The organism is Enteractinococcus helveticum, from assembly GCF_001657475.1.
In the GTDB taxonomy this organism is placed as follows: Bacteria; Actinomycetota; Actinomycetes; order Actinomycetales; family Micrococcaceae; genus Yaniella; species Yaniella helvetica.
On the sequence record NZ_LXEY01000021.1, the window covers coordinates 1 to 115,343 of the forward strand.

Annotated in this window: 103 protein-coding genes, 1 tRNA gene and 1 pseudogene (1 of these 105 running past the window's edge); 30 read left to right on the forward strand and 75 right to left on the reverse strand. The window is 56.1% G+C overall.

The genetic code is table 11. The features are described from left to right. Positions 1–445: 445 nt before the first annotated feature. The 5 genes from A6F49_RS18070 to ctaE all read right to left on the reverse strand — a co-directional run bounded on the left by A6F49_RS18070 (position 446) and on the right by ctaE (position 5,204). Entirely contained in the window at positions 446–592 is a 147-nt protein-coding gene (locus A6F49_RS18070; protein ID WP_161485804.1) for a hypothetical protein, read from the reverse strand. 210 nt (positions 593–802) lie between these two features. After that, a complete protein-coding gene (gene qcrB / locus A6F49_RS10470) occupies positions 803–2,500 on the reverse strand; it encodes a cytochrome bc1 complex cytochrome b subunit (protein WP_043058247.1) in 1,698 nt (565 codons plus the stop codon). Then, positions 2,500–3,603, reverse strand: coding sequence for a cytochrome bc1 complex Rieske iron-sulfur subunit (qcrA, locus tag A6F49_RS10475; protein ID WP_043058248.1), 1,104 nt, complete (start codon positions 3,601–3,603; stop codon positions 2,500–2,502). Before qcrA ends, qcrB begins: the two co-directional genes overlap by 1 nt. Positions 3,604–3,667: 64 nt before the next feature. Beyond that, complete coding sequence (gene qcrC / locus A6F49_RS10480) at positions 3,668–4,471, reverse strand: cytochrome bc1 complex diheme cytochrome c subunit (protein WP_043058249.1); 804 nt, start codon at positions 4,469–4,471, stop codon at positions 3,668–3,670. A gap of 100 nt (positions 4,472–4,571) precedes the next feature. After that, the gene (ctaE, locus tag A6F49_RS10485) at positions 4,572–5,204 is read right to left on the reverse strand and encodes an aa3-type cytochrome oxidase subunit III (RefSeq protein ID WP_043058250.1); all 633 of its coding nucleotides are present in this window, start codon (positions 5,202–5,204) and stop codon (positions 4,572–4,574) included. Positions 5,205–5,527: 323 nt separating this feature from the next. Here ctaE and trpD point away from each other — a divergent pair, with 323 nt between their 5' ends. Further along, positions 5,528–6,562: an anthranilate phosphoribosyltransferase gene (gene trpD / locus A6F49_RS10490; RefSeq protein WP_043058251.1), complete on the forward strand. Its 1,035-nt coding sequence runs from the start codon at positions 5,528–5,530 to the stop codon at positions 6,560–6,562. 78 nt (positions 6,563–6,640) lie between these two features. On the opposite strand, the gene A6F49_RS10495 is transcribed toward trpD, so the two are convergent. After that, entirely contained in the window at positions 6,641–6,919 is a 279-nt protein-coding gene (locus A6F49_RS10495; protein WP_043058252.1) for an Lrp/AsnC family transcriptional regulator, read from the reverse strand. A 29-nt stretch (positions 6,920–6,948) separates the two neighbouring features. Further along, positions 6,949–7,344 carry a DUF3054 domain-containing protein gene (locus tag A6F49_RS10500; RefSeq protein WP_043058253.1) on the reverse strand — a complete coding sequence of 132 codons (396 nt, stop codon included), beginning with the start codon at positions 7,342–7,344 and terminating at the stop codon, positions 6,949–6,951. A gap of 105 nt (positions 7,345–7,449) precedes the next feature. Between A6F49_RS10500 and A6F49_RS10505 the strand changes: the two genes are divergently transcribed. After that, a complete protein-coding gene (locus A6F49_RS10505) occupies positions 7,450–8,091 on the forward strand; it encodes a hypothetical protein (protein WP_161485805.1) in 642 nt (213 codons plus the stop codon). Here A6F49_RS10505 and A6F49_RS18885 read toward each other — a convergent pair. Then, entirely contained in the window at positions 8,088–8,372 is a 285-nt protein-coding gene (locus tag A6F49_RS18885) for a type I 3-dehydroquinate dehydratase (RefSeq protein WP_407643842.1), read from the reverse strand. The two genes, A6F49_RS10505 and A6F49_RS18885, sit on opposite strands and share 4 nt — an antisense overlap. Before the next feature lie 423 nt (positions 8,373–8,795). Next, positions 8,796–9,398, reverse strand: coding sequence for a maltokinase N-terminal cap-like domain-containing protein (locus A6F49_RS10510; protein WP_052504921.1), 603 nt, complete (start codon positions 9,396–9,398; stop codon positions 8,796–8,798). Positions 9,399–9,583: 185 nt separating this feature from the next. Here A6F49_RS10510 and A6F49_RS10515 point away from each other — a divergent pair, with 185 nt between their 5' ends. The 3 genes from A6F49_RS10515 (at position 9,584) to A6F49_RS10525 (ending at position 11,651) form a co-directional block, all read left to right on the forward strand. Then, entirely contained in the window at positions 9,584–10,048 is a 465-nt protein-coding gene (locus A6F49_RS10515) for an NfeD family protein (protein ID WP_043058254.1), read from the forward strand. An 81-nt stretch (positions 10,049–10,129) separates the two neighbouring features. After that, entirely contained in the window at positions 10,130–11,224 is a 1,095-nt protein-coding gene (locus A6F49_RS10520; RefSeq protein WP_082911736.1) for an SPFH domain-containing protein, read from the forward strand. 79 nt (positions 11,225–11,303) lie between these two features. Further along, a complete protein-coding gene (locus tag A6F49_RS10525; RefSeq protein WP_043058255.1) occupies positions 11,304–11,651 on the forward strand; it encodes an RNA polymerase-binding protein RbpA in 348 nt (115 codons plus the stop codon). A 72-nt stretch (positions 11,652–11,723) separates the two neighbouring features. On the opposite strand, the gene A6F49_RS10530 is transcribed toward A6F49_RS10525, so the two are convergent. The 16 genes from A6F49_RS10530 to A6F49_RS10605 all read right to left on the reverse strand — a co-directional run bounded on the left by A6F49_RS10530 (position 11,724) and on the right by A6F49_RS10605 (position 30,010). After that, on the reverse strand, positions 11,724–12,455 hold the full coding sequence (locus A6F49_RS10530; protein WP_043058256.1) for a polyprenol monophosphomannose synthase: 732 nt from the start codon (positions 12,453–12,455) through the stop codon (positions 11,724–11,726). A 63-nt stretch (positions 12,456–12,518) separates the two neighbouring features. Continuing rightward, complete coding sequence (locus A6F49_RS10535; RefSeq protein ID WP_043058257.1) at positions 12,519–13,532, reverse strand: hypothetical protein; 1,014 nt, start codon at positions 13,530–13,532, stop codon at positions 12,519–12,521. Continuing rightward, positions 13,529–16,444: a DEAD/DEAH box helicase gene (locus tag A6F49_RS10540; protein WP_067605771.1), complete on the reverse strand. Its 2,916-nt coding sequence runs from the start codon at positions 16,442–16,444 to the stop codon at positions 13,529–13,531. The genes A6F49_RS10535 and A6F49_RS10540 overlap by 4 nt, the downstream gene beginning before the upstream one ends. 11 nt (positions 16,445–16,455) lie before the next feature. Next, entirely contained in the window at positions 16,456–17,331 is an 876-nt protein-coding gene (gene tatC, locus A6F49_RS10545; protein ID WP_052504922.1) for a twin-arginine translocase subunit TatC, read from the reverse strand. 15 nt (positions 17,332–17,346) lie between these two features. Further along, entirely contained in the window at positions 17,347–17,619 is a 273-nt protein-coding gene (locus tag A6F49_RS10550; protein ID WP_043058258.1) for a twin-arginine translocase TatA/TatE family subunit, read from the reverse strand. Positions 17,620–17,658: 39 nt separating this feature from the next. Next, on the reverse strand, positions 17,659–19,668 hold the full coding sequence (locus A6F49_RS10555) for a helix-turn-helix transcriptional regulator (RefSeq protein ID WP_043058259.1): 2,010 nt from the start codon (positions 19,666–19,668) through the stop codon (positions 17,659–17,661). Positions 19,669–19,670: 2 nt separating this feature from the next. Next, positions 19,671–20,066, reverse strand: a complete 396-nt coding sequence (locus A6F49_RS10560; RefSeq protein WP_043058260.1) for an FKBP-type peptidyl-prolyl cis-trans isomerase — start codon at positions 20,064–20,066, stop codon at positions 19,671–19,673. A gap of 40 nt (positions 20,067–20,106) precedes the next feature. Next, positions 20,107–21,066: an FKBP-type peptidyl-prolyl cis-trans isomerase gene (locus A6F49_RS10565; RefSeq protein WP_052504923.1), complete on the reverse strand. Its 960-nt coding sequence runs from the start codon at positions 21,064–21,066 to the stop codon at positions 20,107–20,109. A gap of 58 nt (positions 21,067–21,124) precedes the next feature. After that, the gene (gene pafA, locus A6F49_RS10570) at positions 21,125–22,537 is read right to left on the reverse strand and encodes a Pup--protein ligase (protein WP_043058261.1); all 1,413 of its coding nucleotides are present in this window, start codon (positions 22,535–22,537) and stop codon (positions 21,125–21,127) included. An 8-nt stretch (positions 22,538–22,545) separates the two neighbouring features. After that, positions 22,546–23,211: a proteasome subunit alpha gene (gene prcA / locus A6F49_RS10575; protein ID WP_407643839.1), complete on the reverse strand. Its 666-nt coding sequence runs from the start codon at positions 23,209–23,211 to the stop codon at positions 22,546–22,548. Beyond that, positions 23,211–23,978: a proteasome subunit beta gene (gene prcB / locus A6F49_RS10580; RefSeq protein WP_043058262.1), complete on the reverse strand. Its 768-nt coding sequence runs from the start codon at positions 23,976–23,978 to the stop codon at positions 23,211–23,213. Before prcB ends, prcA begins: the two co-directional genes overlap by 1 nt. 42 nt (positions 23,979–24,020) lie before the next feature. Continuing rightward, positions 24,021–24,227: a ubiquitin-like protein Pup gene (locus A6F49_RS10585; RefSeq protein WP_043058263.1), complete on the reverse strand. Its 207-nt coding sequence runs from the start codon at positions 24,225–24,227 to the stop codon at positions 24,021–24,023. A gap of 24 nt (positions 24,228–24,251) precedes the next feature. After that, positions 24,252–25,919: a depupylase/deamidase Dop gene (gene dop, locus A6F49_RS10590; protein ID WP_067605774.1), complete on the reverse strand. Its 1,668-nt coding sequence runs from the start codon at positions 25,917–25,919 to the stop codon at positions 24,252–24,254. A 4-nt stretch (positions 25,920–25,923) separates the two neighbouring features. Next, the gene (arc, locus tag A6F49_RS10595) at positions 25,924–27,636 is read right to left on the reverse strand and encodes a proteasome ATPase (RefSeq protein WP_052504924.1); all 1,713 of its coding nucleotides are present in this window, start codon (positions 27,634–27,636) and stop codon (positions 25,924–25,926) included. Positions 27,637–27,710: 74 nt separating this feature from the next. Then, entirely contained in the window at positions 27,711–28,790 is a 1,080-nt protein-coding gene (locus A6F49_RS10600) for a tRNA (adenine-N1)-methyltransferase (protein WP_043058264.1), read from the reverse strand. A 26-nt stretch (positions 28,791–28,816) separates the two neighbouring features. Beyond that, complete coding sequence (locus A6F49_RS10605) at positions 28,817–30,010, reverse strand: site-2 protease family protein (RefSeq protein WP_161485806.1); 1,194 nt, start codon at positions 30,008–30,010, stop codon at positions 28,817–28,819. A 212-nt stretch (positions 30,011–30,222) separates the two neighbouring features. Between A6F49_RS10605 and A6F49_RS10610 the strand changes: the two genes are divergently transcribed. Then, positions 30,223–31,170, forward strand: coding sequence for a PAC2 family protein (locus A6F49_RS10610; RefSeq protein ID WP_082911738.1), 948 nt, complete (start codon positions 30,223–30,225; stop codon positions 31,168–31,170). Between the two features lie 14 nt (positions 31,171–31,184). Here A6F49_RS10610 and mshC read toward each other — a convergent pair whose 3' ends face one another. From mshC to A6F49_RS10625, 3 genes are read right to left on the reverse strand one after another with little or no spacing between them, the layout of a single operon-like run. Further along, positions 31,185–32,459, reverse strand: coding sequence for a cysteine--1-D-myo-inosityl 2-amino-2-deoxy-alpha-D-glucopyranoside ligase (mshC, locus tag A6F49_RS10615; protein ID WP_043058265.1), 1,275 nt, complete (start codon positions 32,457–32,459; stop codon positions 31,185–31,187). Between the two features lie 58 nt (positions 32,460–32,517). Beyond that, positions 32,518–33,351 carry an undecaprenyl-diphosphate phosphatase gene (locus tag A6F49_RS10620; protein WP_043058266.1) on the reverse strand — a complete coding sequence of 278 codons (834 nt, stop codon included), beginning with the start codon at positions 33,349–33,351 and terminating at the stop codon, positions 32,518–32,520. 59 nt (positions 33,352–33,410) lie between these two features. Beyond that, positions 33,411–33,716, reverse strand: a complete 306-nt coding sequence (locus A6F49_RS10625; protein ID WP_043058267.1) for a hypothetical protein — start codon at positions 33,714–33,716, stop codon at positions 33,411–33,413. A 169-nt stretch (positions 33,717–33,885) separates the two neighbouring features. On the opposite strand from A6F49_RS10625, the gene A6F49_RS10630 reads away from it, so the two are divergent. Continuing rightward, complete coding sequence (locus tag A6F49_RS10630) at positions 33,886–34,125, forward strand: DUF5703 family protein (protein WP_043058268.1); 240 nt, start codon at positions 33,886–33,888, stop codon at positions 34,123–34,125. On the opposite strand, the gene A6F49_RS10635 is transcribed toward A6F49_RS10630, so the two are convergent. Next, positions 34,122–35,297: an acyl-CoA dehydrogenase family protein gene (locus A6F49_RS10635; protein WP_043058269.1), complete on the reverse strand. Its 1,176-nt coding sequence runs from the start codon at positions 35,295–35,297 to the stop codon at positions 34,122–34,124. The two genes, A6F49_RS10630 and A6F49_RS10635, sit on opposite strands and share 4 nt — an antisense overlap. Positions 35,298–35,306: 9 nt before the next feature. Continuing rightward, entirely contained in the window at positions 35,307–36,650 is a 1,344-nt protein-coding gene (locus A6F49_RS10640; RefSeq protein ID WP_043058270.1) for a M20/M25/M40 family metallo-hydrolase, read from the reverse strand. 108 nt (positions 36,651–36,758) lie between these two features. Here A6F49_RS10640 and A6F49_RS10645 point away from each other — a divergent pair. Next, positions 36,759–36,844, forward strand: a tRNA-Leu gene (locus A6F49_RS10645). A gap of 95 nt (positions 36,845–36,939) precedes the next feature. Continuing rightward, positions 36,940–38,142, forward strand: coding sequence for a glycosyltransferase (locus A6F49_RS10650; RefSeq protein WP_082911739.1), 1,203 nt, complete (start codon positions 36,940–36,942; stop codon positions 38,140–38,142). 64 nt (positions 38,143–38,206) lie between these two features. On the opposite strand, the gene A6F49_RS10655 is transcribed toward A6F49_RS10650, so the two are convergent. The 3 genes from A6F49_RS10655 to A6F49_RS10665 are packed head-to-tail and all read right to left on the reverse strand — an operon-like array spanning position 38,207 to position 41,848. Further along, positions 38,207–39,124, reverse strand: a complete 918-nt coding sequence (locus tag A6F49_RS10655; protein ID WP_052504926.1) for a MaoC/PaaZ C-terminal domain-containing protein — start codon at positions 39,122–39,124, stop codon at positions 38,207–38,209. Next, positions 39,124–40,488: a 3-oxoacyl-ACP reductase gene (locus A6F49_RS10660; protein ID WP_043058271.1), complete on the reverse strand. Its 1,365-nt coding sequence runs from the start codon at positions 40,486–40,488 to the stop codon at positions 39,124–39,126. Before A6F49_RS10660 ends, A6F49_RS10655 begins: the two co-directional genes overlap by 1 nt. Before the next feature lie 40 nt (positions 40,489–40,528). Further along, a complete protein-coding gene (locus tag A6F49_RS10665) occupies positions 40,529–41,848 on the reverse strand; it encodes an acetyl-CoA C-acetyltransferase (protein WP_043058272.1) in 1,320 nt (439 codons plus the stop codon). A gap of 85 nt (positions 41,849–41,933) precedes the next feature. Here A6F49_RS10665 and A6F49_RS10670 point away from each other — a divergent pair, with 85 nt between their 5' ends. From A6F49_RS10670 to pepN, 3 genes are all read left to right on the forward strand, one after another. Then, a complete protein-coding gene (locus A6F49_RS10670) occupies positions 41,934–42,587 on the forward strand; it encodes a TetR/AcrR family transcriptional regulator (RefSeq protein ID WP_052504927.1) in 654 nt (217 codons plus the stop codon). Beyond that, on the forward strand, positions 42,587–44,620 hold the full coding sequence (locus A6F49_RS10675; RefSeq protein WP_043058274.1) for an acyl-CoA dehydrogenase family protein: 2,034 nt from the start codon (positions 42,587–42,589) through the stop codon (positions 44,618–44,620). Before A6F49_RS10670 ends, A6F49_RS10675 begins: the two co-directional genes overlap by 1 nt. Before the next feature lie 151 nt (positions 44,621–44,771). Next, positions 44,772–47,405, forward strand: a complete 2,634-nt coding sequence (pepN, locus tag A6F49_RS10680) for an aminopeptidase N (RefSeq protein WP_052504928.1) — start codon at positions 44,772–44,774, stop codon at positions 47,403–47,405. A gap of 55 nt (positions 47,406–47,460) precedes the next feature. Here the strand turns inward: pepN and A6F49_RS10685 are convergent, their stop codons facing one another. Continuing rightward, positions 47,461–48,549, reverse strand: a complete 1,089-nt coding sequence (locus A6F49_RS10685; RefSeq protein WP_043058275.1) for a lipoyl protein ligase domain-containing protein — start codon at positions 48,547–48,549, stop codon at positions 47,461–47,463. A 159-nt stretch (positions 48,550–48,708) separates the two neighbouring features. On the opposite strand from A6F49_RS10685, the gene A6F49_RS17745 reads away from it, so the two are divergent. Both A6F49_RS17745 and A6F49_RS10695 read left to right on the forward strand, forming a co-directional pair. Next, entirely contained in the window at positions 48,709–49,260 is a 552-nt protein-coding gene (locus A6F49_RS17745) for a hypothetical protein (RefSeq protein WP_150119468.1), read from the forward strand. A gap of 151 nt (positions 49,261–49,411) precedes the next feature. Continuing rightward, entirely contained in the window at positions 49,412–50,311 is a 900-nt protein-coding gene (locus A6F49_RS10695; RefSeq protein ID WP_082911740.1) for an FUSC family protein, read from the forward strand. A gap of 79 nt (positions 50,312–50,390) precedes the next feature. On the opposite strand, the gene A6F49_RS10700 is transcribed toward A6F49_RS10695, so the two are convergent. The 3 genes from A6F49_RS10700 to A6F49_RS10710 form a co-directional block, all read right to left on the reverse strand. Beyond that, entirely contained in the window at positions 50,391–50,648 is a 258-nt protein-coding gene (locus A6F49_RS10700) for a type B 50S ribosomal protein L31 (protein WP_043058278.1), read from the reverse strand. A 165-nt stretch (positions 50,649–50,813) separates the two neighbouring features. Continuing rightward, positions 50,814–51,644 (reverse strand): sulfite exporter TauE/SafE family protein, encoded by an 831-nt coding sequence (locus A6F49_RS10705; RefSeq protein WP_043058279.1) that lies wholly within the window; start codon positions 51,642–51,644, stop codon positions 50,814–50,816. A gap of 18 nt (positions 51,645–51,662) precedes the next feature. Beyond that, positions 51,663–52,433 (reverse strand): ABC transporter ATP-binding protein, encoded by a 771-nt coding sequence (locus tag A6F49_RS10710; protein ID WP_043058476.1) that lies wholly within the window; start codon positions 52,431–52,433, stop codon positions 51,663–51,665. A gap of 146 nt (positions 52,434–52,579) precedes the next feature. Here A6F49_RS10710 and serB point away from each other — a divergent pair, with 146 nt between their 5' ends. Further along, positions 52,580–53,431 carry a phosphoserine phosphatase SerB gene (gene serB / locus A6F49_RS10715; RefSeq protein WP_043058280.1) on the forward strand — a complete coding sequence of 284 codons (852 nt, stop codon included), beginning with the start codon at positions 52,580–52,582 and terminating at the stop codon, positions 53,429–53,431. Between the two features lie 31 nt (positions 53,432–53,462). Here the strand turns inward: serB and A6F49_RS10720 are convergent, their stop codons facing one another. From A6F49_RS10720 to A6F49_RS10730, 3 genes are all read right to left on the reverse strand, one after another. Continuing rightward, complete coding sequence (locus tag A6F49_RS10720) at positions 53,463–54,152, reverse strand: suppressor of fused domain protein (RefSeq protein ID WP_052504929.1); 690 nt, start codon at positions 54,150–54,152, stop codon at positions 53,463–53,465. A 136-nt stretch (positions 54,153–54,288) separates the two neighbouring features. After that, entirely contained in the window at positions 54,289–55,059 is a 771-nt protein-coding gene (locus A6F49_RS10725; RefSeq protein WP_043058281.1) for an SDR family oxidoreductase, read from the reverse strand. Positions 55,060–55,064: 5 nt separating this feature from the next. After that, complete coding sequence (locus A6F49_RS10730) at positions 55,065–55,775, reverse strand: beta-ketoacyl-ACP reductase (protein ID WP_201120303.1); 711 nt, start codon at positions 55,773–55,775, stop codon at positions 55,065–55,067. Between the two features lie 127 nt (positions 55,776–55,902). Here A6F49_RS10730 and A6F49_RS10735 point away from each other — a divergent pair, with 127 nt between their 5' ends. Beyond that, positions 55,903–56,406 (forward strand): DUF3099 domain-containing protein, encoded by a 504-nt coding sequence (locus tag A6F49_RS10735; protein WP_043058283.1) that lies wholly within the window; start codon positions 55,903–55,905, stop codon positions 56,404–56,406. A gap of 250 nt (positions 56,407–56,656) precedes the next feature. Continuing rightward, the gene (locus A6F49_RS10740; protein WP_043058284.1) at positions 56,657–57,559 is read left to right on the forward strand and encodes an SURF1 family cytochrome oxidase biogenesis protein; all 903 of its coding nucleotides are present in this window, start codon (positions 56,657–56,659) and stop codon (positions 57,557–57,559) included. A 12-nt stretch (positions 57,560–57,571) separates the two neighbouring features. On the opposite strand, the gene A6F49_RS10745 is transcribed toward A6F49_RS10740, so the two are convergent. The 7 genes from A6F49_RS10745 to A6F49_RS10775 form a co-directional block, all read right to left on the reverse strand. Further along, positions 57,572–59,170 (reverse strand): ABC-F family ATP-binding cassette domain-containing protein, encoded by a 1,599-nt coding sequence (locus A6F49_RS10745; protein ID WP_043058285.1) that lies wholly within the window; start codon positions 59,168–59,170, stop codon positions 57,572–57,574. A gap of 78 nt (positions 59,171–59,248) precedes the next feature. Beyond that, positions 59,249–59,935 (reverse strand): ribonuclease H family protein, encoded by a 687-nt coding sequence (locus A6F49_RS10750; protein WP_043058286.1) that lies wholly within the window; start codon positions 59,933–59,935, stop codon positions 59,249–59,251. 108 nt (positions 59,936–60,043) lie between these two features. Beyond that, on the reverse strand, positions 60,044–60,367 hold the full coding sequence (locus A6F49_RS10755) for a metal-sulfur cluster assembly factor (RefSeq protein ID WP_043058287.1): 324 nt from the start codon (positions 60,365–60,367) through the stop codon (positions 60,044–60,046). Between the two features lie 45 nt (positions 60,368–60,412). Beyond that, positions 60,413–61,177 (reverse strand): Fe-S cluster assembly ATPase SufC, encoded by a 765-nt coding sequence (gene sufC / locus A6F49_RS10760; RefSeq protein WP_043058288.1) that lies wholly within the window; start codon positions 61,175–61,177, stop codon positions 60,413–60,415. 64 nt (positions 61,178–61,241) lie between these two features. After that, entirely contained in the window at positions 61,242–62,441 is a 1,200-nt protein-coding gene (gene sufD, locus A6F49_RS10765) for a Fe-S cluster assembly protein SufD (protein ID WP_043058478.1), read from the reverse strand. Positions 62,442–62,500: 59 nt separating this feature from the next. Next, on the reverse strand, positions 62,501–63,961 hold the full coding sequence (gene sufB / locus A6F49_RS10770) for a Fe-S cluster assembly protein SufB (protein WP_043058289.1): 1,461 nt from the start codon (positions 63,959–63,961) through the stop codon (positions 62,501–62,503). A gap of 96 nt (positions 63,962–64,057) precedes the next feature. Beyond that, complete coding sequence (locus A6F49_RS10775; protein WP_082911742.1) at positions 64,058–64,804, reverse strand: helix-turn-helix transcriptional regulator; 747 nt, start codon at positions 64,802–64,804, stop codon at positions 64,058–64,060. Positions 64,805–64,994: 190 nt separating this feature from the next. Here A6F49_RS10775 and A6F49_RS10780 point away from each other — a divergent pair, with 190 nt between their 5' ends. The 4 genes from A6F49_RS10780 to A6F49_RS10795 all read left to right on the forward strand — a co-directional run bounded on the left by A6F49_RS10780 (position 64,995) and on the right by A6F49_RS10795 (position 68,446). Continuing rightward, positions 64,995–65,924, forward strand: a complete 930-nt coding sequence (locus A6F49_RS10780) for an ABC transporter ATP-binding protein (RefSeq protein ID WP_043058290.1) — start codon at positions 64,995–64,997, stop codon at positions 65,922–65,924. Continuing rightward, on the forward strand, positions 65,911–66,681 hold the full coding sequence (locus tag A6F49_RS10785) for an ABC transporter permease (protein WP_043058291.1): 771 nt from the start codon (positions 65,911–65,913) through the stop codon (positions 66,679–66,681). Before A6F49_RS10780 ends, A6F49_RS10785 begins: the two co-directional genes overlap by 14 nt. Positions 66,682–66,743: 62 nt before the next feature. After that, entirely contained in the window at positions 66,744–67,760 is a 1,017-nt protein-coding gene (locus A6F49_RS10790; protein ID WP_043058292.1) for a COX15/CtaA family protein, read from the forward strand. Positions 67,761–67,939: 179 nt separating this feature from the next. Next, positions 67,940–68,446: a VanZ family protein gene (locus A6F49_RS10795; RefSeq protein ID WP_043058480.1), complete on the forward strand. Its 507-nt coding sequence runs from the start codon at positions 67,940–67,942 to the stop codon at positions 68,444–68,446. Between the two features lie 166 nt (positions 68,447–68,612). On the opposite strand, the gene A6F49_RS10800 is transcribed toward A6F49_RS10795, so the two are convergent. Together A6F49_RS10800 and A6F49_RS10805 are read right to left on the reverse strand one after the other, a co-directional pair. After that, positions 68,613–69,152, reverse strand: a complete 540-nt coding sequence (locus A6F49_RS10800) for a Cpe/LpqF family protein (RefSeq protein ID WP_043058293.1) — start codon at positions 69,150–69,152, stop codon at positions 68,613–68,615. Positions 69,153–69,155: 3 nt separating this feature from the next. Then, complete coding sequence (locus A6F49_RS10805; protein ID WP_043058294.1) at positions 69,156–70,148, reverse strand: heme o synthase; 993 nt, start codon at positions 70,146–70,148, stop codon at positions 69,156–69,158. Between the two features lie 300 nt (positions 70,149–70,448). Between A6F49_RS10805 and tkt the strand changes: the two genes are divergently transcribed. Next, positions 70,449–72,500 (forward strand): transketolase, encoded by a 2,052-nt coding sequence (gene tkt / locus A6F49_RS10810; RefSeq protein ID WP_235604972.1) that lies wholly within the window; start codon positions 70,449–70,451, stop codon positions 72,498–72,500. A gap of 9 nt (positions 72,501–72,509) precedes the next feature. Continuing rightward, a complete protein-coding gene (gene tal / locus A6F49_RS10815; protein WP_043058296.1) occupies positions 72,510–73,628 on the forward strand; it encodes a transaldolase in 1,119 nt (372 codons plus the stop codon). Positions 73,629–73,707: 79 nt separating this feature from the next. Here tal and A6F49_RS10820 read toward each other — a convergent pair whose 3' ends face one another. The 11 genes from A6F49_RS10820 to uvrA form a co-directional block, all read right to left on the reverse strand. Then, on the reverse strand, positions 73,708–74,394 hold the full coding sequence (locus A6F49_RS10820) for a LysM peptidoglycan-binding domain-containing protein (RefSeq protein ID WP_235604973.1): 687 nt from the start codon (positions 74,392–74,394) through the stop codon (positions 73,708–73,710). A 398-nt stretch (positions 74,395–74,792) separates the two neighbouring features. Beyond that, positions 74,793–75,041 carry a preprotein translocase subunit SecG gene (secG, locus tag A6F49_RS10825; protein ID WP_043058298.1) on the reverse strand — a complete coding sequence of 83 codons (249 nt, stop codon included), beginning with the start codon at positions 75,039–75,041 and terminating at the stop codon, positions 74,793–74,795. Between the two features lie 23 nt (positions 75,042–75,064). Further along, positions 75,065–75,880: a triose-phosphate isomerase gene (tpiA, locus tag A6F49_RS10830; protein WP_043058299.1), complete on the reverse strand. Its 816-nt coding sequence runs from the start codon at positions 75,878–75,880 to the stop codon at positions 75,065–75,067. 43 nt (positions 75,881–75,923) lie between these two features. Next, the gene (locus tag A6F49_RS10835) at positions 75,924–77,147 is read right to left on the reverse strand and encodes a phosphoglycerate kinase (RefSeq protein ID WP_043058300.1); all 1,224 of its coding nucleotides are present in this window, start codon (positions 77,145–77,147) and stop codon (positions 75,924–75,926) included. Positions 77,148–77,312: 165 nt separating this feature from the next. After that, a complete protein-coding gene (locus A6F49_RS10840) occupies positions 77,313–77,939 on the reverse strand; it encodes a superoxide dismutase (protein ID WP_043058301.1) in 627 nt (208 codons plus the stop codon). A gap of 167 nt (positions 77,940–78,106) precedes the next feature. Next, positions 78,107–79,090: a DNA-binding protein WhiA gene (whiA, locus tag A6F49_RS10845; RefSeq protein ID WP_043058302.1), complete on the reverse strand. Its 984-nt coding sequence runs from the start codon at positions 79,088–79,090 to the stop codon at positions 78,107–78,109. Positions 79,091–79,150: 60 nt separating this feature from the next. Continuing rightward, on the reverse strand, positions 79,151–80,206 hold the full coding sequence (locus A6F49_RS10850; protein ID WP_043058303.1) for a gluconeogenesis factor YvcK family protein: 1,056 nt from the start codon (positions 80,204–80,206) through the stop codon (positions 79,151–79,153). Next, complete coding sequence (gene rapZ, locus A6F49_RS10855) at positions 80,203–81,096, reverse strand: RNase adapter RapZ (protein ID WP_043058304.1); 894 nt, start codon at positions 81,094–81,096, stop codon at positions 80,203–80,205. Before rapZ ends, A6F49_RS10850 begins: the two co-directional genes overlap by 4 nt. Then, a complete protein-coding gene (gene uvrC, locus A6F49_RS10860) occupies positions 81,093–83,030 on the reverse strand; it encodes an excinuclease ABC subunit UvrC (protein ID WP_043058305.1) in 1,938 nt (645 codons plus the stop codon). The genes rapZ and uvrC overlap by 4 nt, the downstream gene beginning before the upstream one ends. 23 nt (positions 83,031–83,053) lie before the next feature. Continuing rightward, on the reverse strand, positions 83,054–83,734 hold the full coding sequence (locus A6F49_RS10865; RefSeq protein WP_043058306.1) for a lysophospholipid acyltransferase family protein: 681 nt from the start codon (positions 83,732–83,734) through the stop codon (positions 83,054–83,056). Positions 83,735–83,796: 62 nt separating this feature from the next. Continuing rightward, positions 83,797–86,739, reverse strand: a complete 2,943-nt coding sequence (gene uvrA / locus A6F49_RS10870) for an excinuclease ABC subunit UvrA (protein WP_043058481.1) — start codon at positions 86,737–86,739, stop codon at positions 83,797–83,799. A gap of 230 nt (positions 86,740–86,969) precedes the next feature. On the opposite strand from uvrA, the gene A6F49_RS10875 reads away from it, so the two are divergent. Beyond that, positions 86,970–87,662 carry an MBL fold metallo-hydrolase gene (locus tag A6F49_RS10875; RefSeq protein ID WP_043058482.1) on the forward strand — a complete coding sequence of 231 codons (693 nt, stop codon included), beginning with the start codon at positions 86,970–86,972 and terminating at the stop codon, positions 87,660–87,662. Between the two features lie 75 nt (positions 87,663–87,737). Here A6F49_RS10875 and A6F49_RS10880 read toward each other — a convergent pair whose 3' ends face one another. Next, a complete protein-coding gene (locus A6F49_RS10880) occupies positions 87,738–88,586 on the reverse strand; it encodes a methyltransferase domain-containing protein (RefSeq protein ID WP_043058307.1) in 849 nt (282 codons plus the stop codon). A gap of 95 nt (positions 88,587–88,681) precedes the next feature. On the opposite strand from A6F49_RS10880, the gene A6F49_RS10885 reads away from it, so the two are divergent. The 3 genes from A6F49_RS10885 (at position 88,682) to A6F49_RS10895 (ending at position 95,009) form a co-directional block, all read left to right on the forward strand. Further along, a complete protein-coding gene (locus tag A6F49_RS10885) occupies positions 88,682–91,324 on the forward strand; it encodes a DEAD/DEAH box helicase (RefSeq protein ID WP_043058308.1) in 2,643 nt (880 codons plus the stop codon). Between the two features lie 78 nt (positions 91,325–91,402). Then, complete coding sequence (locus A6F49_RS10890) at positions 91,403–92,704, forward strand: alpha/beta fold hydrolase (RefSeq protein WP_043058309.1); 1,302 nt, start codon at positions 91,403–91,405, stop codon at positions 92,702–92,704. 178 nt (positions 92,705–92,882) lie between these two features. Then, positions 92,883–95,009 carry an HNH endonuclease signature motif containing protein gene (locus A6F49_RS10895; protein ID WP_043058310.1) on the forward strand — a complete coding sequence of 709 codons (2,127 nt, stop codon included), beginning with the start codon at positions 92,883–92,885 and terminating at the stop codon, positions 95,007–95,009. A gap of 82 nt (positions 95,010–95,091) precedes the next feature. Here the strand turns inward: A6F49_RS10895 and A6F49_RS10900 are convergent, their stop codons facing one another. From A6F49_RS10900 to coaE, 3 genes are all read right to left on the reverse strand, one after another. Then, on the reverse strand, positions 95,092–96,399 hold the full coding sequence (locus A6F49_RS10900) for a TerC family protein (RefSeq protein ID WP_043058311.1): 1,308 nt from the start codon (positions 96,397–96,399) through the stop codon (positions 95,092–95,094). Between the two features lie 212 nt (positions 96,400–96,611). Next, complete coding sequence (gene uvrB / locus A6F49_RS10905; protein WP_043058483.1) at positions 96,612–98,756, reverse strand: excinuclease ABC subunit UvrB; 2,145 nt, start codon at positions 98,754–98,756, stop codon at positions 96,612–96,614. Between the two features lie 59 nt (positions 98,757–98,815). Next, positions 98,816–99,427: a dephospho-CoA kinase gene (gene coaE, locus A6F49_RS10910; protein WP_043058312.1), complete on the reverse strand. Its 612-nt coding sequence runs from the start codon at positions 99,425–99,427 to the stop codon at positions 98,816–98,818. A 26-nt stretch (positions 99,428–99,453) separates the two neighbouring features. Between coaE and A6F49_RS10915 the strand changes: the two genes are divergently transcribed. The 3 genes from A6F49_RS10915 to A6F49_RS10925 are packed head-to-tail and all read left to right on the forward strand — an operon-like array spanning position 99,454 to position 101,793. Then, complete coding sequence (locus A6F49_RS10915) at positions 99,454–100,149, forward strand: IMPACT family protein (RefSeq protein ID WP_043058313.1); 696 nt, start codon at positions 99,454–99,456, stop codon at positions 100,147–100,149. After that, a complete protein-coding gene (locus tag A6F49_RS10920) occupies positions 100,146–101,243 on the forward strand; it encodes a class I SAM-dependent methyltransferase (protein WP_052504930.1) in 1,098 nt (365 codons plus the stop codon). The genes A6F49_RS10915 and A6F49_RS10920 overlap by 4 nt, the downstream gene beginning before the upstream one ends. Further along, on the forward strand, positions 101,236–101,793 hold the full coding sequence (locus A6F49_RS10925) for a phosphoribosylanthranilate isomerase (RefSeq protein WP_043058315.1): 558 nt from the start codon (positions 101,236–101,238) through the stop codon (positions 101,791–101,793). Before A6F49_RS10920 ends, A6F49_RS10925 begins: the two co-directional genes overlap by 8 nt. Here the strand turns inward: A6F49_RS10925 and A6F49_RS10930 are convergent. The 11 genes and pseudogenes from A6F49_RS10930 to A6F49_RS10980 all read right to left on the reverse strand — a co-directional run. After that, a complete protein-coding gene (locus A6F49_RS10930; RefSeq protein WP_043058316.1) occupies positions 101,790–102,551 on the reverse strand; it encodes a CPBP family intramembrane glutamic endopeptidase in 762 nt (253 codons plus the stop codon). The genes A6F49_RS10925 and A6F49_RS10930 overlap by 4 nt on opposite strands. A 136-nt stretch (positions 102,552–102,687) precedes the next feature. After that, a complete protein-coding gene (rpsA, locus tag A6F49_RS10935) occupies positions 102,688–104,154 on the reverse strand; it encodes a 30S ribosomal protein S1 (RefSeq protein ID WP_043058317.1) in 1,467 nt (488 codons plus the stop codon). A 236-nt stretch (positions 104,155–104,390) separates the two neighbouring features. Further along, the gene (gene polA / locus A6F49_RS10940; protein WP_043058484.1) at positions 104,391–107,153 is read right to left on the reverse strand and encodes a DNA polymerase I; all 2,763 of its coding nucleotides are present in this window, start codon (positions 107,151–107,153) and stop codon (positions 104,391–104,393) included. 112 nt (positions 107,154–107,265) lie between these two features. After that, the gene (gene mnhG / locus A6F49_RS10945) at positions 107,266–107,709 is read right to left on the reverse strand and encodes a monovalent cation/H(+) antiporter subunit G (protein ID WP_067605777.1); all 444 of its coding nucleotides are present in this window, start codon (positions 107,707–107,709) and stop codon (positions 107,266–107,268) included. Continuing rightward, positions 107,710–107,967 carry a monovalent cation/H+ antiporter complex subunit F gene (locus tag A6F49_RS10950; RefSeq protein WP_043058318.1) on the reverse strand — a complete coding sequence of 86 codons (258 nt, stop codon included), beginning with the start codon at positions 107,965–107,967 and terminating at the stop codon, positions 107,710–107,712. It abuts the gene before it with no gap. After that, positions 107,964–108,371 carry a Na+/H+ antiporter subunit E gene (locus A6F49_RS10955; RefSeq protein ID WP_043058319.1) on the reverse strand — a complete coding sequence of 136 codons (408 nt, stop codon included), beginning with the start codon at positions 108,369–108,371 and terminating at the stop codon, positions 107,964–107,966. Before A6F49_RS10955 ends, A6F49_RS10950 begins: the two co-directional genes overlap by 4 nt. Then, a complete protein-coding gene (locus A6F49_RS10960; protein WP_043058320.1) occupies positions 108,368–110,017 on the reverse strand; it encodes a monovalent cation/H+ antiporter subunit D family protein in 1,650 nt (549 codons plus the stop codon). The genes A6F49_RS10955 and A6F49_RS10960 overlap by 4 nt, the downstream gene beginning before the upstream one ends. Further along, positions 110,014–110,406: a sodium:proton antiporter gene (locus A6F49_RS10965; protein WP_043058321.1), complete on the reverse strand. Its 393-nt coding sequence runs from the start codon at positions 110,404–110,406 to the stop codon at positions 110,014–110,016. Before A6F49_RS10965 ends, A6F49_RS10960 begins: the two co-directional genes overlap by 4 nt. Beyond that, positions 110,403–113,264 (reverse strand): DUF4040 family protein, encoded by a 2,862-nt coding sequence (locus A6F49_RS10970; RefSeq protein WP_043058322.1) that lies wholly within the window; start codon positions 113,262–113,264, stop codon positions 110,403–110,405. Before A6F49_RS10970 ends, A6F49_RS10965 begins: the two co-directional genes overlap by 4 nt. Before the next feature lie 420 nt (positions 113,265–113,684). After that, positions 113,685–115,062 (reverse strand): annotated as a pseudogene (locus tag A6F49_RS10975) (DDE-type integrase/transposase/recombinase). A gap of 168 nt (positions 115,063–115,230) precedes the next feature. Next, positions 115,231–115,343: the end of a potassium channel family protein gene (locus A6F49_RS10980; protein ID WP_043058323.1), read on the reverse strand. Its footprint extends 1,579 nt past the window's final position; 113 of the gene's 1,692 nt are visible here — the last part of the coding sequence; its start codon lies beyond the right edge, outside the window; the stop codon is at positions 115,231–115,233.

Below are 115,343 nucleotides of genomic sequence, written 5' to 3' on the forward strand. Positions count from 1 at the left end.
GGGATTCCTACCGAACCCGCACCAGACGAGAACTCATCGAATCAACGACCACCAACCAAGACTAACCACCACAAGGGGGTCAATTTTCAAACGTCGAAAAGGGGTCAATATTCACCCGTCGTTGACAGATTCCTCTGACCCCAACGCATGGCTCTCAACAGGCCGTATATTCAACATCGAATGTTGGAGCTCAGTCAGTGTCCGAAGACAATATACCTGAAATTCTGGCGCAAAATCCTGAGAGCCCGCAGGGGAGTGGCAGTAGAAATTCCGGGACTGCCGAAGATCTCCATGGGACAGAAAGTGAACGCACTCAGCAGCCACCATAAGCAGAGGATGAATCATCTGCCTGGAACTATTATTCACAGCGATGGGATCGACTGATAGCACATCACAGTGAAAAACCAATGTTTGGCAAAGTAACAGATGTTTTCGGGCAGGGTCGTCAGCCCGAAAATACTGAAGGCTGGTCAACGCGTTCGGGCAATACGGACCCAACGAGCGTGGTAAACCAGTCTTCCGACCGGGAATCGGACACATCAAATCCTGCTACAAACTGGCGAGTATATATTCTGCCTGCACTGGTGCTCACGGTATTGGTTGTCCTTGGACTTATGACACTTTTTGATTCAGAGACACAAGTCCTGTTTCCTCTACCGGGGCCATAATGATCGTCTTTTCGAAGGCCTACTCCTGTGCTGAAGCTGTAGCTGCGGTGGGACTCCTGGATAGGTAATTAAACGAAGCCGCCCGGATGAAGAAATTCTTCAACCGGGCGGATCTATCGTCGATACGCTAGCGCTTAGGAACGATCACGTTTACCTTCAAGCTCGCGGACTGCGGTCTCCACAGAGCTTTGCAGCTTACGACGGTCTGTGTCGTGCTCTGCGTGTGCTTCTGCGAGTTCCTGAGCTGTGACAGGCTCAACACGATCTTCGAAGAAGTGACGTGCCCAGCGTGCACGAAGTTTCTCCAGAAGTGTGATCTTGCCTTTCTTATTAGGTTGGGCAGGAACAGGTTCTGGGGATTCGTAGGAAACAAGTTCGTACAGACGGTATTCGTCTACGAGCTCGTGACGCTCAAGGATTGCACCCTCAGGGGTGAACTCGATGACACCGGTTTCACGACCGTGCAGTGCGATCTCGCGATCTTTACGCTGCAGTGCCAGGCAGATGCGCTTGGTGACGATGAAGCCAATAATCGGTCCAAAGATCAACAGGAAGCGCAGGATGTAGGCGACGTCATTCAGCGACATCATAAAGTGCGTGGCCATCAAGTCAGAGGACGCAGCGGCCCACATGACACAGTAGAAGATGACGGCTGCCACGCCGACGGCGGTGCGGCCTGGTGCGTTTCGTGGACGGTCCAGAATGTGGTGTTCACGGTTGTCACCAGTGATACCACGTTCGATCCATGGCCAGGCAAACATACCAACGACCAGGATACCCATCGGGATCATTGGGACCAGGACACCCATTGGAAGCGCATTCCAGCCCCAAGGCATTGGAATATGCCAGAGGAAGGAGAAGTCACCCAACATACCAGGCATCAGACGGAGGATACCGTCACCAAAACCTACATACCAGTCAGGCTGGGTACCAGCAGACACCGGTGATGGGTCATAAGGCCCGTAGTTCCACACCGCGTTGATCTGGAAGAACCCTGAGATCAGCGCAATGATACCGAACACAATGAAGAAGAATCCACCGGCTTTAGTAGCGAACACTGGGCCGATTGGGTAACCGACCACGTTATCCTCGCGACGGCCAGGTCCGGGGTACTGGGTGTGTTTGTGTACGACAACCAGGAACAAGTGCAGCGCGATGAACAAAATAATGAACGCTGGCACGACCATGATGTGCAGAGAATACAGACGTGGAATGATCTGATCCCCTGGGAATTCTCCGCCGAAGAAGAAGAACGAGATGTAAGTTCCAACAACTGGAATCGCCTTCATCATTCCGTCAATAATACGGAGACCGTTACCGGACAGAACATCATCTGGCAGCGAGTAGCCGGTGAACCCAGCAGCGATAGCGAGGATCCACAGAACGACACCAATAACCCAGTTGAGTTCACGTGGACGTCGGAATGCACCGGTGAAGAATACACGGAGCATGTGGACCGATAGGGAAGCCACGAAGATCAGCGCACCCCAGTGGTGAACCTGACGCATGAACAGACCGCCGCGCACCTCAAAAGAGATGTCCAGGGTCGACGCGTAGGCTGCCGACATTTCTACGCCGTAGAGCGGTTTGTAGGCACCTTCGTACACAACGTGGGCCATGGACGGGTCAAAGAAGAAGGTCAGGAAGGTACCTGAGAGGACCACGATGGCAAAGGAATACATTGCCACTTCACCGAGCATGAAGCTCCAGTGGTCCGGGAAGAGTTTACGTCCAAACTCTTTAACGATATGCGACGCGCCGACACGGGTGTCGACGTAGTTCGCAATCTTTCCTGTGGTGGTCGATGCTTTGTAGTCACGCATGACGGACATTATGCACCACGCTCCTCAGCTGGTCGTGGGTCACGTTCCCAGTAGGCTGGACCGACTGGCTCCAAGAAGTCACTTTGGGCAACCAGGTAGCCTTCGCTGTCAACAGTAATTGGCAGCTGTGGCAGTGGGTGCGATGCCGGACCGAAGACAACCTTGCATTCCTGGGTCAGGTCGTAGGTCGACTGGTGGCATGGGCACAGCAGGTGGTGCGTGTGTTGTTCATAGAGCGCAATTGGGCAGCCAACGTGGGTGCAAATCTTGGAGTAGGCGACGATACCGTCGACGTGCCAGTCTTCGCGGCCATCACTGATCTGCATGTCTTCTGGATTCAGGCGCATAAGCAGTACGACGGCTTTTGCCTTCTGGTTGAGCTTATCGTGCTCTAGGTCCAACAGACCGTCTGGTACAACGTGCAGGGCCGAACCGATGGTTACGTCCTGAGCCTTGATTGGGGTGCCGGTCACGTCACGAACAAGTCGTGTACCGGTATCCCACATCGTGTGGCGCATGCGCTCTACACCAAAGTTCTGTGCTGGATCATCGGATTGGTTACCGGTGTTGTCCAAGTCGCGAAGGAACGCGATTGCTGGCAGTGGTGCAATAGCAAGCGCACCGATGAGAGTGTTGCGCAACAGTGGACGACGCTTGATCTGGGATTCATCAATGATGTCATTGAGCATGTTGGCAGCGTCGGAGCGGTCTTCTTCGGTAACAACTTCTCCGCGTTCTTCGACCCATTCGTGGTCGGGCATGAGAGCGCGACCCCACTGGACGATACCCATACCAATGCCAAGCATTGCAAAAGCGGTACCCAAACCGAGCAGCCAGTTCTGCAAGCGGATGAGGTCCATATTGGTTTCGTCAAGCGGCAGCTGTCCGACGCCAAAGTACCCCACGAAGAAAATGATGGTACCGACGATGGACAGGATGAACATGAAAGAAACCTGGCGTTCTGCGCGTTTGGCTACGCGAGGATCTTCATCCGTAGTACGTGGCCGGTGAGGTGGCAATCCGGGGTTTTCGATAGCGTATTTACCCGAATCATCACTAGCGCGCTCTACGGTGCCCGGTGTACCGGGATCTCCGTGGCGTTGCTCGCCCATAGATCTGATTCCTTTACTCGAGTGATGTTGGTGATGTATTTAATCGACGATATTTCGATAAATTCTAGTTTGCGCGTGAGGTTATCCACACCATGAAACCGATGATCAGTGCCAGGCCGGCAGTCCAAACGAACAGGCCTTCAGCTACTGGTCCAAGCGAACCGAGGGAAGCACCACCTGGGTGACCCTGGGATTCGAACTCTTTCAGGTATGCAATGACATCGCGCTTATCCTCAGGAGTGAGGTTGGTGTCAGAGAATACCGGCATGTTCTGTGGACCAGTGACCATAGCTTCGTAGATGTGCTGCTCAGAGACGCCGTGCAGCGATGGTGCATATTTACCACGGGTCAGAGCACCGCCGCCTGCCGATGCAGAGTGGCACATGGCGCAGTTGACGCGGAACAGGTCGCCACCACGAGCGAGGTTTACGTCAGCGTGGTCAGCATCTAGGTATTCCTCTTCAGGAATGGTTGGGCCGGTGCCGAGGGAGTGGACGTATGCAGCCAGCTGCATGGTCTGTTCTTCGCCGAACTGAACTGGCTTCTGTGCCCCTTGTGGTCCGCTCATCTGCAGTGGCATGCGGCCGGTGCCGACCTGGAAGTCAACCGATGCAGCGCCTACGCCAATGAGTGATGGACCAGCAGGTCCACCAGTTGCACCAATGCCGTGACAGGATGCGCAGTTGGCGTTAAATAGTGCTTCGCCATCTGCGATGTTGTCTGCGCTGGTGTACTCAGCCTGCGAGTAGGCCGATGCAGAGTTGATGTTGGAGGCCAACGAGTACAGGCCTCCGGTCAGTAGCAGACCCAGCAACAGCAGGGCCACTCCGACCATGGGGTGGCGGCGGTTCTGTGAGAGTGCCTTCACTTTTATGGATTCCTAACGTTTTGTATAACCGGATGAGGTGTGACAAGTCCAGTCCGGTTACCTCGGGTGCGATTGATGTCGAGCCGGCGGACCGAACAGATCACTGAATGACGTAGATGATGAACCAGAGGGCGACCCATACTACGTCGACGAAGTGCCAGTAGTACGAAACGACAATGGCAATCGTGGATTCATGGTTTCCAAAGCGCTTAGCTAGGTAGGCGCGACCAATTACGAACAAGAACGCGATCAGACCACCGAGCACGTGCAATGCGTGGAACCCGGTGGTGAGGTAGAAGGCAGAACCGTAAGCATGCGATGCAACGGTTACACCGTGGGAAACAAGGACCGCGTACTCATACGACTGCACTGACAAGAAGATAGAACCGAGGATGAAGGAAACGATGAACCATTCCACTACACCCCAATCTTTGAGTTTATTGCTGGTGCGGCGTGGTCGTAGTTGGACAGCTGCCTTAACACCCCACTGAGCGGTGAACGAACTGATCACCAGGATGACGGTGTTAATGGTCGCCAAGACCGGATCCAACAGTGCGGTGTTCTCCTCCCACAAAGTGGGGGAGGTTGACCGCAGCGTGAAGTACATAGCGAATAGGCCACCGAAAAACATAACTTCGGACGACAGCCATACCATGGTGCCAACGGCAGCCAGGTTTGGCCGACTTGGGAAGCCGGTGGGATTATGCGAGAGAGTCTGAGTTGATGTTGTCACCCTTTCATTATGGCCCGAAATTATTCAAGATTCACAATGAGACTTGCCGACTGCGTGTCTTTTTGTTGTGAGAGGCCTAACCTTCCGGGTCGATGGACCGCATAATTCCCAGGTAATACGCAGATTTCATTCTCCGTAACCTCAGCTTGTCGCGACTTCTACAGCTCGTGGAAATTGCTGAATTGTTAAGCGCAAATGCCACTTTTCGGTGTCCATTTCCGCGGGCAATTGAGGCCTTGGAAAGTCAAGATCGCAAGAGAAATCGAATTGGGTAATAGGATGACTCAAGTAAGTCGAATTGTCTCGTTCTGAGGAAGCATTTAATGAATTGGCCCACAGTATTGTCTGCAGTATCGAAGCAACAGCATTTGACGCAGGAACAGGCTGCATGGGCGATGGAAGAAATGATGTCAGGGATAGCCACTGACGCCCAAATCGGCGGTTTCCTCATGGCGCTCTCCACGAAGGGGGAAACTGTCGAGGAGCTGCTTGGTTTAGCCAATGCGATGCTCGACGAAGCTGTTGCGGTTGACCTGCCTTCTGACGTCCTTGATATTGTCGGTACCGGTGGCGACCGCTTAGGAACGGTCAACCTCTCTACGATGTCCTCGTTGGTAGCCGTTGGTGCCGGCGCGAAAATCGTGAAACACGGTAACCGAGGCTCATCATCCACCGCAGGCGCCGCCGATGTGATCGAAGCCCTCGGAGTGGATCTCAATCTCACGCAATCGCGAGCCAAGCAGTCATTAGAGGAAGCTGGCATCACGTTCCTGTTTGCTCAGGAATACCACCCCTCGATGCGCTACGTAGCACCTGCTCGCAAACAATTAGGTGTCCCCACAGCATTCAACTACCTAGGTCCGCTCTCGAACCCTGCCAGGGTCCAAGCACAAGCACTTGGCTGTGCATCACAAGTAATGGCTCCGTTGCTTGCTGGAGTATTGGCAGATAGGGGAGTGCGCGGCCTTGTCTTCCGCGGCTCAGACGGACGTGACAAGATCACAACCTCAGGGCCGACGGCGATGTATGAAGTTCGTAACGGCAAGGTTGAAGAATACGAACTACACCCGCAGGACTTCGGTATCGAATTGGCGTCAGTCGAAGCGCTGGCGGGTAAGGACGGCGCCTACAATGCCGGCATCGTCCGCGAGATGTTGGAAGGCAAGCACGGTCCCGTTCGTGATGCGGTGCTACTGAACACTGCCGCAGGACTTACCGCTTACGACAAGGATGCATCAGGCCACCTGTTCGACCGCATGCGAAAGAATATGACCCGTGCCGAAGTATCCATTGATTCCGGCGCCGCACAGCAAGTCCTCGACAACTGGGTAAAGGTTTCTCGCCCAGACAGTGCCTAGTACTTACCTTAAAGTTTTTGTTTATAAGAAAGTGCCATGGGCCCGCCTTGCAGCCGGACCCATGGCACTTTTTTATGATTACTCGAAGCCTAGGGCGAAGCCTTCTTCGAGGTCGCTTCGGGAGTAGGCTCGGAAGGCCAGATGAGTCTCTGTGGCCTGAACTCCGGTGATCTTCGAAAGACGATCTGAAATAACATCTTCGAGCTCTTCAAATTCGCGCACCCGCACCATGGCGATCAGATCCCATGCTCCGGTGACCGAATATACCTGGGTGATACCGTCCTTGTCCGCCAGTTCCTGAGCGATCTCTGGAATGCGGTTGGTGTCAGTTTTGATCATGACGAAAGCGGTTACCATGGTCCTCCTTGTGGTCTCGTAATAGTAGTTTAGGTGGTTTGTTTTCGACGAGTGACGAGTGTCGAAATGATGCGTCGGCCGATAAGGAGCAAGGCTAAGACGCCCGCGGTGACCAGAATGAAGGCCAATGCCGATGTGTCATTAAACAATGCTGCGCGCAATATAGGTCCGAGGATCACCGTGCTTAACCACAGAATCACACCCATGGGAAAGATATTGTGAATGAGTCGTGTGGGTTTAATGCCTGCAGCGAGGATGAGATACGGGATCAGAAATGGAATGGCTACGCGCGCGATACTGGTTGGATCTAGGTTTCCATCGTGGGATGAGATCCCGATCATCGCAAAAATAACGATGAGTACAGCGTCGATGGCTAGTAGACCAACCACCGTAGACTTCGTGGCTCTGTGTGGTTCTGATGTCATGCATGTAGTCTAGTTCAGGCCCAGCCGCCTTTTAGCTACTGCATGTAACGCACACCACTGACTGCTTGCGGTGCTTCCGGTGCACAAGCAAATAGGGTTGTCACTATGCTTTGTTTGACATTGACCTTGGCCAAGACTGTTCCTGATTCACAGGGGCCCGAAATTGTTGGGCAGCTAGTCGAATCACTCAATTGGCGACCTAACGGCGATGGGGGAGTAGGCCCGAATTTCAAAGCAACGGGCCGTCGTCAGGTGCAGGGACATTTGGCGTCTGCTGACGAGACCGTCGGGTTCATACTATCTGCGGCTCGTTCAGGAACGTGGGGAGTGCATCTGACTATTATTCCAGAAATCGCAGGAGAGTCGTTTGGAATTGACGGTGCTGATGCCCTGCACGACATTTTGTGTCAGGCGGTCAAGAATGCTCCTCAAGCCCTGCGAGCACCTGGGGGAGTAAGGGTAGTAGCCGCACAAGGCAAGAAGCTGGTCGATTCAAAAACTGCGCCAGAAATCGGCTCGATTGAATCCACGCTCCAATTGCTATGCTCGATCGAGCGACGTCGTTCGGACGAAGGCCAAGAAGCGGGCCTGATGATTAATGCGGGAAACTCGCAAACACAAGCAGCAAAGAATCTTGGGGTCTCACAACAAGCGGTCTCTGCACGCTTACAGGCCGGATATTGGTATGAATCCAGGAAAGTAGCCTACTGGCTGGCGGTACAACTTGACCAGCTGCTGGGCGACTAACTCATCCATGCGTGAGCTTGGGCGATCGGTTCAATCGGTCGTTGTCCGGGAGCGAATACCCGTCCAATAGTGGCGAAACTCGCGGGTGAAGCGAAAATCTCTCCGGGGCGGCGACTGGCCATCGTGCAGTTGACCATCGCCATACTGGGCCGAGATTGTTTCCGTGCCAAAGCTCGGCTGGTGCTTATAGACGTCAAAACATCTTCGGGGGAGTTGTGCATATCCGCGACTTTGGCGATATTTGTCCCAGAGTGAATCATAGCTTCCAGATGTGCTGAGATGACCGTCTAAGTATGCAGATAAAGCCGAAATTATTGATAAGATTTCGCTGCCTTCGTTGCTAGTGCGAAGAGTCACCAGCAATCGTTTTGGCCCGAGGTGCGTTGTGCGCAATAGAATCCCTGCTGCCAGAGTCTTGGAATATTTCCGTACATGATCCACCCGCCATTCGATGACGCCGAACTCCTTGGCGTCTAACGATTGCAGGATGGTTCGAACTCAGACATGCTATCGACAGTTGTTGCATGTGATCGGGATGATGATCACTGGATGTTCGGCAGTGCGCGGCACTGAACCAATGTCGAGTAAGGGTACTCGAGGGGAGCGGCATGCAATGCTGTCTAAGGCTCTGCCCGGACCAAAAAGCCTTCAACTTTACATAATGTAGATTATCGGCGTTTGTGGGGTTGTTGTGTTTGTGCAGCTTATTCGGTGATAACCGGTACGCTGTCAGTCTGCGGTTTCGGTGTTGGTGTCAGTTCAAATAGTGTCGCTGATGCATCTTCCCACCGACCCACGAGTCGACGAAGTTCGCCGCCGTCTTCATCGAGAGTATCTAAGACGTGGTGGACGGATACTGTGCCCCATTCATCAGGTAATTCGCCACGAATGTAGATGCTGATATCGGAATCCTCTGATCCTAGATACTGGCCGTCTTCGTTGTAAAAATGGTATTCAGCCTGCTGAATTTCGCCGGCAAGCGCTTGGTTGAGCATATGGATTCCCACGGGGTCTGCCATGGCATCATAAGCCCAGCGTTCTCCAAGCACAGAGTGTTGCATTCTTGTAATGAGGTAGTCATCGGCACCGTCCAAGGGTGCTGCACGGTATGTGATGGGCAGGTGCAATATCCTGTCATCCCGCTTTACGACAAAGCCTTCAAAGCCGACTTCCCCGCTGGTGTCGTCAAATCGGTAGGTGCCGATCAGTTCGGGTTCACCGGAGCCGCCCCAGAATTGTTTATCTAACCAAGCAGTTACAAATTCTTTTTTGGACGGAGTCAGCTCAGCTGTATATATAGTGGCCATGATAAATAGTCTACGCGTTGGCTACCAAAAACACAGCTAAGCGAAAGCCATGCCGCTCCCCTAGAGATTTTGTGGCTTTAGCGAGGTCAGCGTGATAATTGGGTGGTACTCGGGTTGGCTTTTGGCGACAGCACAAGTCGAAACCAAGTATCCTGAAATCATGAACGCACTTATGGGAGGCCATCATGGTTGAGTGGATCCTAGATAATTTCTGGTCATTCTGGCTCATTATGATGCTGTTGCTAATCAGTGTTCAGGTCATGACGGGTGAATTGACGTTCCTGTTAATTGCGGTTGGAGCGTTGACCGCGATCATTGCTGATCTCTTAGATGCTCCCCTGTACATCCAGTTCATTATTTTCGCAGTCATATCACTGGCGTCTCTCATATGGTTACGTAGTTTCGATACCAAACGCAGGGCGAATGAAACGGGCCCCTCCCCCTGGAGTGTGAATCGGTATGTCGGGCGTGTGGGTGAGGTCACAGAAGAGGTGACTTCCAGTAGTGGATTAGTGCGTATCGGCAACGAAATTTGGTCCGCTCGTACCTACGCGGCTGCGCCCATCCCTGCCGAAACTGCAGTCATCATCCAGCAAATTGAAGGAGCGATTGTGTGGGTGGCCGAATCCTCCACTACCTCCGAGGCCTAACTTTGCATGTGTTCTCTTGTTGACGAGGGCTCGGTAATGTCAGATCAATAACGTGAATTAAACGATCAATCAGGAAAAGCTGTGGATATTTTTCTCATCATTCTTTTCGTCGTCCTAGCCATTTTTGTAGTGGCCATTTTGGCGAAATCTTTCCGTATAGTGCCTCAGGGTCACTGTGGAATCATTCAACGACTCGGTAAATACCAACGAACACAAATGGCTGGTTTGACCATGATGGTGCCATTTGTCGATGAGATGCTCCCGCTCATAGACATGCGTGAGCAAGTTGTTTCGTTCCCACCCCAACCGGTGATTACTGAAGATAACTTGGTCGTGTCAATCGACACGGTCGTCTTCTTCCAGATCACGGACCCCACGGCGGCAACCTACGGCATTGCAAACTATATTGCTGCAGTAGAAAACCTCACTACGACCACGCTTCGTAACGTGGTTGGTGGCATGAACCTCGAAGAGGCTCTCACTTCGCGTGATGCTATCAACACGCAGCTTCGCGGCGTTCTGGACGAGGCCACCTCGAAGTGGGGTTTGCGAGTCTCTCGAGTCGAGCTTAAAGCGATCGATCCGCCACGCTCTATCCAGGACTCCATGGAGAAACAGATGCGTGCTGAACGTGATCGTCGTGCAGCGATTCTGACGGCGGAAGGGCAGAAGCAGTCGGAAATTCTGACTGCTGAAGGTCAGCGCCAGTCCGCAATCCTCGAGGCTGAGGGTGATGCTCAGGCGGCCATCTTGCGCGCGAATGCTGAGGCGGAAGCTATCGTCACCGTTTTTGACGCGATCCATGAGGGTCGTCCAAATGCTGACTTGCTGGCATACCAATACTTACAGGTGCTGCCACAGATTGCTGATTCTGAGTCTTCGAAACTTTGGATCATCCCTTCCGAGGTGACCGATGCATTGAATCGTTTTAGTTCCTCTTATGGCCCGCAACCAGACCCTTCAGCGTCAGATGATGACTCTCAGGCGCCTACTCCCCCGCCAGCGCCGCGGCGCCGTACGAAGCGCGCCACGACGGCTGCCGAAATTGCAGACCGTGCTCCTAAAGCGCCAAAATTGGAGGACACTTCTTTAGAGGAGGCGTTAGCTGAGCCGGACATTGAAGAAGAAACTTTCCCGCAGCGACCAACACGTCGCGATGAAGGGGAACAAAAGTAACCGGACTTGCGTTACACATTTCGAGACGTTTTTCGTTAGACTGTCATGTCTGCAGAATTTTTGTTGGAGGAATCTCTGAATGTCTGATCGTTCACTGCGCGGTATGCGCCTCGGTGCCCAGTCTATGGAAACTGAAGCAGGTGTTGAACCTGCGCCACGTCAGCAAATCGAATATCGTTCCGAAGACGGCGAATCGATTGTTGTCACCTTTGCGGCTGAAGCCGATGTACCTGACACATGGACTACCAAGTCCGGCAAAGAAGCCCTTCGTGTTGATGGCAAGGCTCCTGAGCTCGAAGATGAGAAACCTCAGCGTACCCACTGGGATATGCTCCTCGAGCGTCGCAGTGTCGAAGAACTCGAAGAAACTTTAGAAATGCAGCTTAACAAGCTGCGTGCACGTCGCGGTGAAGGCGTAGACGCCTAGTTTTCTTTCATAGTCACATTAAAAAAGGTCCGGCAACTTTGAGTTGCCGGACCTTTTTTCTGGGTACAAGAGCTATCGCTGGAAACGCGATTTAAGCTTGTCTACACGAGCAGCCAGTCCCCACTTCGTGACATTGGCTAGTGCCTCGGTGATGATATTGCCAGACATTTTGGACTCGCCGAATTCGCGTTCGGTAAAGGTGATTGGTACTTCAACGATTCGTTTACCCAACTGCGCGGTTCGGAAGGTCATGTCAACCTGGAACCCATAGCCCTTGGACTCCACAGCGTCCAGATCCATGTCAGTCAGTGTGCTGGCTCGGTATGCACGGAAACCAGCCGTGACGTCGGTAAGGCGTAGTCCCAACAGCAACTGCGGGTACAACGAGCCACCAATAGATAACAGCTTGCGATACCAGGGCCAGTTCACCATCTTGCCGCCGGGAACGCGCCGTGAGCCAATGACCAGGTCGGCCTCATCAATGGCCTGTAGGAGGCGTGGAAGCTGTTCCGGGTGGTGGGATCCGTCGGCATCCATTTCCACGAGCACATCGTAGTCACGCTGCAAGCCCCAGCGGAAGCCAGCTATATACGCTCCCCCGAGTCCGTCTTTGACCTGGCGGTGCAAAACGAACACTTGGTCGTCTTTTGCTGCTTGTGCATCTGCCCAGACACCGGTGCCGTCAGGAGAGTTATCATCCACTACGAGCACATCAGATTCAGGGACCGCCGTCCGGAGACGTTCGAGTGTGCCAGGAAGCGATTCGGCTTCATTGTAGGTGGGGATAATGGTCAATACGCGCACTAGTTGTCCTTTGTTTATCCGTGGTTCGCCAGCCGTCGGGCCGGGATCAACCTCCGATTATAGTCAGCGTTCCTGAACAAACGATAATAATCGGCCGCCTCTGATGACGCCGGTAAGTGCTGGTGCGTCGGTTGCCGAAGATAAGATAGGCAGTAGTGCGGTTCCGGCGCGTTTATCAGTCGACCAGTGGGCAGCTTTTTCATCGGGGGCTTGCACCCCGAGTTGTTCGGCACGCCATACATTCAGATCACCGGGTGATCCCACAGCCACTTGTCCTGCTCCCATTTGAGATTGGGCGATGCGGCTTGGTAAGACGCGGATGCCGTCACGGGTCACTGTATTGAACGCAGCCCGAGTCGAGATGCGTTGGTTTTGTTCTGGATGCTCAATCAGAGCGGTCAACAGGTCCCATACCGATCCATCCCAACTACCGGATCCAGTAGCGACATGCACTCCTTTAGCAATGAGTGAGGCTACTGGTGCATGAAAGACCGGTGTGTTGTCACGAAGGTTCGGTACCACAGTGACGGAGACGTGCAGTTCGACTAGTCGTGACACCTGCTCATCAGTCAGAGGGTGATTCAATAATACGCGGTGGCGACAACGCATTAGCGCCGTATTTGGCTGCTTGGCGATGGAGTCCAGAATTTTTGAAAAGTTCTCTTGGCTCGTGGACTCGATGAACAGCTGAGTTGGCGGCTTGAGCTGTGCCAACAGGGTTTCAAGGAGGTCAAGATCCTGCGTTGCAACAAAAATTCCTGCGGCATCATCGACGTTCTCGGACGCTGGCGCATAGTGCACACCTCGGTCGGTCGGTGCCGTAGCGCTAAGCCCTACACGGGAATCGAGATCCGCCAGTGGTGTGGAGGAGAATCCATCGACAAACGCGGGCGTGACGAGCATGCCGTCCAAATCGTGCGTTTCTACCGGCCCGGAAGCGGTAGCTGCAACCATTTGGTGGGCGGTCTCATCGGATCCCAACCACGCGATGACATTGTTGTCGATGTGCAGCGCATTCGCGTAGGGCTCTGCGACTGAGTGAATATAGCCGTTGGTGAGCAGCAGGGAGGTTGTCACTGATTTAGATCCAGTTCTTCTATAGCGTTGTAGTCTTCGTTGGATTCATCTGGCAAGCGGACGGCCGATGAATAGGCGACGATGCCTCGATTGACGAGATCCTTGGCGCGACGACAGCGTCGTGCGAGGTCTGGGTGTGTGTCATCAAGACTGGCCAATTGATCCAGCAAATCCATAACCTGACGGGCCCAGCGGATGAAGTCACCGGCTGCCATATCTGCACCGGTTAACGATGCAAGGAGTTCATTGCCTCGTACCCATCGTACGATCGGCCAAACTAGCCCCGGATGCGGTTGATCAGTAACCGTCAGATCGGCCTCGCGTTCAGCGGCTTGAAGGTTGTACCAGTGCTCATCGACGACGTCGAGAGCTTCCTGGAGCATCTGGGTCGGCATGGCTGGTTGAAAAATTTGATCCTCGGTTGATGACTCAAAGACCAACAGTGCAGCCAATCCAGCCAGATCTTCTGGTGCCATGGCGTCCATCAGACCGGATTGCAACAACATGGAGACCAGGAGGTCGCGGTCACCATAAATGCGGCGCAGACTCTGACCAGGCTCGGTAACCTCATCATGTTCGACGTAACCAAAATCGGTTAGCAGATTGATAATGCGGTCAAATCTCCGTGCAATCGTATTCGTTCGACCTTGGATCTTGGCGATATTCTTATCAGTCTCGGCCCGCAGCTTCTGCCACCGATTGGCCCAGGTCTGGTGATTCTCACGGTCCGGGCAGCCGTGACACGGATGCGCATGCAGCTTGGCACGAAGTTCTTCCACCCGGGCGAGGTCGTGTTCATCGTTATATCGGAAACCCACCGGTTGCTTGCCTTCAGAAATTGGTGAGCGCTGTTGACTAATAGCTCCGTGCATCCAGCCGGCAATATTTTTCCGATGCTTAGGCGATTTGGTCATCAATTTTCGTGGGAGCTCTACCCCGGCAAAGGGCACGACGGGCTCATCTAAATCGTCGGTGGAGAGTCGGCGTAGCTGACCTTTCGTCGTCACAACTCCGACCCTGGGGTTAGTCGGGTTACCCGCGGTTGATACAACGACAGAGGTACCCAGGTATCGACTCCCCCGGATATCAATGATGTCCCCCACCGCTAGGTTGTTGAGCGATTCCATGATCGCGCGGCGTTGGACACGCTGACGGGAACGTGAAGCGGCTTTTTCGGCTTTTGATAATTCGTGACGGAGCCGGGCATACTCGGTGAAATCTCCAAGGTGGCACTCCATGGATTCTTCGTATCCGGCAAGGGAACGTTCCTGCCGTTGCACTTCCTGGGCGAGTCCAACGACTGAGCGGTCGGCTTGGAACTGGGCAAAAGAAGATTCCAGAATATTGCGAGCACGTTCTCGGCCGAAGCGTGCTAAGAGATTCACCGACATGTTGTACGTCGGTTTAAACGATGAATTGAGCGGGTAGGTGCGTCTGGCGGCTAGTCCGGCAACAGCTCCGGGATCGAGTCCGGGTTGCCACATCACCACGGCGTGCCCCTCGACATCGATGCCGCGTCGACCCGCCCGACCGGTCAGCTGAGTGTACTCCCCCGGGGTGATGTCTTTATGGGATTCCCCATCGAATTTAACGAGCTTTTCGATAACTACAGTTCGAGCGGGCATGTTGATACCCAAGGCCAGGGTTTCGGTCGCAAAAACAACCTTAACGAGGCCTTCGGCAAAGAGTTCTTCGACGATCTCTTTGAATAATGGCAGCAGACCGGCATGGTGGGCCGCAAAGCCTCTACGTAGGCCATCTCGAAAACCCCAGAAACCTAATGCATCGCGATCTTGGTCTGCTAATACGGACGCAGCTCGGTCCACGGTTTCAAGAATCTGATGTTTCTCGCTGCCGGTTGTTAAGTCCAACCCAGCGTTGAGACAATGCTCTACTGCAGCGTCGCATCCATTTCTAGAAAAGATAAATGTGATGCACGGTAACAACCCTTCGCGCGACAGTGCACGCACCATCTGGGGTCGTGAGACACGCAGGTCTTGACGTGGTGGTCGGGACTGTTCGAATGAACCGCGACGGTCGGATTGCCGCCGGTCCGTCTGGCGTCGTCCATTGCGGGTACGTTGTCGGTTGCGGCCGCGACTGCCGGGACGCCCCCAATCATTGGGTTGGATATCGCGTCGCGCACGTTCGGCTAACTGGACTAATTCTGGGTTGACCTGGGTGGTGGGAATCTTATCGCCGGTAATCATAAACAGGTCGTAGAGTTCCTTGCCAACCATGACGTGTTGCCACAGCGGTACCGGACGGTGTTCTGAGACGATCACTGAAGTTGACCCGCGCACGGTATCCAGCCAGGCACCAAATTCCTCGGCATTCGATACGGTTGCCGACAGTGCGACCAGCTGTACCGATTCAGGTAAGTGGATGATGACTTCTTCCCACACCGCGCCGCGGAACCGGTCGGCCAGATAGTGCACTTCATCCATAACCACATATCCCAGGTTTTCTAGGGCACTGGAATCTGCGTAGAGCATGTTGCGCAACACTTCGGTGGTCATGACCACGACCTGTGCTTCGGGATTCCGTGACGTGTCCCCGGTGAGCAAGCCGACTTTTTCTTGCCCGTAGGCAGCAACCAAATCCGTGTATTTCTGGTTACTGAGCGCCTTGATGGGCGTGGTATAAAACGCCTTCTTGCCTTGAGCAAGTGCTAGATGGATGGCAAATTCTGCCACCACGGTTTTTCCTGCTCCAGTAGGCGCAGCTACGAGGACAGCATGGCCTGCCTCGAGTTGTTCGGCGGCTTCCATCTGAAATGGATCCATAGGGAATTCGAGACTTGCCGAAAATTTTCCGAGCTCAGTTTTTGCGAATTCTGCCCGCTGCCGTGAAGCTGCATAGCGCTCCGATGGAGAGAGTTCTTGATGCTGATCAGATGAATCGGGGCACATGCAGCCTTATTTTAGTCCTCATCAACGAAATCAGACAGAGGCTGTGCCCCACGCTGAATCTCAGCTTCTCCAGGAGTTCCCTGTCTGGCCTCGCGTTTTGCACGTCGGCGATCATTGAGCAAGGCGATGCCAAGAGCTAACGCAAACAGCAGCGTGAGGGGTGCGCCCAAATAGAACATCGTCATGATGTCGGATCCGGGGGCGCCCATGGCGGCAATCACGGCGATCAAAAAGACCGAGATGCGCCAGTGTTTCAGCATGGTCTTGCCCTGGAGGATTCCGGCCATGTTCAGACCAACCAGTACCACGGGGATGACCAGGGCAATACCGAAGGCGAGCAATAAACGGGTCACGAACGGGATATATACGGTGGCAAGCACACGGTGTGCGGTGCCATCCGGGGTCAATGAGGTGAAGAATGCCATGGCTTGTGGCAGTGCAAACCAGCCAAGTGCGATCCCTCCGACAAACAGTGGCACCGCGGCAGCGATAAAACCTACGGCGTAGCGGCGTTCTTGTTTTTTCAAACCGGGCACAATAAATGCCCAAACCTGGTAGAGCCAGAAGGGTGAGGACAGAATCAGCCCGATGAACAGGGCGACCTGGAGCATAATGTCGAATGGTTGAGCTACCGAGGAGAAAATCACTTCAACCGGGGCTTCTTCGGTCGACAGCCTGGTGATGGGTTCTGTCAGGATGGTAAATGCCGGTTGGTAGACGATAAAACCGACGACGGTGCCCAGCACGATGACGATGGCGGCCTTGAAAAAACGGTTGCGAAGCTCGCGAAGGTGCTCGCGCAGCGACATTTGGCCGTCGGACGTTTTCAGTGGCTTTTTGCGACGTTGCTTATTCGACGTGGCCTGACTTTTGTCAGTGGAGGTCATTTACAGGACGATGCGTTAGTTGGACGTCTGGCCTTCAGGACTTTCCTGGGCGCTGGTTTCGCCGTTAGAAATCACGGTGCCTTCGACGGCTTCAACGTCGTCGTCAGACGCTGATTTTTTCTTCTTGCCGTCTTTTCCGTCGGTTTTCATTTCTTTGACTTCAGACTTCAAAATGCGCATCGATTGACCAAGGTTGCGGGCCATCTTTGGCAGCTTATTAGCGCCAAAGAGCAAGAATGCTAACAGGATTAACACCAGGAGAATAACTGGGTTCCTAAAGATCTGCATGGTCTACCTTTCTGTACAGTTGGCTCTAGTCTACAGCCGCTAGAACAGTTCGCGAGTTGATTCGTGTGAGGTGCTTGATGCCTGGTCGGTCATGGTCCACACGGTTTCACGAATATTTCCAGGTTGCACGACAGTAATCTGGCCGGGGTGATTCGTTAACAGCTCAATCAGTGGTGTCAGCGAACGGAATGCCAGTTGTGCAAAGACCGACCCGTCGTGGGCCACGGCCGTGGCGATCGGATGATACGCGCCGAGCACATCACGCTGCCGGTGGGTGGCATGAATCACTACGGTGATGGCGTCGTCATTGACGGCGGGGGCGATCGCGCGGCTATCGGGCTGTTCCTTCACGGGCACAAAAGACTCGGTGGTCAGCGTGGCAGAACCAATGCGGTCGATGCGGAAAGTTCGATGGTCGGCGGTGTTGCGACACCAGGCGCGGACATAAGCGTGTCCTGCCGAATACAGCAGTTGCAGCGGCTCGATGGCACGGGTACTGATGGCCCCGGACGATTCGGAATAGTAGCTGATATTGACCACCAGATGTCCGCGGGCGGCCTGGTGGAGTACCTCGGCGACTTCGTCATCGTCGCCCAGGCTCAAGTCCGGGTGCACAATCGCATCGTGGGGACCAACGTGTGGGGCGACCGTGTCGACGGCGTCGCGCAATTTGCGCTCCAAGGACCGCGCGGCGGCTTGTTGAGTGGTAGAAACCCCGGGAATGGTGGTGACGGCACTGAGACCCGAGATGAGTCCGAGCGCCTCGGGGGCGGAGAGCTGCCACGGCTGGGCTAATAGCTCGGCGTTGCTGATTTCGATCGGGTCAGCGTGCGGATCGACCTCAAATTGACCGCCGGCAAAATCGGTTTCGGGCATACCCCAGAACTGCATGGCGGCAAGGTCTTCGGTTAGGGTGGCGTCACTGATGCCAAAGCGTTGGCGGACGGTGGCACGCGGCAAGGAACCGCCGTGTTGGTTGACCACGGCGACGATGCCCAAACGACGCGCAATGACTTCGCGGTCCCCCGTGCGTTTCCGAGGGCGTGCGACCTTTGCCAGGGTGGGCACGGTCAGTGCTGATTCCCCTCGATGGGCATCGCGCACTATGGCCAGAATGTCGGATACCAGTTCCGCTAATTCGGGGCTGCGGTCGTGATCCACCTGGGCGTTGGTGGTCAAAGCGGCGATCGTTGCGGCAATTTTAAGCGGATCACGGTAGGTGATGTGTAAGAGGTCCCACCCTGGGCGCTGGTCCACCCGCTGGGCACGGATCCGGACACTGGAGGCGGTATCGGTAGCCAACCACACGTAGCCGTCAGTCGGGGGTTGGTCGGTGTAGAGACGCTGACGAATATCCTCGACGTCGAAATCTGCCGGCCGCGCCGAGGCGTGTTCCTGGTCCCACAGCACTTCGGCGGCGAGCAGGCTAATGGTTTTTGACTCGATGCGGGACAATTTGAATAACCGCTGGCTTCGGCGGTCCAAGTCCCAGCCGGTCATGTACCACTGCTGATGAGCCATCAGCACCGCCCAGGGCCGGACCCGGCGCACGGTGATTTCTTCGCGGCCCACAGTGCGGTACCGGAATTTTACGGGTGCTTGTTCTCGAGCTGCGGCCACAAGTTCGGTCAGCAGGCTCTGACCAGTGGCAAGCTGGGCTCCCACCACCGGTGGTGTGGTGGGTTGTTGAGCGGTCATTCGCGCCAGGGCAGCATGGATGACGTCTTCAATCGGGGTGCGCATCCACAATGCTCTAGCCTGGTGGAGCGCTACGATCTCGTCGTCCGTCAGGGCCAGGTCTGGCAAATAAAGCTGATCTCGATCAATCAGGTACACATCGTCAGCCTGAGGTTGTTGCTGCCACTGCACGGGCACCCCAATGGAGGTTAGGGCTTCTTTATCGCGCGAAAACTGGCGCTGTTTGGCAGTTTGGGAGGTGTCCAGGTGGTCGTAGAGATAGCTAAAGATCTCCGATTTGGTGCGCCCGATCGCTCCGGCTTCCAACAGAAGCCAGAGCAGCGAAACAATGCGTTCCGCAGATCGGGACACTTCTAGCGGACCTCCACCAGGTCAACAACGAAAATCAAGGTTTCATTCGGGCCAATATCGTTTCCGGCGCCGGCTTCACCGTATGCCAGGTGCGGTGGGATTTCCAGACGACGACGACCGCCGACTTTCATTCCGAGCAGTCCCTGATCCCAGCCTTCGATGACTTGACCGACACCCGCGGTGAAATCCAGTGGTTGGCCGCGGTTCCAGGAAGCATCGAATTCCACACCGGTGGACCAGGCTACACCAACGTAGTGGCAAGCAATCGGGGTGCCTGGGATCACGACTTTCCCGGTGCCTTCAATGATGTCTTCGATGACCAGATCGGTGGGTGGGGTGTCGCCTGGGAAATCAATTTCCGGGCGTGGACGGTCGAGTTCGCGCTTACCAAATGACATTGGGTCTCCTTTTAGCAGATGGTGTTAGTGGTGCGTTCGATTATTCGGCTGGCATTGGATCGGCAGAGTGCACAATGTCGATCACAAAGACTAGAGTTTCTTCGGCGAGTTCGTGATCCTGGCCGCCGTAACCAAGTTCTGGCGGAACCGACAGCAGTACCTGAGAACCGACCTGTTGGCCTGCCAGGCCTTCCTGCCAGCCGACGATGAGGCTTTGGAGATCGAAGCTAATGGGTGACCCGGTATTGTCCGGACCCCAAGATGAGTCGAATTCTTCACCATTTGACCACGAAATCCCACGGTAGTGGATGGTGACCTTCGAATCTGGTTGAACTTCTCGTCCGTCGCCTTGTTTGAGGACATCGACCACCAGTTCATCTGGGGCTTCACCCTCGGGCGTGGCAATGCTAGGCGCGTGCGTTTCCTCATCCAGGGTCACTTCTGGCAGGGCATCATTGAGTTCAGATTGTGCGACTGGTTCACCGGTGGCATGCATTGGCAGGACTCGGTCCACCGTGGCAATATTCAATACCGCAGGCGCACCCTGGTAGATGCCATTTTCTGGCTGATAGATTGCCACATCTGAACCTACCGGTGCCTCTAAGAATGCTTCATAGGTTTGGGGGTTGCCGGCTTGTAGGTCAGCCATTGAGATGGTCATCCCACCCAGGTCGAAATCGTGGCTGAGAATTTCTTGGTTTTCAATGTCGATATTGGCACTGTGGACCTCTAGCAGGTCGTCTTCTGCAATCGGTTCACCGTCACCTTCGGAAATGACCCAGGCTGCTGGCTGGTCGCTGTTGAGTTCACCGTCGATGCTGACTTCTTCAGTTTCTTCAGAAATCTCGTAGCTGATCTCCACATCCGGGATCGCCGCGGACTGGTTATCGCCTTGAGTGTCGGATCCTTCATCGGATCCGCAAGCGGTCAAAGCCAATGCCGCGGTCAGAGCGATCCCCGCAATGGTTGCGAGCCGAGTCCGGCTGTGTTGAGGTGACATGTACTTCCTTGTCGTTGGGTGTTGAACCGTAGTTATTGTAGTGCGGTCAACCAGAAATTTAGTGGCCAGCTGAGGCGACTTTAGCAAACAGCTCATCGACGATTGAAATATCCGTTTCGAATGGATCTCGTACGTACAGCGTGTGCAATGGATGATAATTCAGTTTCATATGCATCCAATCCATTGAATAATCCATCCCCATGGCTCGAGCAGTTTCGATAAAACGATGCCGCAGCAGTGCCCGGGTGGTGGCCGGCGGATTATCGTGGGCCGCTTGCACTTGAGCGTCGGTGAGCACCCTGGCCGCCGCTCCCCTAGCCTCGAGGAGATTAAACAGACCGCGCTGTGGATGAATGTCGTGATACGACATATCTAACTGCACCAAGCGTGCTGCATCCCAGTCGAGATTATTCTTATTCGCGTACGCCGTCATGAACTTGTGTTTGATGGCCCAATCGATTTCGGTGTCGATTGAGGAGTAATCCTGACTGGCGATCGCGTCTAAGGTTCTTGACCACAGATCCATGATCTGCTCAAGGTGTTCATGGTGTGGGCCTTGCCGAGCCAAAAACTCTTGGGCTTGGGTCAGATAGAACTCTTGGAGCTCTAGCGCCGTCATTGTGCGACCGTCGGCGAGTTCTAACGGGGTCTGACCCGTGAGATCATGCGAGGTTTGGCGGATGGCTCGCACTGGATGTGCCAATTGAAGATTCTGTAGGGGTTTCCCGGATTCAATAATGCGCAGCAGCAGGTCGGTGGTCCCAAACCGCAGTAGTTGGGTGGTCTCTGACATATTGGAGTCCCCCACAATGACGTGTAGTCGGCGGTATTTCGTGGAATCTGAGTGGGGTTCGTCACGGGTGTTGATCATGGGCCGGGCACGCGTTGACGACGACGAGATCGCTTCGTGCATGTAGTCGGCGCGCTGGGAAAATGCGAAATGTGGTTCGGAGCGGCCGGGGAATTGGTCGGCAAGAGGCAGGGCGGCCGGGTCCTTGATGACCACTCCGTTGCCTGCGATGAGTTGGCGGGTCACCAGAAACGGCAGTAGCGCTTGGGTGAGACGCCGGTATTGGGTGGTGCGCTCGATCATGTAGTTTTCGTGACTGCCATACGAGTTGCCCAGCGAGTCAGCGTTGTTGCGGTACAGGTAGACATCGCCGTCGAACCCGTCTTTGGCCATGGCCTGTTGGGCCTGGGTGACGAGCATGTGCATGATCGAATCACCGGCTGCATCTAATGCCAATAGTTCATCGAGTCGGGTCGTTTCAGCGGTGGCATATTCCGGATGGGAACCCACATCCAGATATAACCGGGACCCGTTGGGGATGAACACGTTGGATGAGTTGCCCCAGGATACGACGGGTTTGAACATGTATCTGGCCACCTCATCGGGGGCCAGTGGTCGTTTGGTCGGATGGACTGTGTGGACTCCGTATTCAGTCTCCACCCCGATAATTCTGGTCTCCACGCGCGCTCCTATAACGCCTGTGGATCGAGGCGACGAAATGCCCGGTGGGAGCCACGCAGCGTGTGTGGATCGCGATCCAACAGCGCTAATTCCACGTGCGAGCCGGTGGTGCCTAACTGCTCGCGGATGATGCTAATGGTCTCATCAAGCGCCCTTGACGACGCCGGCAGAGCCTCTTGGAGTTGGAGGTGGAGATCTGGTGCATTGCCACCCAGGACCAACAGGCCGTGGTGTTCTAACAGCGTGCCGTCAAAGGTGATCTGATACAACCGATCGTCGGCGGGGGTGTCTCCGACTTCGGCCACGCCGATTTCGACTTCGAAGGGTTTGGCTCCGGATAGGAATAATTCGCCGAGCGTGCGAGCATACATATTGGCTAATCCGCGGGCGGTGACATCTGAGCGTTCGTAGGCGTATCCTCGGGTGTCGGTGTAGCGGATGCCGGCCTGGCGGAGTGCTTCGAATTCGTTATAGCGTCCAACGGCACCCCAGGAGATGCGGTCATAGATTTCCGAGAGCTTGAATAATGACTGTGAGGCGTTGTGGGTTAGTGAGACAATGCCTTGGGTGGTTGAAGCAAATACCACCGGTTGGCCGCGACGGATACCGGCCCGGGCGAAGTCTGCCCGGTCTTCCATCTGCTGCTGGGGCGAAACATACATGGATGGTTGCACTAGTGTTTCCCTTCAAGCCCGGCCACGAGTTCAGCGATCACAGACTCGGCGATCTTATTGACGCCGTCCCCGGTGACCACATACACCACCGGATACAGCCCTTTGAGTGGATCGGGGCCGGCGGTTCCGGCATCGGCGTCGGCCGCATCGATCATGGCCTGCAGGCTGGCCTCGATGGCTTGGTGACTGGTGGCATCGGGCGACCACAGACGTTTCAGCGTGGTCAACGCGTAGGGTGAACCAGAACCGATGGACTGCCAGTTGCGTTCTTCGAACCGACCACCGGTGATGTCGTAGGAAAAGATTCTGGCGTCACGGGTTGCCGGTGTTACGCCGGCAAATAATGGCACCGCGGAGATACCTTGCATGGCGTGACCCAGATGGCCCCGGACCAGTGCGGCTAACCGGTTGGCCTTGCCCAGCAGGCTCAGCTGGGTGCCTTCTAATTTTTCGTAGTGTTCTAATTCCACCGCAAACAGCCGGGCCATATCGATTGCGACCCCGGCCACGCCGGCGACACCGACCAGGGAGTGGGAATCGGCTGCAAAGACTTTTTCCATGTGCGACGAGGCGATGCGATTGCCGATCGTGGCGCGGCGGTCACCGGCCATGACCACGCCGTCGGCAAATTTCAGTGCGGTAATCGTGGTCGCTTCCATTAGCTCCGGGCGCGACTCGATGTGGCGTGGCATCAGCTCGGGATGCTGCTGTTGCAGGTGGGCCACGAAGGAGGCTTCCATTCCGAGCGGCTCGTTAGGCGAAAACATGGTTGGTGTCGGGTTCTTTCTTCACGGTGGGCAGGTAACGGGTTACTGGCCGCCCTTTTGGACAAATCCTTGGACGAATTCTTCGGCGTTGACTTCCAGGACGTCATCGATTTCATCGAGTAGTGAGTCCAGGTCGGAGGTCTGGGCCGCAGCTGAACCCGGTGTTGGGGTCCCTTCGGGCAGTGGATCCGGGATGTGCGGATCATCGTCTCGTCGCTGGGATGCTTGACGGCGTTGGTCTTGTGCCATGGTCAGCTCCTTTCCATTTCCGGACTAGTGGCGCCCGGTTACTCTATATGGTTTTAACAGCTCTAATAGTGCGGCTATTTCGTTGCGGCTGTCCGTTGTGTCGTCCAGGGTCAGTTGCGGTTGATCAGGGGCCAGGAGTTGGTTGTCATCATGTCGGGTACCGGCCAGCGGCTCCAGCAGATGGTAGCGGTGTATCGGTCCCGAACGAAATGGTTTCACTAGTACAGACTCCCAGGATACTCCGGCCAGGTGGGCCCCAAAACGATCGATGAGTCGACCGCGTGTCCAGGCCCGAGTGGTGGGCGGCGGCAGGCGCATGGCATGGGTGATCTGGTCTTGGCTGACCAGTGTGCGCATGGCACCACGGGCCACAAGCGTGTAGTAGAGCCCCTTGTCTTGGCGCAGATCGGCCCACTGCAGATCCAGCATGGCCAGTTTTGCGTTGTCCCACTCCAGTCCGTGGCGTTGACGCATGCCGTTGAGCAATTGATACTTGGCCACCCAGTCCAATCGGTCGGCCAATTGTGCAGGGTCGTGTTCCAGCAGGTCTAATACCTCAGCCCAGGCGTTTACCACGTCGCGTGATTGGGCATCGTTGATGTCGTAGCGATCGAGGTAAGCTTGGGCTGCTTGTTGGTAGATGCGTTGAATCTCGATGGCGGTCATCCAGCCGCGGCCATTGACCAGGACTTGGGTTTTGAGCGACGGGTCGTGTGAAATGTCTTGCAGCGCCTGGACCGGTTCGGCCAGCTCGATCATGGGTAATTCACCCAGCTCGATCATTGATAACACCAAAGATGTCATCCCCACGCGTAACCAGGTGGAGTACTGCGAAAGATTAGCATCTCCGATGATCACGTGCAGGCGCCGGTAGGTATCGGGTTGGGCATGCGGTTCGTCACGGGTGTTGACGATGGGCCGCCGAATGGTGGTTTCTAATCCGACTTGTTCTTCGAAAAAATCGGCGCGCTGTGAGATCTGGAATCCGGCACGCTGGTTGAGGTTCCCGATGCCAACCCGGCCGGCCCCGGTAATGATCTGTCGGGTGGTGAAGAACCCTAAAAGGTGTTTGGCAAGTTCATCAAAATCTAGACCCCGAGCTACCAGGTAGTTCTCATGCGCCCCATAGGACACGGATTTTGAGTCGGTGTTGTTCTTATATAGCAGGATTTGGGCTGCCCCGTCTTGGCTGGCGATATGGTCGGCGGCCTGTTGGGCGATCCTGTCGCCCGCCTGATCCCAAATGACGGCGTCTATTGGGTTGGTCGTTTCCGGCGAGGAATATTCTGGGTGGGCATGGTCAACATAAAACCGGGCGCCATTGGGCAGGATGAGGTTGACCAGCATGTGCACTTCGTGGCCATCTGCGGTCACCAGGGCTTGGTCAGTCAACTGGGTCGGATGGGCAATCGAACGCGGCATCTGCCAGCCGCGCGCATCCGCAAGTGGGGATTCTTCGTTGTAGTCCCACTCGGTGGAGGCCACATTGATGCCATCCTGAGCCAGTTTATGGCCGTAGGCATTGATCAGCTCCAGCGACATGACTGAATGGGATGCTTCGGGGTGGGCTGGGGCATGGATCCCGAACTCGGTTTCTAACCCGACTACCCGGTGGACGCCGTAGCCCACGGTGGGACGGTCGGCAGGGAATTTGGCGGCAAGAGCTTCAGGAATCAACGACACCTGTGTCATCGAATTATCCCTGCCCATTCTGCAGCACTCGCAGGGAAACGGCTTGGGCGCCGCGATGCCCTGCCAGCCGCAACCACTGTTGTGGAGCCGAGGTATCTGGCAAGTCGAGTTGTTGGGCCTTTTCTTCTCGAAGTGCCTGCACAAGGTGTGCGGTCCGCAGCCCTTTCGAGGCGTGGTGATCGGTCTTTGCCGCACTGAGATAGTCCTTGATGGCCAGACGTTTGGCACGGTCCACAATGTTGGCGATGGTGGCTCCGGAAACGAAATCAGCAAAGTATAAGATTTCGGTGGAACCATCCAAATAGGTCACCTCAACAAATTCATTGACCGCATTACGAGCGTAGAGCGCCTCCACGGACTCTTCGATCATGTGAGCGATAGCCAAGGAAACCTGTCCGTGAGCCAGGATTTCTTCGGGATGAATCGGCACATCGGTGCGCAGGTAAATCCGGAAGATTTCTCGGGCGCCCTTGGCATCGGGGCGATCCACACGGATTTTTACATCGAGTCGACCGGGACGCAAAATGGCCGGATCGATCATGTCTTCGCGGTTGGAGGCGCCGATCACGATGACATTTTGTAAGGACTCCACGCCGTCAATCTCTGCAAGCAGCTGCGGTACGATGGTGGTTTCCACATCCGAGGATGTGCCGGACCCGCGAGTGCGGAATAAGGATTCCATCTCATCGAAGAAGATCACTACCGGATACCCATCGGAGGCCTTTTCGCGAGCACGTGAAAAGATCGTGCGAATATGTCGCTCGGTCTCGCCCACATATTTATTGAGTAGCTCAGGGCCTTTAATATTCAAGAAATACGAGTGGTCTACGCCGTCGACGCGTTCTGCCAGAGACTGGGCAACAGCCTTGGCGATGAGGGTTTTACCGGTGCCGGGTGGCCCGTAGAGCAAGATGCCCTTGGGTGGCTGCAGGTGGTGTTCCTGATAGAGCTCTGGATACTGAAATGGCAGCTCAACTGAATCGCGAATCTGTTCGATTTGCTCGCCCAGCCCACCGATATCGTCGAAGGTGGCATCCGGAACTTCTTCCAGCATCACATCCTGGACATCTGAAATATCCAGGACCTGGGTGGCGTAACCGGAACGATAATCGACCAGCACGGCATCGCCGATGCGGATCCGCTGGTCTTTGAGTTCGCCGGCGCGTCTGACCACGTATTCATCATCACTGCGCCCCACGATCACCAATCGGTGGTCATCCAACAGTTCTTTGACGCGACCTGTTTCCCCGGTCGGATTGGTGCCCAAAACCGCCACGATGGACAGCGCCTCATCTAAGAGCACGTCACTGCCGGCAGTAACGGAAGTGGCATTAAGTAACGGGGAGATATGGGTGCGCATTTTGCGACCCGAGTACAAAATGTCAGCGCTTGGTCGAGCAACTGCTGGCAATTCGACCTCTGGGTCGTGCTCTCGGCCCTCGTGGACCTCAAAGACCGTGCCAAAACTAAACGGCGGCTGGGCATTATCGGCAATGGAATCTTTCAGCGTGGTGATTTCTTCACGGGTGAGATTCAGAATATCGACCATGCGCCGATTATTGCGGGCGGCGGCGTCAAGATCGGCGCGCAGTTGTCGATTATTTTCCACCAGGGTGGCCAGCCGACGTCGTGTCGAATCATACTTATGCCGCAGGTCACCATGAACTTTTGCAGAGACTGGTTCCTGTGGAGTTTCAATCGGCGTGTTGTCGGCCAAGCTAACACTACCTCCAATAAATTGCGGTCCTGTGTCCTAATAGTGTACGTGGGTTTACCACTGTGGGGGTGACTTTATGCCTGCTGCTCATCGTCTGTGGGCGAATTTTCCTGCTCAACCACTGATTCCAGCGACTCCACTGCCCTCTGGGCTTGTGCTTTCGACTGCCGCACAGCTTTCTTGGCGCGTTTCGTCGTGGGTTCGCGTTGACCATGTTTTTCCGGGTGCCACTGGGAGTCGTCGTCGGGGGTCCAGATATCCATGTCTTCTTGTTTGAAAGTCTTGATCCGACGACGCAGTTCCAAACCTTCCTGACCGAGGGCCAGGCGGCGCGCCATAATCAGAAACCCGGTGTGTCCCACCATGCGGTGTTGTGGTCGAACCGCCAGGCCATCCAGGTGCCAGCCGCGCACCATGGTCTCGGAAGCTTCAGCGGCGGTGAATCGACCGTCGTCACGGATTGCTTCGTGAAGACGTGACAATTGGGTGGCGGTGGCCACGTAGTTGAGCCACACTCCCCCGGGCGCCAATAAGGTTGCGACCGTATCGATGGTTTCCCAGGGCGCCAGCATGTCAAGGACCACCCGATCAATGCTGCCCGGCTCGTGTTCTTGTACCGCTTCGTCTTGCACGTCGCCCAGGGTGATGCTGAATGCCGGATGCCTCTGACCGAAAAATGTGGTCACATTTGCTTCGGCGATCTCGGCGAAATCGGCGCGGCGCTCATAGGAAAAGACCTTGCCATAGTCCCCCACCGCCCGGAGTAACGCGATCGACAAGCCACCTGATCCGACGCCGGCTTCCAGCACGCGGGCGCCCGGAAAGATATCGGCCATATGAATAATTTGGCCGGTGTCTTTGGGGTAGATGACTGTTGCCCCACGCGGCATCGACAGCACGTAATCCGATAGCAGCGGGCGCAGTACCTGGTATTCAAACCCGTGGGTATTTTCCACGACGACGCCTTCGGGACCGCCGATGATGTCGTCATGACGCAGCACCCCGTGCTGGGTGTGAAATTCTTCTCCCGCGAGCAACGTGATCGTGTTGGGTTTGCCGCGCTCGTCGGTCAGTTGTACGCGCTCACCGGCGCGCAGTGGTCCGCGGCGTGTGCTTGCACCGACCGGGATATGGTTGTCACCCATAGGGGTCATTCAACAGTCCTTTCAAAAAAACTGAGTTAGGCATAGAGCCGTCCGGCCAGCGTATCTGGATTAATGATGCCGATGATCCGGTGCGGTGTGGCTGTGGTGTCGACGACGGCGATCAGATCGTTGGGGTGGGCCATGATCGTGGTGAAGAGGTCTGGCACCGTATCGGTTGCTTGGATTTGGGCTTGGGGATTGACTGCGCGCGAGACCGTGCTCACCGGTAGGTGCCATGCAGACCGTGGAACTGTCCCCAGCGCAGCATAGTCGATGACTCCCACCAGTACCTCACCACCGCTGGCTTGGTCGACGTCGAGTACCGCAACGGGAAGCTGTTGATATTCAAAGCCCGGCCGGGTTCCGGTCAGCAAGGGCACCAGCTTGGAGATACTTGTATCGGCCAGTATGGTTTGCACCGGGGTCATCAGATCGGTGATGCGCATCTGCTCAGCCAATAACTGCATTCGGGCCGCTCGGATGGTCGCGGAAGCGGCTTGCCAGAGCATCGTGGCGATCATAATGACGATGAGTATCCCAAATATCGAGACGTCGCCGGTTTGGGCCAGGGGCACCACGATGCCGGTTTGGGCCAGGGGCACCACGATGCCACCGACAACCAACAGACCGACAATGATTCGCCCGGACCAGCCGGCTGCGCGCATCCCTCGCGCGCGAGAACCAGTGGCAGCCCACACGGCAGATTCGACTACTCGCCCACCGTCCAACGGCAGGCCTGGCAACAGGTTGAAGACGCCAATGAGCAGATTTGTCCACACCGTCACACCGAGCAACACCTGGGTGGTGCCCGAAGTATCCACCAGGATCTGCAGCAACGCCCAAGCGGCGCCAGCGATCAACAGGTTTGAGATTGGACCAACAATAGCCACAAATAACGAGCGAAGTGGGGTTTGAGCTTTGCCCTGTCCGGAGTGTTCATAGACGGTGGCGCCACCCCAGAAATTTAGGGTGATCTCATTGACCTGCCACCGAAATGATAGCGCCGCAAGCGCGTGGGCAAGTTCGTGCACTAACACCGTGGCGAACATGATGAGCGCAAAGAATGCGGAAACCGCCCAGGTCCATCCGTCACTGGCCTCCGGCAGCGCGCGGGCAAAGGTTGGCCGAAACAGCACCACGATGAGCGCGGCGAAAAACCACCAGGTCCAGCTGACATAAATTGGCACACCGGCGACCGAGGCGATCTTGAGGCCTTTTTTAGAAAGCATGCCCGGCATTCCGTTCTTGCAGTCGTTGACAACAGTGTTTGTTAAACTCTGCCACACTTTGGCAGCAACGCAGTCCAAGTCGCTACAGTGAAAACGCTTTGCGCCGAAGGCGTGAAACCAAAGCGTTGTCACGCCTGGACAGCGGTATCACCGGGTAGTTCTGTTAGCTAAGCTGGTAACAACAGTTTTCGTGAATACATCGAATGGATTTTATGTCTGAATTTTCTGGTATCGACCAGAGCTTTTTGGGCTGGTTGACACAGCACACTCCTGCTTTGGCCGGGCGTACAGCTCGTCCTGCACGCATTATGATCGCCGCTTTTGAGGGCTGGTCTGATGCCGGGGATGCCGCGACCGATACGGTCGAAGATCTGGCACGGCAAACGAATGCTGATCTGTTGACCGAGCTGAATCAGGATGAATACTACGACTATCAGGTCACTCGACCGGTCGTAACCCGCAATCCGGACGGTACCGGCCAAATTGACTGGCCACGGACACGGGTCTTTCATGCCTTAGCTGGATTGACCCACCCTGACCAACCAGAGCTGTACTTTGTGCTGGGAACTGAGCCCAGCTTGCGCTGGCGGTACTTCGTCAAAGAGATTTTAGACGCCGCGGAGCAGTGGGATATTGACGCTGTGATTGTCACCGGTGCACTGTTGGCAGATGTGCCGCACTCCAGGCCACTGACCCCAAGTAAATCCAGCGCATCGACGTCATTACGCGATACCCTCAACGGGTTTATCAAACCCACCTATGAAGGGCCCACCGGGATCACCGGCGTTCTGACAGATGAGGCCGCAAATCGAGGCTGGCCTACGATTGCCACCTGGGTTGCCGTGCCTCACTATGTTGCGCAGTCACCCTCGCCCAAGGCCCAATTGGCTTTGACGAAAGAACTTGAAGAACTGCTAGGACTACGCCTGGATCTGAAGTCACTGGCCGATGAGGCGGCAGCCTGGGAACGCGGAGTGGACGAGCTTGCAGCAGAGGATCCGGATGTGGCCGCTTATATCCAGCAGCTGGAAGAAGCGCGCGACACCGAACAACTCCCGGAAGCCTCCGGTGAGCAAATCGCCAAGGAATTCGAACGCTACCTAAAACGCCGTGATGAAGACGGCGGCGGTCCCGCCACTCACGGTGGCGGAACACGCTAGCCGATACGTGGAGGTTAGTAGAGCTTGATGCCAAGCAGGGCATCAAGTACTACTGCCACGTTGATCGATGGCAGGTCACTCGCCCGTGGGATGCCCCGGGCAACGCTGTCTTGCGCCCATTGGTCAACGGCATCCAGTGCCCGTGGGGCATCAAGATCATCGGACAGGGCCGCAAAAATATTCTGCAGTAGGGTCTGGGCGTCACCGGCCTGCTCGCAAGCCATTGCACTGCGCCACGCTTGGATGCGCTTGGTCGCTTCGCCGAGCTTCTCGTGGCTGTACGACCAATCACTGCGATAGTGATTTGATAGCAGCAGCGCACGGATCGCCATGGGTGATTCCACACGGGACACGAGATTTGAGACCAGCTCGAGGTTCCCCAGCGACTTGGACATTTTTACCCCGTCAAGACCGACCATGCCGGAGTGCACAAAGTAGTCGGCCATTGGCTTGCCGGTGACGGCGGTGGTATGGGCTGCTGAGAATTCATGGTGTGGGAAGCGCAGATCTGAGCCGCCGCCCTGCACGGTAAATGGTGCGGGCAGCGTGTGATAGGCGATGGCCGAGCATTCGACGTGCCATCCGGGACGGCCGTCGCCGAGCACGTCGTCATGCCAATGTGGTTCACCCTCGCGACGGGCCGACCAAATCAGTGGATCCAACGGATTGCGCTTCCCGGGACGCTGTGGATCGCCACCTCGTTCGGGGAAGAATTCGGTCATTTCTTCCTGGCTGTGCGCACCCACGGAGCCCAAACGCCACTCGGTGTGTTGCTCGGCGGCCTCAATGGAGAAGTAAATATCGCCGTCGGGGTTTTGATCATTTCCTGGCACGGTGTAGGCCACACCGGCGTCGACCATTTCGCGGACCATGGTGCGAACCCAGTCCACGGTTTCCGAAACGCTCAGATAGTGTGCTGGGGCCAGCACGTTGAGGTGCTGCATATCGGAACGGAAGAGATTTGTTTGGTCTTCAGCCAGTTCCTGATAATCAATACCCATTTCGTTTGCGCGTTCAAACAGCGGGTCATCCACATCGGTGACATTTTGGGTGTAGGTGACTCGGTATCCGGCAGCCAGCCAGTAGCGATACAACAGGTCAAAGGTGACATACGTGTTGGCGTGCCCCAAGTGGGTTGCGTCATAGGGGGTAATGCCGCACACATACATTGTGGCGTGGTCATCTGCGACCGCGACCCGTTGTTTCTGCTGGGTGACGGTATTAAAAAGGTGCAGATTATCTTGCTGAGCCGGCAGGGCAACCGGGAACGGCGTGATCCAAGATTTCATGAAAACTCTCAAGTTCCTTACGAATGACTGATCCGATGAGGCTAATAATAGTTGGGGGTCAGGCGCTAATGACTCCTAGCCCCAGCAGAATGTAGAGGGCTGCACCCAACAGGATGCGGTACCACACAAAGATTTTGAATGAGTTATTGGAGATAAATCGCATCAGCCAAGCAATGACGGCGTAGCCCACCAGGAATGCCACGAGCGTGGCGACCATGGTTTCTCCCATGCCGTAGGGCGCGGCTGGATCAGGACTGGCGATGGATCGACCAAGTTTATAAAACCCGGAGGCAAAAACTGCGGGAACTGCTAACAGGAATGCGTAGCGGGCCGCGGCTTCACGAGTGTATCCCAGGGCGAGCCCCATGGTGATGGTACCGCCGGATCGAGAGACGCCCGGGATGAGCGCTAGCGCTTGTGCGAAACCGTAGAGGATACCGTCGCGCCAAGAGAGCTTGGTCAGCGGTTTGATTTGCTTACCCCAGGTGTCGGCCATGGCCAGGAAGACACCAAATACGATCAGCATGGTGGCAACCAGCCACAGCGATCGGAAGGTCGTGTCGATGCGTTCTTCAAATAGCAGCCCGAGAACACCGATGGGGATGGAACCGACGATGATCAGCCAACCCATCCGAACGGCTGGATCCGAGTGTGGAACTTTGCCGACGAGGGCCTTGAACCACTGGGAGATGATATGCGTGATATCTCGCCAGAAGTACAACAGCACCGCAAGCTCGGTACCAATTTGGGTAATGGCAGTAAATGCCGCCCCGGGATCCGCCGCACCGGGCAAAAATTCGCCGACGACACGTAGGTGCGCCGATGAAGAAATCGGCAGAAATTCCGTTAGGCCTTGGACCAGGCCAAGGATGATTGCTTCAATCCAGTTCACCTGGTCAACCCTACGACACTCGGCACCGAAATTTTCGACGCTACGCCGTTTGGTGACCTCTAGTCGTCGGTTTCGTCCACGCCATCGATCTCGATTTCATCGAAATCATCGTCGTCATCATCGAAGGATCCGAAGTCGTCGTCATCGTCATCATCTTCGTCGTCATCTTCGAAGATATCTAGCGGTGTGACTTCGCCGGTTACCTCGTAGAGGGCATCTTCGTAGGTTTCAAAGACATCGGCCAGCGCATAGTACGCGTGCTCTAGTGCAGGGTCATCATCGCCACGTTTATTCGTGGCTGCGGCGAGATGTTCTTGGAGTGCTGAAATTAGGGCCTCAAGCGAAACGCGTGGATCGGTGCTCATGGACTCTAGGCTAGCCTGGTTTGATCCAGCTGACTACACTTTGCACATTTGTGTGCTTGGCCGCGTGCGAAACAGCCACCGTGATACATTCCGATTTTTGGGCAAGCTGACTACAGTAGTTGTAATTCTTTGCACAGCCGGTCAGGAGACCACCTAGGAGGACCACCGAGTGCGTGACACACCGATTATCAGCAGTGTTGATTCTCTAACGCGCAGACATTCTTGGGAGCATCTGGTGATTACGGTTGCGCCCAGTGAATCGTTGGCTCAAGCACGACAACGGCTGGTCGAACACGCCGAGTATGGTCACTGGGAGTTGCAGCGCACCCTGTTGTATCGGGGTGGGACTCGACGTTTCTGGTTGCGTCGCAAGGCTATCAAAGTCGAGTCCACCCTGATTACGATTTAGTCCTCAAGCGGTCCAAGACCAAAGGTTGCAAAGGTCGAGTGCGCTGATTCATCATCTGATGGGTGGTAGACGCCTGCCATGACATCACGATAAAGCCGGGCAATTTCCTCGGTGCGGTGGAAGCCCGCGCCACCGGAAGCTTCAAAAGCGTAATCTACTTGGGCTTTGGCTACCCGAACCGCTGCAATTTTGTTGGCGACAAGCCGGGTGAACCATTCGTCGCCATAGTCGGTCGGCTGGGTGATGGCTTCGGCCAGGCCGGTGAGCTGTTGATCTTGGGTGATTTGGCGCAAGATTGCTTCGCCGTGCTTATATCGCAGGATAGGGTCCTGCGATAACGTGGTACCTTGCACTTTGGAACGACGCGTGTGGAGTTTCTCAGCTGCTATTTCGACGCCCCGATCTCCAATACCCGCATAGACTGCCGCGATAAATGTGAGAAACGCTGCAAAAATTGCGAAGGTGAGTAGATCTTGATTCGGCCCGGTGGGTATTCTGCGAATGACCCGATCAGCCGGTACGACGGCGCCGTTGAGCTTCGTCACAAACGAATGTGTGGCACGCATTCCCAACATATCCCAGCGAGAACCATCGGACTCGGTATTGCCCGCGTCTCGATCTAAGATTGCGTAAATCAGTTCATTGCCGTCTGGGCTCTTGCCAAACACCCCTAGTCGGGTCCATGCCGGCGATAGGGTCGTGAAAATTTTGGTTCCGGTGAACTTGACCGACCCGTCGGGCTGGTCTTCGGCGATAGTCCCCGAGTCGAATAGCACAGCGTCGTTGCCAGCTTCAGAAATACCGAAGGCATAGATCTCACCGGCAGCTGCATCCTTCAGGATGAAGTCCAAGTCGTGATTGCCGTGGGCGCGGAATATTGACGCGACACCCGACCAGATGAGATGCATATTGACGGCCAATGCGGTGGCAGGAGCATATGCGGCAAGCTTCTTTTGTGCATCGACCACCGTGGCGAAGTTCCACCCCAGTCCCCCGTCCTGGGTGGGTGTCAGGGCAGCAAGGTAACCGGCGTCTTTGAGGACTTCTAAGTCTTTGGTAGGAAACTCATTGCGTTCATCGAAACCGGCTGCTCGTTGCCGGATACCGTTGAGTAGTTCCTCGGTGAGTACCTCATCGATTTGGTCTTGGTATTTTGAATATGGCAAGGCCATGGTGTCCTTTCACACGCTGTAGGTTTGTGGTTGCAAGATCCGAAGCAGTGCGCGAACTCCGAAATCTAATGAGTCGATTGGCATGCGCTCATCAATGCCGTGGAAGAGTTCCGGGAATGCCAGATCCTCTGGTAGTTGCAAGGGGATAAACCCGTAGCCGGCAATTCCCAGGCGTGATAGGGCGTTATTATCAGTGCCGCCTGACATCATGAACGGTAGGACCACCGCATCCGGATCTTCCTGAGCAATAGCGGCGATCATGGCATCAACAAGCGGCCCGGAATACGGAGCCTCGATAGCCTGGCGTGCATGTTCATATTCGACCTGCACTGCTTCACCGGCGAGCTCACGAATTGTAGCGATCAGCTCATCATCTTGACCTGGCAGTGGTCGAGCATCAACGGTGGCTTCGGCTTTTCCGGGGATGACATTGTGTTTATATCCGGAAGTCAGGCCGGTGGGATTCGATGAGTTACTCAAAGTCGATCCGACAAACGCAATCGCCGAACCAATGGCCTGCAGCTGCGGGTCGGGGTTGGCCTCATCGAAGGTCACGCCCATCAGCCGCGATACATCTTCCATGAGCTGCCGGGTCGTATCGGTATAGTGCAGCGGCCATGTGTGATGACCGATCGCCGCGATCGCATCGGCCATCTTCGTGACCGCATTATCCGCGTGCCGGGCAGAACCGTGCCCAGGAGCACCGATGGCTGTGAGATTCAGCCACGCGATGCCTTTTTCAGCGGTCTGGAGGAAATAGGCGCGCTTGCCGGCCACAGTTGCGCTGAAACCACCCACTTCTGAGATCGCTTCGGTTGCGCCTTCAAAAAGTTCAGGACGGTGAGTTACCAGCCAATCCGAGCCGTAGACTCCCCCGGCTTCTTCATCTCCGAAAAATGCCAGAATAATGTCGCGCTGCGGCCGTTGGCCAGTGGCATGAAGATGCTCAAGAGCGGTGAGCATGATGGCGTCCATCCCCTTCATATCTGCTGCGCCGCGGCCATAGATGACGTCATCGATCACCTCGGCAGAAAACGGATCCACAGACCATTCGCTGGCATCAGCAGGCACCACATCAATATGTCCGTGCAAGATCAAAGCGGGAGCCTCAGGATCCCAGCCACGCATCCGGCCAACCACGGACGCACGGCCGGGTTCGGACTCGACAATTTCGGGATGCATCCCCATGGCTTCCATCAAGGCCGCGCAATATGCTGCCGCCTCCGGTTCGCCCCGTGAATTATTTCCACCGAAATTTGTGGTGTCGATTTGAATGAGATCTCGAGTGATTTTACTGACTCGATCGCGGAAAAAACCAGGCGAAATAGAACCAGTGTCAGAAAGTTGAACCATACTGTCACCTTAGCGAACCCGATAAGGCACGACCATGGTGCACACCCGGTAAAAAGTGTGTTATGCTTATCGCTGTTGCCTTCTCCTTCACCGGAGAATTCACCACCAGCGCGGGTGGCGGAATTGGTAGACGCGCAGCGTTGAGGTCGCTGTGAGCTTTATCGCTCGTGGGGGTTCAAGTCCCCCTCCGCGCACGTTTTGTACAAGGATCGGGACTTAAGCTTTTGCTGGTCCCGATCCTTTCGTTTAACCACTACTATCGTCTCTTGTGGGAGTAGCTGAGCGCATCGTGGACGAATCCCTAACCATCGTCATGATCTCCATGCACACCTCCCCCTTGGCACAACCCGGGCGAGGCGACGCTGGTGGTTTGAATGTGTATGTACGCAACCTTACTGACGCGCTGATCCGTGCTGGTCACCAAGTGTTGTGCTTTACTCGAAAAACCGCAGCCGCAGACACAACGGTGGTCTTGGATGAAGACACTCAATCCAAAGTGATACCGATTGCCGCGGGGCGACTGTCGTTACCCAAAGAAGCACTGGTTGAACTGACCACACAATTCGGTGAGACGATGTTACCGGTGATTCGCGAACACGCCCTGCATCGGGTGGTGGTACATTCTCACTACTGGCTCTCGGGACTTGTAGCCCTGCAGATGGCTGAAAGTCTCAGATGCCCGGTGGTCCACACCATGCATACCCTGGGTGCAGCCAAAAATGCGTCGGCTCCCGGTACAGAGCCTTCGTACCGCTTGGAACGAGAAGCCTTCATCAGTGCCAAAGTCAGTGCTCTGATTGCCAATACGTCGGTAGAAAAGCAAGAACTCATCAAGCACACCGGTGTGGAAGCTCATAAGATCGCCGTCGTACATCCCGGCGTCGACCACAACATCTTTGATCCTAAAGGTCCTAGTCATTGGCCAGGCCAGGACATTTCCGAGGCACCACGCATCCTTTTTGCTGGTCGATTGCAGCAGTTTAAAGGTCCACACGTCCTGATCGATGCTCTAGCCGATTTGCATAAACGCGGTTTTAAGCCGTTACCGGTGGTACATTTCACCGGTGCAGCCTCTGGAAGCGCCACCTATGATGTGCGTTCTCGCTCCCACCTGCTTGGGGTCGCCAAACAGTGTTCGTTTTCTGAACCGGTAACCCCCGGCACACTGGCCAGTATTATGCGTGCAGCCGACGTCGTTGCTATGCCATCGGTGGCGGAGACATTCGGTTTGGTTGCTTTGGAAGCTCAAGCCTGTGGTATCCCGGTTATCGCCCACCGTGCCGGCGGGCTTACCACGGCGGTGGTGGACGGTGTCACCGGTCAGCTCATTGATTCTCTTGAACCACGCGCCTGGGCTGATGCGCTGGCCTCAGTGGTCGAAGAACCAGCCAAATGGCAGCAGTTTGGTACCGCAGGGATTGAACGTGCTGCGAGCCTGTCGTGGTCTGCAATGGCCGAACGTATGGCAGATATCTATTTGCGGGCACTGTGATGCCATTAACTGTCTCGACCGGCCTCCACGACAGTGTGGCGACCGGTCGATGACAGGGTCCAGCTTAGAACTGGCGAATCTCGGCTAGGAAGTGCAGCTTTTCGTGTTTAGCATTCCAGCCGGTGGTGAGCAGTCGATCACCTTCTTGGCGATAGTTGACTGCGACTTTTGAAGGCAGACGCATAGGAGAAGCAAACTCGATGGCCCAGGTGTAGGGCGCTAACGTCTCGCGGCCCGCCAGCATCTTGCCTGCTGCATACATGCCGTGGGCAATCGCACTGGGCATACCCAGAGCTTTAGCAGTCAGGTTCGATAGGTGGATCGGATTCCGATCGCCTGAAATCGCACCATACCGTCGCCCAATATCTCGGGGCAGCTCCCACTGGGCGGTCATCACCGGTGCTTGGAAAGGCTCACGCACTGGTCGTTCGGGTTTTTCGGCTCCAGGCATGACCACCGACTTCGATAAATAGATAGCCATGGACTGCCAGAGTAATTTATCGGTGGTCGCATCAAGCACCTGGACCCAAATCTCCACGGTCGTGCCAGCATGGTGTGGTCGCATATTCTGTGCCCAGGTTGAGATGCGCACCGGTTGATCGATTGGAACATCCGACATATGCCAGACCTTGTGTTGCAGGTGCACCATGCCCAGTAACGGCAACGGGAAGCGTTGTTCTGCCATCATCGCGGTCGATAAGCCAAAAGCCGTGATGTGCACGGTCACCGAGGGAGCCGAGTTTTGTCCGACCACACCGGAGGATCCCATCAGCGCGTTATATTCATCAACGAGCCGCCGGGAAATAACATCGGTGGTTTCCCACCGGGTCCCGGGCAGACTCGATGCTACCGACTGCTTGGCACGCAGCAAACCAGTCGCCACTTTGCCATACGACGATGTCAGTGACGGAATTTCACTGAGTCGAACGGCCCGCAGGTTTTCGGGCTGCGGCGTGGAATCTACGATGTTGAGCTCAACCATTATTTCCCTACCATTGATTGTCCACAGACTCTCAGCGTTGTGCCATTAATTCCAGCTGCAGCATCAGCATGGAATAATGCGATCGCTTCGGCCACGTCGACAGGCCGACCACCTTGTTGTAGTGAGTTCATCCGTCGAGCAACTTCTCGAGTCGCAGTCGGCATCGCATCGGTCATCGCGGTTTCGATAAACCCTGGAGCCACGGCGTTAATCGAGCCACCAGTTTGAGCCAGTTGATCGGCAAATGCCTGGGTCATGCCGATAATGCCCGCCTTAGCCGCTGCGTAATTTGTCTGTCCACGGTTGCCGGCGATCCCGGATGTTGACGCCAGGGATGTAATCCGGAAATTCTCAGCAACCACGCCTTGGCCGAGCTCGGCCAAGAGCTGTTCATTGATGCGTAGCGGAGCGGTGATGTTTACCGCGATGAGCGAATCCCAACGCGCAGCATCCATATTTGCCAAGAGTTTGTCGCGAGTGATCCCGGCGTTATGGACGATGCCATCGAGTCTGCCAAAGCGCTGTCCGGCAAGGCGTATGAGTTCAGTAGCGGCATTTTCGTTTGTGATGTCTAGTTGTACTGCTATGCCACCGATTCGGTTCATCACCGTGGTGAGTGCTTCGTCTGCCGCAGGCATGTCCACGCCTATGACCGTGGCGCCATCGCGGGCCAGCGTTTCGCTGATGGCCTCGCCGATCCCCCGGGCTGCTCCGGTGACGACGATGACTTTGTCAGCCAGCGGGCGATCCCAGTCTGTCGGCAGCGAACCTGCAGTGGATGAGATGGTTATGAACTGTCCGGCCACATAGGCGGAACGACCAGATAACAAGAACCGTAAGGCCGCTTGGGCTGCCGGAGCGGCCATGGTGACCTCTTGGCTCAAGATGATGCCGTTAGTGGTGGCTCCAAAGCGCATTTCTTTGGCTAAAGAGCGTGTGAACCCTTCGATACCGTGTCGTACCGCAACGATGTTGGCGTCGGTGGCGACGGAGGGGTCTTGGGGCTCTCGGAACACGGTAATGACCCGACCGTTGGGTTCCAATCCACGAAGTGCTGTGCTGACCTGTAAGACTCGTTCGGAGAGATCCCGTGGATGCGCTGTGTCGTCGAGTGCCACAATGAGCGCGGAGAATTTTTGTTTCAAGCCAGGATCTCTGCGAACGTCATAGCTTTCAGCCCACAGTTGCTCGGCAATGGTATCGCCGGCTTCGGTGTCTCCAATGACCAGAATCGGTCCGGATGCCAAGCGGTCGCCGGGGGTATGACGACGTAACGGGACAGGTCGTGGCAGTCCGATGGTCTTTGCGACCTGTTTGCCAAAGGGCCGGTTGACGAACCGGGTATAGCTATCAGTTGGTGACATGAGAATTGAGTGTCCTTTCAGCAAGTACCAGATTCGGGGTTTAGCGTCCGCGCATTAGCGCAACAGCACCTTGGCCTCCTGCTGCACACACCGAAATCAATCCCAGAGAGCCTTCACCTTTTTCGTGCAGCATCTTGGCCAGAGAGGCAACGATCCGCGGACCGGTGGCAGCAAATGGGTGGCCAGCAGCTAACGAGGAGCCTTTGAGATTTAGCTTGGACTGATCAATCTGTCCCAGGGCGCTGTCTCGTCCCAGGACGTTCTTGTTGTAATCTTCATCCGCTAGTGCCTTGATGGTCGACAAGACCGTTCCGGCAAATGCTTCATGAATTTCAAAGAAATCAATATCATCGAGGCTCAGCCCGTGCCGATCCAAAATCCGCGGAATCCCATAGGTCGGGGCCATGAGAAGTCCCTCTTTGCCATTGACGAAGTCGACGGCGGCGACTTCAAAATCTAAGAATTCTGCCAGAATCGGCAGGTTGTGTCCTACCGCCCACTCTTCGGAGGACAACAGCGCAGCAGCGGCACCATCGGTCATCGGAGTGGAGTTTCCGGCCGTCATGGTGGCTTCTTCACCAAATTGCTTCCCAAAGGCAATGCGAAGTTTGGCCAGGGACTCCAATGTTGATCCGGGGCGCATATTGTTATCACGATCGAGACCGCGGAAAGGCGTCATGAGATCGTTGAAGAAGCCGTCTTCGTATGCGGCTGCCATGTTGTTATGGGAATGCATAGCGAGTTCGTCTTGTTCTTCGCGGGTTACGCCCCATTCGTGGGTCGTCAGCGCCTGATGTTCCCCCATCGACAGGCCAGTTCGTACTTCGCCTGCTTGTGGCGCTAGCGGAGCAAAGTGTTTCGGGCGAAGTTTCAGCGCGATTTTAATTTTGTCCTGCGTCGTGCGTGCACGGTTGAGCTGCATGAACAACTCTCGGGCTTCAGCATTGAAAGCTAGCGGCGCATCAGAAATCGTATCCACCCCTCCCCCGATGCCAGACTCGATTTGACCAAGACGAATCTTATTGGCCACACCGCCAACGGTTTCAATACCTGTCGCGCACGCGGTTTGGACGTCATGGGCCGGGGTATGTCCATCTAAAGAAGTCCCTAAAACAGATTCACGGGTGAGGTTGAAGTCCACCGAATGCTTCATCACTGCGCCGGCAACAACTTCGCCGAGTGCTTCTCCTTGGAGACCAAAGCGTGCCACGAGCCCTTCAAGCGCAGAGGTCAGCATGTCCTGGTTGGAAGCACCGGCATAGGCTCCATGAGCGCGGGCGAATGGGATGCGGTTACCGCCGAGAACGACTGCTGGACGCAGCGGACCGCCGGCGATTGCGGCTGTGGATGTTGAAGTCATGCAAATTCTCTTTCCCAATGATTGTGGTTACAGATCGGTGTGTTTACGGACACCCACCTTACCTGATACTCTCGGTATCGTGAAGATGTCTGCAACACCAATTCCGGACGGGCGCAATACACGCTGGGAAGCGCACCGTCGTCAACGTCGAAATGATCTGATCCGGTCGGCACGTGCTGCTGTCCACATTATTGGACCCGATGTGTCAATGGAAGAAATCGCCACACATGCTGGTACCTCGAAGTCGGTGTTCTACCGGTATTTCAACGATAAACAAGGACTCCAGCAGGCCGTAGCTCAGGCCTCAATTGATTTCATGGAGGCCGAACTGAAAAAGGCCGGGAAATCCGCGCCAAGCGCTCGAGATGGTCTCTATACCATGGTGCTGGTCTACCTGCAGTTGGCCAACTCATCGCCCAACGTTTATAACTTTTCCACGGCGATACCAACCGGGATGAATATCTTCCGCCAAAACATGGCGCGGTTCCTGCAACGAGCAGTTGAAAACGTCTTCCCACACTATAAGAGCGCCACACCAGATCTCGACAGCAAAAACCTGGCCTATTACTGGGCTGTTGCTGCAGTCGGGTTCGTCCGCGCGGCCGGCGAGGAATGGATAGCTGACCCGGAGGACCCTCATCGCCTTAGCGCGGAGGAACTGGCCCTCAGAATCGCTACCTGGTTGGTCGCAGGACTGGACTCTCACAGCATCACCGAAAACCACTCTCAGGAGGACTAGTGCCGTTAAAACAAAAAGATCTACGAATCGATCAGGACGAACTCCAGGAACTCCTGTTCGGCCCGTGGGCCGATGATCGTCGTCAGATGCGAAAAATGATGGCAGAACCAGTTTTTCATCATCAATTCAATCTGACGAAGGAAGACCACCGTGAACTAACACTGAACCAGTTGAAAGAGCTGGCTGCACGTAAGATCATTGGCAAGGCATATCCCAAGGAGTTCGGCGGACAAGAAAATCCCGGCGGAAATGTCGCGGGCTTTGCCGAAATGTTCCACGCCCACCCGTCCATGCAGATCAAAGCTGGCGTGCAATGGGGGCTCTTTGGGTCCGCGATCTTAGCTTTAGGCAATGCGGAGCAGCACAAAAAATGGTTGCCCGGGGTGCTGAGTCTTGAACTACCAGGGGTCTATGCCATGACAGAAATCGGACATGGTTCTGATGTCGGCAACATTGACACCACCGCCACGTATATTCCAGAAGACGATGCCTTTGAAATTCATACCCCGTTCAAAGCTGCCTGGAAAGAATTTCTAGGTAACGCTGCCTTGCACGGCAAAGCCGCTGTGGTGTTTGCGCAATTGATCACCAAAAACGTCAACTATGGTGTACACGCATTCTTCGTGCCCCTGCGTGACGATGACGGCAACTTCCTGCCCGGTGTTGGTGGCGAAGATGACGGATACAAGGGCGGGCTCAATGGCATCGATAACGGTCGACTACATTTCACACACGTAAAAATCCCCCGCACGAATCTTCTCAATAAGCTCGGCAATGTTAATGAAAATGGGGAGTACACGACGTCGATTCCTTCATCGGGCCGCCGGTTCTTCACCATGCTGGGGGCGCTCGTCCAAGGGCGTGTCTCCCTCGCTACCACTTCGGCTAATGCCTCGGCATTAGCCCTGACAGGTGCCATCACTTACGGCAATCAGCGTCGACAGTTTAATGCCGCCTCCGATATCGAAGAACAAGTCCTACTGGATTACGGGTTACACCAGCGTCGCTTGATCGATCGTTTAGCGCGCACCTACGCCGATATTTTCACCACCAATGAATTGCTGGTGAAATTCCATGAAGTGTTCTCCGGTGACGACGATACCGATGAAAACCGCCAGGAACTTGAAACACTGGCAGCTGGGATAAAAGCTATCACAACCTGGAATGCACTGGACGTCTATCAGGAAGCCCGTGAAGCTACCGGTGGGGCAGGATACATTGCCTCGAAAAACCGCTTCAACGCATTGCGGGATGATCTTGATATTTACACCACGTTTGAAGGCGATAACAACGTGCTATTGCAACTTGTCGGTCGTCGCCTGCTGGGAGATTATTCCAAAGAATTTTCCACCCCGTCGTTTAAAGTGCTCACGAAATACGTTGCCGAGCGCGCTGAATCCAGCCTGTATGAACGTTCCGGGTTACGCCGCGTGGTCCAGCAAGTCTCTGATGTGGGCTCCGAACGTCGTTCCGCTGCTTGGCTCAAAGACACCGAGGTGCAACGCAGTCTGTTCACCGACCGAGTTCGCACGCAAATCGCAGAGGTCGCTGAAGTACTGCGCCCGGTGGCCAAAGCACCCCAAGCCGAACAGGCCCGGGTGTTCAATGAAAACCAGTACGATCTGATAAAAGCGGCCAAATCCTATGCACAGCTGCTGCAATGGGAAGCCTTCACTACGGCACTGGAGACTATCGAAGACCGGGAAACCAAGAAGGTCATGACGTGGATGCGTGACCTATTCGCATTGTCTACGATCGAACAAGATCTTGGATGGTTCATCGAATACGGTCAGATCTCACAACAACGAGCCAAGACGCTTCGTCAGTACACCAACCGGTTAGCTGCCCGACTAAGACCACATGCTCAAGATCTCGTTGATTCCTTTGGCTACAACCAACACCATTTGAGGATGGATATTACCTCTGGTTCAGAACAGGAACGCCAAGAAGAAGCCGCCGAATATTACCGACGCTTACGTGCCTCCGGTGAAGCACCAATTCCCGAAAAAGTACACCGTGCACGACAAGGCTAAGCATCAAAAACAATAGCAACTGTTCAGCGTGCTGTTGATACTCAAGTATCAACAGCACGCTGAAATTTTGTGCCGACACTCCCCAGGCCACCAGCCGACCCCGAGCGTTGCAGATTCCCAGTGCTGCCTCACCGATGATTGAATAAGGATCATGTCTACTACCCCACTGCTGAATGATGAACGACTCACACGCGATGAGGCGTATGCCCGTGCAGAGCTCATCACGATCAGCGACTATGAGATTGAACTAGACCTCTCGAACGCGATGGTGCTGGATGAACCGACCTATCCGGTAACTACCACGCTACGGTTTACCGCCGCCACACCCGGAGAGGATACATTCCTGAACTACCTGGGTGACTCAGTAGAGTCCGTTGTGATCAATGGGGTATCTCACCAGGTCGATCAGATTGCCGGAACAGCGCGCATATTGATTCCAAACGTCGCTGGGGAAAATGAAGTCGTCATCCGCTCTCACAGTCGCTATTCGCATTCGGGCGAAGGACTCCATCGCTTCGTGGACCCGGTGGATGGTCAGGTATATCTCTATTCCCAATTTGAGCCGGCAGACGCACGCCGAGTGTACCCAAATATGGAACAACCCGACCTCAAAGCCGTCTTTCACGTCACACTGATCGGTTCCGACACGTGGACGCTGGCGTCCAACGGACACGAAATCGGCCGAGAGGCCGTTGGCAGCGGGATCGACCGGGTGCGCTTTGCGCCAACACAGCCCATGTCCACTTATCTCACCACATTTCTGGCAGGACCCTACGCACGATTCGAAAGTCACTGGGACAATTCCAACGACGTTGGACCAGTTCCGCTGCGCGTTTTTGCTCGTCAGTCCTTAGCTGAGCATGTGGACGCCGACGAACTCTTCAGACTGACTCAGCAGGGCCTGACCTGGTTCCACGAACAGTTTCAATATCCTTACCCCTGGGGTAAATACGATCAAGCCTTCGTTCCTGAATACAACCTCGGGGCAATGGAAAACCCGGGCTTGGTAACGTTCAACGAGTCCTATATCTTCACGTCCCAAGCAACCGTGTCTCAACACATGGCCAGAGCGACAACGTTGATGCATGAAATGTCACACATGTGGTTTGGCAACCTGGCCACCATGAAATGGTGGGACGATCTGTGGCTCAAAGAATCCTTTGCCGATTTCTTTGGCACTAAAGCAGTCGCCGATGCTACCGACCTCCCTGGGGCGTGGCAGTCATTTGCGCATCAGCGTAAAGCCTGGGCATATGTGCAAGATTCTTATCCCACGACACACCCAATCGTGGCCGACATCGTCGATCTTGAAGCAGCTCGCCAGAACTTTGACGGCATTACCTACGCCAAGGGTGCGGCCGTCATCAAACAGCTCTTTCACTATGTGGGAGAAGCAGCATTTCTGAAGGCTTGTCGAACGTATTTTGAACGCTTTGCGTTCTCAACCGCCCAGCTCAAAGATTTCTTGACCATTCTTGAAGAAGCATCTCATCGCAACCTGAAACAGTGGGCACCTGACTGGTTACAGACCTCGGGCCCGGCAACATTGTCAGCAACCGTGGCCGATGATGGCGTCGTCACGATTCACCAAGATGCGATCGACCCACAAACGGGTAACGCCATTCTGCGCCCACACACGTTCTACATCGCGGCCTTGACCCTCAACGACGCCGATCAGCTCGTGGTCACCGATCAATCCCAGGTGGAACTTCCTGCTGGGTCGGCATCCGTAGTGGCAGACCAGTTCATCGTAGATAACTCAGTATCGCGGGTCGTGCTAGTCAACCACCATGATCACACGTATGCGCAAGTACAGTTGGATCAGGCGTCGCTTGAAGCCGTGACTACATATCCGATTATCGACACGGATTCGACTGCGGTCGCCACCGTCTGGTCGAGTGTGTGGACTATGGTGCGACACGCAAGCTTGCCAGCCGCAGATTTTATTGGTGCTGTTGCACGACTGAGTCACACCATCGATGACGTTTCCATGCATGCCCGTGTGCTAGCCCAAGCAGTGACAGCGCTCAAAGAATTTGCGCCAACCTCACGGCGTACGCGACTAACCAAACAGCTCAGCACCGCATTACTTGATGCATTGGTAGAACTTGAACCAGGCTCAGACCGACAACGTTCAGCGGCACGGGCATTGACCCAGTTAGGCATCGGCACGGAGGCCCTCGCACCAGAACTGACGTTCCTGTTGGCAAGCGATGAGACCTCTGAAATGTCTCCCGGGCTTCGCATTGATGATGAGATCCGATGGCTCCTGCTCGGTAGCTTGGCCTCGCTAGGTCGTATTAATCGGGTCCGTTTGGACCACGAGCTCGCCGCGTCACCGACAGCCACCAATGAGCTCTATCACCGGACGGCTGTGGCGGCCATGCCCGATCAGACGCAGCGCTGGAAGCTATGGCATCACGTCGTGACAGGGCAGGAACGTCACGGAGCAATGCTGTCGAATGCTCAACTTACCGCCACCGCGCAGGGACTGAACTCCTCGGCCCCGGAATTTGTAGCGGGCCAACTGATGCCGCTTCTTGAAGGGCTCCTGGATATTTGGCAGTCCCGTTCCAATAACCTGGCTTCCAGAACGATCAATGGGTTATTTCCGTTGCGTCATCAGCCGGTCAAAGGGGGCCCTGCGGCACAACACAATCACCCGGCGTTGGTAAATATTGACGCCTGGTTGGCCCAATATCAGGACGCTCCGGCAGCGTTGCGCCGAATCGTTATCGAACGTCGTGCCGACATTGCACTACGCCTAGCAGCTCAATCCAAGTAATCCTGGAAACTTGATGAGGTGAGATCCGGCAACATTGCCAGTTCCCACCTCGCTGTTATGGCACGCGGTGAATCCATTCGTGAGTTTTGAACTTCTGCTCCGCTAACGCCTCTGCACGAGCTAGCTCATCGGCAGTGACTTCACGTGTTGTGGCAGCATAGCGCTTTTGAAAGGTATCGATCATGATGTCCCAGATATCTTCCCGGTTTAAACCGGTTTGACGCCGTAGTGGGTCAACTCTGGATTGCGCTGAAGTAATACCTTTGTCAGAAATTTTCTCACGACCAATGCGTAAGACCTCGGTCATCTTCTGCGCGTCAATGTCATACGACATCGTCACATGGTGCAGCATCGTGCCAGACGCCAGGCGCTTCTGGGCTGCTCCCCCGATCTTGCCTTCAGGAGTCGAAATGTCATTGAGGGGTTCGTAAAAGGCTTTCACATTCATACGCTGAAGTGCCTCCATAACCCACGCATCGAGAAATGGGTAGGAGTCTGAGAAACTCATGCCATCAACGAGTGAGGTCGGAGTATAGAGCGAATACGTGACGGCGTTGTCTGCTTCCATAAACATCGCTCCGCCTCCGGAGATGCGACGAGCGACTTTGATGTCGTGCTTCTCAACGGCCTCTGCATCGATTTCGTTGCTATAACTCTGAAACGATCCGATGATCACGGACGGATCGGACAGCGGCCAACGCCAGAGGCGCATTGCAGGGTTTGCGCGGCCTGCCCCGACGTCTTCGGTCAAGATTTGGTCGAGCGCTACTTGAGTATAGATAGGGATTTCCATGGGCAGGAGAATTTCCCATTCGTGGTCGTCCCAGCGGGTTGCGAAACCGGTTGCGCGGCGCACGGCCGTTGCGACTGCGTGGGCGTCAAAACCGAACATGACAACTGATTCATCAACTGCGTGGTCGATGGCCCCGGCGATGGTGCTGTGGCTCGAATCGAATCTCAAGCCGATCAGCGCTTGGTTAATATCATTGAGCGCCTCGTCGGGCTCTAGGAAAAAATCACCATTAATATTTGCTCGAGTGATCTTGCCGTCGGTTACATCGAGATCGGCGATGACTAATTTGCCACCTGGAACTTTGAATTCACCATGGAGTTGTTTACCATCAACAGTGTCTTGAGCAGTCATGGTTCTACCTTACTCGTAGGACCAACCCGTCGGTGTAGGTGCTTCACACAACTGGCGGAATGTTGTCATCAGTGAAATCTGTCCCAAACGCAGTCAATTGGTGTCGTCAGGCTCACGTTGGGAGCACGAGAACTGTTTGTTCCAGCTAGGCTAGTTACTATGGGAAAATCACAGCCAGCTGTGCCAACTGGGTGGCATAAATTCGCAATTTCCGGCGGATGGGTCGGAACCTTTCTTCTTGCCGCCTGGATTCTCGTTCCTCGACTCGTAATCGGCACAACGGTACCGATTGCTTGGGTTGTCACTATCAGCTTGCCCTTGATTCTTATGGCAATTGGATGTGTGACGCTAGGTGTTCCTGCGTCACGTGGCATGGTTCCAACGAAACGATCAGTCGCTTGGCTCTGGTTCGCATTTTTCTGGGCGTTTATTGTGGGCCTGTTCCTACCAGATAGCACGATCTTTTCAGCCGGCAGTCCGGACCACGCCACTGCCCTGGTTGCAGTCTTATTTGGACCAGGTTGGGAAGGTGCAGGCTCGGCGATTGCGAACCCCGCAGCCATTCTGATGACAATCTCCGGCATCATCGGCGCAGTATTTTCTTTATTGGATTCAAGAGAGGGTGGGCCCATCCGAACTGAAGATGAAGATGATTTCCAAGGGCAGGGCTACTTCACGATTCTAGGAGACGACGAGTATTACCAGCAGTAACACGAATTGGTTTGGACCAGAGACCTCGCCGATACGCAAAATTCGCAAAGCAGCGCTCTCTTTTGGTCCACACGCTGGTGCTCACCGGGTCGCGTTACGGGCAGCCATCTCGATCGCAGTGCCGCTGCTCATATTGTTCTGGCTGGACCGGATGGACCTGTCCATTTATGCGTCCTTTGGTTCGCTAACCTCCCTCTACGGTCGTTTCCATTACTATGGTGACCGCCTTCGTATGCAACTGGGCGCCGGGCTGGTGTTCATTAGTGTGATGCTCATTGGCACCCTGCTGGCGATATTCGACGCGCAGATCACCGTACGAATCATGGTGGTTGCCCTCATCGCGACATTAGTCACGGGCATTGCCATCGGTTTTCGGTGGCATCCCGGTGGCGCGACCTTTGCCGTATTTGCAGCAGGCGCTGTAGCAACCATCCCGGCCACCTGGATCAATTTTGCCCAAGTACTCATCGTGGCCAGCTCTGCGGTGCTATTCAGTCTCGCCTTGACCGCGACCCTTGGTCTGCTTCGCACCCGCAGCTTCGCGAAGGTATTTCGCCCACTAAACAAGGCCGTCTTCCAAGGTGCATGGTCCGTGCCCGTCACCGTGGGTGTTGGCGCCCTATTGGCTGGACTGATCGGCCAAACCTTTGATAATGATCACTGGTATTGGGCGATGGTTGCAGCCAGCGTTGTGCTGGCAGGAGCGGCAACCACTCACCGCATCACTCGCAGTATGCAGCGTTTCACAGGCACCACGCTGGGTGTTTTAGTGGCTGCACTCTTCCTGTCGCTAGAAATGCCAACCCTGGCTCTCATTGCGGTCATCATAGTGCTCCAAGCTGCAGCCGAGCTGTTGATTGGTCGCAATTACGGCGTTGCGATGTTAGTCGTGACGCCTTTAGCGTTGTTAATGATTAGTTTGGCCAATCCAATCGATCCATCGGTGCTGGTGGCTGATCGCGTATTCGAGACGTTTATCGGTTCGCTGGTGGGAACGGTTATCGCGTTTGTCTCGGCACGCATGCGCACCGAACGTGTCGACGACGCGTAGATCTGGACTCACAAACAAAACAGCGCCACACGTTATGTGCGGCGCTGTCGTAAAGCTTATTGAAAGAAGTACCCGGTGGTTACTTCTTGCCACCGAAGCCTTTGAAACGAGCGTTGAAGCGCTCAACACGGCCAGCGGTGTCCAAAATACGCTGCTTACCAGTGTAGAACGGGTGCGAAGCAGCAGAAATTTCAACATCGATTACCGGGTAGGTGTTGCCGTCTTCCCACTCCGCGGTGCGTTCCGAAGTAGCGGTGGTACGGGTCAGTACACGTTCGCCTGATGCCAGGTCGTTGAAGATTACGTAGTTGTAATCAGGGTGAATATCTTGTTTCATACTAAGTTCCTTCGTTAGTGCCACTGGATTTTGCCAGCCGCACGAAGACTAATTGACAAATTGGTCTTTAGACCAAGGACTTATCTTACACGGTATCCGATGACCTAGCATCTTTTATCGGCTGCGCGTCGATAGTCACCAACGACGTAGCCAGCGGCGCCACCACTAGCCATTGACGAGGGGCAGCACCATGTTGATGATCCCCGCAATTCCCACGATCACAATGACGGTGCGTAGGACATTGGGTTTGATGCGTCGACCGATTCTGGCGCCGAGTGAGCCGCCGATCAGTGATGATACGGCGATGAGCAGTACGGCCGTCCAGTCGATACGATCGAAAGCGAAGAGCAGATACCCTGTAGCCGCAATGAGGTTGACATCTAAAGACAACCAGGTCTTAATGGCGTTGGCGTGCACGAGAGTGCCGGTCGTCATAAAGACGCCCAAGATGCCCATCAGCAAGACGCCTTGCGCCGCGACGAAATATCCACCGTAAATACCCGTGAGAAACACGAGGATAAAGAGCGCAGGGGTGACTTGACCTGACGGCAATGGCGAGACTTCTGGACTGACGGGTTCATCACCATCTGCCTGACGGCGTCGTCGAACCCATGCGTTAAGACGTGGCTGAAACACGACGAACAGGATCGCGAAGACGATGAGGATCGGTGCCGCGTACTCAAAGACGGTTGCGGGCAATTGCATCAACAGCGTGGCGCCGATGAGTCCACCGACCAGTGATCCCCACGTGAGTTTTCTGGCTATGGTACTGGCTTCACGAAGTTCGCGCCGATAGCCCCACGTTCCGGAAAACCCGGCTGCAACCAGGCCGATGGCATTAGACATTTGGGCGGTGACCGGTGGGAAGCCGACTGCCACGAGTGTGGGAAAGGTCACGAGTGTGCCGGAACCGACGACAGAGTTAATGGTTCCGGCCCAGAAGCCGGCCAGCAGCACAATGAGTACTTGCCACCACTCTAAACCCAGTAATTCCATGGGTCTCCTTGAACGTGTTTAGGTGCGTGCGAAGGCGGAGAACCGACCTTCGGCATTTCGGGACACGTTCAAGGGTAGCCGGAAAGCTTCTGACAAGGTCTCTTCGGTTAACGCCGTTTCGAGGGGTCCAGCCGCAATGACCTGACCTTCTCGCAAAAGCATTGCGTGGGTGAAGTTGGGTGGAATTTCCTCTACGTGGTGGGTCACGAGGATTGGTGTGGGCGCAAAAGGATCGCTGGCTAACTGGGTCAGCGAGCGGACAAGCGTTTCACGGCCCGCTAGGTCCAGTCCAGCTGCCGGTTCGTCCAAGATCAACAGTTCGGGGTCAGTCATCATGGCGCGAGCAATCAGAGCACGCTTGCGTTCGCCTTCTGATAGTGTCCGGAATTTGCGGTCTGCGTATCCGGCGATCCCCCAACGTGCCAACAGTTGTTCGGCGCGCTGGAGATCCTCTGGTTCGTATGCTTCACGCCAGCGCCCAGTGACGCCGTAGGCCGCGGTCACTACAAGGTTTTTGAGCGTTTCGCCTCCGGGGACTTGCTGAGCTAATAGTGTTGATGACAACCCGATTGACGGGCGGAGATCAAAAACATCGACCGCGCCCAGGACTTCACCTAAGATTGCGACGTTGCCCTTGGTGGGATGAGCACGAGTGGCTGCAATATTGATCAGTGTCGATTTACCCGCACCGTTGGGTCCCATGACAATCCAACGCTGCCCCTCTTCGACGTGCCAGGAGACATCATCCAGTAACACGTTCTGACCACGACGAAGGGTCACGTGTGACATATGGAGGACAGAATCTTCTAGTGGTTCAAATTCGTGAGGGGTCACGATAGGGCGTTGCGCAATTGTTGCAGAAGGGATCAATTCGGTGGAACTCATAGCAACCAGACTAGGCTAGTTGCACAACGATTTGGTGAAAGGAACCGGTAATGCCCATAAATATTGCCAACATGAAGATTGGTGACCGCGTAGTGGTCTATAACAACGTGGGGCATCCACGCTTGGATGGAGTGCCCACCTACGCGGAGGGTCTTGAGGGTGTTGGTTTTACCGGTCATCGGTGGGTTTCGGCAGCAGATCGGCTCAAAGATCTGCCTGCCGACTGGTACTCCGCTGTCCTACCGTCGGCACAGGTCGAAATACATAAGGACCACGCTCCCCTGGTGGTTTTTGATGTGGATTCAACCCTGATCCATGAGGAAGTCATCGAGTTGCTGGCAGCTCACGCCGGCAAGGAGCAAGAGGTCGCTGAGGTCACTGAACGTGCGATGCGGGGCGAAATTGATTTTGCAGACTCGTTGCACCACCGAGTCGCAACCCTGGCTGGCCTTCCGAAAGAGGTCCTTGAGGACGTCGCAGCCGCGGCCACAATTCATGACGGCGCCCAAGAGCTGGTCAATGCCGTGCAACAAGCAGGTGGCTACGTATATGCCGTATCGGGAGGGTTTACTCATGCGCTGGCGCCACTGGCCAAACAACTTGGGTTAGACGGATTTGCGGCGAATACCTTAGAGATCGTGGAGGGCAAACTTACAGGCAAGGTGACCGGCCGTGTGATAGATCGAACCGCCAAGGCAGAAATGTTGCATCAGTGGGCCAGGGAACAGAACGTGCCGCTTGAGGCCACGGTGGCAGTCGGTGATGGGGCCAATGACCTCGACATGATTGACCTTGCGGGATACGGTGTCGGGTTCTGTCCAAAACCGATCGTGCGCAAGCATGCCGATAGTATTATTGAGATCCCCACTCACGACATTCTGCGAGCAGTCCTGGGGTTCTAATGCCCCTGGAACGTCACTGAGAAATTTTCTGCTAGGCGATCGCTGGGCGTCCGGGAAAAATGCCTTCGTGAAGACTAGCGTTTTCAAACCGGTGCATCATTTCATGGGCGCCACCGTGCGGTTTTTCTAAAATAAATTGCAACTCTGCAGGATAAAGCGCATAGAGGCCCAGGCAGTGGACAATGTGATCCTTGACCACGAATGTTGCGGCATCAGCGGGCATGGACAGTACGTGCTCCATGAGAAGCCCCGAGAACTCAGACCTGGGATAGGTCTGGTGAATTGTGCGACGTGCACGCGTGGAATGACCATACCCTAACCATGTGTCGTAGAGATACGTCATTCTGGCCAGATGCTTCATGACCAGGATCGGCCAGCTGAACCGTTTGGCGCGACTGTCAGGCATCCGTTGAATCTCAGGTACTGACGGCCAATCCCCCGGCAAGGTCAAAACCAACTCGGCACGTTCGTAGTATTCGGCTCCAGCTGGAACCTTCATGGGGTGGGCTGAAAGCCCAGAGGTCACCATCGTCCAAATCGGTCTTTGGGTAGTCGGTTCCCACAAGAATATATCGAGATGCACATGGTCTGAATACATTTCATGCAAGACCGTTGGCTCGCCATCAACGAATTGACCGATATGCTCGGGCAAAGCTTCAATGAGGTGGCGCTCGAACTGTTCGACTTTCGAATTTCTTTGGGATACAGAGAAGTGTGTCATGTGCTCAAACCTAGAAGGTTCGACAGCACAGTAGTGTCCGAGTCATCTCAATTGTGGATAACCACTGTGCTTCAGCGGCTGGAGACGATAAGGGCGCCGAACTTCCTTTCGGCGCCCTTATCGTTATGAGGAAACTTTATTTCTTGTCGATTTGTTCGAAGTAATCCTGTGCACCACCGACATATTCGGTGTATCCAACTTCCAGCTCGTCTCGTCCAACCAGGGCGGCGATTTCTGCTGCGAACTCATCAACGGTGTAGAGTTTTCCTGCTGCTTGACGCCGTGATTCGATGGCATCAGGGTTCAGCCGGTTCAGCAGTGTGGCGGTAATTGTGCCTTCGATCATGTCAGCCGTGACGACGACAAATCCGATGCCTTTTTCTTTCAGCATTGGAATACGTTCACGCAGAGCAACTTCACCGGCGCGTTTTGACTTGGCGACTGGTTCGTATTCCGGCATGGTTGGAACCTCATCGATAAAGTGCGCCTGGTGACTGGTGACGTACACAACCTGTCCACCGGCTTCCATCACCTCGATGGCCTCTTCCATCATGTCCACCTGGGCATCACGGTTAAGCCGCATGGCATAGTCTTCACCCAAATCGGATTCCATGCCGCCTGAAGCATTCAGCACCAGCACGTCAAGTCCACCAAACGAGTCTCTGGCAGCCTGAATCATTGCTCCGCGGCCCTCGGATGTGGTGATGTCGCCACCGACCGCTACAGCCTTGCCACCGGCTTCCTCGATTTGCTTGACAACCTTATTGGCTCGTGGAGCTTTCTGACGGTAGTTAATGACTACCCCAGCACCGCGGTCAGCCAGAAGTTGTGCAGTGGCGGCTCCGACACCGCGCGATGAACCGGTGACGATAATGCCTTTATCAGCCAAATCTTGAGTTTGTGTCATGTGTCTTAGTGTCCCATCCCTAGGCCGCCATCTACTGGGATGACTGCGCCCGAAATATAGCTTGCTTCATCAGACGCCAACCAGCGAACCACATTTGCAACTTCTTCTGGTGCTGCAAAGCGTCCTGCCGGGATGGCCTGCTTGTATTGCTTTTGCAAATCCTCGCTGAGCTCTTGCGTCATCTCGGTATCAATGTAGCCGGGAGCAACCACGTTGGCGGTGATATTGCGCGAGCCCAACTCCCGGGTCAAGGAACGCGCCATACCGACGAGACCGGATTTCGATGCAGCATAGTTGACTTGACCTGGTGAACCGTACAGTCCGACGACCGAAGAGATGAAGATGACCCGGCCTTTTTTCAGACGGATCATGCCCCGGGTGGCGCGTTTCAGCGCACGGAACGACCCTGTCAGGTTGGTGTTAATCACCTGTTCGAAGTCCTCTTCGGACATCCGTAGGAGCAACTGGTCGTTGGTGACACCAGCGTTGTTCACCAACACTTCTACCGGACCGTGAACTTCTTCAACTTTTTCAAATGCCGTGTCCAATGAGGCCATATCGGTGACATCCGCTTGAACGGTGAATAAACCTTCCGGGCCTTCACCAGAACGCGAGGTAATGGCGACTTTATCGCCATTTGCTTGAAAAGCCCGGGCAATGGCCAAGCCAATCCCCCGGTTTCCGCCGGTTACTAATACACTTCGGCCTTGCGCCACATTTTCTCCTTGAGATTGATTGAGACGTTTTGTCACTACTCTAAGCGGGAAAGTGAGAGAATAGAGGCTGCAACCCCTAACGTAACGAAATTTGTGCCGCACAACGTCCGGCACGAAAGGAGGCGATTTGACGCATCAGTCGAAATCTACCTCCCGACACCAGCGACATGATCGTCGAGAGCATGCCCGCCCGCAGAAAAAAGAAGACCAACAAGTCTATCTCATCACGGGAGCATCAGAATCGGTCGTCGCTGACTCAGAGCGCAAAAACCGCATCTATGCCGTACTGATTGGCGTGCGAATTGCCTCACTGTTTGTGGTCCTGATGACCCACGGATGGGTTCAGATTGCAGTCTTTATCGGTGGCATGTTGGCCCCGTGGATTGGCGTGCAGATCGCCAACAATATTCGACAAGTACAAGATCGTTCAATCACGGCCGTTCCTCCCCAACAAGCCGCACTTGCAGCAGCAAGACACGAGGCGGAAGAAGGCGACGATGACACCGTGATCGTCGGCGACATCATTGACGACAATACCGAGCCGGACTCTGGCACGCCTTCCGCTGAATCCACAGCAGACCCCGCTGATCTGGACGAAGATGAGAAGAAGCATGATGACACAAGGTCCTGATCTTTTAGGAAATCTTCTCCAGACCGGTTCGGCGACAACCGAACCGGAAAGTACCGTGCCCCAGTGCTCCCGAAAAGCATGCACAGCAGACGCACTATGGCAGCTGCTATGGAATAACCCGAAAATTCACACCCCAGACCGTCGTAAAATATGGTTGGCCTGTGATGAGCACAAACAGTTTCTCGCCGACTTCTTATCGTCTCGGGCTTTTCTTAAAGAAATCCAACCGCTACCCAGGTGACAATCCTTCATGAGTATTGAACAACAGACTGAAACCACCAAGAAACCGAAGCTGAACTTCCGGTTTTTGTTGTCTGGCGCCTGGATTGGTGGGTTTATCTTTTGCATCATCTTCTCCATTGCTACTGTGTTCCTGGGCGAATGGCAGATGGACCGGCGCATGGAAAAACTTGACGAGATCAACAAGATCGTCGATAACTACGACATCGATCCAGTCCCCTATGCTGAGGCAGGGCATCTGTTCGAGAACTTTGAAGAGCAGCACAAATGGACTCCAGTCATCGTACAGGGTGAGTACCTTGAAGAAGACACGCTCGTTGCACGAAACCGACCTCGCGCTGGAGTACCAGGTTTTGAGGTGCTGGTCCCTTTCCTCACCGAATCCGGCGATCGTATCCTGGTTGACCGAGGCTGGCTACCCATTGGTGAAGACGCCACTGCCCCGGGCACGGTGCCTGCCCCGCCTGAGGGCCAAGCACGCATTATCGTTCGTGTCGTGCCCGGAGAAGGGACCATTAATCGCGATGCTCCCGCTGGTCAAGTAGCCTCCATTAATCTTCCGACGGTCAACGAACAACTCGACTACGACATCGCAGAAGAAGCCTATGGGCTGATGGCTGGTGAATCACCACAGATGGATGTGGTACCACAACAAATGCCGGAACCGCAGCGTGATGAGGGACCCCACCTGTCCTATTCAATGCAGTGGTTTACTTTCGGGCTGATGTCGTTCGTCGTCTGGGGCTGGCTGGCCTATCAAAAGGCTGTCAGAAACCGCGAAGACGAACTGTACGGCGAGCGAGAAGAAGACGGCTATATTTCGGCGCACCGGATCGAACGCGTCAAACCGGTGAAACGTCGCAGAGGTCAAATGACCGACGAAGAAATTGAAGACGCCATGCTCAACAGCTAATCATCTGCTGAATTAGGCGAGTTCGACTAACTCCAAATAGTCCTCTGACCAAATATCCTCATCGGCGTCTGGCAAAATCAGTACGCGATCCGGGTCGAGCGCTTGCACCGCCCCGGCATCGTGGGTGACCAAAATGATAGCACCTTCGTAATTGCGGATTGCTGACAGGATCTCTTCGCGTGATGCTGGATCGAGGTTGTTCGTAGGCTCATCGAGCAGCAACACATTGGCACCAGAAACCACCAGGGTTGCCAACGCCAGCCGAGTTTTTTCGCCACCCGACAACACACCTGCAGGTTTATGCGCGTCATCACCAGAAAACAGAAAGGATCCCAGCACGGTCCGTGCGGAGGTCTCATCCAGGTTCGGAGCTGATGACATCATGTTTTCTAACACAGACTGATTGATGTCTAGTGTTTCGTGCTCCTGGGCATAATAACCTAGCTTCAGACCGTATCCGGGTTCGACTTGGCCGGAATCGGGTTCCTCATAACCGGCTAAGAGCTTGAGAAGCGTTGTCTTACCCGCGCCGTTGAACCCAAGAATGACGACACGAGAGCCCTGATCAATAGCAAGGTCGACTCCCGTAAAGACCTCGGTTGAGCCATAAGATTTTGACAGTCCGCTGGCCGTTAGAGGTACCTTCCCACACGGTGCAGGAGTCGGGAATCGCAGACTTGCCACTCTTTCTTCGATGCGTTTATCAGCCAGGCCAGAAAGCATACGATCAGCTCGACGTGCCATATTCTGAGCGGCCACGGCTTTGGTAGCTTTTGCGCGCATCTTATCGGCCTGAGCATACAAGGCTGCAGCCTTCTTTTCGGCAGAGGCACGTTCGCGGCGACGACGCCGTTCATCGACTTCGCGTTGCTTGAGATAGGCACGATAGCCCATCGAGTAAATATCAATGACCTGGCGGGTCGCATCCAGGAAGAAAACGATATTGATGACCTCGTCGATCAGATCAAGATCGTGAGAGATGATGAGCAGTCCACCCTCGTATGTCTTCAAATACTCGCGTAGCCATATGACGGAATCGGCATCGAGGTGGTTGGTTGGCTCATCAAGAATCATGGTGTCTGGTTTTTCAAACAGGATTCGGGCCAGTTCCACGCGCCGGCGCTGACCGCCGGAGAGCGTTTCCAACGGTCGGTCCATGATGCTGTTCTCCAACCCCAGGTTGGCAGCAATGGAAGCGGCATGAGACTGGGCTGCGTATCCCCCGGCGGCGATGAATTCGGCTTCGGCGGCTGGATAGCGGCGCATGCCGCGTTCCATAAGTTTGGGATCTGATGAGCTCATCTCTTCTTCCGCGCGACGCATGCGGCGAGACAGTTCGGCCAAATCACGTGCCGATAAAATCCGGTCACGCACGGACTGCGTTAGATCCCCGGTGCGGGGATCCTGTGGTAGGTAGCCGACGGTTCCGGAACGCATAACTTTGCCTGTTGCAGGGATGACTTCATCCATGAGCACTTTGGTCAGCGTGGTTTTGCCAGCGCCGTTGCGTCCCACGAGCCCGATACGGTCGCCGGCGTTGATGTGGAACGTGACATCGGACAGCAGGGTCCGAGAGCCAACCACAACAGATAACTGTTGTGCTGAAATCATGCGTGTACTACCTCAGGGTGATGAAATGGGATGGGCACAGTCTAGTGTATTGCTGTCTGAAGGAATTCACGATTTTGTTCACTGTTCGGTTCGGTATAAGACATCCATACCGGCTTCAATGAGTCGTGCAAGTTCTTGGTGCGGTGTGGTGCCGCGTTGTTGGGCGCGGTTCACGATTTCATCAGCCATGGTGCGATCCAGTGGGGTGTGGACGGTAACGGACCCGTTCGGGCTGGCTGTGATACCGGGTTCGGCTTCAGCAGGTTGGGGCGTGGCAGCGTCGTCGTTATCAATATTGAGTCCCGGGCCAGACGGTGCTGGTTGACCGCTTTGGAATCCTTTGGCCATGGCATTGGCGCGGGAATCGGCGGCCTCATTGAGCGGGTGGCCGGCGTGGCCTTTGACCCATTTGAAGGTGATGGTCCGTCCCGCTTTTTGGGCATCGGTCATGAGCTCGTCGAGTTGGATCATAAGATCTTGGTTGACCACTGGTTTGCCGTCGGCTTTTTTCCAGCCGCGTTTTTTCCAGCCGGTCATCCATTTCGTGATCGAATTGATGGCGTATTGAGAATCGGCCAGGATATTCAGATCATGGTCGGTGTTTCGTGTTGCTTCCAGGATTTTTATAATGGCAGTCAGCTCGCCGCGGTTGTTGGTGGCTTCATCCCATCCCCCAGCGGCCCAGTTGGAGTCGTCGATGTACCAGGCCCAGCCTGCTGGTCCGGGGTTGCCGAGTGCTGATCCATCTACGCCGACTGTGAGCATGTGTTTCCTTTATCGTCCGAAAGTGGGGCGTTCTTAGTGTAAAGGGTTAAATGACCAGCCGGTCGCATACCGGATGGTGTGCGACCGGCTGGTGAAAAACCAGTTGGGTTAGATGTTGAAACCCAGCGCGCGCATTTGCTCGCGTCCGTCTTCGGTGATCCGTTCTGGACCCCATGGTGGCATCCAGACCCAGTTGAGGCGCCATTCGTCGACCATGGTCTCTACCGCACGGCCAACCTGATCCTCGATCACATCAGTGAGCGGGCAGGCGGCTGTGGTGAGCGTCATGTCGACGATGAGCGCGCCGTCTTCGGCGTAGTTCAGACCGTACAGCAGTCCCAGATCAACGATATTGACACCGAGTTCGGGGTCAATGACGTCTTTGAGGGCTTCTTCAATGTCGTCTAATGGTGTTTGTGCAACAGTGGACATGTTTTACCTCCTGATCCGTCTGCTTAGCACGTTATCAGAATTGCCTTAGGCGGTGGCTTCAGTCTTTTCGTAGTTGACGTAGCCTTCGTCCTCGAGGCGATCAGCCAGTTCTGCGCCACCGGAGTCGACGATCTTGCCGTCGACGAAGACGTGTACGAAGTCTGGCTTGATGTAGCGCAGGATGCGGGTGTAGTGGGTGATCAACAGGTTGCCCAGGTCGTTGTTTTCCTGTGCACGGTTGACGCCTTCGGAGACGACGCGCAGGGCGTCGATGTCCAGGCCGGAGTCGGTTTCGTCGAGGATGGCGAATTTTGGTTTGAAGAGTTCTAGCTGCAGGATTTCTGCGCGTTTCTTCTCACCACCGGAGAAACCTTCGTTGACGTTACGAGTTGCAAAGGTTGGGTCCATTTCGAGGTTATTCATGGCCTCGCGGACGTCTTTGGTCCAGGTACGAATCGATGGGGCTTCGCCGTCGAGCGCGGTTTTAGCGGTACGCAGGAAGTTGGTCATGGAGACACCGGGAACTTCAACTGGGTACTGCATGGCCAGGAACAGGCCGGCCTGGGCGCGTTCGTCGACTTCCATTTCCAGGACGTCTTCGCCGTCCAACAGAATTTCGCCGCTGGTGACGTTGTATGACGGGTGGCCGGCAATGGCCTGAGCCAGGGTGGACTTTCCGGAACCGTTTGGACCCATGATGGCGTGGGTTTCACCCGATTTGATGGTCAGGCTGACACCTTTGAGGATCTCTACTTCGCCCTGTTCGGTATCGATGCTGACGTGCAGATCTTTGATCTCAAGAGTTGACATTGTTGTAAAAGTCTCCTTGTTGCCCGTGGGTTACGGGGCTTTTGGTAATGGCTACAGGTGGGGTTTAGAGCTCGAGTCCGGCGATTTCGTCTTCCATGACTTCCGTCACGGATGCTTCGACTTCCTCGATGCCGATCTTCTGGATGATTTCGTTGAGGAAACCACGCACGATCAGCTTGCGTGCGACCGGCTCTGGGATACCCCGAGCCATCAGGTAGAACAGTTGCTGTTCATCAAAACGTCCAACGGAGGATGCGTGACCACCGGAATCGATGATCCCGGTTTCGATTTCCAGGTTTGGAATCGAGTCGGCCTGTGCGCCTTCACTCAGCAGTAGGTTTTCGTTCTTCTCGTACGAGTCGGTTCCTGAGGTGTTACCCCGAATGAGGACGTCGCCAACCCATACGGTGCGGGCACCTTGCCCCTGCAGTGCACCCTTGTAGAGCGCATCTGAGGTGCAGTTGTTGGTCGAGTGGTCGATGAAGATGCGGTGTTCCAGGTGCTGTCCGGCGTCTGCGAAGTACAGGCCGTACATGTTGGTGGTGGCACCTTCACCGGCGAAGCGGGTGATGGGGGTCAGACGAACCAGCGAACCGCCGTAGGTGATGACGACGTGTTTGAAGGTCGAGTCTTTACCCAGGGATGCCTGTTGTGAACCGATATGTACGGTTTCGTCGTCCCAGGCCTGAACCGAGGTGACGTTGACGTTGGCACCTTCACCAATAGCAAATTCAATGTTTTGCGAGACAATTGCTTTGCCGGTCTGGTTGATGACCAGATTGACGTGGGTGTTTGCGCCGACAGCGACGTAAATGTGCTGTGCTGCTGGATCCGTCGAGTTGCCTTCCACCGATACGGTGATCGGGGTATCGATCTCAAGGTTGTCAGCAACGGTGATCACGGTGGCTTGGCTGAATGATGCCCAGGCTGCCGCAGAGGTGCGGTCGTCTGGGATCATGAAGGAGCCGAGGCGTTTGTCGTCGCGACCGACGGTTTCGATGGTGACACCATCGACTTCGGTTACCGAGACTTTTGGTGCAGCACCGGTGAGCAGTGCGTCGTCGCCGTCTGGCAGGTGCAGCCCGGCCAAACGGTGCAGCGGGGTGAAGCGCCAGTCTTCTTCTTCACCGGTCAGGACCGGGAAATCCGCAAGGTTGTAGCTGGTGGGACGGTCCGCGCGTGAGGTACCGAACTTTACTTCGTCGGTGTCGGACTGCTGGCCAGCCGCTTGCTTGACGACAAGTGTTTCGCCTTCTTCGCCCATCCCTGGGATCAACAGGGCTGGACCGTCGTCGAGAGTAGTTGCGTCAGTGTTGGCCACGCTTAGCCCACCGATCCTTCCATTTGCAGTTCAATGAGTTTGTTCAGTTCCAGTGCGTATTCCATCGGCAGGTGACGCGAAATGGGTTCTACGAAACCGCGGACGATCATGGCCATGGCTTCTTCTTCTGATAGGCCACGGCTCATCAGGTAGAACAGCTGCATTTCGGAAACCTTGGAAACGGTTGCTTCGTGACCCAGGGTGACATCGTCTTCGCGAATGTCGATGTATGGGTAGGTGTCGGTACGGGAAATCGTATCGACTAGCAGCGCGTCACACTCGGTGTTGTTTGTGGAGTTCTTGGCACCTTCGGCGATCTGGACCAGACCGCGGTACGCGGAGCGTCCACCACCACGGGCAACAGACTTGGAGATGATGTTCGACTTGGTGTTTGGTGCCAGGTGAACCATCTTGGAGCCGGTGTCCTGGTGCTGTCCAGCACCAGCAAATGCCATGGTCAAGGTTTCGCCTTGGGCATGCTCGCCGGTGAGGTAGACGGCCGGGTATTTCATGGTGACCTTGGAACCGATGTTGCCATCGACCCATTCCATGGTGCCGCCTTCTTCAACGACTGCCCGCTTGGTAACCAGGTTGTACACGTTGTTCGACCAGTTCTGGATCGTCGTGTAACGAACGCGGGCGTTCTTTTTGACGATGATCTCAACGACGGCGGAGTGCAGCGAGTCAGTCTTGTAGATCGGTGCGGTACAGCCTTCGACGTAGTGAACGTAGGAGCCCTCATCGGCGATGATCAAGGTGCGCTCAAACTGACCCATGTTCTCGGTGTTAATCCGGAAGTAGGCCTGTAGCGGGATCTCGACGTGAACGCCTTTAGGAACGTACACGTACGAGCCACCCGACCAGACAGCGGTGTTCAGTGCGGAGAACTTGTTGTCACCAACTGGAATCACGGAACCGAAGTACTCTTTGAACATGTCTTCGTGTTCTTTCAGACCGGTATCGGTATCCAGGAAGACAACACCCTGACGTTCAAGCTCATCGTTGATCTGGTGGTAGACAACCTCAGATTCGTACTGGGCTGCCACACCGGCGACAAGACGCTCGCGTTCGGCTTCTGGGATGCCCAGACGTTCGTAGGTTTCCAGAATGTCTTCTGGCAGGTCTTCCCAGCGGGTTGCCTGACGCTCGGTCGAGCGAACGAAGTATTTGATCCGATCGAAATCGATACCGGAGAGGTCTGCACCCCAGGTTGGCATCGGTTTTCGATCAAAGTAGCGAAGACCCTTCAGGCGGGTTTTCAGCATCCACTCTGGCTCGTCTTTTAGCGCAGAGATGTTGCGGACGACGTCTTCATTGAGGCCGCGTACCGCTTTTTCGCCAGCTGGATCCGGGTCATGCCAGCCGAATTCGTAGGGTCCGATGGCTTCCAGTTCTGGGTTTGCATCCAGAACGTCTTGGATGACACCGGGATCGGCGGTTTCTTGACTGATTTGATCCGTCATTATCAACCTCTTTTATAACGGGTCGTGATTTGGTGATCATCAAACAAAAGCCTGTTGCGACTTTCGGTGATTATGGTTTTTGTTCGTCCACTAAAACTATCTGGAACTCGTTGCTGCTCTAAGTGACGCATGTGCTGCCCGCCCCAATGGTACGTGGGTGTTACACACATGGCCACCTGTGGGCATCGTCGCGAGTCGTCGAACGTCTACTTCTAGTAAACGCGCGAATAGGTCAGTTTCTTCCTCACAAAACAGTGGAAATTCTCCGGCTAGTTCTTGGATTGGACAATGTCCCTGGCAGATCTGGGCGGCGCGCAGGGTGGTAACCTTCGCGGTTCTTCCTGCGCGGCGTGTCGTTGCCGCGAAACCGAGCTCCGCGAGCACGCTGGTCAGCGTTTGAATGCGATCGTTGAGTGTTGAGTTCTCGGTGATCTCTTCATGGAAGCGCTGTTCGATGTTGCTGAAATAGTTGCGGGCAAAGCCCCGCAGGGCGTCTTGCCCACCGAGTTCACGGATTGCTGTCATCGCGTCCTTGGCCACGCCCAGGTAATCGTCGCCGAGTTCAACCTGACCCTGTTGGGTCACAACATATCGACGTGATGGGCGTCCAGCTCCGCGTTGGGAACCCGAGACGGCTTTGACCTCAACGAGCCCCTCTTCTTCGAGTGCATCCAGATGACGACGCACAGCAGCGGCCGTGAGATTTAGATTCTTACCGATCGTGGCAGCGCTGACCGGTCCTTGTGACAGGACAGCATGCATGACCTTTTGGCGGGTCGTTTTGGTGGGACCGCTACCAGAAGTGGGATTGTCCGAAGGGCTATCAGCGAATTTAGTAAACATGGTATGCCCTAATTATAGACAACTTCGGCTATTTGGCTAGCCAGGTCCGTATGTTCCTGCTCACGGACGACGATGTTTTGCTGTTGGCCAAGACTGGAAAGCCGCCGCGTGACAATAATTGCCAGAATATGCGGCTAAACTAAGGCCGTATTTATTCTTGATTCTGCACAAGTGTTGTGATTTCTCGTTCATGCTGTCATTAACAAATGTTCATCGCGATGTGCCGGCTCGTAACGGCCGCTTCCACATTCTTAAGGGAGTGAGCTTCCAAGCCCAAGCCGGTGAGGTCACAGCCCTGCTGGGACCCAATGGTGCAGGGAAAACCACCACGCTGTCGATAGCGCAGGGCATTGATAAGGCTAGTGCTGGAACAGTCCGGTTGCTTGGTGTTGACCCATATCGCGCCGGAGCGGACCTACGCAGCCAAGTCGGCGTGATGTTGCAAGACGGCGGCTTGCCGATGGCAGTCACCGGGGAACGGTTACTTCAGCACCTGCAACGGCTGTATCGACAACCTGCCGATATCGACGCCTTGATGGACCGTTTAGACATCCACGACTTTAAAGACCGGCAGATTCGGAGGTTGTCGGGTGGGCAACGACAACGGCTGGGCATGGCAGCAGCCTTGGTAGGCCGCCCGCGGGTTGTTTTTCTGGATGAGCCCTCGGCCGGACTCGATCCGGTATCCCGCCGTATTGTGTTTGAACTCATCGAAGAGCTCAAAGCTGTGGGGGTGTGCATTATTTTGACGACGCATTTGTTAGAAGACGCCCAACGATTGGCCGATCACGTCGTGTTGATTCGTGACGGTCGAGTTGAAGCCTCGGGTTCAGTCCAGGAACTGACCGCCACAGGGTTGAGACCGCCGTTTACTTTCCGGGTAGCCGAGGAGTTGACCGTTGAACAACGTCAGGATTTTCCGCCGCACCTGAACTTGTCCCGTGATGACCTTCAAACAGAATCCTTGACGTGGTGTGTCTCTGGCATCGAAGGGCCCGCCGATCTTCACGCGCTGACGGCATGGATGGTCCGCCACGACATCATGCCCATGGATATGGGATTGAATAGCAAGTCACTTGAAGACGTATTTTGGGAGTTGACGGCACATGACCACGCTTGATCTCACGCCGGTAGAAAGGTCGCACTCAGCATCTTTGGTCTCCAAAGTATTAGCGCAAGGTCGCTACGAAACCCGGGTGACGGTGACCAACGGCGAGCAACTGTTGGTCTCGATCATTCTGCCGCTGCTGGCCTTAGCCGGCCTGTATTTCACCGACCTGTTTGATACTCCCGGTGGGCCCTCTACTATCGACATTGCAACGCCGGGGATCCTGGCGCTATCCGTGTTGTCGTCTGGGTTGACTGGCCAAGGCATCGCGACGGGTTTTGACCGCCGATACGGCGTGCTGCAGTATCTGGCCACCACTCCCTTGGGCCCGATCGGGCTGCTATTGGGCAAAGTTGTTGCCGTCCTGATGGTACAAACCACCCAACTGGTGGTCATCGGTGGCGTGGCCCTGCTATTGGGCTGGTCCCCTGACGTCTCCGGTCTCGGCACTGCGCTGCTATTCGTCATCCTGGGAGCCATGACCTTTACGGGATTGGGCTTACTGATTGCCGGGACAGTGCGCGCCGAAGCGACCCTGGCCATCACCAATATCTCCTGGGTCATCTTAGGTGCGTTGGGCGGCGTCGTCTTCCCAGTAGCTGAATTCGCCGGCAGCGTGTTTATCGACTATCTTCCGTCGGCAGCCCTTGGAAACGGGCTGCGCGCTGCACTCTTGGATGGCAGCTTCGACGGCTTCTCACTGGTCATTCTGTGCATCTGGGCCGTCCTACTAAGCCTTGGCACTATACGCTGGTTTAAGTGGCGTTAATCCATGTGCCATCACCACGAGTGTGGCAACACACTCACCACGAACATTGAAGGATTCTTTTCATGACTACTTCAGGCGATCGCACGGCCCGCAGCTGGGTTGATGTGCTAATGCCTCGCACGTTCACCCTGTGGACCATGATTCTCGGCGTAGCCTCAGTCATCTCCCAGGCCGGCATTATCGTCACCGGTGGTGCCGTGCGCTTGACGGCGTCGGGCCTGGGCTGTTCCGAGTGGCCACGATGCACCCCCGACTCCTATGTGACAACCCCGGAGATGGGTATTCACGGGATGATCGAATTTGGCAACCGTCTACTGACCTTTGTGCTGGCTGCCATTGCCGTGCTCATGATCCTGGCACTACTGCGGGTCCGCAAGACGCACCGGTCACTGTTCAATATGTCGATCGTACTGTTCTTGGTTATTCCGGCGCAGGCGGTTATCGGTGGCATCACCGTCTGGACCGATCTGAACCCATGGGTTGTCAGCCTGCACTTCATCGTCTCGGCGATCATGGTTTCGGTCGCGACATTTTTGGCTCATCGCATTGGTGCTGAACGACGTGCTCGCCTTACCCACAATCATCCGGTCCGGGTGCAGGACGGTCAATCGAACCGACTGACCCGCGTCTCTGCGATCGTGATTTATGTCGCCGGCTGGGTCGTACTGCTCGTCGGTACGGTCGTGACCGGGTCTGGTCCACACGGTGGCGATCCAACAGCTCCGCGCCACGACTTTGACCAATTGCTGGTGAGCCGCATGCATGCCGCCCCCGTCTACCTCATGACCATTTTGGCGATCGTGGTGGCCATCATGATGTACCGCATGGATACGTCACAGCGGCAGCGTCGGGCAGTCTGGACACTCATCGCGGTGATCGTGTTCCAGGCCCTGGTGGGCTTCTACCAGCACTTCAACGGGCTACCGATCCTTGTTGTTGGCTTGCATATGGTCGGCATCGGACTGGTCACCTGGGCCATGACCCTGGTGCTGGACGTCTTTACCGCAAAGTACACCACTAGACCCACCCAAGCCGAACGAATTGCCGAAGGTTCAAGAGAACATCTGGCCTCTGCATAATCTCAAGCAGGAAGGCCTCAAGGTTTCCTAATGTGCAACAACTGCCAGCGTCGTCATCGGCGCTGGCAGTTTTGCATTGGGCGATAACACAAATTACGGTCACTCCACGTTTGATCAGTTATCGATGAGTAGTAACACAAAAGTTCACGTCATGGTGCGCAGGGGCAGGTCAGATGTCTATGCGGCAAACATTCAAGGCATGCTTCAACATCAGTTTCATTTGCTATGTATTGGCACTGATCATGCAGCTCTTTATTGGAGTTATGTTTGTCGGCATGAGGGGTCACGCCTTGGCTGACGTGCCGTTGGTCGAATACCTCAGAAGCTCGCCGAACTTTGTGCCATTTCGGACGATTCGTACCTATGCGGTGTCCATTGTGGACGAAGATTTGAGTACCAGCATTGCGATAAAGAATCTGCTGGGCAACGTGATCTTGTTTTTACCAATGGGAATCTATCTGCCGTACTACATCAAAAATATCAAGAGTACCGGCCGATTCACTTTGTCGATGATCGCATTGTTGTTCTTGGTTGAAGTCATCCAGCTCGTGACGCAAAGAGGCAGCTTTGACATCGACGACTTCATTCTCAACATCGTGGGCGCCTTCTTGGGGTATGGTTTTTGGAATTCGAAAGTAGTGCAGAAGATGCTCGTACCACAGGCAGCCGCGCGGCAGTCTCTGTAGAGCAACGGTCCCCCGCTGGGTTTGGTCCGATTGGGACTGCGTAAGAGAACCATGCTCAAGCACATGCGGACTTTGGTTGGCCGGGATGTCAGTGTGTAAGTAAAGCGAAAAGCACCCGCGCTGTGATGTCGCGAGTGCTTTTCGGCAGTGTTTTCAGTCTACGGTCTTACTGGCCTAGCCCATCGGACGGGATTTCTTCGCCGTCGTCGGATGGCTGCTCAGTAGTGTCCGTCGTCGCATCGGATTCGACGGTCTCGTACCACAGGGCGCTGATTAGACCGGTGTTGTCAACCTGGATGTGCAGATCAACCGGTTGGGCGGTCAGATCCGGTGTCAGCCGGGTGATCCCATAATTGGGTTCAGGTTCCTCGTAGTCGGATGGCACAAACGGCAACGACGGCCGCAATTGTGAGTTCAGCGTGCCCACCAGCGAGTCCACGGGGATGTCCTCGGACAGTTCGGGCGAAACGCGTGGGTACCAGTCTTGTTTATTGATGGCTCGGACGCCGTTGATCTCTTCCACAACCCATTCGGAGGTCTGTGCGACCTCGGAATCTGGGAAAGTGACTTCTGCGACGTGGGTTGGCGGTGCGCCTTGATCTGGGAGGTCGTCAGCGATGTCAGGATCCGCGACGCAACCGGTCAGTGTCAGTGTCGTTGCGGTGACAAGAGTCAGCAGGATGGTGCGTGGTGTTGATAGTTGCATAGTTTATGGTGCGGTGACCATGTCTCCCATGAGTGGTGCCCCGACGAAGGGGTCCACGGCAAGCGCGACGAAGATCAACGTCAGATAGGTAATGGACAGGTGGAAGACCCGCATGGCCTTCTTATCAGTGAAGTCCGGGCGCTGGGAGTCACGATAGAGTTTGTGGGCTTCGTAGATGAACCAACCACCCGAAACTGCAGCAGTTGCGGTGTAGACGATGCCTGCCCAACCCATGGGAAGTAACAGCAGTGAGAAAATCACGGTTGCCCAGGTGTAGAGCACAACCTGCGAGGAGACCCGGCGCGATGTGGCGATGGCACCTAGCATGGGAACATCGACTTCTTGGTAGTCCTCTTTGTACTTGAGGCTCAACGGCCAGTAGTGCGGAGGCGTCCACAGGAATATAACGACAAATAGGACGACGGCGGGCCATTCTACGGTGCCGCGGACTGCGGCCCAAGCGATCAGGACCGGGAAGCACCCGGCCAGGCCGCCCCAGATGATGTTCTGTTCGGTGCGGCGTTTCAGGATGATTGAGTAGATGACAACGTAGAAGAAAATTGCGGCAACACCAAAGGCGGTAGCCAGCCAGTTGGTACCCACCGCCAGGATGGCGATCGAAGCTGCGGTCAACACCCACGAGAACATCAGGGCTTCGCGTGGGGTGACTTCACCGGTCACCAGCGGACGGTTTTTGGTCCGCTTCATATGTTGATCAATGTCACGGTCGATGTAGCAGTTAAAGGAACCGGATGCTCCGGCCGCCAGTGCGCCACCGACCATGGTGGCCAAGATGGTCCAGAGGTCAGGCCATCCTCGGTGAGCAAAAATCATGGTTGGCAGCGTGGTGACCAACAATAGTTCGATGACTCGGGGTTTCGTGAGTGCCAGATACGCTTTGGCCTTACGTCGAAACCCGATTTTCTCTCGAGTCGGCTCCGAAGCAGAAGTGAGCGATGTGCTCTGTTTGGTTGCGGACTCTAGCGATGTTGACATCAATACTCTCGTGTTCTAAGTAACAAGTCAGTAAATCTTTGGCTACCGTGACATGTCGGTGCCTCTATATAGTGTAGCTGGTGTGTAACGCCTCGCGCGCAAATCATGGCTGTCTATGCCTTTTGCCCGGTAAGCTTAGAGGGTGTTTTTGCTTTAGCAGCACCGAATTGGCTCAACTATCGCTACCTTTCAGGAAGGCATTTCGTGGTCTCCTCCGCAACAAATCCGTCCGTCTCGACGACTGCACTCAACCGCCAGCTTCCCGCCCGAGAGTATGTCTACTCTGATCAGGACCGACGCGTGGTTGACACATTACGCGTACTCGCCGCAGATGCGGTGGAAAAGGTTGGGTCGGGCCACCCGGGCACCGCGTTTTCCTTGTCACCGGTTGCCTGGCAGTTGTTCCAAAACATCATGCACTTTGATCCCAGCGATCCCCACTGGGCAGGCCGCGACCGCTTCATCCTCTCCCCTGGTCACACGTCGCTGACGCTGTACCTACAATTATTCGCCGCCGGTGCTGGACTGGAAATGGAAGACCTCCAGGCGTTGCGTACGTGGGGATCAAAAACACCCGGTCACCCGGAATACGGCGATACCGACCACGTAGAAATTACCACCGGCCCGCTGGGTCAGGGTCTGGCCTCTGCTGTCGGCTTTGCCTATGACCAGCGTCGTGTCCGTGGTCTCCTTGACCCACAAGCAGCTCCCGGTAGCTCACCGTTTGATCACCACGTGTTCGTTATTGCCTCCGACGGCGATCTCCAAGAAGGCGTGACCTCTGAAGCATCGTCGCTGGCTGGTACTCAGGAACTGGGCAACCTCATCGTCATCTGGGACGACAATAAAATCTCCATTGAAGACGACACGGACATTTCCTTTACCGAAAACGTAGAGCAGCGCTACGAGGCGTACGGATGGCATGTGCAGCGCATCGATTGGTTGCAGACCGGCGACTACGTCGAAGACACCAAGGCGCTGTACGAAGCAATCATCAATGCCAAAAAAGAAACTGATAAACCCTCGCTGATTTCGCTGCGCACCATCATCGGCTGGCCATCACCGACCAAACAAAACACCGGTGGTATTCACGGCGCCAAACTTGGCACCGAAGAACTTGCCGGCCTCAAAGAGGTCTTAGGCTTCAACACCGATGAACACTTCGTCATGGACGAGGCACTATTGGAACACGCGCGCACTGTGGGTCAACGCTCCGCGGAGTACCGTAAAGACTGGGAAGCTGCTTATCAGAGCTGGCGAGAAGAAAATCCTGCTGCCGCTAGTCTTTATGATCGCTTGGTAGCTGGGGAACTACCAGAAGGCTTCGACGACGCATTCCCAACCTTCGAAGCATCTGAAGGATCCATGGCCACACGTGCGGCATCTGGCAAAGTACTGTCGGCACTGGCCGATATCATGCCTGAATTGTGGGGTGGCTCAGCCGACCTGGCGGGCTCAAATAACACCACCATGGCCGGTGAACCATCGTTTTTGCCTGTCGAGCGCCAAACAACCAGCTGGTCGGGTCACCCATATGGGCGTACCCTGCACTTCGGGATCCGTGAGCACGCGTCTGGATCTATTGTCAACGGAATTACCCTGGGTGGGCTCACCCGCGGCTATGCTGGCACGTTCCTGATTTTCTCGGACTACATGCGCCCCGCGGTACGGCTGGCAGCACTGATGGGTGTGCCATCCATTTACGTCTGGACCCACGACTCGATCGGTCTGGGCGAAGATGGCCCAACTCACCAGCCCGTTGAACACCTGGCAGCACTGCGTGCGATCCCGAATCTCGACGTCGTCCGCCCAGCAGATGCCAACGAAGTTTCGGTTGCGTGGAAGACCATTCTGTCGCAGCGCGAACGTCCATCCGGGATGATCCTGTCTCGTCAGGGACTGCCGGTCTTTGACCGCAGCCAGGACGGGTTCCGTCCAGCCGACGGTGCCGCCCGCGGTGCTTACGTGATGATCGAAGCCAGCAACGACGACGGCGAAACGACGCCTGATGTGGTACTGATTGCAACCGGTTCCGAAGTTCAATTGGCCGTAGAGGCCCGTCAAACACTTCAGGCTTCCGGCATTGCCACGCGCGTGGTCTCCGCACCCTGCCTGGAATGGTTCGATGCCCAAGATGAGGCCTACCGCAACGAGGTACTGCCGGCAGCTGCGCTCCGAGTCTCGATCGAGGCCGGTGTTGAACAAGGCTGGCAGCAGTACACCAGCGGTCATGGCCACTCGGTCTCCCTGGAACACTTCGGTGCCTCGGCTGACTACCAGACCCTGTTTAGCAAATTCGGTATTACCGCCGAAGCCCTCGTGGACAAAGTCAACAGCCTCTACAACGCCTAAGGACTCTTTGTGACTCAGAATCAGTACACCAAAGCCCTCGACGACGCCGGTGTGTCACTGTGGCTGGATGACCTGTCTCGTGACCGCCTAACCTCCGGCGATCTACAAGAACTCATCGATACCAAAACCATTACGGGCGTCACTACGAATCCGGCGATCTTTGCTAAGGCCCTGACCAGTGGGAACGCCTATGACAAACAGCTCACGGAACTGGCGGCCTCGGGGGCAGATGCCACCACCGCCGTCGTGGAAATGACCACCGATGATGTCCGCGCTGCCTGCGATGTGCTGGCCGATGTCTACACTGCAACCGATGGCTACGACGGTCGCGTCTCGATCGAAGTTGATCCTCGACTCGCACGCAACACTGAGGAGACGATTGCTCAAGCCATCGAACTCCACCAGAAGGTGGGCCGTGAAAATGTCATGGTCAAGATCCCTGCTACAACCGAAGGACTTCCAGCGATCACCCAGGTTCTGGCCGAGGGCATCAGCGTCAATGTCACGCTGATCTTCTCCTTGACCCGGTACCGCGAAGTTATCAACGCATGGCTTGCTGGATTAGAAGGGGCTCGCACCAACGGTCATGATCTGTCGAAGGTCCACTCAGTGGCGAGCTTCTTCGTATCCCGTGTAGACACCGAAATTGACAATCAGCTCGAGGCTGCTGAGCTGCCTGATAACCAGGTGCAGCAGTTGCGGGGTCGTGCCGGTATTGCTAATGCTCGGCTTGCCTACAGGATCTTTGAACAGATGCAAGAAACGGAACGTTGGCAGTTGCTCGCCTCCTCGAATGCCCGGTTGCAACGCCCGCTGTGGGCTTCCACAGGCACCAAGAACCCGGAGTATTCCGATGTGCGCTATGTCAATGGTCTCGTGGCTGAGCATACGGTCAATACCCTGCCGGAAGCCACTCTCAATGCGGTGGCTGATCACGGTGAGATTACCGATAGCCGCATCCCGGAATATTACGATATGGACGACGAGGACCTCGATGCGTTAGCTCGTGCCGGAGTGGACTACAACCAGGTTGTAGAGAAACTCGAAGTAGAGGGTCTCGAAAAATTCGTTGATGCCTGGAATGCGCTTCTCACTGATATTGAGGAACAGCTCAAGAGTCACCAATAGACTCATAGGACACGACTGGGCCCGGTGCATTCTGCAAGGAATGCACCGGGCCCAGTCGTGTTTCTAGGTTTAGCCCATATTAAGGAATGACGATCTGCTGTCCGGGATAAATGAGGACGGGGTCAGCGATCGTGGCTGCATTAGCTTCGTACAGGGCCTGCCAACCACCGCTGACACTATGTGCCTGAGCGATCTTTGACAGTGTGTCCCCTGCTGCTACCGTGTAGGTTTTGCCGCTTGGGGCAGCCTGCTGAGGTGCAGCTTCGGCTTGTTGCTGGACAGGCTGGGACTGCTCAGCTGGTTGTTCCACAGGTGCCTGCTGCTGTTGGGATTGTTGTTGCTGCTGGGCTGGTTGCTCTTGCTGGGCCTGTTCGCCAGAACCGCCGGATGGCTGGGCGTTACCCGATAAGCCAAGCTGAGAAGAGCAGGCTGGCCATGCGCCCCAGCCCTGCCCGTCGAGGACGTTTTCGGCGACAGAAATCTGCTGCTCGCGGCTGGCATTAGCGGGGTTGCCGGAGCCGCCATAGGCTTCCCAGGTCGACTGGCTGAACTGCAGCCCGCCGCTGTAGCCGTTGCCGGTATCAATGTTCCAGTTGCCGCCCGATTCACATTCGGCCAGCTGGTCCCAGGTGCCGCCATTGTCCGCATTGGCGGGGGCAGCAAAGCCAAGGAACGGGAGGGAAATCGCAGCAGCTGCGGCCAGCGATTTGGCAGCGAACTTGCCGCGTGATGGTTTCTGCATACGATGCCGAGGTTGGGTCTTCACGTTTGGTCAGTCCTTTCCTTCGCACTATTGCGATAGGGATCTCGTGTGCAGGCCATGGTTGGTCATCTTGAAGATTTTTGATGAATATTTGACGATGCCAACGGTGCTGAAATGACCTGAGGTTGCCACACTACAGCTTCTCGATTTGTTATCAAACCGTGATGCAGAAAAACCACTATCGAGCAGTCCCTCCCTCATGGCTTGCTCAACTCATGCATCGTATTTGACCTTGTCAAAGGAGGGTTTATTTACTTTAAAAGTGGACCTTTTAATGCTCTGTGAATCACCTTAGGAAAACCTTACGCATGTGCTCAGTCCGTGACTTAGATAACAAAAAGGGGTGGCAAGGTTTCCCTCTGCCACCCCAATATCGAAGTATTAGGCGTCCATTTTGTGGGTTAGAAGTCACCCGAGAATCGGGACATGATTCCAAGCACCAGGATGATGCCACCCCACAGCACAGCCAGGGTGATCGTCAACCGGTTGAGGTTCCGTTCAGCGACGCCGGAAGAGCTTAGACCACTGGTGACACCACCGCCGAACATATCGGACATGCCTCCACCACGGCCCTTGTGCAGCAGGATGGCAAAGACCAACGCGACTGACACGATCACCAAAATGATCTGGAGCACAAGTTCAAAATTCAACGGCTATTCCCATTCTTCAACGATTAATCGGTTACCAGGTGGTGTTCGAACCTGACAATATTAGCAAATTCCTCATCGTCTAGGCTGGCTCCGCCGACCAAGACACCATCAATGTCACGTTCTCGCATAATGGCTGCGACGTTATCTGCTTTGACAGACCCACCATACAGCACGCGGATTGCTTGGGCGGTTTCGGTGTCATACAGTGCTGCGAGTTCTTGGCGAATCGCTGCACCCATTTCTTGGGCATCGGCTGGGCCAGCGACCTCGCCGGTGCCAATGGCCCAGACGGGTTCATAGGCGATCACCAGTTCGGCGACGGCGGCCGCATCAACATCTTGAAGTGCTGTACGAAGTTGTTGCAGCGTGAAGTCGACGTGTTGTCCTGCTTGGCGAGTCTCTAATCCTTCGCCGACGCACAGGATGGGAGTCAGGTCGTGTCGTAGAGCGGCCTGAAGTTTTGCTGCGACGACGTCGTCGGATTCTTGATGAATACTGCGGCGTTCAGAGTGGCCGATCAGGACATAGGTGCACGCAAGTTTCTTCAAGAAATCGCCGGAGATATCGCCGGTGTAAGCGCCTGCATCGAATTGTGACACATCTTGGGCACCATAGGTCAGCTCGAGCTTATCGGCCATGGTCAGCGTTTGAACGCTGCGCAGGTCCGTAAACGGTGGGAAGACGGCAACCTGGACTTTGTCGAAGTCATGATCGTGATCGGTCAGTGTCCACGACAGCTTTTGCACCAGGGAGACGGCCTGGAAGTGATCCATGTGCATCTTCCAGTTGCCGGCAATCAGTGGGGTGCGAGTGTAGACACCGTCGGTCTTTGAGGTCAATGAAAGTACTCCTGTGTTGTGGGGTGGTGGCGTGCCGGAAGGACTATTTGGTCAGAGCGTCAATACCTGGCAGGGCTTTACCTTCCAGATATTCCAGGGATGCTCCCCCACCGGTTGAGATATGGCCAAACTGGTCGTCGTCAAAACCCAGGGCACGGACGGCTGCCGCTGAGTCGCCGCCTCCCACAACCGATAGGCCATCAACTTTGCTCAGAGCGTCAGCGACCGTACGGGTGCCAGCGGCAAAGTTTTCCATTTCGAAAACGCCCATCGGACCATTCCAGAACACTGTGGCGGATGCAGCAATGTGCTCGGCGTAGGCCTTGGCGGTTTCCGGGCCGATGTCTAATCCGAGGGCGTCGGGGCCACCTGGACCGGAGGTCATGGCATCCACCGCGACCACGGCGTGGGCCGCATCCGCGCTGAAGGCTTCAGCTACAACGGTGTCTACGGGGACGACGATCTTTGCGGCGCCAGCAGCTGAACGGGCGAGGTAGTCTTTGACGACCGGGATTTGATCTTCTTCTAATAATGACGAGGCGACGTCATGCCCCTGGGCTTTCAGGAAGGTGTAGGCCATGCCGCCGCCGATCAGTAACGTATCGGCGCGATCCAGGAGGTTGTCGATGACCGCAAGCTTGTCCGACACCTTCGAACCGCCCAGTACGACTGTGTAGGGGCGCTTGGGCTCAAGGATGAGTTGGTTTAGGACATCAAGTTCGGTTGCGACCAGGGTGCCTTGGTAGCTGGGCAGGATGGTCGCGATGTCATAGACCGAGGCGTGTTTGCGGTGTACTGCACCGAACGCGTCGTTAACATATGCGGCGTGATCCCCTGCCAGGGCTGCGATTTCTTGGGCAAGTTCGGTACGCTCGGCGTCGTTCTTGGACGTTTCGCGAGCATCGAAGCGGACGTTTTGCAACAGCAGAATCTGTCCCGGTTCAAGTTGCTGGGCGTGCTGTTGTGCATCGGGGCCCGTGACGTCGTCGGCCAGGGTCACAGGAATGTCGGTCAGCTCGCGCATGCGCTGGGCTACGGGTGCCAGTGAGAATTCTGGAGTGACGGTACCGTTGGGGCGGCCTAAGTGTGCCATGACAATAACCTTGGCCCCGGCTTCGGCCAGTTGGGTGATGACCGGCAGGCTGGCGCGGATGCGGCCGTCGTCGGTGACTGTGCCTTCGTCCAGTGGACAGTTGAGGTCGGAGCGAACTACTACGGTACGTCCGGAGGCTGTGGGCAGCAGGTCACGAAGGGTTTGGGCCGTCATCAATCTTCTCTTTGGTCTCGACTATTGGGGAGGGCCGCATGTGCGACCGTCACCATCTTAGTCATTTCGGTTGCGGTTTGGGTTCTCACACACGAAGGACCTTTCGCCAGGTGGCAAAAGGTCCTTGTGTGGAGTAGTAGGTAACCGGTTAGTCCGGTTGACCGACTAGTTTGGGGTCACAATCTGGGAAGCGCCCGCGCGGGCGGCTTCGAAGCGTTTCTGGACGTCGGCCCAGTTGACGATGTTCCAGATGGCTTTGACGTAGTCTGGTTTGACGTTTTGGTAGTCCAGGTAGAAAGCGTGCTCCCACATGTCCAGCATGAATAGTGGAGTGGTTGCTACGGGGACACCGTTTTGTTGGTCGTAGAACTGTTCGATAACCAGGTTGCCACCGATTGGTTCGTAGGCCAGGATGGCCCAGCCGGAGCCCTGGATGCCCAGCGCCGCAGCGGTGAACTGTGCCTGGAAGTTGTCGAAGGAACCGAAGTACTCATCGATTGCAGCAGCGAGTTCACCGGTTGGTTTGTCGCCACCGTCTGGAGACAGGTTGTTCCAGAAGATCGAGTGGTTGGTGTGTCCACCCAGGTTGAATGCCAGGTCCTTCGACAGCTGGTTGATGTTGCCGAAGTCGCCGGCTTCGCGAGCTGCCGCGAGTTTTTCCAGTGCAGTGTTGGCACCGTTGACGTAGGTGTTGTGGTGCTTGGAGTGGTGCAGTTCCATGATGCGACCCGAGATGTGCGGTTCCAATGCACCGTAGTCATAGGACAGTTCTGGCAATGAATAAGTAGCCACGTATTCCTCCTGATAAGTCCGGATGGTAATCCGAGATGGTACTGAAGTGTAAACCTCAGCAAAATAGTTGGTTCTACAATTTGAACCACTTCATCTATCTTAGGCCGAGACCCCCGGGGGCTGGTCAAGGGCTGAACGCTTATCCGTCTGCGAACAGCCGTGTGATGTTAGTTGCGATCGCGCAGATCAACCGGGACCGCTTCGTGGGTGTCGGGGATGCCTAAGTCCTTGGCACGCTTGTCAGCCATGGCCAGGAGACGACGGATGCGTCCGGCAATCGCGTCTTTGGTCATGGGTGGTTCGGCCAGGCGTCCCAGTTTGTCCAGGGAGGCGTGCTGGTGTTCAACACGGAGCCTGCCAGCGTATTTCAGGTGGTCAGGAACGTCGTCGCCAAGAATTTCCAGGGCACGGGTGACGCGGGCACTGGCGGCCACGGCGGCCTGAGCGGAACGGCGCAGGTTGGCGTCGTCAAAATTGGCCAGACGGTTGGATGAGGATCGGACTTCTTTGGTCGTGTGACGCTGCTGCCAGGTTTGCACGGTCTGTTCGGCCCCCATGACCATGAGCAGCTTGGTGATGGTGTCGGCGTCGCGGATGATGACCCGATCGGCTTGGCGGACTTCGCGGGCCTTGGCTGTGACACCTAATCGGCGCGCAGCGCCTACCAGGGCCAGGGCAGCTTCGGGCCCTGGGGCTACGACTTCAAGTGCTGAGGAGCGTCCGGGTTCCGTGAGCAAGCCCTGGGAGAGGAAGGCTCCGCGCCAGGCGGCAGCAGCATCAGCCACCGTGCCGTTGACGACGGCCGGGGGCATGCCGCGCACGGGACGACCACGCGGGTCTAATAATCCGGTTTTACGGGCGAGTTCAGCACCGCCTTCCATGATGCGCATCACATAACGGGTGCCGCGTCGGGAACCGGAACCGGCCAGGGTGATCAGTTCGCATTCGGTGCCAAACGTGTCCCGCAGTGTGGTGCGCAACCGGCGGGCTGCGGCCTCGTGGTCGAGTTCGGTTTCGATAATGAGTCGCCCGGGTAACAGCTGCAATCCCCCGCCAAAACGGAGAATACCGACAACCTCTGCTAAACGTTCAGAAAGGCGCGTGACGGGTACGCGCGCGAGTTCGTCTTTAGCGGTTGCGGTAAGTGCCATGGGGTGTTCACTATTCTTTCTTCGCGCACCGGCGCGAGCGGTTACTAATCTTCCTGGCGGTTAGGAAGCAATGGAGTCGAAGGCTTCGGAGAACGCCACGGCGAGTCGCAGCGGATCGTGGACGTTGTCGCGATGCTCGTCCTTTACCTTACTAAACACCACGGTGGCGCCAAGTTTTTCCGCTGCCTGACAGAATTCATCGCGGTGATCATCGGTAACCACGGTCGGGTCAGCAATGATGACGTCGAGACGAAATTCTGGCGCATAATAGTGCAGCACCGACAGGTGTTCGGCTGCTGACATGCCAACAGTCTCGGTGGTGGAGGGTTGCAGGTTCATGACCAGGCAACGTTTAGCCGGGGTTTGGGCCAGCGCAGCGCGTTGTTCGGCCAGCAGCAGGTGTGGCAATACCGAGGTGTACCAGGAGCCGGGTCCGAGAATGACCCAGTCGGTGGAGTCAATGGCTTTCAGCGCTTGCGGGGTGGCCGGGGCATCGGCGGGAGACAATTCTATGTGACTGACTCGGCCGCGGGCAGCGGTTTTGGCTAGGCGGTCCTGTCCGATGACGTGGCGTTGCGTGAGTCTGCCGTCGTCGCCGTCGCCCAGCACAGTGCCCGATATGGTCATCGGGGTGGTCGACATCGGTAGCACGACACCACGGGCGCCGAGCAGCGCTCCGGCCCAGGCCAGACCATCGACCGGGTCGCCGAGCAGTTCCCACAGGGCAACAATGAGTAGGTTGCCCAGCGCGTGGTTGTCCAGGGTGCCGGGGTCGCCGTTGGTGGTGGCGGTTTTGAAGCGGTGCTGCATGGTGTCGCGCCAGGTACGGCCCCAGTCGGTGTCATCACACAGGGCTGCCAGGGCCATGCGCAAATCTCCGGGTGGCAGGACATCCATTTCTTGACGGATGACCCCCGAGGAGCCGCCGTCATCGGCAACCGTGACCACCGCGGTGATTTCACCGGAGATCAGTCGCAGCGCGGATAACGTGGCGTAGAGGCCATGGCCGCCACCCAGCGCCGTCACGGATAGATTTGGAGCGTAGTGGCCAATGGTTGCGCGTTCTGGTCGGTTAACGGGCGCCAGCGGAAGCTGCCCGGTGACATGCATGCTCATTCGCGCCCCATATCGCGGTGGCTCACGCGCACACGTACTCCGGGGAAGGTGCTCAGGCGGCGGGCGATTTCGTAGGTGATCGCCACGGAGCGGTGTTTGCCGCCGGTGCAGCCAAATGCCAGGGTTGCGTAGTGCTTATTTTCGGCACGATACCCGGCGATAACCGGTTTCATCATTTCAACGTAGCTTTCAATGAAGTCGGTGACCCCATCTTGGGACATCACATAGTCGGAGACCTGGTGGTCTTGGCCGGTGTAGGGGCGTAGTGCGGGCACCCAGTGTGGGTTGGGGATGAAGCGCACATCGGCCATGTAGTTCGAGTCCTGTGGGACGCCGTATTTAAAGCCAAACGACATGACGTTGAGTCGGATGACGATGGGCCCGGATTCGGTGAACAGTTCCGTGGTTTCGGTGGTCAGATCGTGGACGTTGAAATCGGAGGTGTCCAGGATCATTTCGGCTTGCTCGCGCAGTTGCGCCATGAGGTCACGTTCTCTGGCGATCCCATCGAGAATTGAGCCGTCACCTTGCAGCGGGTGTGGACGACGCAGGGTTTCGAAACGACGGACCAGGGCCTCATCGGAGGCGTCGAGGAAGAGCACCCGCAGCTCGGCGCCGTCGGTGCGTAACTGGTTCATGGCCTCTTGGAGGGATTCGAAAAATTCTTTGGACCGGACGTCCACGACCAGGGCAAGTTTCAGCGGGGTGTCAGGGTTTTTGCCGATCAGCCCGGCCATCGTGGAAAATAACTGGGGTGGCAGGTTGTCCACGACATACCAGCCAAGGTCTTCAAGGGAGTGCGCGGCGGTGGTGCGTCCTGCACCCGACATGCCGGTGATAATCAGGACTTCTGCGGTGTCCGGTTTGACCGGTTCGAGTTCGGAGGTCATGGGGCAAGCTTACCTGGTTCTTGACGGGGCGATTCTGTGGAGAGCGTGGTGTGAATGGTCTCGGCCAGTTTCGGACCGATGCCGGCAACGGCCTGGAGCTCATCGATGCTGGCGGCCCGAATCTTCTTCAGGGAGCCGAAATGTTTCAGCAGATCTTGGCGACGTCGCTCCCCGAGTCCGGGGACTTCATCCAGGGCCGAATGGATCATGGATTTGGATCGTTTAGCCCGGTGGGCCTGGATCGCAAACCGGTGGGATTCATCGCGTAGGCGCTGCAGCAAATACAAACCCTGTGAGGTGCGCGGCAGCACCATGGGGAAATCATCGCCGGGGATCCACAGTTCTTCTAAGCGTTTGGCCAACCCCACCACGGGAATGTCATCGATACCGAGCTCCAGCAGCGCCTGTTGGGCGGCGTTGACCTGGGCTAATCCCCCGTCAACGACGACCAGTGATGGCGGGTAGGAGAATTTTTTTGGATCCCCGTTGTCTTCGGGATCCAGTTCGCCGGAGAGCACCAGGGGCGCATCGGATTGTTCGCGCAGGTAGTTTTTGAAGCGCCGGGTCAGGACATCGTCCATGGCTGCGGTGTCATCGCGGGCGGCGTGGCCGGTGACATTGAATTTGCGGTAGTCGCGCTTCTTGGGCAGGCCATCCTCAAAGACCACCATGGATCCCACGACGTTGGTGCCCTGAACATGTGAAATATCGTAGGCCTCAATGCGCAACAGTGGCTGGTCGAATTCCAGGGCTTCTTGCAGCTCGCGCAGGGCTGCCGAACGCGCGGTAATGTCACCAGAGCGGCGGGATTTGTGCAGTCGCAAGGCGCCGTCGGCATTTTCTTGGACGGTCTCCATTAGCTGCCGTTTGGTACCGCGCTGGGGCACTCGAAGATCGATGTGGGCGCCACGGCGTTGTGTCATCCAGGTTTCGACGTCGTCGGCATTTTCTGGCAGGACGGGAACCAGGACCTCGCGCGGAATGCGCTCGGTGTCTTCCATATCGCCATAGACTTGCAATAACAGCTGTTCCACGAGTTGGGGTTTGGTCGTGTCATCGACTTTTTCGACGACCCAGCCGCGTTGTCCACGGATGCGACCGTCGCGCACGTGGAAGACCTGGAAAGCGGCTTCTAGCTCGTCTTCGGCAAATGCGAAGATATCGGCTTCGGTGGTTTCTGGCAGGACGACGGCGTTGCGCTCGAAGACTTTTTTCAACGCTTCGATGTCGTCGCGATAGCGGGCGGCGTCTTCGTACCGCAGTTCGGCGACGGCTTGTTTCATGTGGTCTTCCAGCTCGCGCAAATAGGGGCGGACGTCGCCATTCATGAAGGCCACGAAGTCTTCGGCTAGGGCGTAGTGGTCTTCTTCCGAGATTCGACCCACACACGGGGCAGCACACTTATCGATATAGCCCATCAGACACGGCCGGTTAGCCAATTGGGCGCGCCGGAAGACCCCGGCCGAGCAGCTGCGGATTGGGAAGACGCGCAGCATGCGGTCCACGGTCTCGCGGATGGCTTTGGCCGGGTAGAAGGGTCCGAAATACTTGACGCCTTTGCGTTTATCCCCGCGCATGACCAGGACTCGCGGAAATTTTTCGTTCATGGTCACGGCCAGATACGGGTAGGACTTGTCGTCGCGGTACATGATGTTGAACCGCGGGGTGAATTCTTTGATCCAGGTGTACTCGAGCTGGATGGCCTCTTGTTCGGAGGCGACGACGGTCCATTCCACCCCGGCGGCCATGTGCACCATGGTGCGGGTCTTGGGTGGCAGGGTGTTTGGGTTGACGAAATAGGAACCCAGTCGGGAGCGCAGGTTATTGGCTTTGCCGACGTAGATGATGCGGCCGTGTTCATCCTTGAAGCGATACACTCCCGGATCGGTGGGAATGTCGGAGGATTTTGGCCGGTAGGAGGCTGGATCAGCCAAGGTGGTGGGGTCTCCTTAGAAATTTAGGAGGCCGTTTCGTCTGGCCTCTTATTATAGGACGCTACGCGTTGTTGACCGGTGAGTTCGGCGATGGCGTCCATGATCGTATCGGTGGTCTGGCGCCGGATGGGCAGGCTGTGTTTTGGTCCAAGTTTTTCGACGTGGATGGGTTCACCGACGCGAATCTGGAATTTTCGGGGCAGGATGATGTTGCGCCCGGGTGGTTGCAGTTTGTCGGTGTCAATGAGTCCCACGGGGACCACTGGTGCCCCGGTGGTCAGTGCGAGCCAGCCGACGCCGGTGCGGCCGCGGTAGAGGCGGCCGTCACGGGAGCGGGTGCCTTCCGGGTAGATGCCAACGCCGTCACCGGCTTCAATAAAATCCACCAGCTGGTTCAGGGCGTTGACCGAGGCGGATTGGTCGCCGCGTTCTACGGGTATGGAACCCACGGCGTCGAAGAATCCGCTCATGATTTTGCCTTTGAGCCCGGGTTGGGTCCAGTAGTCGGCTTTGGCGAAGAAGCGTACTTGGCGGGGCAGCAGCGCCTGGATGATAACCGAGTCCAAAAATGACAGGTGGTTGCTGGCGACAATGAATCCGCCGGTGGCCGGGACGTGTTCGAAACCTGTTGTTTCAGGTCGTGCTCCCACTCGAAGCAGTGTGCGTACCGTGGTACGCACCAGCCCAGTTTCGCCGATTGCCATGGTTCCCCTCCCTGCCGTTGGACGGCAGCGTTTTTGGACGTGGACTCAATGATTCTACAACGTTAAGCGCGGAGCACTTCCGCTAAGAATCGTCCGGTGTGACTTGCAGACACCTTGGCAACGTCCTCGGGGGTTCCAGTGGCAACGATCTGGCCACCGCCGGAGCCACCTTCGGGGCCCAGGTCGAGGATCCAGTCGGCGGATTTGATGACATCCAAGTTGTGTTCGATCGTGATCACGGTGTTGCCCTTTTCGACAAGGCGGTTGAGCACGATGAGCAGTTTGCGGATGTCTTCGAAGTGCAACCCGGTGGTTGGTTCGTCGAGTACGTAGACCGATTTACCGGTTGCACGGCGTTGGAGCTCGGTGGCCAGTTTCACACGCTGGGCCTCACCACCCGACAGTGTTGTGGCGGGTTGGCCTAGGCGCACATAGCCCAGTCCGACGTCGACCAGCGTATTGAGGTGGCGGGCGATGCGCTGGTAGGGCGCAAAGAATTCGGCGGCCTCATCGATTGGCATGTTGAGCACTTCCGAAATGTTCTTGCCCTTATATTCAACCTCTAGCGTCTCCCGGTTGTAGCGGGCGCCGTGGCAAACCTCGCAGGGGACGTAGACGTCGGGCAGGAAGTTCATCTCAATTTTCAGGGTGCCGTCACCGGCACAAGCTTCACAACGGCCACCTTTGACGTTGAACGAGAAGCGGCCGGCCTTATACCCGCGGACTTTGGCTTCGGGGGTGTCGGCAAATAGGTTGCGGATGTGGTCAAATACGCCCGTATAGGTTGCGGCATTGGACCGCGGGGTGCGCCCGATTGGTGACTGGTCGACGTGGACAACCTTATCCAGTTGGTCTAGGCCGTTGACTCGGCGGTGACGGCCGGGAACGTGCCGTGCATGGTTGAGCTCATTGGCCAAGACCTTGTACAGGATCTCATTGACCAGGGTGGATTTACCCGAACCGGATACTCCGGTCACCGCGGTGAAGACTCCCAGTGGGAATTTGGCTGATACGTTCTGCAGGTTATTTTCGCGCGCTCCGACAACCTCGACCTGACGGGCGGGATCGATCGGGCGACGTTTCGGTGGAATCGGGATCTCTCGGCGCCCCGACAGGTAGTCACCGGTCAACGACTCAGTATTTTCTAATAGCCCTTGAACGGAGCCGGAGTGGACAATATTGCCACCCTTTTCCCCGGCCTCTGGACCGATATCCACAATCCAATCGGCTTCAGCAATGGTCTCCTCATCGTGTTCCACCACAATCAGGGTGTTGCCTAAATCGCGCAGCCGCAGCAGGGTACTGATCAGACGGCGGTTATCGCGCTGATGCAGCCCAATCGATGGCTCGTCAAGAACATAGAGCACCCCGACCAGACCTGAGCCGATCTGTGTAGCCAAGCGAATACGCTGGGCTTCCCCACCGGACAGTGTGCCGGCGGGACGTTCCAGGTTCAGGTAGTCCAGTCCGACGTCGAGCAGGAACTTCAGTCGGGCTTTGATCTCAATGAGCACTTGATCAGCGATCTTGGCGTCGCGTGCTGATAGGTCAAGATCACGCATGAAATTGATCGAGTCTTGCATCGGCATGGCCGAGACTTCGGCGATCGAGTGGCCACCCACCAGCACGGAGAGTGACGTGGGGTTCAGACGTGCTCCCCCACAGGCCGGGCAGGCAACTTCGCGCATATACGACTGGAAACGATCGCGGGCCTGATCCGATTCGGCTTCGTCGTGCTTGCGCTTGACGTAGTCCATAACGCCTTCAAATCCGGTGGTGTAGCGGCGTTCACGTCCCCACCGGTTACGGTAGGACACCTTGACCTTGAAATCCTTGCCGTGCAGCAGGGCCTTCTTGGCGGCCTTCGGCAGGTCCTTGAACGGCGTGTCCATCGAAAAACCGACCTCATCGGCCAGCCCGGACATCAACCGCTGCCAGTATTCGCGCGTGCGCTTACCGATGTCCCACGGCGAGATGGCTCCTTGGCTCAGCGACAGATCAGGATCTGGGACAAGGAGTTCCTCGTCAACCTGCAGCTGCGAGCCGATACCGGTACAAGTCGAGCATGCTCCGAAGGGATTATTGAAGGAAAATGAGCGCGGCTCAATTTCGTCGATATTCAGAATGTGACCGTTGGGACAGGACAGTTTTTCCGAAAATGACCGGTACTTAGCGCGGCCCTCGTCGTCAACCGCAGTCCACTCACCGGTATTGCGCATCTCTGGGTCGATCTCGGCGTCAATGTCCACATAGTCGACGACGACGATGCCGTCAGCCAACTCGAGTGCGGTTTCTACCGAGTCGGTCAGACGCTGGCGGATTCCGTCGCGGATGACTAGACGGTCGATGACCACGGCGATGTTGTGCTTGATCTGTTTTTGCAGCTTGGGTGGATCGGTCAGCTGCACTTGTTCACCGTCGACAATGGCACGGGAGAAACCCTGGGCCGATAGGTCTGAGAACAGGTCGACAAATTCACCCTTGCGCCCGCGCACAACCGGTGCCAGGACCTGAAAACGCGTGCGTTCTTCAAGGGCGAGCAGCTGGTCTACGATCTGCTGTGGGGTCTGCTGGGAAGCCGGTTCGTGGCACTCCGGACAGTGCGGGACACCGATGCGCGCCCACAACAGTCGCATGTAGTCGTGAATCTCGGTGATCGTGCCAACCGTCGAGCGCGGGTTTTTCGACGTCGACTTCTGGTCGATCGATACCGCCGGGGAGAGCCCCTCAATGAAATCGACCGAGGGTTTATCCACTCGGCCCAAGAACATGCGCGCGTATGACGATAGGGATTCGACGTAGCGTCGCTGGCCTTCGGCGAAGATGGTGTCAAAAGCCAACGAGGATTTTCCGGACCCAGATAGTCCGGTGAAGACCACGAAAGAATCTCGTGGAATGTTGAGGTTCACGTTTTTGAGGTTGTGTTCACGCGCACCCTGAACCACGATCCGATCAGGCTCGTGGGCCCCGATAACGGCTTTGGTCTGCGTTGTGTCAGGTGTCACGTCATTGGAAACCTGGTGACCTGCAGCGCCGTCAATATTATGTGTGGTGGTCAAGTACTCAGTCCCTCGAGTCGTTCAAGACAGTAGAAAACTAGACTTCCAGAATAGATCAATTCCTGTTATCGCATCACGTTGCTAGGTCATTCGCTCCTAGTTTTCGTCTAAAGCTAAGGAACCGGACAACAGTGGGCTATTCGCTACAACACGACGGAACGTGTAAATTAGCGTTCATGTCCAAAACGTCGTCACCTATTGGTCCCATCAAGGTTTTATACAACCTGCCCCAGGTCACCATCCGAACCCGCTCGGTTTCTGAGATGGATAATAACGTCTACCTTATTACGTCCAAGACCACCGGCGCCCAGGTTCTTATTGATGCTGCCGATGAGCCAGACGCGATTATGGAGCTAATCGAATCGGCCACCGTAGACACCCCCTGCGATCTGGATTTGGTGTCGGTGATTACGACGCACCAGCACTGGGACCACATTCGCGCGCTCCCGGAAATTGTTGAGCGCACCCAGGTTCCCACCTCCGCAGGAACCCCTGACGCCGCGGCAATCTATGAGGAAACCGGCATTCGTGCCAAGGTCGAGCTGCATCACGGCGACAAGGCGAAGTTCCCGGGCATCGAGCTCGACGTGATCGGACTCCGCGGGCATACCCCCGGCTCGGTGGCCCTAGTCTATGTGCCCAACGATGACGAGCCGACCATTATCTTTTCCGGGGATTCACTGTTCCCCGGGGGCGTAGGCAACACCTGGGACGACGCCGAACGCTTCAATTCCCTGCTGACCGACGTCACCGAACGGATTTTTGCCCAATACGACGACGACACTGTGATCCTGCCCGGACACGGCGGCAGCACCGTACTGGGCACTGAGCGCCCACACCTTGACGAATGGCGTGCACGCGGCTGGTAAACCGTAACGAGATACTTGAACGAAAAACCGTTGACCACTTCTAAAGTGATCAACGGTTTTTCTATGTTGTGAATCTTAGATGAAGTAATCCAGTTCCTTGTGCCCGACCGCAAAGATCCGACGGAATGGGTACACGGTGACTTCTTGTCCGTCCGGACCAACATACGGTGGGTACGCGGCAACCATTTCGGCTTTATACCGGGTCACGAATGCGTCGTGCAGATTCGTGGCGTGGGCGTCGTCGTGCTCTTGGAGTTTCTGCAGCACGGGGCGCAATGCTGCACCTTTGACCCAGTCATAGACCGGATCTGGTCCGGTGAGCACCTGGTGGTACGTCGTCTCCCAGACATTTGGACGGAAGCCGTGCTCCAGCAGCATGTGCGTGTAGTCCTCCACCGAATGCACAGTTTCACCGGTGTAGGCCGAATCTTTGGCCACGGAGAAGCGTTCTTCGGAGGCCAGTTCACCGATGTACTGGTGCGAGCGAGCCACCGAGTTTCCGGGTACTTGCATGGCAAACCAGGCGCCGGGCTTCAAGGTTTTGAGCCAACCGGAGATGATATTGATGTGGTTGGGAATCCACTGGAACATCGCGTTGGACACGATGACGTCGGTGTCGGCCGGCGGCGTCCACGAATCGGCTTCCTGCTGGCCGAAGGAGACGTTGGTCCAGGCCTCGTCGTCACGAGAAGCGACCAGCTGTTCGGCGTCGGCAATCATTTCAGCTGAGGCATCGTAGCCGGTGATATCGGCCTTTGGCCAGCGATCGGCCAGGGTCACGGTCATATTGCCGGGACCGCATCCCATATCAAATACCAGTTGCGGGGCATCCAGTTGGATGGCGTTGGTCAAGTCCACAAAGGGCCGGGCTCGGTGGCCGGCGAAGTGCGCATACTGGGCGGGATCCCATACGAAGTTTTCCATGTGATAAGCCTAAACTGGCGCGCAAGCTTCTCAACAGGGCCGCGTTATGAATCGCAATGTTCGCGAAGCCATCGGTCCAAGAATTGGGCACTAGGATGGGTTGGGTGCAACTGACTGATTTTATTCCTGATCCTGACCACGGCGAAGACCTCGAGCCAGTATTGCTGTACGATCGGTTTGTTGAATGGACAACCTATCGCGGCATCGAGCTGTATCCGGCCCAAGATGAGGCCGTGACCGAACTGGCCGACGGCAAGAACGTGATCATGGCCACCCCCACGGGGTCCGGAAAGTCCATGGTTGCACTGGCCGCCCACTTTTATGCGCTAGCCAAGAATCAGCGCAGCTACTACACGGCACCGATTAAAGCCCTGGTGTCGGAAAAGTTCTTTGACCTCATTGAGGTGTTTGGCGCCGAGCACGTGGGGATGGTCACCGGGGACTCGGCGATTAACCCGGATGCGCCCATTATTTGTTGCACCGCCGAAATTCTGGCCATCCACTCGCTGCGGGAGGGTTCTGGATTGGAAGTCGGGCCCGTGGTTATGGATGAGTTTCATTTCTTTGCCGACCCGCAGCGCGGTTGGGCCTGGCAGGTGCCACTATTGGAATTACCACAGGCACAGTTTGTGTTGATGTCGGCGACCCTGGGCGATACGACGTTCTTTGAGGAGTCTTTGACCCAGCGCACGGGGCGCGACACCGTGACCGTCTCCTCGGCAACCCGGCCGATCCCGCTGTATTTTGAATACTCCGAGCTGCCGGTACAGCAACAAATTGAGGCGCTGGTGGAATCCAGCCTGTCGCCGATTTATATTGTGCACTTTTCCCAGTTGGACGCCGTTGAGCAGGCCTCAAATCTGGCCTCTATTTCGTTGACGACGCGCGCCGAGAAGGACCAGATTGCCGAGATCATTAAGGATTTCAGGTTCACATCGGGTTTTGGTAAGACCCTGAACCGGTTGATACGTCAGGGCATCGGCGTCCACCACGCTGGGATGCTGCCCAAATACCGCAGGCTCGTGGAGCGCCTCGCCCAGGATGGCCTGCTGAAGGTCATTTCAGGGACAGATACGTTAGGTGTGGGCATCAACGTGCCGATTCGTACGGTGTTGATGACCGGGTTGTCGAAGTTTGACGGAAATAAACAGCGTCACCTCAATGCTCGCGAGTTCCACCAGATCGCGGGTCGGGCAGGGCGTGCCGGATTCGATACGGCGGGTACCGTCGTCGTCCAGGCTCCCGAGCATGTGATTGAAAACCAGCAGGCCGATGCCAAGGCGGCCGAGAAATTTGCGAACATTAAAAATGATGAAGAACGGGCGCGCCGGATCGCGCAGTCTTCGAAATCGCAACCGAAAAAGTCGCCACCCAAGGGTTTTGTATCCTGGTCGAAGGCCACGTTTGAGAAACTGGTCGCCGCCGAACCCGAGCCGATGGTCTCGCGGATGCGCATCACCCACTCGATGCTGCTGAATATTCTGGCCCGACCGGGCAACCCGGTGACTGCAGTACGCCGGATGATCCTGCGATCGGCCGAAACCAAAGCCTCCAAAGCCGCACTGCAGCGCCGGGCGATTGGGATTCTGCGCGAGCTGATCGTGACCGACGTCGTCGAAGTCCAAAACGAACCCGATGAATGGGGCAACCGGCTGGAGCTGACCGTCGAGTTGCAGGCCGATTTCGCGCTGAACCAGCCGCTGAGCCCGTTCGCGCTGGCCGCCTTCGAGCTGCTGGAGGCAGAGTCACCGACCTACGCCGTCGATATGGTCTCCATTATTGAGGCCACGCTGGAGGCTCCGCGCCAAGTGCTGACCGCCCAGTTGCGCAAGATCCGCGACGAAGAAATGGCTCGGATGCGGGCCGATGGGTATGAGTATAACGAGCGGATGAACGTCCTGGATAAACTCACCTATCCGCAACCGCTGGCCGAGCTGTTGGGCCTGCAATTCGAGATCTATCGCAAGGGTGCGCCGTGGTTGGCCGAGTTTGAGCTGCAGCCCAAATCCGTGGTGCGTGACATGTATGAGCGCGCGATGGGTTTTGGTGACTACGTGAACTACTACGGGATCGCCCGCTCGGAGGGCGTACTGCTGCGGTATCTCACCGACGCGGCCAAGGCGCTGCGCCAGACGATCCCCCAGGAGTTGCGCACCGAGGAACTCGACCTGCTCCAAGAATGGCTCGAGACGATTATCGTCACCACCGACTCGTCGCTGCTCGAGGAGTGGGAACATATGTTGGCCGACGACGTCGACCAACTCATCGCCGGCCACGAGTCGCTCGCCCCGCCCGAGCCGCCCAAGCTCACCGACACGGTCGGGGTGTTCACGGTGATGCTGCGCAATGCGATGTTCCACCGGGTTGAGCTGTTCGGCGACGAACAAGACGCCCGCCTCGAGGCGCTGGATCATCTGCCCGACGGCGCAGTGCCCTACACCTCGGATAACTGGGCTGACGCGCTGGATGATTACTTTGGCACCTACGAGGACCTCGATGACTCCCCTGCCGCACGCGCCCCCGAATTCTTCCGCATCGATAAGGCCCCGAAGTTGTCGTCGTCAGAAATGGCCGATGTGGGCGCCCAAAGCGGGGACTACTGGCTGGTCACCCAGGTGCTCGTGGACCCGCAGGGCAATCACGACTTTGGGCTCAACGCCGTCGTCCACCTCGAGGCATCCAATGAACAAGGCTCTCCCGCCATCACCACACTGTCCGTGGGGACCCCGCTGTTATAAGGCATCGCCTGGCGCCCGGTGCTGCGCCCGGCGCTAGACTCGAAGCACTGTGAAGATTGCCAGCGCGTTAGGAGACCCATGGCCACCGCCCCGCACATCGCAGGTTCCCCCTCCCGAATGCATGATGGCACCGGGATACGCGACCACTACTTCACTGTGCCGCTGGATCACCAGGTCCCCGACGGCGAGCAATTGATCGTGTACGCGCGCGAATTTTTTACCGACGACGGCGGTGGAAACAAGCCCTGGCTGTTGTACCTGCAGGGCGGACCGGGCGGTAAAGGATCCCGGCCCGCTCGCGTGAGCGGCTGGATGGCCGAAGCACTAAAACACTACCGGGTGCTGATGTTGGATCAGCGCGGCACCGGATTATCCACCCCGGTGAACCGGCACACATTGACTGCTCGCGGCACACCCACCAACCAAGCCCGGTACCTGACGCATTTTCGTGCCCCGGATATCGTGGCTGACGCCGAAGTGATCCGCCGCGCACTAGGGGCTGACCCCTGGGTTACGCTGGGCCAGTCGTTTGGTGGATTCTGCACGCTCACCTATTTATCCTTTGCGCCTGAAGGCCTCGCGGGATCGATGATCACCGGCGGCATCCCACCGCTGGCCGGGCCCGCCGACCAGGTCTATCAAGCCACCTATCGCAATATGCGCGCCCGCAACCGCGAATATTTCCGCAGGTTTCCCAAGGACCTGGAGATCCTGACGAATATTTATTCTCGCGTGCGGGGCGACGACGTCGTCCTACCCGATGGTTCCCCGCTGACGGTTGGTCGTGTCCAAGCGCTGGGCATGTATCTGGGCGGCAACACCCGGATCGATGCGTTGCACTACGTACTGGAAGAGGCCTTCATTGCCGGCACCGATACCCTATCGGACACGCTTTTGACCGCTGTCTACCAGCAGGTCTCGCGCGCCACGAATCCGTTGTATCTGATCCTGCACGAGGCGATTTATGCCCAACCCGGCGCCCAGCCCACCGCCTGGGCCGCCCAACGCGTGCTCGCCGACTTCCCGGACTTCAACCCCAAGAAAGCCGATACTCCCCTGCTCACCGGTGAGATGTGCTTCGACTGGTACACCGACCTGGATCCAGCCCTACAACCCGTGGCCCGGGCAACCCAGCTGATTGCCGACTGGACACAGTGGGGTCCGCTGTATGATCTCGACCAACTCGCCGCCAATCAAGTACCCGTGGCTGCCTTGGTTTATACCGACGACGTCTACGTGGATCGCGACCTCTCCCTTGCCGCCGCCGAACAGGTCACGAATCTGCAGGTCTGGGAGTCCGACCAGTGGCACCACGACGGCATCGGTGAAGCCGGCGCCGAGATTTTCGCGCGCCTCCACCAGATGATCCAGCGCGACTAGCACCACGGCCAGAGTATTCTACACACCGGGCTCCCTCGCCTTCCGGTGTTTTCCACAACTGGTGCGGTGTGGCGAAGTTTTCCCCTAGCTGCTGCACTCCTTGCACCGTTGCTTTCGGCGGTCGTTAGGCTGGATTCAACGCAACAGTACCCAGCCGGGTGACGGGGAGGTGAGCACCATGGTGACGCGGTTACCGGATACCGAAGGCCTGATTTCTGACGCGGAACTTGATGCTCTCTCCCCTGGTGAACTCCAGGCCCTGGCATTACGCATCGTGCAAAAACAACAGCTCAAGCTATCAACCCCGGATGCCTACGATTCATTCGCTCGCCATACTTACGCGTCTGGAGCGGATTGGGGCACCGTCTGGCTGAACGACCCTGTCGAAGACCAGCATGACGACGGCGCGGACGTTTCTGAGGGAAAACACGCGGGCCCCACACCGATACCACCGGATGAGTTCTTTAATACTCTGCCCGGGTTTGTGGATAATCTCGTCACCGCACGGCGTGTCCAAGACGCCATGATCGCTCGGCTCACGGGTTTCGCTGAAAAAGCGTATACGTTTGATCGGGACACCATGTTGGGTATCCCCGCCGAGGTGAATCTCCACAAGACTGGCAAGCGCTGGCTGGCGGATCGATTTCAACTCGAGACCCGCCAGATTTCCAAGTTCTATAACCGGGCAGCCCTAGTCACCGGCGATTTGGAAACCATCGACCGATTGGCCAAAGACCCGTTACTCCCCGAGATGGCGGCAGCCTATACAGCCGGTGAGATTCCATCCGAAAATATGGACCGGATGAGTCAAATTGCAAACCAATTTTTTGATTTCTACAACGCGGTGGGATTGAGCAAAGAGAATGCCAAAGAGATCCTAAAAACAATGGATCCGTTCTTCACCGACGCTGCCAAAGAGATGCGACCCCAAGAGCTGGCACAACAAGCAACGAAGTGGCTCAACCAAATCGCCCATATTGTGGATCCAGACGGGCCACCACCAGAACAACGCCTGACCAAGGTCAAAAATTCGTTGACAACGCGCATCGTAAACGGCAAGCTCCACGTTAACATCATTACCGACGTCGTGAATCTTGAACTCATCGAAGCGTTGATTCTTGCAGGACTCAATTTCAAGGCCAACCAAGATAAGTTCCGGCAGGATGAGGAGCATCCCGAGGGCGATACCGCTGAAACTGCCACAAATAACGACAGCGCGGAGTTCGACTCTCAGCCTGCATCCGCCTCCTCATCAGACACGTTCGACGACGATGCCGACGAGGAGGAAGATGAGGTAGGCCTTGATGGCTCGGAGTCAAGTACTGCAGATCGGAACGCTCAGGAACGCCTCGGAGACTTCCATCAGCGCATGGATGATGCGGTCAATGACGAAGAAACGTTCATTGAGACCGAAGATGGCACCAAAATTTCTCGAGAGAAAGCTCGCAAACTGGATCCGCGGACTCGCGACGAAAAAGCCCACGATATCTTTCTGACCATGCTCAAAGCCCAGGGGAAACGCTCCCCAGGTGCCGAAGGCATGGCGGAGTATAAACGGGCCCCCGCCATCTTATGGACTGTGATGGACTACGAAACGCTGCTGCGCATTCACCGCGACCGATTGCCCCAGCAATATCATCTTGATGAACAGTTCACTCGCAGCCCCGGCATGGCTGGATATGACCCAGGACCGCCAAGGAGACTCGATCCTCTGGAAGCAATCGTTGATGAACATGTTCCACCGGGAACCACCGATCCAGAGAAATTCTTAGGTGCGGACCCCATCTTGGGCCGTGTGTGGCGCCGGAAGTCAACAGATCCTCCGGACGATCACGCTGATGTCGGCAGTGACGGAGCTGAACATCGCCGACCACAAGGTCATCCATATGTCTCACACCGGTTTCAAACGGGAAGTATTTCTCCGGCGGCCGTACTGCAGGATCTCTGCGATGCCAAAATTGTCCCGGCGATCTTCAACCAGGGTGGTGTCCCGCTATTTCTTGGGAAGGGAAAGCGCCTCTTTAGCGATCAACAGATCCTTGTTGCCGCCATGCTCGGCGGATGTCGTGGCCCCGGCTGTCGAGTCCCTCCGGTATGGACTGAAGGCCACCATGGGATCTATTGGTTCCACGACGGTGGAACCAATACCACCAACCTCATCCTGTTATGCAATGCCTGTCATACCCATGTCCACCAAGGGGTCTGGACCCCAACATGGAATGACGACGGTGTCCTGTACTGGATCCCAGCACCATGGCTAGATCCCACCCAGACCCCGGTTCGAAATACCTACTGGGACGATTAGCACTACGGACAGTCACGGCATCACTTAAAAGAATTGCTCGCCAGGACGAAGCATCCTGACGAGCAATTCAATGATTTAGGTGTTAATCACGAGATTCTGAATCTTCGTTGTCTTTTCCATTGGTATCCGGGGCAAGGACTGGACCGTCGGTGGTGACAATACGTTGTGACATCAACGCTGGGATGCCTCGACGGTTGGCGTCTTCTAACCGGGTTTCGTGAGCGACTCGAATAATAGCCGACCACTGATCTTTATGTTCAATAAGTTCTTCAAGGTACCGGTGTTCGGTCTCTTGGGCTCGATGAGTCCAGAAATCCATCTTTTCGGCAGCTTCCTGACGTTGCTCTGTTGTGGCATCTTCTGGAAGCAGAGTGTAACGATGAGCAAACTTCTCGGCGTTTTGCAGTGCACGTAGCGCCTTGCCCTTCGGGCTGAGCAACGAGAAGGCAATGGTGATGACAAGGATACCGATAATGACGAGCAGCGAGAATCCAGTGCTGATTTCGATCACCGGCACATCTTCGCCGTCGTTGATGAATGGCAGGTTGTTCTGGTGCAGTGCGTGCAGCATCAGCTTGACCCCGATGAATCCGAGGATCGCGGCCAAACCGTATCCAAGGTAGACCAGTCGGTCGAGCAGGCCGTCGATGAGGAAGTACAACTGACGCAGGCCCAGCAGCGCGAATGCGTTGGCCGTGAATACGATGTATGGTTCTTGTGTTAGTCCGAAAATAGCGGGGATCGAGTCAAGCGCAAAGATGAGGTCGGTCACGCCAATGGCGACCATGACAAGCAGCATCGGAGTAAACAGACGCTTGCCGTCCACACGGGTGACGATTTTGTCGCCGTCATAGTGCTCTGCTACTGGCAAGACTTTCCGGGCAAAACGGACCAGTGCGTTATCAGCTTCAGATCCTGCTTCTTCCGCGGATGAGAACTCAGATTTGAGCTGTTGTCCGGCGAGCAGCAAAAGGAAAATACCGAAGATGTAGAACGCATCGGACCACCATTCAAGAATGGCGGCACCCAGCAGAATGAAAATGGTACGGCTGATGAGCGCAAACGTAATACCAAACAGCAGTACCTTTTGCTGGAATAGCCGTGGTACCGCGAAACTCGTCATGATGATCATGAACACGAAGAGGTTATCAACTGATAACGCCTTCTCTGTGATGAAACCGGCATAATATTCGATCGCATGATCCGTGTCGCCAAAGGCAAAGAACACGAGACCAAAAGCCAGCGCTAACCCAACATAGATGCTCGACCAAATCGCGGCCTCTTTGAGGGTGGGGGTATGGGCTTTCCGTACGTGGAAAAAATAGTCAAAGAGGACTAAACCGACAATGACTGCAATTGTGACAGCCCAAGTAAGCCCGGTAATCTCCATGAAAGGGAGTCCTTCCTAGTTTTTAGGTAACTTCAATTCCACAAGTCTCTCCCCCGACGTAACAACGGGGTCCGTACCCGGCCGAACAACGGTGTTCGACGTGTTGACGTGTACGGAACTTCTGGGATACTCCCTTGTTCTGCACAGACTATATCAGGAAAATGTCCGTGGGAATGGTTGAAACCGAATGCAGTGGGCAAAAATACTGTGAACTATGCGTGGCCTTCGCGCTTCATGTCGCGCAGCTCCTTTTTGAGCTCCGAAACTTCATCGCGCAGTCTGGCAGCGAGTTCGAAGTTGAGGTCCACGGCGGCCTGGTGCATCTGTTCAGACATTTGCTGGATCAGATCGGAAAGGTCCTTGGCCGGAACCGCAGCAAGCTTGGCAACCTTCTTGTCTTCCTCAGACATCGCCGATCGTTGTTGTTCCTCGGTGATCGTCGCAGTGTAACCGCGATTGCCCATTCCGTAGTCAAAGCCGGTCTTGATGCCGGCCATACCCGACATGAGATCCTGAGTATCGGCGTCTTCACGTGCCAGCTGGTCGGTAATGTCTGCGATGCGCTTCCGCAACGGTTGCGGATCAATACCGTGCTTCTTGTTGTGTGCAATCTGAATGTCCCGACGACGATTGGTCTCATCGATTGCGTACTGCATCGAATCGGTGATCTTGTCGGCATACATGTGCACTTCACCAGAGACGTTACGTGCCGCACGTCCGATGGTCTGGATGAGTGACCGGTTCGAGCGCAGGAACCCTTCTTTATCAGCATCCAGAATGGACACCAAGGACACCTCGGGCAAGTCCAGACCCTCACGCAGCAGGTTAATACCAACCAGTACGTCAAAGACCCCTTTGCGCAGCTCCGTCATGAGTTCAACGCGGCGCAGGGTGTCGACGTCGGAGTGTAGGTATTGGACTTTGACCCCGTGTTCGACCAGGTATTCGGTGAGGTCTTCGGCCATGCGTTTGGTCAACGTCGTCACCAGCACACGTTCGTTGCGTTCTACGCGCAGGTTAATTTCATCCATGAGGTCATCGATCTGACCCTTGGTCTCTTTGACGACGATTTGTGGGTCCACCAGCCCGGTGGGTCGAATGATCTGTTCAACAACGCCATCGGCCTGGCTGAGCTCGTAGGGCCCCGGGGTTGCCGACATGTAAACGGTTTGTCCGATGCGCTCCAGGAACTCATCCCATTTCAGCGGACGGTTATCGAGCGCTGATGGCAGGCGGAAGCCGTGATCCACCAGGGTTCGCTTCCGCGACGCATCGCCTTCGTACATGCCACCAATTTGTGGGACGGTGACGTGCGATTCGTCGATGATCAGCAAAAAGTCATCGGGGAAGTAATCCAGCAGGGTGTGTGGTGCGGAGCCGGCGGGGCGACCGTCAATGTGGCGCGAGTAGTTCTCAATGCCGTTGCAGTACCCCATTTGCTGCATCATCTCGAGGTCATACGTGGTGCGCATGCGCAGCCGCTGGGCTTCCAGTAATTTGTTCTGCGACTCGAGTTCCTGCAGGCGTTCGCGCAGTTCGTCTTCGATATCGCGGATCGCGCGGGCCATGCGATCGTCACCGGCAACATAGTGCGATGCCGGGAAGATGTACATTTCCTCTTCCTCACGAATGATGTCGCCGGTCAGCGGGTGCAGGGTTTGAATCGCGTCGATTTCGTCGCCGAAGAACTCGATGCGCACTGCAAGTTCCTCGTACATGGGAATGATTTCCACCGTGTCGCCGCGCACGCGGAAGGTCCCGCGGTGGAAATCGGCGTCGTTGCGAACGTACTGCATGTTCACAAACTGGCGCAGGAGATCGTCGCGGTCGAGCATGTCGCCGAGTTTCACCGTGACCATTTGGGCGATGTACTCTTCGGGCGTCCCCAGACCGAAGATCGACGAGACGGTGGCGACGACGATGGTGTCGCGGCGCGTCAGCAGCGCGTTGGTGGCCGAGTGGCGCAGGCGTTCAACCTCTTCGTTAATTGAGGAGTCTTTTTCAATGAACGTATCGGTTTGTGGGACGTAAGCTTCCGGCTGATAGTAGTCGTAGTACGACACGAAGTATTCGACGGCGTTCTTGGGCAGCAGATCCCGAAACTCGTTGGCCAATTGGGCGGCCAGCGTTTTGTTCTGCACCAGCACCAGGCTGGGGCGCTGGAGTCGTTCAACAAGCCACGCTGCGGTTGCTGATTTACCGGTACCGGTGGCCCCCAGGAGTACGACGTCCTTTTCGCCACCTTCGATGCGCTCGGCGAGTTCGGCGATAGCTTGTGGCTGGTCGCCCGCCGGTTCATACGGTGCTTCGACCTTGAACGGGGCAACGACGCGGTTAATCTCTCGAGCCATACTCATGCCCAACATGTTACGCCGGAGCATAACGGGTGACTACTTGTTCACCCGCAGGCTAAGGACTACACGGTGGATGGGTTCCGCAATTCTTCCCACACCGCGGCGACCTGGGCTTCTGTGTTTTCCAAGGACCCGGAATTGTCGATCAGCCAGTCGGCTACGGCGCTGCGTTGCTCATCGGTTGCCTGCGCTGCGATGCGGGCGCGGGCGTCGTCGGTAGCCATGCCGCGGGCCTTGACGAGTCGCTGCAGGCGGGTGTCCATCTCGGTGTACACCACAATGACGCCGTCGAATTTCTCGGCCTGCCCGGTTTCGACCAGCAGTGGGATGTCTTGAATAATGACGGCGTTGTCCGGGTCGGCTTCCATAGCTGCCTTGAGTTGCAGCTTGGATTCCTCGCGGACGGCGGGGTGCACCAGCGCATTGAGACGGTGGCGGGCGTCGTCGTCATTGAAGACAATATCGGCCAGGGCCTGACGGTTGAGCCGACCGAATTCGTCGAGCAGGTGGTCGCCGAAGGTTGCCACAACGTCGGCCAGAACCTGCTGGCCGGGCTCCATCAGGGAGCGGGAAATCGCATCAGCGTCGATGATTGTGGCGCCACGGTCGGCGAAAAACTGGGCGACCGTGGACTTACCTGATCCGATGCCGCCGGTCAGCGCGAGATGACGCATGATTCTCCTTCGGTAGACTTGGGGGCATGTCTCATGCCGATTCCCGTACTCGACGGTATACCGTCGTCGCCCATCGCAACACCGTGGAGGTGACGCTCGATATCCGCCGATCTGAGTTTATCGGTATGGTGCGCCGTGTCGAGTCAGAAGACGAAGCCAGGGCCTGGATTGATCAGGTGCGCGGGGTGCACCATGCGGCAACTCACGTGGTGCCGGCCTTTGTGCTGGGACCGGATCGCGATATTCAACGGTCTTCAGATGACGGCGAGCCGGCCGGGACCGCTGGCATGCCGATGCTCCAGGCGCTGACGAACTACCGGGCCGTGCACGATGGCGTTGAGCACGCGGATATCTCGGATGTCTGTGCGATTGCGGTGCGATATTTTGGTGGGGTGAAACTTGGCGCCGGTGGGCTGGTGCGGGCGTATTCGGATACGGTGGTTGCCGCTTTAGAACAGACGCCCCTGGTGGTGCGCCAGCGGCTCGTATTGGTGGCGCTGCAGGCGCCCCATGGTGAGGTTGGGCGGGTCGAAAATGACTTGCGTTCGGCGGGTTTTACGGTGCTGGGTACCGATTATGCCGGCCCGCAGGCGACCATGACGGTGGGCCTGGATGACGCCGATGATGCTCTGGAGAACTTTAACGCTCGATTGGCCTCGATGACGGCGGGCGCGCTCGTTGCACAGGCTGTGGGAACGCAATGGCAGGATCTTTCCCGATGATGACGAGACAGCCCAAGCCCGATAACATCGACCGGATGCTGTTGCAGGTGCTCGAGGAGACGTTTACTGCCGAGCCATGGCGGCGTGCGGAACCGGTTGTGGTGATCAACGATGCCACGGGTGCACTGGGTGCCTGGGCGTTGGAACGCGACCTGCCGGTGCGCTTTGTGCAAGATTCGGCTCGCCTCGCCGCCGCACACGCTCCCGTCACCGGCCCGGTTGCCGCCGTGCCCACCCCGGAGGTACTGGCCGGTGCGGCCACCGTGGTGACTCGGTTGGCCCGCCCGCTGGAAGCACTGGAGGAACTGTCCTGGCAGGTCGCTCGCTGGGCTGCCCCAGAGGTCATGTTGTTGGCCGGCCAACTGCAACGGCACCTGAGTTTTTCATTCAATGCCGTGTTGGAACGCGTCTTCGACGAGGTATCGGCCTCGCGCGGGTATTTCAAGGCCAGGGCCTTGCGCGCTCGGCGACCAAAACCGCTTACGGGTTTGACTCCCCCACGGATTCCGCGCAAAAACACGGTCACCGTGGCCGGCCACCAGCTCCACCTGCGCGCCCACGGCCTGACCTTCGGTGCCGCACGCCTGGACCCCGGTACCCAACTGCTGTTAGCAACGCTGCAGACCCACCCGCCCGAACAACTCACACCAGAGGCCACCGTTGTGGATCTGGGCAGTGGCAACGGAACCATCGCCGCCGGACTGGCCCATAGCGTTTCGGTGAGCAAGTTGATCGCCACGGATGATTCGGCCTCGGCGGTGTTATCGACGACGGCGACCTTGGCCGCCAATGGGATTGACGGTGTCGAGGTGCTGCACCAGTCCGGGTTGGTGGAGCTTGCCGATGCGTCCGTGGACGTCGTCGTACTGAATCCGCCGTTTCACGCGGGCACGCAACTAACCAGTGACATCGCGTTTTTCCTGTTCGATGAAGCGGCTCGAACCCTGAAACCCGGTGGTGTACTGTTGACCGTGTTCAACGCATCAAGACACTATCGACCCCAGCTGCAACACCGTGTGGGACCGACCTGGCAGCTCGCCCGGGATAAGCGTTTTATCGTTACACAATCACAGAAAGTCCACGAAAATGTCTGACCTGTTTGTCAAAGTTTGCGGGATTACTACCGTTGAACAGCTCGAGTGGGCCATCGAATTGGGCTACGATGCGATCGGTCTGATGCGCGCCCCGCGTTCACCGCGCCTCGTCGATGTCGATACGGCCCGAGAGCTCATCGCCCATGCGGACGGCAAGATCAAGACGTTTGCCGTGGGCCTCACGCTGGATCAGGTCGCACCGCTCAAGGACCAGGTCGATACGGTGCAGCTCTATGAACCCGCCGAGGTCGAGTCGTTGGCGCTGGCCTCGGACACTCCCCCATCATCGACGCAGGGCCTGGACTACTGGTTCTATGATGCCTCACACGGCACGGGGAAGTTTTCCGAAATCCCCCAGTGGGTGCACGACGTCGATGCACGATTTGTCCTGGCCGGCGGGCTGAACCCCGGTAATGTTGCAGAGGTTATCGAGCAATACCGGCCCGATGGCATTGATGTGTCCTCGGGCGTGGAATCCAGTCCCGGAACGAAAGATTATGCCCTGATGAAGTCGTTCATTGAGGCGGCCCGGGGTGCCACGAATAACTAAATCAATCCGCTGCTGAGCAGAAAGATGGCCAGTCCGTGCGCCAGTGCCGCTGGGATCACGCCGCGTCGCATGCGCAGAAAAGCACAGATGAGGCCTTCCCACAGCGTAAACGCTAAGAGGGGCCACCCGACCTCGGTCACGGTGGTTGCCAGATAGGCGTGGCACGCGGCGAAGAACAGGCCCGACAGTACGGCTGCTCGAGCCGGGCTCATCGCCTTGAGTAGGCGGCCCTGGAAATATCCACGAAACAGGACTTCTTCGAACAGATTGCCACAGAGCGTCATGAACGCCAGCGCTGGTATCACAGATAGGGCTACGGCTCCGCCACGAGTCTCGAGCGGTTGTCCTGCGGTCAACACGAACAGTGGGGCAACCACGAGAATTGCTCCAATGATCCCCAGAGCCAGCGTGCTGAGGTTAAACTTGCCCCACCAAATGAGTGCTCGCAAGGTTTTATCAGCCAGGGTGAGCGCTACTAAGAGCAGACTTGCCGCGCCGAGCATCATGAGGATGGCCGCATTGTCGGTCATGCGTATCCACGGGACGACACCATTGACCAGTCCGAAATCCCAGAGTCCTGCTGGTGTCATCCCATCCCGTATGAGAATGAATCCGAGCACGAGCATCACGATCCGCAGTAGTGGGTCGGTATCGGTGCGTGCCAACCAGAAACACGCCATGATCAGCACGAGTCCGGGCAGGACTGCCAGACTATATGCTGCGATAACGCGTTCGACTGCGGTGAGACTTGTGACCATGTGAGCCTACTTCGTGTCGGTGTGAGCAGGTGAAAGTGATCCCCGGGTGTCAAGAAGTGTGTGGTGTAATGCGAAAGGCCGCCACTCAAGTGAGTGACGGCCTTTCGTACGTGGTGTGCCCTAGTGGGCTGACGGGTTAGTTACCGGTCAGTTTTTCACGCAGTGCGGCAAGGGCTTCGTCGGAAGCCAGGGTGCCGGAGTCTTCGACGTGGGTGTCTTCGTCTTCAGAAGAGTACGAAGCTGCACCGGTCTCGGCTGGGCTGGCGGTAGCGGCTTCTGCTGCTTCTGCCAGGTGGCGTGAAACCTGTTCCTTGTGTGCTTCCCAGCGAGCCTGAGCGTCAGCGTACTGCTGTTCCCAAGCGGCGCGTTCTTCTTCGTAGCCTTCCATCCATTCGTTGGATTCAGGATCGAAGCCTTCTGGGTACTTGTAGTTGCCGTCTTCGTCGTAGTCGGCTGCCATACCGTAGAGGGCTGGGTCGAAGTCGGTACCTTCTGGGTCCACACCTTCGTTAGCCTGCTTGAGCGACAGGGAGATACGACGACGATCGAGATCGATGTCGATAACCTTGACGTACAGGATTTCGTTGACCGAAACGACCTGTTCTGCGGTGTCGATGTGGCGGTTGGCCAGTTCGGAGATGTGAACCAGGCCTTCGATGCCGTCTTCGACGCGAACGAATGCACCGAATGGAACCAGTTTGGTGACCTTGCCCGGTACGATCTGACCCAGAGCGTGGGTGCGGGCGAAGACCTGCCATGGATCTTCCTGAGTGGCTTTGAGCGACAGGGAAACGCGTTCGCGATCCATATCGACGTCCAGGACCTCTACAGTGACTTCCTGACCAACTTCGACAACCTCTGATGGGTGGTCGATGTGCTTCCAGGACAGTTCGGAAACGTGTACCAGACCGTCGACGCCGCCCAGGTCGACGAACGCACCGAAGTTGACGATCGATGAGACGACGCCGGTACGGACCTGACCCTTCTGCAGAGCCTGCAGGAAGTTCGAGCGGGTTTCGGACTGAGTCTGTTCCAGCCAAGCGCGGCGGGACAGCACAACGTTGTTGCGGTTCTTATCAAGTTCGATGATCTTGGCTTCGAGTTCCTGACCGACGTATGGTGCCAGGTCGCGAACACGACGCATTTCAACCAGCGATGCTGGCAGGAAGCCGCGTAGACCGATGTCGAGGATGAGACCACCCTTGACAACTTCGATGACGGTACCGGTGACAACACCGTCTTCTTCCTTGATCTTTTCGATGTCGCCCCAAGCGCGCTCGTACTGAGCACGTTTCTTGGAAAGGATCAGGCGACCTTCTTTATCTTCTTTGGTAAGAACCAATGCTTCAACGGAATCGCCAACCTCGACGACGTCATCAGGATCGACGTCGTTTTTGATTGACAGTTCACGTGAAGGAATGACACCTTCGGTCTTATAGCCGATGTCGAGCAGTACTTCGTCTCGGTCGACTTTGACGACGGTGCCAGCCACCAGGTCGCCATCGTTGAAGTATTTGATGGTTTCATCAACTGCGGCCATGAATTCTTCAGCCGAGCCGATGTCGTTCACAGCGACCTGCGGGGCGTTGCTAGTAGTGGTCATGTAGTAGGGACTCCGATATGGATTAATATGGTTGATAAACTTACGAGTTTCGTGACATGGCCGGTTGACCAGTCACAACAGTTTTTGCCAAAAATTAGGCAACGTTTAATATAGTACGGTATCCATCCTGTCAAAATCAACGTAAGACCCGCGCTGTTGTTGATGAGTTGTGAAATCTCCGGCCGTATTTTGACCGCGAGCCGACATCGAAGTGAACAGGATGTTACCGCTGGGGCTTAGTGCGCGGCTTCATGCCACGAGTAGCCCTTGCCGACCTGGACGTCCAGCGGGACCTTCAGCGTGGCCGCCGAGGACATCTCTTCAATCAATATGGCTTCAGCTGCCTCGATTTCCGAGTCCACGACTTCCAGGATCAATTCGTCGTGCACCTGCAGGATCATGCGGGAGTTGAGCGCTTCTTTCTCCAAACGTGCCTGCACGCCAAGCATTGCGACCTTGATGAGGTCGGCGGCCGAACCCTGGATCGGGGCGTTGAGGGCAGCGCGCTCGGCCATTTCTCGCAGCTGGCGGTTGTCGGATTGTAGATCAGGCAGGTACCGACGTCGTCCCAGCATGGTTTGGGTATAGCCGTCCTTGCGCGCCTGGCGAACGACGTTCCGCAGGTAGCGCTGTACATCGCCGAACCGGTCAAAGTAGCTGCTCATGAGTTCGCGGGCTTCATCGACCGAGATACGCAGCTGACGGGAGAGCCCGAATGAGCTCAAACCGTAGGCCAGACCGTAAGACATGGCCTTGACTTTGTCACGCATTGAGGTGGTGACGTCTTCGGGTTCGACTTCGAAGACCTGGGAGCCGACGAAGCGGTGGAGATCTTCGCCGTCCTGATACGCCTGGATGAGGCCTTCGTCTCCGGACATGTGCGCCATGATGCGCATTTCAATCTGCGAGTAGTCGGCGGTGAGCAGGGTGGTGCGCTCATCGACGTGCGGGTTGGATCCGGCGACGAAAATATCGCGAATCTGGCGGCCGGCCGGGGTACGTACCGGGATGTTTTGCAGGTTGGGGTTTAGCGAGGACAATCGGCCGGTGGCTGCAGCCGTTTGGGAGAACCGGGTGTGGATGCGGCCGTCGTCGGCAATGGAGTCCAGCAGGCCCTGGACGGTCTGGCGCAGTTTGGTTGCATCACGGTAGGACATCAAATTGTGCAAGAACGGATGATCGGTTTTTTCTAACAGATCGGCCAGGGAGTCGGCGTCGGTGGAATATCCGGTCTTGGTTTTGCGGGTCTTGGGCATGTCCAGGGTCTCGAACAGCACGACTTGGAGCTGTTTTGGTGAGGCCAGATTGACCTCTTGTCCCCCGATGGAGGCAAAAGCGGATTGCTCGGCCTTATCGACCTCGTTCGTGAAGCCTTCCAGCAGCGAGTCGAGGCGTTGGCGGTCGATGCCGATGCCGGTGAGTTCCACCTTGGCCAACACGACCGACAGTGGGATTTCCAAATCGTGCAGCAGTGACTCGGCGTCACGCTGGGCCAGTTGGCCGTCCATCGACTCGTTGAGGCGGTGGATCATCCAAGCGTTGCGAGCGTATTGGGCTAAGAGTTTGGCATTGGCGTCGTCGTCGAGGCCTTCGATATTGAGTTGGCCCTGGTTGCTGGTGGCACTAACGGTTTCCAGACGCGTGTTCAGGTAGGTCTGGACGAGGTCTGCCAGCTCGTAGCCGCGGCGATCGGGCTGCAGGATGTAACCCGACAGCAGGACGTCGTCGGTGACGTTGACGATGGAGGTGTTGACATCGGGGCGAGCCGGCAGCGGTGCGGACTCCGGTGGGGTGGCCAGGGCTTTGAGCATCGCCTTGAGATCGTAGACGACCTTGGCGTACTGGTCATTGGCCAAGAAATCGGCGACGGCGGTTCCCAGTTCGCGGCTGGCGCTGTCTAGGTCGATGACTGCGGTGGCTTGGGCGGTGGCGAAGCTGAAGGCACGGATCTGGCCGTAGTCGCCCGGGGCGGGGATTTTGCGTCGTGTCACGGTTGCCGGTGGGTTGATGTGACTGAACACGGCGATGGGTTCGTTGACGGCGGCTAAGAATGCGGCGAAGGCCTCCGAGCTGTCGATGACCTTGGTGTCGGGCATGTCGTGGTCTTGGTCAGCGCCGTCGTCGGCATTGCCCAATTCCTTTTCGAATGTGGTGAACACGCGGTCACGGATCGTGTTGAATTCCAGGGCATCGAAGAGTTCGGAGACCAGGTTGCGGTCTGGGTTGACCATCTCGGTGTCGTCGAGCTCGATGGGCAGTTCCATATTGGTGACCAGGGCATTGAGCTGGCGGTTGCGTTTGACGTCGTCGAGGTGCTCGCGCAGGGCCTCGCCCTTTTTTCCGCCAATCTCGTCAATATTTTCCAAAATACCCTGCAGGCTGCCGTATTTTTTGAGCCAGCGGGCCGCGAAACCGGGGCCAACGCCGGGGACACCGGGCAGGTTGTCTGCGGTTTCGCCCACCAGGGCGGCCAGTTCGGGATACTGCTTTGGGGACACGCCGTAACGTTCCTCGATCGCGGCGGCGTCGAAGGGTGGCAGTTCGGAGACCCCGCGCATCGGGTACAACACGGTGACGTTGTCATCGATGAGCTGGAAGGTGTCGCGGTCGCCGGAGACGACGCGGGCGGTCCAGCCTTGGGCTGCGGCCTGGGTGGCCATGGTGGCGACAATGTCGTCTGCCTCGAAACCGTCAACCTCGATGCACGGGATATTCAGTGCGGCCATGACCTGTTTGGTCAAGTCGATTTGCCCGTGGAATTCGTCGGGGGTTTTGTCGCGGCCGGCTTTGTACTCGGCGTACTGTTCGGCGCGAAAGGTTGGGACTTCGGTGTCGAAGGCCACGGCGATGTGGGTGGGTTGTTGTTCCCGGATCATGGCCAGCAGCATTGAGAGGAAACCGTAGACGGCGTTGGTGTGTTGGCCGGTTTTGGTTTGGAAGTTCTCGGCGGGTAGCGCGAAGAACGCGCGGTAGGCCATGGAGTGGCCATCGATGACCATCAGGCGGTTGGAATTCGTCGAAGCAGAGTTATTGGTAGCAGTCACGGTATCTAGTGTAACGAGCCGGTGGCCTGGGCGCGGGTTGTTCTCCACAGTTGTGCCGCACGCGGCATTACGATGCGCCCAGCACCGTGTCGTCGTCGGTGGAATTTGGGCGTGCGTCGTCGTCAGGGTCCTCGAGTGGGACGTCGACATCGGGTTTCACGCCATCTTCCGGGTGAACTTGATCGTCAGCGAGGTGATCAAAATAACCAGGGGTCATTTTGGTGCCGGTTAAGTAGGCCGCACGGGCGATTGCCATCGTGCCAATCGATGAAGTGGCGAGTTGTAGGAAGATAATGATGATTACTTTGATGAGGTTGCCCCAAGTGGGCTCTATGAGAAACACTCCGGCCACAATCAGGGTGATGCCAACGCCTGCTGCCGTACCGACTGCCGAGATGCGCTGGTAAGTATCCGTGAATCTAAATAGGCCAACGGCGGCAAGTGAGATAACCAGCACCCCGACGACGGCCATGACGTTGCCGATGACATCGGCAATGGCTGAAAGGTCCATTTAGCGGCGCCCCCTAGTCAGTGCTCGGGCCAAGGATATGGCCGACAGGAACCCTACGACCGAGGCCACGAGGATGATGTCGAAAAAATAGTCGCCTAAAAGATCGATTCCCAGGAGGGCCACCATGCCGGCGAAAGCGAACATTAGGAGATCCCCGGCCACTGCCCGATCGGCATCGAGCGGGGCTGTGATCAGACGAATTGCGATGGCCACCATACATACCGCCAGCAAGGCCATACCGAAATCAATACCGCTCATGAAGTGGTCCTTTCCGGTTGATGACGATTCGATTGGTCGACGCTTTTCGGGTCGAACCCTTGACGCCGCATCGCCGCGAGGATGTGGTTCTGCATGTCTATTGAACCGTCAGCTATTGCCTCGGGGCTGCCATCGTAGATCGAATGAACGTAGATCCAGCGGGTGCCGTCGTCATCAATATCGCTTCCGATGGTGAGCGTACCGGGTGTGATGGTGATGAAAGCCGAGAGCATGGTGACCTCCGCATCGGTGCGGCAGTCGGTGCGTACCCGGGCAATACCGGGGTGCGCTCTCAAGCCAGGGGTGGCCAGATCTCTCAGAACCGCCCAGGACGAGGTGATGATCTGTCCAATAAACCAGAAGACTAACCACACCCAGCGTGGCAACCAGGTTAGAGTTTTCATGTGCCTAGCACCGCCTCTACATAATTCGTGGTGTCCATAAGCCCTTCAGCGGCGATGCCTGACAATGTCAGTAAGAACTGCGCCCCCAGGCCGAAGATCACGGTGATGATAGCTAGTGTTACCGCGGGGGCTGCTAACGCGAAGTTTATGCGCCGTGAAGGAACCGTAGAGTGGTCTGCTTCTAAGACCGTTTGGACACCGGTAAGGGTTGTAATTTGGGCATGGGTAGCTTCCGTAGCGAGTTCCGGTGTGTAGGAAATCTCATGAGCGTAAGGGTCACGAGTCTCGGAAGTAATAATGGTTCCCGACTTCGTCGCCGGTCCCCCGGAGCCTTTTTCCCAGAACATCCCCGTCCAGATTTTCAGCATGGATAACAGCGTGATGAGCGATACGAACAGCATAATGATGACTGCTGCCATCTCACCGGCTTCGACTGCTCCGACAATGAGCATGAACTTGGCGACGAAACCCGAGAACGGTGGGATGCCAGCAAGTGATAGCGCGGCAATCATAAAAGCCACGGCGATGACTGGTTCAGTCCGAGCGATCCCGCCCAGTGAACCGATGACGCCGGTCCCGTACCGTACTTCGACTGCCCCGGTGGACAGGAACAGGGAGGCCTTTACGATCATGTGGTGCAGCAAGTAGAAGATGCCAGCGGTCAAGCCGAGCTCGGTGAATAATGCGACGCCTAGGAGGATGTACCCGATTTGTGAGACCATGTGGAAGCTCAGGATGGTTCGGGTGGTCTTTTCTCCCACTGCGCCAAAGACTCCGATGAGCATGGTCAGGCTGAAGAACACCACGCCGACCCATAGGAAACGGGTATCGCCACCGTAGACGACGGCATAGATGCGATAGATGGCATAGATCGCAACCTTAGTGTGCAGACCGGAGAATAAGGCAGTGATGGCCGGTGAGGTGCCAGGATAGGCGCGAGCCAACCAGCCATGCACTGGGACCACGGACGCTTTGATTGCTAGCGCGAAGATACAGACCGCTCCGGCAATAGCCACAGTCGCATCATCTTGAGCTTGTTCTGTCAAGACGCCGATGTTCACGGTGCCTGCAGTGCCATAGAGAAAGCCGACTCCGACCATGTACAGGGTGGAAGTCAGCAGGTTCATGGTGACGTAGAGACGGGCACCGTGAATCCGCCGCACCGGCGTATCACGATTGGCACTGAGCACATATAGCCCATAGCTGGGCAGCAGCATTACTTCAAGGAAAACAAAAAGGTTGAAGAGGTCTGCCGTAAGTAGTGCCCCGTTGACTCCGGCTGCCAAAATCAGAACCAGCGGTGCGAAATATTGGGAATTAGCTGCCCGAGAGGCTTGGGCAAACCAGATGCTCACAATGGTCAATAACAACGTCACGGAGAGCATGAGCGCTGTAAACATATCTGCGGCAAACGGAATGGCGATTCCCGCTGGCCAATTGCCCACCTGATGTCCTATGGCTCCACCGTCGTTGGCCCAAAAGTGGTACACCAACCCAGAGGCGCCGAGCAACATGGTTAGCACGGTGACAATATTGACCGTTGCGTGAAGACGTAGACGGTGGCCGGTAGTGATCAGGAACCCGGCTATAACCAGCGGTACGGCTACAAAAAGCGGCAGGAGGGCGCCGATGGTTTCTACGTTCATGAGTTATCCTGACTCCCGCCGCGTTGCGGGTCATGTTTCACGCCATCTGACCGCGACTCCGCTGCAACATCGAGTTGTTCGACTTTCTCAGCGGTGTCATCGTTCTTATCCCCTGTCACAGCCAGGACCAACATGAAAATCGTAATCGAAAAGGCAATAACAATAGCGGTGAGGACAAAGGCTTGGGGCAGAGGATCTGCCATCGCGGAGGGATCGGCTGCAGGATGAAACGCGGGATTTCGACGTTCAGAGCCACCGGCGGCGAAGAGTACGAGGTTTCCAGCATGGCCTAGCAGGATAAACCCCAGAATGACGCGCAGCATTTCGCGTTTGGTAAATAAATACACCGCGCCGCCAGTCAGCAGCGCAACAGTAAGGGCGAGGGTCACGTCTGTACCTCCTGATGCTGCTTGTCGGCAGGCTCAGTGCTTTGGCGGTTCTGATTATCTAACTGGGTTCGACCATTCTCATAGGGCTCCGAGATTTGATTTAGACCGTGCTGGGTACCGAGCATGTTCAGCGATCCTAGGATGACCCCCAGAACTGCAAAGTACACGCCAAAGTCGAAGATGAGCGAGCTATATACGGTGTAGCCAAGGATTTCCCAGTGCACCGGCGCCAGGTAGGAACCTTCGAGAAGGCCAATAAACCCGACCAAAGCCCCAAGAATTACCCCGATACCGATGAGTTTCATGTAGGACCAGCGGATCGGCGCGGCGGCGTCACTGGGTGCAGCCAGATATAGCAGGGCGAAAGCTGCACCGGCGACCAGTGCTGCCACGAATCCTCCCCCCGGATTATTGTGTCCTTGGAACAGCAGGACCACGCTTAGGACCACGAGCACTGGTAGTGCGATTTTAGTAAAGGTGCGCAGATACACCGATGTACTGTACGAATCGGATAGTGGGGAGGACGAGACAAACTGAACCTTGCGCACAGGATTGGGCTTGCGCGACGACAACAGTGCCGCCATTGCGACACCCGCGACGCCCAAGACAGTGAGTTCTCCGAGCGTATCGAGCGCACGGAACTCGACCAGAATCACGTTTACGAGGTTGCTTCCACCGGTAACTTCGGTCCCGAGTTCAGTGTAATATTGCGCCGGTTCTGACATGCCGCGGCGCCCGGTGAGTGCAAAGGTCCCAGCGAAAGCAGCGATCCCGGCTCCAGCCGCCGCTACGATCGCAGTAATTGATGGTTTCTCAGCTTTTCCAAACGCCTTCGGCAATCGGTGTAGCAGCAGCACCATGACAACAACCGTCAATATTTCGACCATGAGTTGGGTCAGGGCGACGTCGACGGACCCGAGAGCAAAGAACCACAAAGTGACTGAGAAACCAACGACGCCTACCACCACGATCGCTGCGACCCGGGTTTTTGCTCGTATCGTGGCAACAACGCCGACCAAAACGACGGCTACTAACAGCCAATCGCTCCACCGGGTGAGGTTTTCATTTTGCTCGGGCAATTCATCGATGGTGAACCATCCCACACCGGCAAGAACGACCAGTAGCAGCGACGGCACGACCAGATGTCGGCCAGGGTTCAAACCGGAGGTCCATGAACTGACGACTGCGCCAAGTTCTATGCTGCTATGGCGCAACTTCTCGACAGCTCCGAGTCCGGAATATGGCAGGGGTCGGGGCACGAGAAAGGCTTCGATTCTAGGCATTTGCCATACCGCGACGACCCCTGTTGCGATCACAAGGAGCGACAGCATAAACGCTGGGTTAAATCCGTGCCATAAGGCCAGGTGCACGTCTTGAGATGTACCCACCGCTGTGGTGGCTGCCGAGCCCGCGAGGTTATCGAGCATAAACGGAGCAACGCCGAGGATAAGAGACAGGGACGCATTGATGGCGGGATAGGCCCAGAAGCTAACCGGCGCTTCATGCACGATTTGTCGATTCGCGGTGGCACCACGCGGAGTATTAATCCAGGTCCGTGGGGACCGATATAGCCCCATAGCCCCCAGTACAAAACGACCCGAATATGCGAACGTTCCGATGGCCGTTACTACGGCTAGCAGGGTGACAAGCCAGGGCAGCATGCCTGGAAGTTCGGCGCTGAGAAACGCTTCAAAGAGAGACTCCTTCGAGACGAAACCTAATAAGGGAGGGATACCGGCCATTGAAGCAGCACCGAGGATTACAACCGTCATCGTTGCAGGCATTGCCATTTTGCGGACGGTAAGCATCCTTATATCGCGGGTACCCGCCTGATGGTCTATTACCCCCACGGCCAAGAACAGGGCTGATTTGAACAGCGCGTGCGCAATAGTGTGCACAACGGCGGCCGTCAGAGCAAAAGGCGTCCCAATACCAATCAACGCGACCAAGTATCCAAGTTGTGACATGGTCGAATATGCCAGAAGTTCTTTGAGGTCATAGCGGCGTAGCGCTGCAATAGCCCCCATTAAGGCCGTCGTCAGACCGGAAATCAGCAGCAGTGCCAACCACAATGTCTGCCCGGCAAGGACGGGTGAGAACAACAGCAATAAGTAGATGCCCGCTTTCACCATAGCTGCAGCGTGCAAGTATGCCGATACCGGTGAGATCGCCACCATAGAGTCTGGTAGCCAGGATTGGAACGGGAACTGGGCGGATTTCGTAAACGCCGCAAGAGCTAAAGTGATGATCAACCATGTCACGATAGTCGGTTGTGTCCAGATATCGGAAGCTAGTACCTCGGTAATGACAGTTGTACCTGAGGCTGCGATCATGATGGCAACCGCAGCTAATAGCCCCAGTCCGCCCAGAACGGTAACCAATAACGTTCGTACTGCTGGTTTTCGTGCGTGTGATCCAGACCGAGCGATAAGAAAAAAGGATGCCAGGGTGGTCGCTTCCCATGCCACATACAAGACCATGAGGTCATTGGCTAGCACCAGTATTAACATTGCCAATGCAAACGCGGTCATCGACAGGTAAAAACTCGTGATCTTTGTCTTACCCAGGTATTTAGCTGAATAAAAAAGGACTCCCGCTCCGATGACTAAAACGAGAAGGCCAAATAAGAGAGACAAACCGCTGAGTCGAAGATGGAAACCGACGTTAAAAAAATCTGGTATCCATGGGTAGTACTCAATCACTTCACCGTCAGAGCCGACGAAAGCTTTCACCAGCACCCAAGCAGCACCAGCTAGCGGTATCCATAATAACCAGCCGGCTGCCTTGCCAAGCCATTTCGATAGTGGCGCTGCCAAGACCACGGCGATCAGCGCCCATAGTACCGAAATCAATAGCACGGTGACTCACCTCTTCGCAGAGACCGGCTCAGCAGCGCGTGGGCGAAGCACCGGTTCCGGCTTTTGAATGAATAGAAAATGGCAAAAATTAGTGCGTGGTTTCTACGCACACCTGTCAATATTGGCACAGTCACATACTGCTTTCAAATCGGTTTGTAGCCTTTAACCACGGAGAATTACACCTCAATGCAGACGAATTCAGCCGAAAGCATGAACTCTCAGTTACGATCCGTGGAGCTGTTCATAAGAGTGACTGGCTAAATTCTGTTTCATATCATGTATCCGAAGTTACACGAGGGGAATAACTGACCAGCTCAATGCTCCAAGCGTTTGAGAATATGTATGTTATGTCGCAGGAGATCGGTGACAGTTCTGTATCAGGACTTCGGTGACACTTGATGTCTCAGGACATCGGTAACACTACGGTTGTTTGGGCTGGTTTTGGAATCGGTATCGGGCGGTGCTGATGCCTTGATATTTCGTGCCGGCTGGGGGCCAAGCGTATTCAGCGATAATTTCGCCCACGGTGGTGGCAAAGATGATCCGATCATGGTTCCAGTCGGCGATGATGATGCGGCTGGCCATGGCACGGGTGACTGAAAACAAAGTGCCAGCAAAGTTGACCACGCCGTTGGCATACACGCGGAGCTGTCGGGTGCCGGTGGCTGCGGGGTTGTGAATGCTGCCGGTGATCTTGGGCTGAGCAGTTCTGGTCTGCGGTGGGGTTATGGTGGCGGTGGCTTCCCAGAGCACGCTGAGATCGGTGATGCCTTCCTGGGCTGGTACCTCGGCCAACTGTTCGGGTTGGGTTGCTGCTGGGATGTCAGGGTCGATCGGTTGTGGCGCTGGCCGCGGTGGGGCAGCCACCGGGGTCGCGTCCCAGGCTTGTTGTGGGGTGATCCGTCCGGCAAGGGATTGGTGACCACGTTGGGTGTTGTACAACTGATCGAATTCATCGACCTGAACTTGCAGCTCTGCGCAGGTTGCGGCCAAGGGCTGTTTATCTAACCACCGGAACAGGGTCTGGTGGAAGCGCTGATTTTTTGCCCTGGGTTGTGGGTCTGCCCGGTCGACCGGTGATGGGCTCCACGCCGAAGGTTCGAGCATACGCGACCAGTTGGCTGACCCAGCCCCGTCGTTGCGGGTTCAAAGCGGTGCCGTTGTCGGTCAGCAGCCGCTGTGGTACCCCGGCTGCGGCGATGCCCTTGCGCATCACCGCCACCGCGTCAGCGCCGTTTTCAGACGGCGCCACATGCGAAGCGATGGCTTTACGAGAATGGTCATCTTGAAGTTGGAAGATCACACACTTGCGCCCACCAACCAACACGTATTCGGTGGCATCTAACTGCCAGCAGGCATTGGGGGCAGGATACACAAACCGCCGGTAGGCTGCCCGGGGCTTCTTGTTCGGTTGGACCCGGGCAATATCGCGTTGGCGAAAGATCCGTGCTAGCGACGCCACTGATGGAGGCTGCAGGCCCATGGCCAGCATTTTGTCATGCACACTGATCGGCCCGCAATCCCACCCCGAGGCTTCTAACGCTATGCGTACCGCCACCGCCTGGTCTTTGACATCTTCGGTGATTTTGGTCGGCGAGGTCTTGGGTCGGCGCGACCGTGGCTCCAGCACTGCGGCTTGTCCATCTGTGCGTGCCCTGGCACGCAGGGCGTAGAACGTTTTGCGGCTGATGCCATGTTCAACACAAAACGCGGTCACACTCCCGCGAGGTGCATCATCAGGCCAATCACCAATCGCCAGACGGACACGGGCATCAACAGGTTCATTCTTTTTGCTCACCCATCAAGCAGACCCGACCCCAACCGTTATGGAAGTGTCACCACCACAAACCCCAGAACTGTTACCGATGTCCTGATACAGAACTGTCACCGATCTCCTGCGACTTAACACTGTGTTAAATTTCCCATGGCGTTAAGGTATCACACGGTCGTTGTCCCCGGATGGCTGTTAGCGATGCTTTAGGTACGTTTTTCGGAACGCGCGTTCAGCGTGCCGGTCACCCAGTAACAGCAGTGTCGCAGCATAGTTTGGCGAGATCCGCTCTATGCCAGGAAGCAAGC

Excerpts from the sequence above, each read along its gene's own strand:
- A6F49_RS10865 (WP_043058306.1), bottom strand. The coding sequence starts at position 83,734 with ATGGCAATCGGCGAAACTGGGCTGGTGCGTACCACGGTACGCACACTG.
- A6F49_RS10925 (WP_043058315.1), top strand. The coding sequence starts at position 101,236 with ATGTCTGACCTGTTTGTCAAAGTTTGCGGGATTACTACCGTTGAACAG.
- qcrB (WP_043058247.1), bottom strand. The coding sequence starts at position 2,500 with ATGTCCGTCATGCGTGACTACAAAGCATCGACCACCACAGGAAAGATT.
- whiA (WP_043058302.1), bottom strand. The coding sequence starts at position 79,090 with ATGGCACTTACCGCAACCGCTAAAGACGAACTCGCGCGCGTACCCGTC.
- A6F49_RS10960 (WP_043058320.1), bottom strand. The coding sequence starts at position 110,017 with ATGAACGTAGAAACCATCGGCGCCCTCCTGCCGCTTTTTGTAGCCGTA.
- A6F49_RS10805 (WP_043058294.1), bottom strand. The coding sequence starts at position 70,148 with ATGTCAACATCGCTAGAGTCCGCAACCAAACAGAGCACATCGCTCACT.
- A6F49_RS10795 (WP_043058480.1), top strand. The coding sequence starts at position 67,940 with ATGCGGCAAACATTCAAGGCATGCTTCAACATCAGTTTCATTTGCTAT.
- A6F49_RS10685 (WP_043058275.1), bottom strand. The coding sequence starts at position 48,549 with ATGACTGCTCAAGACACTGTTGATGGTAAACAACTCCATGGTGAATTC.
- rpsA (WP_043058317.1), bottom strand. The coding sequence starts at position 104,154 with ATGACCACTACTAGCAACGCCCCGCAGGTCGCTGTGAACGACATCGGC.
- A6F49_RS10790 (WP_043058292.1), top strand. The coding sequence starts at position 66,744 with ATGACTACTTCAGGCGATCGCACGGCCCGCAGCTGGGTTGATGTGCTA.
- A6F49_RS10785 (WP_043058291.1), top strand. The coding sequence starts at position 65,911 with ATGACCACGCTTGATCTCACGCCGGTAGAAAGGTCGCACTCAGCATCT.
- A6F49_RS10585 (WP_043058263.1), bottom strand. The coding sequence starts at position 24,227 with ATGGCACAAGACCAACGCCGTCAAGCATCCCAGCGACGAGACGATGAT.
- A6F49_RS10560 (WP_043058260.1), bottom strand. The coding sequence starts at position 20,066 with ATGTCATTTGGTAAGCGCGAACTCGACCGTCCACGCCCGGAAATTGAT.
- prcB (WP_043058262.1), bottom strand. The coding sequence starts at position 23,978 with ATGTTTTCGCCTAACGAGCCGCTCGGAATGGAAGCCTCCTTCGTGGCC.
- tatC (WP_052504922.1), bottom strand. The coding sequence starts at position 17,331 with ATGACCTCCACTGACAAAAGTCAGGCCACGTCGAATAAGCAACGTCGC.
- A6F49_RS10745 (WP_043058285.1), bottom strand. The coding sequence starts at position 59,170 with ATGATTTCAGCACAACAGTTATCTGTTGTGGTTGGCTCTCGGACCCTG.
- sufB (WP_043058289.1), bottom strand. The coding sequence starts at position 63,961 with ATGACGGATCAAATCAGTCAAGAAACCGCCGATCCCGGTGTCATCCAA.
- A6F49_RS10755 (WP_043058287.1), bottom strand. The coding sequence starts at position 60,367 with ATGTCCACTGTTGCACAAACACCATTAGACGACATTGAAGAAGCCCTC.
- A6F49_RS10705 (WP_043058279.1), bottom strand. The coding sequence starts at position 51,644 with ATGGAATTACTGGGTTTAGAGTGGTGGCAAGTACTCATTGTGCTGCTG.
- A6F49_RS10655 (WP_052504926.1), bottom strand. The coding sequence starts at position 39,124 with ATGGTTGAGCTCAACATCGTAGATTCCACGCCGCAGCCCGAAAACCTG.
- trpD (WP_043058251.1), top strand. The coding sequence starts at position 5,528 with ATGAATTGGCCCACAGTATTGTCTGCAGTATCGAAGCAACAGCATTTG.
- mnhG (WP_067605777.1), bottom strand. The coding sequence starts at position 107,709 with ATGGACCTTTCAGCCATTGCCGATGTCATCGGCAACGTCATGGCCGTC.
- A6F49_RS10635 (WP_043058269.1), bottom strand. The coding sequence starts at position 35,297 with ATGGCCTTGCCATATTCAAAATACCAAGACCAAATCGATGAGGTACTC.
- A6F49_RS10890 (WP_043058309.1), top strand. The coding sequence starts at position 91,403 with ATGGCCACCGCCCCGCACATCGCAGGTTCCCCCTCCCGAATGCATGAT.
- A6F49_RS10850 (WP_043058303.1), bottom strand. The coding sequence starts at position 80,206 with ATGAGCATGCATGTCACCGGGCAGCTTCCGCTGGCGCCCGTTAACCGA.
- A6F49_RS10660 (WP_043058271.1), bottom strand. The coding sequence starts at position 40,488 with ATGTCACCAACTGATAGCTATACCCGGTTCGTCAACCGGCCCTTTGGC.
- A6F49_RS10525 (WP_043058255.1), top strand. The coding sequence starts at position 11,304 with ATGTCTGATCGTTCACTGCGCGGTATGCGCCTCGGTGCCCAGTCTATG.
- A6F49_RS10625 (WP_043058267.1), bottom strand. The coding sequence starts at position 33,716 with ATGAGCACCGATCCACGCGTTTCGCTTGAGGCCCTAATTTCAGCACTC.
- A6F49_RS10740 (WP_043058284.1), top strand. The coding sequence starts at position 56,657 with ATGAGTATTGAACAACAGACTGAAACCACCAAGAAACCGAAGCTGAAC.
- A6F49_RS10900 (WP_043058311.1), bottom strand. The coding sequence starts at position 96,399 with ATGGAGATTACCGGGCTTACTTGGGCTGTCACAATTGCAGTCATTGTC.
- A6F49_RS10835 (WP_043058300.1), bottom strand. The coding sequence starts at position 77,147 with ATGACGGCCCAAACCCTTCGTGACCTGCTGCCCACAGCCTCCGGACGT.
- A6F49_RS10955 (WP_043058319.1), bottom strand. The coding sequence starts at position 108,371 with ATGAAAACTCTAACCTGGTTGCCACGCTGGGTGTGGTTAGTCTTCTGG.
- A6F49_RS10710 (WP_043058476.1), bottom strand. The coding sequence starts at position 52,433 with ATGTCACACGTGACCCTTCGTCGTGGTCAGAACGTGTTACTGGATGAT.
- A6F49_RS10510 (WP_052504921.1), bottom strand. The coding sequence starts at position 9,398 with ATGGCCACTATATATACAGCTGAGCTGACTCCGTCCAAAAAAGAATTT.
- A6F49_RS10800 (WP_043058293.1), bottom strand. The coding sequence starts at position 69,152 with ATGCAACTATCAACACCACGCACCATCCTGCTGACTCTTGTCACCGCA.
- serB (WP_043058280.1), top strand. The coding sequence starts at position 52,580 with ATGCCCATAAATATTGCCAACATGAAGATTGGTGACCGCGTAGTGGTC.
- dop (WP_067605774.1), bottom strand. The coding sequence starts at position 25,919 with ATGACACAGGTGTCGTTGATTCCTGAAGCTCTTGCCGCCAAATTCCCT.
- A6F49_RS10550 (WP_043058258.1), bottom strand. The coding sequence starts at position 17,619 with ATGCAGATCTTTAGGAACCCAGTTATTCTCCTGGTGTTAATCCTGTTA.
- sufC (WP_043058288.1), bottom strand. The coding sequence starts at position 61,177 with ATGTCAACTCTTGAGATCAAAGATCTGCACGTCAGCATCGATACCGAA.
- A6F49_RS10695 (WP_082911740.1), top strand. The coding sequence starts at position 49,412 with ATGGACCTGTCCATTTATGCGTCCTTTGGTTCGCTAACCTCCCTCTAC.
- sufD (WP_043058478.1), bottom strand. The coding sequence starts at position 62,441 with ATGGGCGAAGAAGGCGAAACACTTGTCGTCAAGCAAGCGGCTGGCCAG.
- A6F49_RS10665 (WP_043058272.1), bottom strand. The coding sequence starts at position 41,848 with ATGACTTCAACATCCACAGCCGCAATCGCCGGCGGTCCGCTGCGTCCA.
- rapZ (WP_043058304.1), bottom strand. The coding sequence starts at position 81,096 with ATGACCTCCGAACTCGAACCGGTCAAACCGGACACCGCAGAAGTCCTG.
- A6F49_RS10895 (WP_043058310.1), top strand. The coding sequence starts at position 92,883 with ATGGTGACGCGGTTACCGGATACCGAAGGCCTGATTTCTGACGCGGAA.
- A6F49_RS10950 (WP_043058318.1), bottom strand. The coding sequence starts at position 107,967 with ATGAGCGGTATTGATTTCGGTATGGCCTTGCTGGCGGTATGTATGGTG.
- A6F49_RS10605 (WP_161485806.1), bottom strand. The coding sequence starts at position 30,010 with ATGCTTTCTAAAAAAGGCCTCAAGATCGCCTCGGTCGCCGGTGTGCCA.
- mshC (WP_043058265.1), bottom strand. The coding sequence starts at position 32,459 with ATGAAATCTTGGATCACGCCGTTCCCGGTTGCCCTGCCGGCTCAGCAA.
- A6F49_RS10505 (WP_161485805.1), top strand. The coding sequence starts at position 7,450 with ATGCTTTGTTTGACATTGACCTTGGCCAAGACTGTTCCTGATTCACAG.
- A6F49_RS10495 (WP_043058252.1), bottom strand. The coding sequence starts at position 6,919 with ATGGTAACCGCTTTCGTCATGATCAAAACTGACACCAACCGCATTCCA.
- A6F49_RS10725 (WP_043058281.1), bottom strand. The coding sequence starts at position 55,059 with ATGACACAAACTCAAGATTTGGCTGATAAAGGCATTATCGTCACCGGT.
- pepN (WP_052504928.1), top strand. The coding sequence starts at position 44,772 with ATGTCTACTACCCCACTGCTGAATGATGAACGACTCACACGCGATGAG.
- qcrA (WP_043058248.1), bottom strand. The coding sequence starts at position 3,603 with ATGGGCGAGCAACGCCACGGAGATCCCGGTACACCGGGCACCGTAGAG.
- A6F49_RS10720 (WP_052504929.1), bottom strand. The coding sequence starts at position 54,152 with ATGACACACTTCTCTGTATCCCAAAGAAATTCGAAAGTCGAACAGTTC.
- A6F49_RS17745 (WP_150119468.1), top strand. The coding sequence starts at position 48,709 with ATGGGAAAATCACAGCCAGCTGTGCCAACTGGGTGGCATAAATTCGCA.
- A6F49_RS10875 (WP_043058482.1), top strand. The coding sequence starts at position 86,970 with ATGTCCAAAACGTCGTCACCTATTGGTCCCATCAAGGTTTTATACAAC.
- coaE (WP_043058312.1), bottom strand. The coding sequence starts at position 99,427 with ATGCGTCATCTCGCGCTGACCGGCGGCATCGGATCAGGTAAGTCCACG.
- A6F49_RS10930 (WP_043058316.1), bottom strand. The coding sequence starts at position 102,551 with ATGGTCACAAGTCTCACCGCAGTCGAACGCGTTATCGCAGCATATAGT.
- A6F49_RS10780 (WP_043058290.1), top strand. The coding sequence starts at position 64,995 with ATGCTGTCATTAACAAATGTTCATCGCGATGTGCCGGCTCGTAACGGC.
- A6F49_RS10750 (WP_043058286.1), bottom strand. The coding sequence starts at position 59,935 with ATGCTCACAGTCGGCGTAGATGGATCAGCACTCGGCAACCCCGGACCA.
- polA (WP_043058484.1), bottom strand. The coding sequence starts at position 107,153 with ATGGTCATCGATGGCCACTCCATGGCCTACCGCGCGTTCTTCGCGCTA.
- A6F49_RS10700 (WP_043058278.1), bottom strand. The coding sequence starts at position 50,648 with ATGAAACAAGATATTCACCCTGATTACAACTACGTAATCTTCAACGAC.
- A6F49_RS10500 (WP_043058253.1), bottom strand. The coding sequence starts at position 7,344 with ATGACATCAGAACCACACAGAGCCACGAAGTCTACGGTGGTTGGTCTA.
- A6F49_RS10640 (WP_043058270.1), bottom strand. The coding sequence starts at position 36,650 with ATGGTTCAACTTTCTGACACTGGTTCTATTTCGCCTGGTTTTTTCCGC.
- A6F49_RS10915 (WP_043058313.1), top strand. The coding sequence starts at position 99,454 with ATGTCTCATGCCGATTCCCGTACTCGACGGTATACCGTCGTCGCCCAT.
- A6F49_RS10885 (WP_043058308.1), top strand. The coding sequence starts at position 88,682 with ATGGGTTGGGTGCAACTGACTGATTTTATTCCTGATCCTGACCACGGC.
- uvrB (WP_043058483.1), bottom strand. The coding sequence starts at position 98,756 with ATGAGTATGGCTCGAGAGATTAACCGCGTCGTTGCCCCGTTCAAGGTC.
- A6F49_RS10600 (WP_043058264.1), bottom strand. The coding sequence starts at position 28,790 with ATGACCCCTATGGGTGACAACCATATCCCGGTCGGTGCAAGCACACGC.
- A6F49_RS10610 (WP_082911738.1), top strand. The coding sequence starts at position 30,223 with ATGTCTGAATTTTCTGGTATCGACCAGAGCTTTTTGGGCTGGTTGACA.
- A6F49_RS10565 (WP_052504923.1), bottom strand. The coding sequence starts at position 21,066 with ATGTCACCTCAACACAGCCGGACTCGGCTCGCAACCATTGCGGGGATC.
- A6F49_RS10515 (WP_043058254.1), top strand. The coding sequence starts at position 9,584 with ATGGTTGAGTGGATCCTAGATAATTTCTGGTCATTCTGGCTCATTATG.
- A6F49_RS10880 (WP_043058307.1), bottom strand. The coding sequence starts at position 88,586 with ATGGAAAACTTCGTATGGGATCCCGCCCAGTATGCGCACTTCGCCGGC.
- A6F49_RS10670 (WP_052504927.1), top strand. The coding sequence starts at position 41,934 with ATGTCTGCAACACCAATTCCGGACGGGCGCAATACACGCTGGGAAGCG.
- A6F49_RS10540 (WP_067605771.1), bottom strand. The coding sequence starts at position 16,444 with ATGTGCCCCGATTCATCTGATCAGCATCAAGAACTCTCTCCATCGGAG.
- A6F49_RS10920 (WP_052504930.1), top strand. The coding sequence starts at position 100,146 with ATGATGACGAGACAGCCCAAGCCCGATAACATCGACCGGATGCTGTTG.
- A6F49_RS10775 (WP_082911742.1), bottom strand. The coding sequence starts at position 64,804 with ATGTTTACTAAATTCGCTGATAGCCCTTCGGACAATCCCACTTCTGGT.